Here is a 114,754-nt window from a genome sequence, read left to right as displayed (position 1 = left end):
CTCCGTCTTATCTGGTCCGATGCGCCGGGGCGCCGCCGGTGGCTGCGGCGGCAGGCCGCGGCGCATGCCGCGATCCATGGGGCACTCCAGGGGAGACACGGACCGCGCGGGGTCCGCAGCCTCCCCGCTCAGCGGTAGAAGCCAGCGGTCTGGTGTAAGGAACGGTCCTGTGCAGGCCGGGAGCCGTCCGTCCAATGACGCGGCAACCCCCGAACGAGTCATTTTTGAATGTAATGCTCCACCTAGAGCTTTCCAGGCACTCAGGCTCCATAGCCGGAAAGCCCGCTGTGGAAACGTCCTCTGCCATAGGACCTAGGTCCCACGGCCAGTGTTGGTGCGGCGAGCGCGCCCGCTCAACCAGCGCGCGCATCGGCCTCGTGTGCGGAAGGCTCGGCGCAATAAGAAAGACAGTATCGGAGAGAGACGGCGTGAAACCGGCGGCAATCGTCGTTGCCCGTCCAGTCGGGGAGAGTAGCCCTTCGAGATTCGACCCGCTGCGGTTCGATCGGGCGCTCTTGATCACGCCATCGGCCTCCTCAGGAAAGCGCGCCGCCTCAACCAAGCACGGCGCTGGGACTTACCGTCGATGCTGAGCTCCAAACCTTAACAAAATCCAGTGAGGGGAATTGCGGTCGGCCTCATCGCATTGCCGTGGCGCCGCAACACCTCTTAGAGATCATGTTGCGTCCCAATCGTCCCCATCAACAAGGCGGAAATTGGGTGATGGCGGGGGACCCATAGGGCGCAATGGAAGGCTACAGTTCGATTGCCGAACTGTTTCAAGCACTTGGTAGGCATTCCACAGAATGGGAATTTTTTGGACAAGGCCGGCGCCGGTCGCGGACCCCTGCCGAAGCGGGCAATCGCAGGTCGTAAAGCAGCCTATCGGGCAATAACCGTCAGGCAAGAGCCGACAGGCGGGAGCCGACAGGCGCGGGGCGCCGGGCGGCGCCGGGCAGGAGGCGCCGGGCAGGAGGCGCCGGGCAGGAGGGGTCAGGCCGGCAACGCCGCTCTCATCCCATCGGACAGCGCGAGGCGCAGGCTGGCCGGCGTGACCGGTTTGGCCAGGACCAGCGCGGCGCCGCTGGCGCGGGCCGCCGCCTCGCGGTCGCCGTCGACGCGGCCGCTCATGAAGACGACCGGCAGGGAGCGGCTGCGGGACTCGGAACTGGCGCGCAGCGCGCGGACGAAGCCGAAGCCGTCCATCGGCTGCATCTCCACATCGCACAGCACCAGATCGGGGGCGTGGGCGGCGACGGCGGCCAGCGCCGATTCGCCGTCGGCGGCCTGATGCACCGCCTGTACGCCCAGGGAGCCGAGCATCTTCGCCAGCACCATGCGGGTGAAGGATTCGTCTTCGACCACCAGGACGGACAGCGCGCCGAAGGGCGTCTCCGTCTCCTGCGCAGCCGCGCCCTCGGCCGATCGGTCCGTCACCACGCCCCGCCCTTTCGCTGCGCGACCGCCCGGCCGGCGCCGGGAGTCATTTCGTCACTGAACCTGTGTACGATGGCAACCAAAGCGGCGCAAGATGCCCGAATCGTTCCACCCGGAATGCACCGGAACCCGGAATGCGCTGGAGCAGAGTGCCCAGGATGAGCGGTTGCGCCGCCGCCCCGGTCCCTTTTAGATGGAAGCCATGAGCTTCCTCGAACATATCCGCGCGTGCAACGCGCACGACCTGTCCGGCTTCCGCCCGTTCGAGCTGGACGGCCAAAACGTGGGCTGGGTGCGGCATGCCCTGGCCGAGGCGCTGCCCGGCGTCGATCCCGGCTTCGTCGTCACCCCCGACCGGCTGAGCATCGCCCCTGACATCCGCGATTTCGAGGCGCGCTCGACCGTGCTCGACCATGCCGCCGCCTATCTGGTCGAGAAGGGAACGGTCAAGGCGCTGCGCGGGGAGTATTACCCGGTCCTGCCGCGCTGGGGGGCGGAACCGCTGGCCCGGCTCGACCGCGCCGCCGTCGCCGCCTTCGGCATCCAATCCTTCGGCCTGCACATCAACGGCTTCGTCCGCGACGAGGCCGGCGGGCTGCAGCTGTGGGTCGGCCGCCGCGCCCGCGACCGCGAGGTGGCGCCGGGCCAGCTCGACAACCTGGTCGCCGGCGGCCAGCCGATCGGCCTGACGCTGTCCGAGAATCTGGAGAAGGAGGCGGCGGAAGAGGCCGGACTCGATGCGGAGACCGCGCGGCGCGCCGTGCCGGTCGGCGCCATCAGCTACACGATGGAGACTCCGGCCGGCCTGAAGCGCGACCGCCTGTTCGTCTACGACCTGGAGCTTCCGCCCGGACTCACCCCCGTCAACACCGACGGCGAGGTGGAGGCCTTCGAGCTGTGGCCGCTGGACCGGGTGGCCGAATCGGTGCGCGGCACCGGCGACTGGAAGTTCAACGTCAACCTCGTGGTGACCGACTTCCTGATCCGCCACGGCTGGCTGACCCCGGAGAACGACCCCGACTATCTGGAGATCGCCTGCGGCCTGCGGCGATAGGCCGGACAGCCCGTCGGCCGCACACAAAAAAAGCCCCGCCCTCGTGCGAGAGCGGGGCCTTTCACTTGTGCACGTGCCTTACTGCGGCAGAGGCTGAGGGCTGTCGGCCAGAGAGCGCAGATAGGCGATGAGGGCGGCGCGGTCGTCGTCCTTCTTCAGGCCGGCGTAGGTCATCTTCGTCCCGGGGGCATAGCCCTTCGGGTCGTAGAGGAACTTGTTCAGCTCGTCATAGGTCCAGGCGCCTTCGGTCTTCAGCAGGGCATCGGAATAGCTGAAGCCCTGTATGTGGCCCTTCGGGCCGCCGACGATGCCGTACAGGTTCGGCCCGACCTTGTTCGCGCCGCCCTTGTTGAAGCTGTGGCAGGCGGCGCAGGCCTTGGCCACCTTCTCGCCGTTCTCCGGGCTTGCGGCGACGAGCAGAGGGGCGATCGGCGCCGGACCGGCGGGAGCGGCACCCTTGTCGGCGGCGGGCGCTGCCCCCTCGGGAGTCGCGATGACATAGACACTCTTTTCCAGCGGCTTCGAATGAACCAGCACCTTGGACGCGAATCCGGCCAGCATCGCGATCAGCCCGGCCAGCAGCACGGCGCCGAAAATCTTGTTCCACTCCATGCTCATTGATGAGCCCCTTTGTTCCCTAATTTCAGTGCACTCGGCGTTTCTCCCGCCCGCGGCTGAACGCGCCGCGGCTACCATAGCCTGCGGTCAGAAGCTTGTCATAGCCCGGCAGACCGCGAAAAAAGGTCGCATACAAATCTGTCGCAGTCACGAACCTCTTAATTTACTTGCGCATTACGCTGCATCGCAAAACACACCCCTTTCGGGCCATGCCGGCACTTGACGCGGCACCGGCGTCCATGTTTCACCCGCGACACCCCCTCTCCGGCCCGCCCCGGCGGACCCGATGCCCCTTCCTCCGGAGCTTCCGCGCCATGCCGACCTCCTCCAGCCCCGCCCGTCCCGCCAACCCGATCGTGGTGATCCCGGCGCGCATGGCCTCCACCCGGCTGCCGGGCAAGCCTCTGGCAGACATCCTGGGCGCGCCGATGATCGTCCATGTGCTGCGCCGCGCGATGGAGGCGGCGATCGGCCCGGTGGTGGTCGCCTGCGCCGAGCCGGAGATCGCCCGCGCGGTCGAGGCCGCCGGCGGCACCGCGGTGCTGACGCGCCCCGACCATCCCTCGGGCTCCGACCGCATCTTCGAGGCGCTTCGGCTGATCGACCCGGAGGGGCGGCACGACGCGGTGGTCAACGTGCAGGGCGACCTGCCGACCGTCGAGCCGGAGAGCGTGCGCGCCGTCTTCGCGCCGTTGGCCGACCCGGAGGTCGACATCGCCACCCTGGTCGTGGAGATCACGCGGGAGGAGGAGAAGAGCGACCCCAACGTGGTCAAGGCGGTGCTGGAGCTGCCGGCGGGATCCCGCCGGGGCCGCGCGCTCTATTTCACCCGCGCCACCGCGCCGACCGGCGACGGGCCGCTCTATCACCACATCGGCCTCTACGCCTACCGCCGGGCGGCGCTGGAGCGATTCGTCGCCCTGCCGCCGTCGGTGCTGGAACAGCGCGAGCGGCTGGAGCAGCTGCGCGCGCTGGCCGACGGCATGCGGATCGACGCGGCGGTCGTTGACGAGGTTCCGCTGGGTGTCGATACTCCCGCCGACCTGGAGCGCGCCTGCGCCCTCCTGTCCGCCCGCAAGGGCGGCTGAAACCCGATGCCGTCCGCCCGCAAGGGCGGCTGACTCCTTCAAGATCCGCCGGGGGAATTCCGTCCATGCCCACGTCCAACATCATCGCCTTCCAGGGCTTCCCCGGCGCCTATTCCGACCTGGCCTGCCGCAACGCGCGGCCGACCATGACGACGATGCCCTGCGCCACCTTCGAGGACGCCTTCGCCGCGGTGCGCGAGGGGCGGGCATCGCTGGCGATGATCCCGGTGGAGAACTCCATCGCCGGCCGCGTCGCCGACAACCACTATCTGCTGCCCGAAGGCGGCCTGCACATCATCGGCGAGCATTTCCAGCGGGTAAACCACCAGCTGCTGGCACCGAAGGGGGCCACGCTGGACAGCATCGAGACGGTGCGCAGCCACATCCAGGCCCTGTCCCAGTGCCAGACCGCCATCCGCGGCCTGGGCCTGCAGGCGATCAACCACGCCGACACCGCCGGCGCGGCGCGGGAGATCGCCGCGATGAACGACCCGCGCCATGCCGCCATCGCCTCCTCGCTGGCCGCCGAAATCTACGGCCTGGACATCCTGAAGAGCGGGATCGAGGACGCCGCCCACAACACCACCCGCTTCCTGATCCTGGCGCGCGAGCCGAAGCTGCCGGCGCTGGGGTCCTGCAAGACGATCACCACCTTCGTCTTCCGCGTCCGCAGCGTGCCGGCCGCGCTGTACAAGGCGATGGGCGGCTTCGCCACCAACGGCGTCAACATGACCAAGCTGGAAAGCTACATGGTCGGCGGCCACTTCACCCAGACGCAGTTCTACGCCGACGTGGAAGGCCATCCCGACGAGCGCCCCCTGCGCCTCGCCCTGGAGGAGTTGGACTTCTTCGCCCGCGAGGTGAAGATCCTGGGCGTCTACCCGGCCAATCCCTTCCGCTACCAGGAAAGCCAGCGCGTCGGCGAGGATTGACGCCCTCCCGGCGACACCTGCACCCGCAACCCCAATCCCTTCGACCGCCGCAAATCCCCGGCGCGCGCGGCGGGACCGCAGCGGCGGCATTGAGCAAGGGCGCTCACCCCTCCGCCAGCCATTCCCGGATCAGGCGGTGGGCGATCGAGTCGGGACGGGCGAGGCGGAAGGTCTCGTCCGGCGTGTGGGTGCGCAGGAACTCGCGGTCGAACCAGCCGGCGCTTTCCAGCTCGTCCTTGCTGGTGTCGATGTCGAAGTTGGTGGCCCGCGCGGTGAAGCCCAGCATCAGCGAGGACGGGAAGGGCCAGGGCTGCGACGAGCGGTATTGAATGTCGGTGACGTTCAGCCGGACCTCCTCGAACACCTCGCGGGCGACGGTGTCCTCCAGGCTTTCGCCCGGCTCGACGAAGCCGGCCAGCACCGAATGCATGCCGGGCGGGAAGCGGCTCTGGCGGCCCAGCACGACCCGGTCGCCGCCGTCATGGACCAGCATGATCACCGCCGGATCGGTGCGCGGGAAATGGCGGGTGGCGCAGTCGGGGTTGGTGCAGAGCCGCATATGCCCGCCCTCCGCCGACGCGGCCGGGGATCCGCACACCCCGCAGAAGCGGTGGCGGGCGTTCCACCACACCATGCCGCGGGCATAGGCGCACAGCGCCGCCTCCCCCTCCGGCATCAGCGGGCCGACGACGCGCAGCTCCTCGAAGCGGCCCTGCCCCCGCAGGGCCGGCAGCGCATCCGGCTCCTCCGCCATCGACAGGTCGACGGCGAACAGCGGAGCGCCGTCCGTCAGGCCGAGGAAGATCGGCACCGCGTTCAGCCCCTCGGCAGGCAGCCGCACGGCGCGCGGCGCATCGGCCGGGCCGGCGACGAAGCTCCTGCTCTGCCAGACCGGCAGAACGCGGGAGGCGGGGGCGAGCCAGGCCTCCGTCAACCAATCCTCGTCCTTGCGGCGGAGGGAGGCGCGGTCGATCGGCGTGGCGGCGTAGAAGTTGGGTCGGTCGGTCATGGCCGGTGGAGGCTGCCACAAGCGGCGGCGGGCGGATAGCCCCGCCAAAGGCCAGTTGCCGGGTAATGGTCCAGCCCACGGCAGCGTGGACGGGGCGCTTTCGGGTTTCCGGGGCGGGCCCACGCCGTTAGGATGCGGAATTCATATCGACAGCAGCGTCAAGGAGCGACCATGACCGAACCCTGCCCCGCCCCGATGGTGGCGCTCGCCCAGCGGTTGGCCGACTCCAGCGGCAGCGTGGTCCGCCGCTATTTCCGCACCCCGGTCGCCATCGACGACAAGGCCGACGCCTCTCCCGTCACCATCGCCGACCGCGAGGCGGAGCATGTCATCCGCACCATCATCGAAAGCCAGCGCCCCGACGACGGCATCTATGGCGAGGAGCACGGCACCAAGAACCTGGACGCCGAATGGGTTTGGGTGATCGACCCCATCGACGGCACCAAGTCCTTCATCACCGGCCGGCCGATCTTCGGCACGCTGATCGCCCTGCTGCACCATGGCCGCCCGGTGTTGGGCATCATCGACCAGCCCATCGTCGGCGACCGCTGGATCGGCGTCGAAGGCCGGCCGACCACCCACAACGGCCAGCCGGTGCGCGTCCGCCCCTGCCCCGGCGGGCTGTCGGCCGCCATCTTCGGCACCACCTCCCCCGACCTGTTCCCCGGCAGCGATTACGAGGCCTACCGCCGCGTCGCCGCCAAGGTGAAGACGGCCGCCTATGGCGGCGACTGTTACACCTACGGCCTGCTGGCGTCGGGCTATTACGACCTCGTCGTCGAATCGGGGCTGAAGCTGTACGACTTCGCGGCGCTGGTGCCGGTGGTGACCGGGGCCGGCGGGCTGATGACCGATTGGGAGGGCAAGCCGCTCGACGCCAACTCCAGCGGCCGGGTGATCGCCGCCGGCGACCCGCAGACCCACCAGGAGGCCATGAAGATCCTGGCCGGCTGATTCGTCACCGTCTTGCGCCCATTGGGAAACCGAAATGACCACCATCGCCCCGCCTGCCCGTTCCGTTTTCGAAACGTCGCCCGAAAAGCTGCGGCCATTCCTGGAAGGGCTGGCGGCGCGGGTGTCGAGCGGATCGAACTGGCTGGTGCGCAAGAAGACCGTCTGCGACCTGCTGCTGGGTCTCGACGCCTTCTTCGCCCTGCCGGCCGCCGAGCGCCAGGCCCTGATGAGCGACGGCGCCGCCCCGGCGGATGCGGCGGACGCCGACGGCGGGCCGGAGGATTTCCGCAGGGTCCTGCCGCTCTATGTCGGCGCGATCCTGGAAAGGCTGAACGAGACGTCCGTTACGACCCCGGAACAAGCCTCCATCTACCTCCTGTCCATCCACCCCGAACATCAGGCCGCGGCGGAGGGATGGATGCTGGCCGATCCGCGCAACGGAAAGTCGGTGCGCAAGCTGATGCGGACCGACCGCCGCTATCGCCAGTTGATGGACCGCATGGCCGACCATTGGCGAACCGCGCGAAACGGCGGAGTTTGAGACGGAATAGCGCTTGATCGGAGCGCGGACGTGGCAATCTAACCAGAACGCCCGCTCCCGACACAGGATTGCCGATGCGCCGCCTTCTCGCCGTTGCCGCCACGCTCCTGACCCTCGCCGCGCCGGCCGCCTTCATCCCGGCCCAGGCGGCGAGCGTGACCGTCACCGCGCTGAAGCAGTTCGGGGAGCCGCGGTTCAAACCCGGCTTCACCCATTTCCCCCATGTCAACCCCGACGCCCCCAAGGGCGGATCGGTGTCGCTGGCCGGGTCGCAGCCGGGATCCTACGACAGCCTGAACACGCTGATCCTGCGCGGGGTGCGGCCGCGGACCCTGGGGCTGATCTCCGACACGCTGATGGTCGGATCCGGCTGGGAGCTGGACGCCGCCTACGCCCACATGGCGGAAAGCGTCGAGTTGTCCGACGATTACGGCTGGGCGATCTTCACGCTGCGCCAGGGCGCCCGCTGGCATGACGGCACGCCGATCACCAGCGCCGACGCCGTCTTCACCTGGGACGCGATCCAGGCCCATGGCGCCCCCTTCATCAAGTCCTTTCTCGACCGCACCGCCAAGGTGGAGGCGCTGGACGACCGCCGGTTCAAGATCACCATGACCGGCACGGGAGAGATCAAGCCGATCATCGACTTCGCCGTCACCTTCGCGCCGCAGCCCAAGCACTGGTGGACGGCGCAGGGGCGCGACATCTCCAAGACGACGCTGGAGCCGGTGCTGGGCAGCGGCCCCTACCGGATCAGGACGGTCGATCCCGGCCGCTCCATCACCTATGAACGGGTGGCCGACTGGTGGGCGAAGGATCTTCCGACCGCCCGCGGCTTCTACAATTTCGACACGGTGAAGGAGGACTTCTACCGCGATGACGACGTGATGTTCGAGGCGTTCAAGGCCGGCGCCTATGATTTCCGCGGCGAATACCGGGCGCAGCGCTGGACCACCGGCTATGATTTCCCCGCCATCCGCGACGGCCGCGTCGTGAAGCTGGAGGTGCCGAGCGAGCTGCCGCTGGGCGCCCAGGGATTCCGCCTGAACACCCGCCGCGACAAGTTCGCCGATCCGCGCGTGCGCGAGGCGCTGGCCCTGCTGTTCGATTTCGACTGGATCCAGAAGAACATCCTGTACGGCCAGTACAAGCGGACGCTCAGCAACTTCCCCAACTCCGATTTCGGGGCGAAGGGACCGCCCGGCCCGGCGGAGCTGGCCCTGCTGGAGCCCTTCAAGGCGCAGCTGCCGGAACGGGTGCTGACCCAGCCCTTCACCCTGCCCACCACCGACGGCAGCGGCAACAACCGCGCCCAGATGCGCGAGGCGACGCGGCTGTTCAGGGAGGCCGGCTGGGAGATCCGCAACGGCAAGCTGACCAATGCGAAGACCGGCGAAGCGATGACCATCGAGTTCCTAGACGGCACCGGCGCGCTGACCCGCGTCATCCAGCCCTATGTCGAAACCCTGCGCCGGGTGGGGATCAACGCCACCATGCGCATCGTCGACACCGCCCAGTATCAGGCGCGGCTGGACGAGTTCGACTTCGACGCCATCATCGTCAATCTCAGCTTCTTCACCCCGCCTGGCACCGAGCTGCGGGGCTATTTCGGCTCCGCCGCCGCCGGCACCAGGGGATCGGCGAACTATTCCGGCATCCATGACCCGGTGGCCGATGCGCTGATCGAAAAGGCGCTGAGCGCCAAGGATCTGGAGCAGGTGCAGGCCGCCACCCGCGCGCTCGACCGCGTGCTGCTGTGGGGGTTCTACATGGTGCCGCAATGGCACAACCCGGAAAACTGGATCGCCCACAAGGCTTGGCTGGCCCATCCCGGGGTCTGGCCGAAATACGACCAGGACTATCGCAGCACCAATTTCCCGGCGGCCTGGTGGGTCGATGCGGCGAAGAAGGCGGGGCAGCCTTGATGACGGCCCGTTGCATGGCTAACTCCGTCCGTATGAACGGTTTTCAGGAAATGATCGAGAGAGGTAAGCTGGCATGACCTGTCGGATGCGGTGGTTGAAACCCGGCGTGACGGCTCCGATGGCGGCGCTTATGCTGCTGGCGTCGCCGCTCGCGGCGCAGACCCAGGGCAGCCACGCCCTGGCCCTGCACGGCGAGCCGAAATACGGACCGGACTTCCAGCATCTCGACTACGTCAATCCCGACGCGCCGAAGGGCGGCGAGGTCAAGCTGATGGCCTTCGGCGGCTTCGACAACCTCAACCCCTTCATCCTGCGCGGCCAGGCCGCCGCCGGTTCCGCGCTGCCGTTCGAGACGCTGACGACCAGCAACGGCGACGAGGCGATCACCGAATACGGCCTGCTCGCCGAAACCATCCAGGTCGCCGACGACCGCAGCTGGGTCTCCTTCACCCTGCGGCCGGAAGCCCGCTTCCACGACGGCAAGCCCGTCACCGTCGAGGACGTGATCTGGAGCTTCGACACGCTGCGGGAAAAGGGCCATCCGCTCTACCGCACCTACTACGCCGACGTGACGAAGGCGGAGAAGACCGGCGACCGCACGGTCAAATTCTCGTTCCGTAATGGCAACAATCCCGAGCTTCCGATCATCATGGGCCAGTTGCCGGTGCTGCCCAAGCATGTCTTCGCCAACCGCGACTTCGCCTCCACCACGCTGGAGCCGCTGATCGGCAGCGGGCCCTACAAGGTGGTCGACGTGCAGCCCGGCCGCTCCATCACCTATGAGCGGGTGAAGGACTGGTGGGCGAAGGATCTGCCGATCAACCGCGGCCGCTACAACTTCGACCGCATCCGCTACGACTATTACCGCGACCTCGACGTGGCCTTCGAGGCGTTCAAGGCCGGCGCCTATGATTTCCGGCTGGAGAATTCGTCGAAGAACTGGACCACCGGCTACAATGTTCCGGCGGTGCAGAACGGCCAGATCGTCAAGGAGGAGCTGAAGCACGAGGATCCGCAGGGCATGCAGGCCTTCGTCTTCAACATCCGCCGGCCGATCTTCGAGGACCGCCGGGTGCGCGAGGCGCTGAATTACCTGTTCGACTATGAATGGACGCGCGCCAACCTGTCCTACGGCCTCTACAAGCGCACCAACAGCTATTTCGCCAACACCGAACTGGCCTCGACCGGCCTGCCCTCGCCGGAGGAGTTGAAGCTGCTGGAGCCTCTGCGCGGCCAGATCCCCGACGAGGTGTTCACCACGCCCTATGAGGCGCCGAAGACCGACGCCAGCGGCAACATCCGCTCCAACCTGCGCAAGGCGCTCGGCCTTTTGAAGGAGGCCGGCTGGGAGCTGAAGAACGGCAAGCTGGTCAACGCCCAGGGCCAGCCCTTCCGCTTCGAGATCCTGCTGGTGCAGGCCGACATGGAGCGCATCGTCCAGCCTTTCGTCCGCAACCTGGAGCGCGCCGGCATCGAGGCGCAGATCCGCGTGGTCGACAGCGCGCAGTACCAGAACCGCACCGATAATTTCGATTACGATATGATCATCGAGCGGTTCCCGCAGTCGTTGTCGCCCGGCAACGAGCAGCGCGATTTCTGGGAATCCTCCCGCGCCGACCTGCCGGGCAGCCGCAACTCGATCGGCATCAAGAACCCGGCGGTCGACACGCTGGTGGAGGCCGTGATCACCGCCCCCGACCGCGAGGCGCAGATCGCCGCCACCCGTGCGCTGGACCGCGTGCTGCTGTGGAACTGGTACGTCATCCCGCACTGGCACGACACGGTGTACCGCGTCGCCTATTGGAACCGATTCTCCCATCCGGCGGTTGCCCCGAAATACGGTCTCGGCTTCACCGACTCCTGGTGGATCGATGCGGAGAAGAACGCCAAGCTCGCCGACAGCGCGCGCCGCACGACACCATGATCCGGGGAGCCGACGTATTGTCGGACACGCGCACCGGTCTGGTTTAAGCTGTCTTATCCTTGAGGATTGGGGAGGGTCGGGACACCCGCGATGCTGGCCTACATCATCCGCCGCCTGTTGCTGATCATCCCCACCCTGTTCGGGATCATGGTGATCAATTTCCTGATCGTGCAGATCGCCCCCGGCGGGCCGATCGAGCAGATGATCGCCCGCGTCCAGGGCACGGCCGTGGAGGCGACGTCGCGCATCGGCGGCTCCGCCGGCGGCGACGCCAACACCGCCCAGTTCCAGAGCCAGACCGCCGGCGACAGCGGCGGCAAGTATCGCGGAGCCCAGGGCCTGGATCCCGCCTTCATCCAGCAGCTGGAGAAGGAATTCGGCTTCGACAAGCCGATCCACGAACGCTTCATCCACATGATGTCGAACTACGTCGTGTTCGATTTCGGAACCAGCTACTTCCGGGACCGCAGCGTGGTCGATCTGGTTCTGGAGAAGATGCCGGTGTCGATCTCGCTCGGCATCTGGACGACGCTGATCGTCTATCTGGTCTCCATCCCGCTGGGCATCGCCAAGGCGGTGCGCGACGGCCAGCCCTTCGACGTCTGGACATCCGGCGTCGTCATCGTCGGCTACGCCATCCCCAGCTTCCTGTTCGCGGTTCTGCTGATCGTGGTGTTCGCCGGCGGCCGCTATTTCGACTGGTTCCCCCTGCGCGGGCTGGTCTCGGACAATTGGGCGGACCTGCCCTGGTACCGTCAGATAACCGATTACCTCTGGCACATGGTGCTGCCGGTCCTGTCGATGGTGATCGGCGGCTTCGCCGGCCTGACCATGCTGACCAAGAACTCCTTCATGGAGGAGATCGGCAAGCAGTACGTCACCACCGCGCGGGCCAAGGGCCTGACGGAGAACCGCGTGCTGTACGGCCATGTCTTCCGCAACGCCATGCTGATCGTCATCGCCGGCTTCCCCGGCGCCTTCATCGGCATCCTGTTCACCGGCGCCCTGCTGATCGAGGTGATCTTCTCGCTCGACGGGCTGGGCCTGCTGGGCTTCGAGGCGGCGATCAACCGCGACTACCCCGTGATGTTCGGCACGCTGTACTTCTTCACGCTGCTGGGGCTGATCATGAATCTGGTCGGCGACATCACCTATGTCATGGTCGATCCCCGCATCGACTTCGAATCGCGGAGGGTGTGATGACTCCGCTGACCCGGCGCCGGCTGGCGAATTTCAAGGCGAACCGCCGCGGTTACTGGTCCTTCTGGATCTTCCTGGTGCTGTTCGTCCTCTCGCTGGGGGCGGAGTTCATCGCCAACGACAAGCCGTTGCTGGTCCGCTACGACAATCACTATTACTGGCCGGTCTTCCAGAACTATCCCGAGACCACCTTCGGCGGCGAGTTCGATACGGCGACCGATTACCGCGACCCCTATGTCCGCGAGCTGATCGACTCCAAGGGCTGGATGATCTGGCCGCTGATCCCCTACAGCTACCGCACCATCAACTACAATCTGCCGGTCCCCGCTCCGGCCCCGCCCTCCGCCGAGAACTGGCTGGGCACCGACGACCAGGGGCGCGACGTGACGGCGCGGCTGATCTACGGCTTCCGCATCTCGGTGCTGTTCGGTCTGGTGCTGACCGCCTTCTCCTCGGTCATCGGCGTGGCGGCCGGCGCGGTGCAGGGGTATTTCGGCGGCCTGACCGACCTGCTGTTCCAGCGCTTCATCGAGATATGGCAGGGGTTGCCGACCCTGTTCCTGCTGATCATCCTGGCCAGCGTGGTGACGCCGACCTTCTGGTGGCTCCTGGGCCTGCTGCTGCTGTTCTCCTGGACCGCGCTCGTCCATGTGGTGCGGGCGGAGTTCCTGCGGGCGCGCAACCTGGATTACGTGCGCGCCGCCCGTGCGCTGGGCGCCAGCGACGTCACCATCATGGTGCGGCATGTGCTGCCCAACGCCATGGTGGCGACGCTGACCTTCATGCCCTTCATCCTCAACGGCTCGATCACCACGCTGACGGCGCTGGACTTCCTCGGCTTCGGCCTGCCCCCCGGCTCGCCCTCGCTGGGCGAACTGCTGGCACAGGGCAAGGCCAACCTGCAGGCGCCCTGGCTGGGCCTGACCGCCTTCTTCGTGCTGGCCATCATGCTGAGCCTGCTGATCTTCATCGGCGAGGCGGTGCGCGACGCCTTCGACCCGCGCAAGACCATCGCCCAGCTGTCCACCGCGATGCCGGGCGAGGCCGGCGCGGCGGCGGCCGCGCGCAAGGAGGCGGCGGAGTGACGATGACGGTTGCCCCCTCCCCGAGCCTCCTCCGCCTCCCGCCAACGAAGAAGGCCCAACAGCCCGAGTGCCCGACATGACCATCATGCCCCCCAACCCCGACCTGCTGTCCGTGCGGGGCCTGCGCGTCGATTTCCGCTCGGGCGGCGGTGCGTCGCAGGCCGTCAAGGGCGTGTCCTTCGACATCCAGAAGGGCGAGACGGTGGCGCTCGTCGGCGAATCGGGCTCCGGCAAATCGGTCACCGCCCTGTCGATCCTGCAGCTGCTGCCCTATCCGATGGCGCATCACCCCGCCGGCTCGATCCGCTTCCGCGACACCGAGCTGCTCGGCGCCGACGAGCGGACCCTGCGGCAGGTGCGCGGCAACCGCATCGCCATGATCTTCCAGGAGCCGATGACCTCGCTGAACCCGCTCCACAGCATCGAGCGGCAGATCAACGAGACGCTGTTCCTGCACAAGCGCCTGTCGGCCAGCGCCGCCCGCGCCCGCACGCTGGAGTTGCTGCGCCTCGTCGGCCTGCCCGAGCCGGAAAAGCGGCTGACCGCCTACCCGCACGAGCTGTCGGGCGGCCAGCGCCAGCGGGTGATGATCGCCATGGCGCTGGCCAACGAGCCCGACCTGCTGATCGCCGACGAACCGACCACGGCGCTGGACGTCACCATCCAGGCGCAGATCCTGGCGCTGCTGAAGGATCTGCAAAGCCGCTTCGGCATGGCGCTGCTGCTGATCACCCATGATCTCGGCGTGGTGCGCAAGATGGCGGACCGCGTCTGCGTGATGAACCAGGGCGAGATCGTCGAGCAGGCCAAGGTCGGCGACCTGTTCGTCCGCCCGCGCCACCCCTACACGCAAAAGCTGCTGTCGGCCGAGCCGCGCGGCAACCCGCTGTCGCCGCCCGCCGACGCGGAGGAGGTGATGGCCGCCGACAAGCTGAAGGTCTATTTTCCGATCAAGAAGGGGCTGCTGCGCCGCACCGTCGGCCATGTGAAGGCGGTGGACGGCGTCGATGTCGAGGTCCGCCGCGGCCACACCGTGGGCGTCGTCGGCGAATCGGGATCGGGCAAGACGACGCTGGGGCTGGCTCTGCTGCGCCTGCACGCCAGCCAGGGCGCGATCCGCTTCGACGGCACCGACATCCAGGGCTGGCAGCCCAAGCGCCTGCGGAGCCTGCGGCGCGAGATGCAGATCGTCTTCCAGGACCCCTATGGCAGCCTGTCGCCCCGCCTGTCGGTCGGCCAGATCATCGGCGAGGGGCTGGGCATCCACGGCATCGGCGACGGCAAGGAACGCGAGGCGATGGTCGCCCGCGCGCTGGAGGAGGTCGGCCTGCCGCCCGAGGCGCGCAACCGCTACCCGCACGAGTTCTCCGGCGGCCAGCGCCAGCGCATCGCCATCGCCCGCGCCCTGGTGCTGAAGCCGAAATTCGTCGTGCTGGACGAACCGACCTCGGCGCTCGACATGTCGGTGCAGGCGCAGATCGTCGATCTGCTGCGCGACATCCAGGCCCGCCACAACCTCGCCTATCTGTTCATCAGCCACGACCTGCGGGTGGTGCGCGCGCTGTCCAGCCATGTGATGGTGATGAAGGACGGCAAGGTGGTCGAGCAGGGTCCGACCCGGCGCATCTTCGAGGAGCCGCGCGAGGAGTACACCCGCGCCCTGCTCGCCGCCGCGCTGAACCTGGAAGCGGTGGAGTCGCCGGCGGTGCGTACCTGATGCCAGAGGCTTTATCCGGGAACGCTCCGCGGTTAGGGTAGCCCTCCCCTCGCACCGACCGATGCCGCAATCATGACTGATCCCCTCCCGCAAGACGCCGCCCGCCTCGCTGAAGCCGTCCGGTCGGGGGACCGGCGGGCGCTGGCGCGGGCGATCACGCTGATCGAATCGACGCGCGCCGACCATCGCGCCACCGCCGATGCGCTGCTGGCGGTCCTGCTGCCCCATACCGGCAACTCGGTGCGGCTCGGCATCTCCGGCGTGCCGGGGGTGGGCAAATCCACCTTCATCGAGGCGTTCGGCCTGCATGTCATCGGGCTGGGGCACAAGGTCGCGGTGCTGGCGGTCGATCCGTCGTCGCAGCGCACCGGCGGCTCGATCCTGGGCGACAAGACCCGCATGGTCGATCTGTCGCGCGAAGCCGACGCCTTCATCCGCCCCTCTCCCGCCGGGGCGACGCTGGGCGGAGTGGCCCGGCGCACGCGCGAGGCGATGCTGATCTGCGAGGCCGCCGGCTTCGACGTGATCGTGGTGGAGACGGTCGGCGTCGGCCAGTCGGAAACCGCGGTCGCCGACATGGTGGATCTGTTCATGCTGCTGCTGCTGCCGGCCGGCGGCGACGAGCTGCAGGGCATCAAGAAGGGCATCGTCGAGCTGGCCGACCTCGTCGTCGTCAACAAGGCCGACGGCGATCTCGCCGCCACCGCACGCCACACCGTCGCCGACTATCGCCACGCGCTGGCCCTGCTGCGCCATGGCGACTGGCGGGTGCCGGTGCTCAGCTGCTCCGCCGTGCAGAAGGTGGGGATCGACACGGTGTGGAACACCATCGGCGAGCACAAGGCCCTGACCGAGGCCAACGGCGCCCGCGCAGCCCGCCGCGCCGAACAGGCGCGGGCCTGGCTGTGGAGCGAGATCCGCGAGACGCTGATCGACCGTTTCCGCGCCCATCCCGCCGTCCGCGCCGATCTGGCGCGACTCGAGGCGGAGGTGATCGCCGGCACCACGATTCCGACGGCGGCGGCCCACACCCTGCTGGGGCGCTTCCTCGACCAACCGGGCGGCGCATAAACCATTCAGCTTATGTTGCACCGCAACAAATTCGTTGCACCGCACTCGTCATAAGGGTATTCTGCGTCGGGCGGGAAAGGGGCGGCGCGCGCCGATTCGGCATTGTCGATTTGGTGTCCGTCGTCTGGGCCGGGGTGCCCGCGGTCTCCTGGGGTTACGCCGGAGCGGCCTTTCCGTTTCCGCCAATGTGCCTTTTCCACGGGAGACAACGCCATGACCGCTCAGCCGACCCCCGCCGCCGTCCTGACCCTGTTCAAGACCAACGCCCAGACCACCGCCGCCAAATCCGCGCGCGTCGCCACCCTGGTCCAGGACGGCTATCGCCGCTGGTTCGACGGCGTGACCGCTTCGGTCAACGACGCCAGCCGTCTGGCAGCCGGGCTGGGCAAGGCCCGCACCCCTGCCGATCTGGCGGCGCTGCAGCGCGACTGGCTGTCCACCACCCAGGCCCGCGTGACCGAGAGCGTGCAGGGCTTCCTGGACGTCTCCACCAGGATCGCCGCCGAGATCACCACCCTGCCGGCTCCGGCCGGCGACGCCGCCCCGGTCGCCGCCCCGGCCCCGAAGGCCGAGGTTCCGGCGCCCGCCCCGGCAGCGGTCGAGACGCCGAAGGTCGAGGCGAAGGTCGAGGCAAAGGTCGAGGCTCCGGCCCCGGCTCCGGTCGCCGAAGCCCCGGAAGCTGCACCGGCACCCGCCCCGGTCGCCCCGGTCGCCGAAGCTGCCGCCGAACCGGTCGAGGTTCCGGTCGAGGAACTGGTCGAGACGCTGAAGGCCGAGAAGGCCGACCCGGTCGCCGCCATTGCCGCCCCGCTCGGCGCCCCCATCGCCGTCCCGGCCGCCGCCCCTGCCGCCACCGAGGCGAAGGCCGCCGCCAAGCCGGCTCCGCGCCGTGCCGGCAAGCCGGCGCCGAAGACCTCCAGCGCCGTGAACTGACACCCGTCAGGACAAGGCATTTAGAGAAGGACCGGATGCGGCGCGTCTCTTCGCCAGATCGAAGAGGCCGCCGCGCTTCGACTCTCCACTTTCGCGCGACGACTCAGGTTTTGATGGGCTCATCGCGGATCCCGGCTTGACGACGGCGCTTTTGTTCGACTATATAGCGGCCTCCTTCGGGCGGCAGGCCGTCCGTTACCGGGTTTCATTTGCAAAAATAAAGGATCAGTCCGATGGCACGTCGGTGCTCCGTGACCGGCAAGGGCACGCAGTTTGGCAACAACGTCAGCCACGCCAACAACAAGAATCGCCGCCGCTTCCAGCCGAACCTCCAGGAAACGTCGCTGCTCAGCGACAGCCTGGGGCAGCTGGTGCGTCTGCGCCTCTCGGTGAACGCGATCCGCTCGATCGAGCACAAGGGCGGTCTCGACGCCTTCCTGCTCGATGCGAAGGACGCCGTGCTGAGCCTGGATGCCCGTCGCATCAAGCGCCGGATTTCCAAGGCCCAGGAGAAGCAGCAGGCCGCGGCCTGATCGCTTCCCGGCTTCTGGGGCGCGTTTGGTGTGCTGAGGCGGGGCGCTTGCCGCTCCGCTGACGAAATTTAGGACGCGTACAGGACGAATCCGACTCCCGGTAAGAGAGCGGCGCGCGACATCCGAAAGGGTGCCGCGCGTTTCGTCGTTTCCGGGGGCAGCGTGAGAGCGCTCACTCCCCCAGCACATCCTCCGGGTTCTCCGCATCCACCACGCGGCGGGCGATCTCATAGCCGAATCCGGCACGCCCCAGCGCCGCCATGTCCTTCCCGCGGTGGGCTTCCCGCTGCTCCGGCCGCCGGTACGGCCCCAGCCGCCGCCGCTTGGCCAGCGCCAGCGCCGCGGTGAGGTCCAGATCCGGCCCGACATCCTCGCGCAGGCTGTCCAGCGCCTTGTCGGCCTCGTCGCGGCCGATGCCCTTGCCGGCCAGCTTCTGCGCGATCAGCCGGGTGGAGGCGCCGCGCCGGTGCAGGCTTTCGGTCCGCATCCGGGCATAGGTCTCGTCGTTCAGCAGGCCGCTGCGGACATAGCGGGCCAGCAGCTCGTCGATCCAGCGGGCGCCCTCCTCGCGGTCGGTGCCGTGGGCCTTGGCCGACAGGTCGACCTTGCGCATCAGCACCCGGCGCAGGTTGGCCGTCGAACTGGCGAAGCGTTCCAGATAATGCAGTGCCGCGTTCTCCAGATACTGGGGCGTTACGCGCTTGGGCGGCTTGCGGGCCGGCGAAGACAGGCGCTTGTCGTCGGTGTTCATGGCAGTCCCTTCGGCGGCGGCGGTTGCCGGACTGGTGGGCCGCAAGTAAAGTCCGTGACTTTCTCGGCAGTCCGTGACCTTCCCGGCGCCCTTTCCTGGCGAAACAGCCCCGGTTCCTCCGGCGATCGCCGCCGGCACCGGGTTCCTAAAGGCAGATCGTGACGCGATGACCCTTCCCCTTCCTCCCATGCCGCGCAACGTCGGTTCCGTCAACTGGATCGGCCTGTGGACGCTCTACGCACGCGAGGTACGGCGCTTCGTCAAGGTGCACCAGCAGACCATCTGGGCTCCGGTGGTGACGACCCTGCTCTATTACGCGGTGTTCGCCCTGTCGCTCGGTTCCGCCGTGCGGATGGTCGGAGAGACGCCCTACCTGCAATTCCTGGCGCCCGGCCTGATCATGATGGCGATGGTGCAGAACGCCTTCGCCAACACCTCCTCCTCCATCGTGATCGCCAAGGTCCAGGGCAACATCGTCGACATCCTGATGCCGCCGCTGTCGCCGATGGAGTTGGTCAGCGGCTTCGTGCTGGGCGGCGTCACCCGCGGCATCGTGGTCGGGCTGGTGACCGGCCTCGCCATCTGGGCGGTGATCCCGATGCAGATGCCGCATCCGGGCTTCGTCCTGTTCCATGCGGTGATGGCGTCGATGCTGCTGTCGCTGCTGGGTCTGGTCGGCGGCGTCTGGTCGGACAAGTTCGACAACATCGCCGCGGTGACCAACTTCGTGGTGACGCCGCTGTCCTTCCTGTCCGGCACCTTCTATTCGGTCGAAACGCTGCCGCCGGTCTTCTGGTGGATCGCCCATTTCGACCCGTTCTTCTACATGATCGACGGTTTCCGCTACGGCTTCATCGGCACGTCCGACAGCGCGCGCTGGCTGGGCGTCGCCGTGATGCTGGGCGTGAATGCCGGCCTGTGGTGGCTCGCCTGGCGCATGTTCAAGACCGGCTACAAGCTTAAGGCGTAAAGCATCCGCGCTTGCCGCGACTTTTCCGCCCTGTCCGTTGACAGACCCCACCGTTCTCCGGATATTTGCCGTTCCCGGCGGTCAGGCATGGCCGCCGGATTTTCCTTTTTTGGAGACCAAAGCCGTGATCCCCGTCGTTATGCCCACATACGCCCGCGCCGACGTCGTGTTCGAGCGCGGTGAAGGTCCGTATCTGTACGCGACCGACGGGCGACGATTTCTCGACTTCGCCGCCGGCGTCGCGGTGAACGCCCTGGGTCACGCGCATCCCTATCTGGTGGAAAAGCTGACCGAGCAGGCGAAGAAGCTGTGGCACACCTCCAACCTGTTCCGGGTCGCCGGGCAGGAGAGCCTCGCCAAGCGCCTGACCGAGGCCACCTTCGCCGACACCGTGTTCTTCACCAACTCCGGTGCTGAAGCGTGGGAATGCGGCGCCAAGGCCGTCCGCAAGTACCATTATGAATCCGGCAACCCGCAGAAGAACCGCATCATCACCTTCGAGCAGGCCTTCCACGGCCGCACGCTGGGCGCCATCTCGGCCGCCAAGCAGGAGAAGCTGGTGCATGGCTTCGACCCGCTGCTGGACGGCTTCGACCAGGTGCCCTTCGGCGACCTCGATGCCGTGCGCGCCGCCATCACGCCCGCGACCGGCGGCATCTGCGTCGAGCCGATCCAGGGCGAGGGCGGCATCCGCGCCGGCTCGGTGGAGTTCCTGCGCGGCCTGCGCGCCCTGTGCGACGAGCATGGCCTGCTGCTGTTCCTGGACGAAATCCAGTGCGGCATGGGCCGCACCGGCAAGCTGTTCGCCCATGAATGGGCCGGCATCACTCCGGACGTCATGTGCGTCGCCAAGGGCATCGGCGGCGGCTTCCCGCTCGGCGCCTGCCTTGCGACGGAGCGCGCGGCCTCGGGCATGACCGCCGGCACCCACGGCTCCACCTATGGCGGCAACCCGCTGGCGACCGCCGTCGGTAACGCCGTGCTGGACGTGGTGCTGGCCCCGGGCTTCCTGGACGACGTGCGGAAGACCTCGGCCTCCCTGCGCGGACGCCTGGAGGAACTGATCGCCAAGCATCCGGGGATGTTCCTGGAGCTGCGCGGCCAGGGCCTGATGCTGGGCCTCAAGCTGGGCCAGCCGGTCGGCGAGGTGGTGGCGAAGCTGCGCGCCAACGGCCTGCTGTCGGTTCCGGCCGGCGACAACGTGGTGCGGCTGCTGCCGCCCCTGACCATCGGCGAAGCCGAAGTGAACGAAGCCGTCGGGATTCTCGACCGGACGGCGCAGGAGTGCGTGGGATGAGCGGCAACAACAGCAACGTTCGGCATTTTCTCGACATCGACCGGCTGGACGGCGCCACGCTGCGCCGCCTGCTCGACCATGCCGTGCGCATCAAGGCCGACCTGAAGAAGGACCGGCTGGCCCATTCCACCCTGCTGGCCGGCCGCTCGCTGGCCCTGATCTTCGAAAAGCCCTCGACCCGCACCCGCGTGTCGTTCGAGGTCGGCATGCAGCAGTTCGGCGGCAACGTCGTGGTGCTGAAGCCCGACGACATGCAGTTGGGCCGCGGCGAAACCATCGGCGACACCGCCCGCGTGCTGTCGCGCTTCGTCGATGCGGTGATGGTCCGCACCACCGGCGAGGAGCGGGTGCATGAGCTGGCCGCCCATGCCAGCGTGCCCATCATCAACGGCCTGACCGACCAGACCCACCCCTGCCAGATCATGGCCGATCTGATGACCTTCGAGGAGCATCGCGGTCCGATCAACGGCCGGACCGTCGCCTGGATCGGCGACTGCAACAACGTCGCGGTCAGCTGGGCGCATGCCGCCGTGCGTTTCGGCTTCGAGCTGCGGCTCGCCTGCCCGACCGTCTACGGCCCGTCGCCGGAACTGCTGGCCTGGGCGGAGCGCGAGGGCACCGGCCGCCTGGTCGTCACCGATTCGCCGGAAGAGGCGGTGCGCGGGGTCGAATGCGTCATCACCGACGCCTGGGCCTCGATGCACAACACCGACGTGGACGAGCGCGCGGCGATCCTCGCCCCCTATCAGGTGAACGAGGCGCTGATGGCGCACGCCCACCCCGATGCGCTGTTCATGCACTGCCTGCCGGCCCACCGGAACGAGGAAGTGACCGACGGCGTGATCGACGGCCGCCATTCGGTGGTCTGGGACGAGGCGGAAAACCGCCTGCACGCCCAGAAGGCCATCCTCGGCTGGTGCATGGGCGTGCTGGACTGACGTTTTGCTGGCGTTAGCCCCCCACCTAACCTCCCCCGCCCAGCGAGGGAGGTTAGGTGGGGCCCAACTCCCCCTCACCACAGGCCACCCCCGTGCATGGGTGCCCTGCCGGCCTTGATTCGGCCCTGCTCCGCTCCGATCTTCGGCCCTACGCCTGCATCGCCGGTCTCTGTCTTAAGGAATCCGCCCTATGGACGATCCTTCCGTCCGCCCGCTCACCGATGATTTCGTCCTGCCGTTCCAGATCGAGGCGTCGCGCCTGCGCGGCCGCGTCGTCAAGATGGGGCCGGCGATCGACGAGATCCTGACCCGCCACGACTATCCGCCCACCGTCGCCCGCTTCCTGGCGGAGACGGCGACGCTCGCCGTGCTGCTCGCCAGCATGCTGAAATACGAGGGCATCTTCACCCTGCAGACCAAGGGTGAGGGGCCGATCCGCCTGATGGTGGCCGACGTCACCTCGGTCGGCGACGTGCGCGCCTATGCCCAGTTCGACCCCGAGGCGGTCGCCAAGGCCGAAACCGATGTGGAGATCGCGCCGGCCGCGGCCCTGCTCGGCAAAGGGTACATCGCCTTCACCGTGGACCAGGGTCAGGACACCGACCGTTACCAGGGCATCGTCGAGCTGTACGGCAAGACGCTGACCGACTGCGTCCAGCATTACTTCCGCCAGTCCGAGCAGATCGACACCGGCCTGACCGTCTCGGTCGACCGCGAGGTGAAGCCGGACGGCACGCCGGGCCAGTGGCGCACCGGCGGCATCATGATCCAGCGCCTGCCGCAGGAGCAGGGTCTGGTGGCGTCCGACAAGGAAGACGACTGGCGCCGCGCCATGGCGCTGATGGCCAGCGTCACCGGCGACGAGCTGCTGTCGACCGACCTCAGCGCGTCCGACCTGCTCTTCCGCCTGTTCCACGAGGACGGCGTGCGGGTCTACGAGGGCCATGCGCTGCGCTTCGGCTGCCGCTGCTCGCGCGAGCGGGTGGAGACCATGCTGCGCAGCCTGCCCCGCGAAGAGGTGCAGGAGTTGAAGATCGACGACGGCCGGGTCGAGGTGACCTGCCAGTTCTGCTCGACCGACTACCACTTCACCGACGCGGATCTCGACCGCGTGTACGGGGCCTGAACCGACATGCGCCGGCGTTGACAGACGCCGGCCCCCACTCACGCGGCCCGCGCAGCGGATGGAAACCTTGCGGGGCTTCGAGAGCGCGCTTTTTGCCTGGCCGCTCCATCCCGTGCCAATGCTCCCTTCAGCGTCCCGTCGCACTCCATAGTCATGGTCAGACGGGGGCGAAATGCATCCAGCCCCCGTATCTCCACCACCGCCTTCAGGCAATCCTCAAAGCAGACAAGGGATTGACGGAGGACTGCAGATACCGTCGAAAACGAAGCAGCCATTCCGCGTATGAAGCGCTTGTTTGCCGATATCAGCAAACCGGGATCTTGCCGTTTTTCAGGGGAATTGGCCCCGACATTGTGTCGTGAAGCCGATCACGTCGAGATCGTCGCTCATGACTGGCTATGCGCTCCCAGTCATCTACACCGCATATTGTGACAGCGCACCTCAACGACACGGTGTTGGAGTTGGCGTGGTTGCCGAGTGGTTTCCGACACTCGGAAGCGATCTGGATCCCAGACATGGAAAGGCCCCGAAAGACCTTGTCTTTCAGGGCCTTGGAAACTGGTGCCGCAACAGGGATTTGAACCCCGGACCTACTGATTACGAATCAGTTGCTCTACCCCTGAGCTACTGCGGCGTCGTTGTGGCGCGGAACATAGCGAGGTGCTTCGCGGGATGCAAGCGGTGAATTTCGGAAAAATCGACCGCCCGCACTCAAGCCTGCCATGCCCCCGAACGCCTCACCCGTGCTGCCGGATCACCTCCAGGAAGGCGTCGGCGTAGCGCTCCAGCTTGCGGCCGCCCACCCCCGGCAGATGGGCGAAGGCGGCGTGGTCGCGGGGGCGCTGGGCCACCATCTCCAACAGCGTGCTGTCGTGGAAGATCACGTATGGCGGCACGCTCTGCGCCTTGGCCAGCGCCGTCCGGCAGTCCTTCAGCGCATGCCACAGGGCGTCGTCGGCCGCCGACAGCGCGCCGCGGGCGCCGGAGCGCGACACGCCCTCCCCGCTCAACCCGCCGCCGGCGGACCCGCCCCGCGCGTTGTGGCGGCGCAGCGCATCGTGGACGCCGCGGCGGCGCTCCAGCACCGGGTCCTTGCGCAGCTTGACCACCCGCTGACCCTTGATGACGGCCACCCCGGCATCGGTCAGGCGGAAGCCGCCATAGCCCTCCAGATCGACGGTCAGCAGCCCGGTGGCGACAAGCTGGCGGTAGACCGACTGCCATTCGACCTTCGACAAATCCTTGCCGACGGCAAAGGTCTTCAGCCGGTCATGCTGCTGCTGCATCACCTTCTCGGTGGCGTTGCCGACCAGCACGTCGATCAGGTGTCCGGCGCCATAGCGCTGCCCGGTGCGGTAGACCGCAGAAAGCGCCTTCTGCGCGGCGATGGTGCCGTCCCAGGTCTCGACCGGATCCAGGCAGGTGTCGCAGTTGCCGCAGGGCTCCGGCAGCGTCTCGTTGAAATAGTTCAGCAGCACCTGGCGGCGGCAGTCCGGCGTCTCGCAGAAGCCCAGCAGCGCCTCCAGCTTGCCGCGCTCCACCCGGCGGTGGCTGTCGCCGGCCTCCGACTGCTCCAGCATCTGGCGCAGCATCACCACGTCGGCCATGCCGTAGGCCATCCAGGCATTGGCGGGCAGGCCGTCGCGGCCGGCGCGGCCGGTCTCCTGGTAATAGGCCTCCAGGCTCTTGGGCGGGTCGAGGTGGCAGACGAAGCGGACGTTCGGCTTGTCGATGCCCATGCCGAAGGCGACGGTGGCGACCATCACCAGCCCTTCGCTCTTGATGAAGCGGTCCTGGTTGGCCTCGCGCGTCTCGGCCGGCAGCCCGGCATGGTAGGGCAGAGCCTCGCGGCCCTGCTGGTTCAGCCAGGCCGCGACCTCCTCCACCTTGTTGCGCGACATGCAATAGACGATGCCGGCGTCTTCCGGGTGGTGTTCGCGCAGGAAGGCCAGCATCTGCTGGCGCTCGCTCTTCTTCGGCACCACGCGGTAGGTGATGTTGGGCCGGTCGAAGCTGGACAGGAAGACGCGCGCGTCGGTCAGGCCCAGCTTGTCCTTGATCTCGGCGCGGGTCTGCACGTCGGCGGTCGCGGTCAGCGCGATGCGCGGCACCGTCGGGTGGCGTTCGTGCAGGATCGACAGCTGCAGATATTCGGGCCGGAAGTCATGCCCCCACTGCGACACGCAATGCGCCTCGTCCAGCGCGAACAGCGCCAGCCGGGTGCGGTCGAGCAGATCGAGGAAGCGCGGCGTCACCAGCCGTTCGGGCGCCACATAGACGAGGTCGATCTCGCCCTGCACCATCGCCCGCTCCACCTCCCGCGCCTCCGCCGGACCCAGGGAGGAGTTGAGGAAGGCGGCGCGCACGCCCAGTTCCCGCAACGCCGTCACCTGGTCGCGCATCAGGGCGATCAGGGGCGAAACCACCACCGTCACCCCATCGCGCACCAGCGCCGGGATCTGGTAGCACAGCGACTTGCCGCCGCCGGTCGGCATCAGCACCAGCGCGTCGCCGCCGCGCACCACATGGTCGATGATGTCGGCCTGCTGGCCGCGGAAGGAGTCGTAGCCGAACACCGTCCGCAGCGCGTCGAGCGCCGTGGCCGGGTGTTGACCGGGGGCATCGTCCGACGCACCCGGGTTACTGTAGGAAAACAACGAATCCACGCCGATGCGGTTCAGGAAAGTGGGGCCGGAAAACCGGCTTGTCGTCTCAACGCCCCATCATGTGGCACAGAACGCCCGCGGGGCAAAGCCGCAAAGGGCCACGCCCGGGAACAAAGGTCGGACCTTGGCGAGGGGCACCACGTATCGGCCCCTACAGCAGATCGCGCAGCATCGCCACCAGCGGCACGTCGGCCGGGGGCATCGGGTAGTCGCCCATCCGGTTCGGGTAGACCCAGGCGAGTTTCTGCCCCTCCCGCGGCATCACGTCGCCCTCCCACACCCGGCAGACATAGAGCGGCATCAGCAGGTGGAAGCTCTCGTAGCTGTGGGACGCGAAGGTGAAGGGGGCGAGGCAGCTTGCCGCCGTGTCGATGCCCAACTCCTCCTTCAGTTCGCGCACCAGCGCGGCTTCCGGCGTCTCCCCGGCATCGACCTTGCCGCCGGGGAACTCCCACAGTCCGGCCAGCGACTTGCCGGGCGGGCGCTGGGCCAGCAGCACGCGGCCGTCGGCATCGACGAGCGCCACCGCGACGACCATCAGCACCGGCAGCGAACCGGGGGCGGGGGTGGAGTTGGGATCGAAACAGGCGGTCATCACGCGGCTCCGGTGGCGGTCAGCTCCGATAGCTGCCGTTGATGTCGATGTAGCCGTGCGTCAGGTCGCAGGTCCACACCTTCGCCGTTCCCTTGCCCAGGCCGAGGTCGATGTCGATGTCGATCTCCTTGCCCTTCATGTGGTTGGCGACCGGCGTCTCGTCGTAACCGGGGACTTCCATCCCGTCGGCGCAGATCAGGGTGCCGCCGACGGTGATCTTGATCAGGTCGCGGTCGGCGCGCTCGCCGGCGCGTCCGATGGCGGCGACGATGCGGCCCCAATTGGCGTCCTCGCCGGCGACCGCGGTCTTGACCAGCGGCGAGTTCGCCACGGTCATGCCGATCCGCTTGGCGGCGGCGTCGCTGTCGGCGCCGCGCACGGTGATGGCGATGAACTTGGTCGCCCCTTCGCCGTCACGCACCACCTGCAGCGCCAGATCGAGCAGCAGATCCTCCAGCGCCGCGCGGAATTCCGCCAGCTCGGCGGCATCGGCGCTCGACACCGGGGCGTTGCCGGCCATGCCGGTGGCGAACAGCAGCAGCGTGTCGCTGGTCGAGGTGTCGCCGTCCACCGTGACGGCGTTGAAGGTGCGCTCGGTGAACTCCGACAGCATGTCCTGCAGCGCGGTGGCGGCGATGGCGGCGTCGGTGAAGACGAAGCCCAGCATCGTCGCCATGTCCGGCGCGATCATGCCCGACCCCTTGGCGAAGCCGGCGATGGTCACCGTCGTGCCGCCGATGCTGGCGGTGCGCACCGCGCCCTTCGGGAAGGTGTCGGTGGTCATGATGGCGCGGGCGGCCTTCTCCCACGCGGCCGAGTCGGCGGCCAGGGTCGGGGCCATCGGCGCCAGGCACTTGCCGATGGCGTCGGCGGCCAGCGGGATGCCGATCACGCCGGTCGACGCGACATAGACCTCGTCGGGGGCGCAGCCGGCCAGATCGGCGGCGGCGGCGACGGTCGCCTGCACGGTGGCGTCGCCCGCCTTGCCGGTGAAGGCGTTGGCGTTGCCGGCATTCACCACCACGGCGCGGGCGGACCCCTTGGGCAGGCTGTCGCGGCACCAGATCACCGGGGCCGAGCAGGTCAGCGACCGGGTCAGCACGCCCGCAACGCTGGTGCCGGGATCCAGCACGGCCAGCAGCAGATCGTCGCGGCCCTTGTATCGGATGCCGCTGTTCGCCGTGGCGATGCGTACGCCCGCGATGGGCGGCAGCGTCGGGAAGCTGGCGGGAGCCAAGGGGGAGAGGGTCGTGGCCATGGAGAGGATTCCCGAGGTGGGCAGTGGTGGTTGGCGTGGCAAAATGTGTGGGATGTCGGAGCGATGCTCCTCCCCAACCCTCTCCCGCGATGCGGGGGAGGGGCAGGAGGGGGCAGGAGGGGACGCTCCGCCTTACTTCTTCGCCGGCTCCGCCGGAGCGGCCGGAGCCGGAGCCGGGGCCGGGGCCGGGGTCGCCGGGGCGGCGGCCGGCTCTTCCTTCGGCATCGGCGAGCCGTCGAGCTGGAAGGTCTCGATCTTCGCCTTGCCGCGCAGTTCATCGACCAGAGCGGTGACGATGTTCTTCGACAGCTCCTGCTCCAGCTGCGGCTTCACCTCGTCGAGCGTCGGCTGCGGCTGGGTGCGCTTGTCCTCGACCTTGATGACGTGATAGCCGAACTGGGTCTTGACCGGCTCCTTGCTGATCTCGCCCGGCTTCATGGCGAAGGCGGCGTTGGCGAAGGGCTCGACCATCGTGTCCTTGGTGAAGTAGCCGAGGTCGCCGCCCTGGGCCGCGGCTGCGGCGTCCTTGGACTTCTCCTTGGCCAGCTTGGCGAAATCGGCGCCCTTGTTCAGCTGGGCGATGATGGATTTGGCCTCGTCTTCCTTCTCGACCAGGATGTGGGCGGCCCTGACCTCCTCCTGCGCCGGGTTCTCCTTCAGGAATTCCTGATAGGCCTTCTGCAGCTCGTCCGGGGTGATGCGGGCCTTGACTTCCTTCTGGATGTAGGCGCGCTGCACCGCGCGCTCCTCGGCGCGCTTGATCTCGTCCTTGACCTCGGCCGAATCGGCCAGACCGGCCTTGTAGCCGGCCGAGGAGACCAGCTTGCCGCTGATCAGCTGGTCGATCACCGCCGGATAGATCATCTCGATCGGCATCTGCTGCACCTGGGGCGGCAGCTGCGAGACCATGCGGGAGACGTCCGACTTGTGCAGTTCCTCGCCGTTGACGCGGGCGACCACCGGATCGGCCGGAGCGGCGGGCGTGGCCGGAGCGGAGGCGGCCGGAGCAGCCGGCGCGGGGGTGGCGGGAGCCGGCGTCTGGGCATTGGCGGCCAGCGCGATGCCGCAGGCGGCAACCGACAGGAGCGCGGTGCGGAACACTCGTTGAACCATGGCGTGTCTGTTTCCTTCCGGCGGATGCTTCGCGACAATGGGCGGCCGATGGCTCGGAGCCCGGTTCGCATGGCCTGCGGCATCGGAGCCATCCGCCGCTCCGCGCCCGATTCCGCAGGGGATTAAGCATGGCTAACCCGCGCGGGGCAAGGGGCGCGCTTGGGTCCCGCCGGGGATTCCGCCAGGGAATCCCGGCAGCTATGGGCCTCTGCAACGACCTGTGCCCCGCGCCCGGCATTACCAGTCCCCGGCGCGTCCGTCAGCCGCATTCCCGCTTTCCGGATGCTATTTCATGGTACCGTCACGCCCGAATGGGGCCGGGCGGCGCCATTACGGCTCCATTGTATGATGTCGCAGGGGGGCTTCCCTTGCCCGGTCTCGTTGACAGGGCCTTGCCTTAGTCCTATGTGAGACCCGTCGATAGACTGGCCCGCATTCCGCTTTACTCCCGAGGTTTTCATGTTCGGCGCTCTCGCCCGCAAGATTTTCGGCACCGCCAACACGCGCGCGGTCAAGGCGCTGCACAAGACCGTGGCTCAGATCAACGCGCTGGAGCCGTCGGTCGCGGCGCTGACCGACGACCAGCTCAAGGGACGCACCGACTGGCTGCGCGACCGGCTGGCCAAGGGCGAGACGCTGGACGACATCCTGCCCGACGCCTTCGCCACCGTGCGCGAGGCGGCCAAGCGCGTGCTGGGCCAGCGCCATTTCGACGTCCAGCTGATGGGCGGCATGGTGCTGCACAGCGGCAAGATCGCGGAGATGCGCACCGGCGAAGGCAAGACGCTGGTGGCCACGCTGGCCGTCTATCTGAACGCGCTGGAAGGCAAGGGCGTCCACGTCGTCACCGTGAACGACTACCTCGCCTCGCGCGACAGCGGCTGGATGAGCCGGGTCTACGGCTTCCTCGGCCTGACCACCGGCTGCATCGTCCACGGCCTGGACGACGACGAGCGCCGCGCCGCCTACGCCGCCGACATCACCTACGGCACGAACAACGAGTTCGGCTTCGACTATCTGCGCGACAACATGAAGTTCCGGTTGGAGGAACTGGTCCAGCGGCCCTTCAACTACGCCATCGTCGACGAGGTCGACTCGATCCTGATCGACGAGGCGCGCACGCCGCTGATCATCTCCGGCCCCTCCACCGACTCGTCGGAAATGTACATCCAGGTCGACCGGCTGATCCCGATGCTGGTCCCCGAGGATTACGAGAAGGACGAGAAGCACCGCACCGTCAGCTTCACCGAAGCCGGCCAGGAGCATATGGAGCAGCTGCTGGCCGAGGCCGGGCTGCTGAAGTCGGGCGGGCTCTACGACATCCAGAACGTGGCGCTGGTCCACCATTCCCAGCAGGCGCTGCGCGCCCACATGCTGTTCCAGCGCGACAAGGACTACATCGTCAAGGATGACAAGGTCATCATCATCGACGAGTTCACCGGCCGCATGATGGATGGCCGCCGCTTCTCCGAAGGCCTGCACCAGGCGCTCGAGGCCAAGGAGAAGGTGACGATCCAGCGCGAGAACCAGACGCTGGCCTCCATCACCTTCCAGAACTATTTCCGCATCTACCCGAAGCTGGCCGGCATGACCGGCACCGCCCTGACCGAGGCGGCGGAGTTCGGCGAGATCTACGGGCTCGAAGTGGTCGACATCCCGACCAACGTCCCGGTCAAGCGCATCGACCACGACGACGAGGTCTATCGCACCGCGACCGAGAAATACCATGCGATGATCGACCTGATCGAGGACGCGCGCAAGCGCGGCCAGCCGGTGCTGGTCGGCACCACCTCGATCGAGAAGTCGGAACTGCTGTCGGATCTGCTGAACAAGCGCGGCATCCCGCACAACGTCCTGAACGCCCGCCATCACGAACAGGAAGCCTACATCGTCGCCCAGGCCGGCCGCGCCGGGGCGGTGACGGTCGCCACCAACATGGCCGGCCGCGGCACCGACATCCAGCTGGGCGGCAACGTCCAGATGCGCGTCGCGGTCGAGCTGGCCGATGTGCCGGAGGGCCCGGAGCGCGAGGCCCGCATCAAGCAGATCGAGGCCGAGGTGGCCGAGGCGCGCGAGAAGGTCAAGCAGGCCGGCGGCCTCTACGTCGTCGGCACCGAGCGCCACGAAAGCCGCCGCATCGACAACCAGCTGCGCGGCCGCTCCGGCCGCCAGGGCGACCCCGGCACCTCGAAGTTCTTCCTGTCGCTGGAAGACGACCTGATGCGCATCTTCGGGTCGGACCGGATGGACAGCATGCTCCAGCGTCTCGGCCTGAAGGAGGGCGAGGCGATCATCCATCCCTGGATCAACAAGGCGCTGGAAAAGGCGCAGCAGAAGGTCGAGGCGCATCACTTCGAGGTCCGCAAGAACCTGCTGAAGTTCGACAACGTCATGAACGACCAGCGCAAGGTCGTCTATGAACAGCGCCACGAGGTGATGGAAAGCGAGGACATCGCGGAGGAAATCCGCGAGATGCGCCACCAGATCATCGCCAACATGGTATCGACCGCCATTCCGGCCAACAGCTACTCCGAGCAGTGGGACATCGACGGCCTGCACGAGGCGGTCAACCGCGTGCTGGGCATGGACCTGCCGGTTCACGAATGGGCCAAGGAAGAGGGCATCGCCGAGCCGGAGATCGAGGAGCGCGTGCGCGAGGCCGCCGACCGCAAATATGCGGAGAAGGAGGAGGCCTACGGCGCCGAGACGATGCGGCATGTGGAAAAGAGCATCCTGCTCCAGATCCTGGACCAGGAATGGAAGGACCACCTGCTCCAGCTCGACCACCTGCGCCAGGGCATCAACCTGCGCGCCTACGCCCAGAAGGATCCGCTGAACGAGTACAAGCGCGAGGCCTTCGAGCTGTTCGACACGATGCTGATGGCCCTGCGCGAGCAGGTCACCACCATCCTGATGCATGTCGAAATCCGCATGGCCCCGTCGCAGGAGGAGCTGTTCGCCCGCCAGATGCAGGAGATGCACGAGGGCCGCACCGACCCGGCGCTGGCGATGGCCTCCATGGGGGCCTCCATGGGGGCCGCCACGGCGACCGATGACGGCGGGGCGCTGCCCGCCGGCATGGTCCGCGCCTCCTCGGTCGCCGGCACGCCGGAAAACCAGCCCCTGCCGGCGGACGTGATGGAAAACACCCCGCGCAACGCGGCCTGCCCCTGCGGCTCCGGCAAGAAGTTCAAGCACTGCCACGGGCGGATGGGGTAAGTTTCTCGTCCCTGGGATCGGGCCGGCCTTCTGTCGGCCCGATCGCGGGAAAGCGTCGGGGAGAGGGCGAAAACCGCCCAGAACTCCCCCAGTGAAACCAACCCCTCTCCATCCCGTTTCCCCTCCGTGACCACCGGGAAACGGAACGCCATGTTGGAAGAGTTCAAGAAATTCATCAGCCGCGGCAATGTCGTGGAGCTGGCGGTCGGCATCATCATCGGTGCGGCCTTCACCGGGATCGTCAATTCCCTGGTCAAGGACATCCTGATGCCGCCGATCGGCTGGATCATGGGCGGGATCGATTTCTCGAACTACTTCTTCAGCCTGTCGGGCGGCCAGTACGACTCCCTGCAGTCGGCCGAGGCGGCGGGGGCCGCCACCATCAACTACGGCCGCTTCATCAACGCCTGCATCAATTTCCTGATCGTCTCCGGCGCCCTGTTCATGATCGTGCGGCAGGTCAACCGCCTGCACGTCCTGCACAAGGAAACGCCGAAGACTCCACCCCGGCAGGAACAGCTGCTGGAGGAAATCCGCGACGCCCTGCGCGCCCGGTCCACCGGCGCGGCCAGCGCGGCCCCGTCACCCGACCGCCCCACCTGACGGCCGATACATCCGCATAGGTGCGGCCGGAAACCCGTTTCCCTCGAAACGGGAGTTTGTCGCGGCGCGCACGAACCCCCGTTGCCGATGCGGAGTGAACGGGCTACCCTCTCCGGTGATATGGCGAGAGCGGAACGGCGGCGGCCGGCTCCGCCATCGCCATGCGCGATCCCGGCAAGAGCCCCCGGCCAAAGCCATGTTCATGCCCGCCACGCCCCCGCACCGGAACCCGGGGATCAGCCTCGGACCGCGGATCGCCAATCATGGACGATCTGCAGGCCGGCCCGCCGGGTGCCCGCGTCTTGGAGACAGGTGTCTTGCCGGCGGGCTGGCCGTCCTGCGCCTGCTTGCCGTCCTGCTGCCGACGATGCTTGCCGGCGGCCCGGCCCTGGCGATCGACCCGCCACTGCCGGCCCTCGAGGCGGAGCCGCAGCCGGCCCTTGAGGCGGAGGCGGCCAAGCTCCGGGTGGCCGAGATCCGGGTGGCGCTGGATGACAACTACCCGCCCTACAGCTTCCGCAACGCCGACGGCACCCATGTCGGGATCGTGAAGGATCTGTGGGCATTGTGGTCTCAGAAGACCGGAGTCGCGGTGCGGATGATGCCGAGCGACTGGAATCTGGCGCGGCAGGCGATCGACACCGGCGCCGCCGACGTGATCGAGACCATCTTCCGCAACGATGCGCGCGACGTTCTCTACGACTTCTCCGCCCCCTACGCCCGCGTCGATGTGCCGATCTGGTTCAGCAGCGATCTCGGCGGAATCGTCGGGGTGGAGTCCCTGCGCGCCTTCACCGTCGGCGTCAAGGACGGCGATTTCTGCCCCGAATGGCTGACCGACCAGGGCATCACCGCCTTCCAGCGCTATTCCGGTTTCGAAAGGATGGTCGAGGCCGCCGCCCGGCAGGAGATGCGGGTCTTCTGCATGGACGACCCGGCGGCCACCTACTACATGACCAAGCACGGGGTGCAGGGACGCTTCCGCTTTACCGACCCGCTCTACACCGGCGAACTGCGCTGGGCGGTCCGCAAGGGCAACGTGGCGCTCAATCGTCTGATCTCCGACGGCTTCGCCCGCATCGCCCCGGAGGAGCGCAAGGCGATCGAGCAGCGCTGGACCGGCCACAGGCTGGGCGGGGTCGGCCCCGGACTGATCGACCTGCTGCTCAAGCTGCTGGCGGGCGTCGCGGTACTGGGCATCGGCGCGCTGGTCTGGGTGCTGCTGCTGCGCCGGCAGGTGGAAAGCAAGACGGAAAGCCTGCGCACCGCGGTCGCCGCCCTGACCGCCAGCGAGGAGCGCGTCCGCACCATCTTCGACAGCGTCACCGACGCCATCTTCATCCTCGACCTCGACAGCGGCGCCATCATCGAGATCAACCGGCGGATGGCGGAGATGTACCGCATCGGCGACACGCCGCTTCCGGCCATCCGGGTCGGCATGCTCAGCTCGGGCCAGCCGCCCTACACGCGGGACGAGGCGGCGGTCTGGATCGCCAAGGCGGCCGAGGGCGAACCGCAGCTGTTCGAATGGCATGCCCGCCGGCTGGACGGCACCCTGTTCTGGGTGGAGGTCAGCATGCGGCGCGCCACGCTGGACGGCAACGACCGCCGCCTGCTGGTCGTCGCCCGCGACATCACCGAACGCAAGGCCGCGCAGGAGCGGATGGAGTATCTGGCGCGCCACGACGCGCTGACCCTGCTGCCCAACCGGCTGCTGCTGCAGGACCGCACCGAACAGGCTCTGGCGCGGGCGGAACGCAACGGCCGGCTGGTGGCGCTGGTCGCCTGCGGGCTCGACCGCTTCAAGACGGTGAACGACAGCCTGGGCCATGCCGTGGGCGACGCCCTGCTGCGCGCGGCGGCGGAACGGCTGAAGGCCGCGGTGCGCGACACCGACACGGTCAGCCGCAGCGGCGGCGACGAGTTCATCCTGCTGCTGTCCGGCCTGCCCGACGCCGACGCGGCGGTGGAGACGGTCGCCTCCCTGCACGAGACCATGGCGGCTCCCTTCCAGATCGCCGGGCACGAGCTGACCGTCACCCTGTCCTCCGGCGTCGCGCTGGCGCCGGCAGACGGCAAGGACTTCGCCACCCTGCTGAAGAACGCCGGCACCGCCCTGCACCACGCCAAGGCCGCCGGCCGCGACACCCACCGCTTCTTCGCCGAGGCGATGAACGCGGAAGCGGTCGCCCACCTGTCCACCCGCAGCGGCCTGCGCCGCGCATTGGAACGGGGCGAGTTCCTGGTCCATTACCAGCCGCAGGTCAGCCTTGAGACCGGCGCCGTCGTCGGCGCGGAGGCGCTGGTGCGCTGGAACCACCCCGACGAGGGCATGATCCCGCCCGGCGCCTTCATCCCCATCGCCGAGGACAGCGGGCTGATCGTGCCCATCGGCGCCTGGGTTCTGGCGGAGGCCTGCCGGCAGGCGGCGGCATGGCAGGCCCGTGGCCTGCCGCTGTCGGTCGCGGTCAACCTGTCGGCCCTGCAGCTCCAGCGCGCCGACCTCGTCCGCACCGTCACCGGGGCGCTGGCCGACAGCGGTCTCGACCCGCTGCTGCTGGAACTGGAGCTGACCGAATCGATGCTGATCCAGAACACCGAACTGGTGATGGACAATCTGCGCCGGATCAAGGCGATGGGCGTGCAGGTGTCGATCGACGATTTCGGCACCGGCTATTCCAACCTGTCCTATATCGGCCGCCTGGCGGTGGACAAGCTGAAGATCGACCGCAGCTTCGTCGCCGACCTCACCGGCAGCCACGACAGCGCCAGGATCACCACCGCCGTCATCCAGATGGCCCACGGCCTGAACCTGAACGTCGTGGCGGAGGGCGTGGAGGATGCCGAAACGCTGGAGGCCCTGCGCCGGATGGGCTGCGATGTCGCCCAGGGCTATTTCCTCGGCCGCCCCGGCCCGGCCGAGGCGGTGGAACGCGCCGCCCGGCAGGCGAGCCCGTTCAAGGTCGGAGCCTGAACTGGCGGCGCCCTTACAGTCCCTTCGCCAAGGCGACGAGTTGGTCGAGCGCGGCTCCCCACCCCTGGTGGAAGCCCATCTCCTCGTGCCGCGTCTTGGCCGCTTCGTCCTTGTGGTAAGCGATGGCGGTATAGAGTGTGCCGCCGGCCGTCGGCTCTATGGTGACCGAAGCGGTCATGAATCCGCCGCCGGTGGGACGGAACCCCGGCCCGAGCGCGTCGGTGAAGACCAGAAGCCTTTCCGGCTCCACCGCCAGGAAGCAGCCGGTGCTGTCGTTCCTCTCGCCGTTCGGCCCCTCCATCACGGTGCGGAACTTGCCGCCGGGCCGCAGGTCGATCTCACAGGCGGTGGTCCGCCAGGGAGCCGGCGTGAACCACTTCATCAGCAGCTCCGGTTCGGTCCAGGCCCGCCAGACCAGCTTCGGCGGAACCGCGACCTCACGCTTCAGTTCAAGGTCGAGCTGCGGATTGAAAGACGCTGCGGTGAAAGCGGTCATGGGGTCTCGTCCTCCCGTTTGTTCAGGTCCAGCACCAGGCTGTCCAGTTGATCGAGCCGCTTGGTCCAGAGGTTCCGCTGGGCTTCGAGCCAGCTTTCCGCAGCCGCCAGCGCCTCCGGCTTCAGCGTGCAGGTGCGCACCCGGCCAACCTTCCGCGTCACGACGAGTCCGCTGTCCTCCAGCATCTTCAGATGCTGGAGAAAGCTCGGCAGAGCCATCTCGAAAGGCTTCGCAAGATCGCTGACCGATGCCGGGCCGCGTCCAAGCGCCTGGATAACCGCCCTTCGCGTGGGATCCGCCAGCGCGCGAAATGTCATGTCGAGTGCCGCATCCATGACGGCACCCTACCGGCAGTCAAAACTTAGGTCAACGCCTAACTATTGGGCTCAGGCCGCGCCGTTCGCCACATGCAGGCTGATCACCCCGGCGACGATCAGGCCGATCCCCACCACCTTCATCACCGTCAGCGATTCCCCGAACACGAACACGCCGATGGCGGCGATGGCCGCGGTGCCCGCCGCCGACCAGATGGCGTAGGCGATGCCGACCTCGATTGTGCGCAGCGCCTTGGCCAGCAGCAGGAAGGCGACGCCATAGCACAGCACCACCACCGCAGCGGGGACGAGCCGCGTCATGCCGTCCGACATCTTCATCGCGGAGGTGCCGACGATCTCGAACAGGATCGCCACCCCCAGATACAGCCAGCTCATCGCCGTCAAATCCCGACCATTCCCGCGAAGCCGATCCCGCGGGCGGCGCAGGATGGACCGGGCGGAAGGACGCCGCAAGAGCATCCGGCTCGCCCGGCACCGCACGTCCCACGGTTGACGCCACGCCCGGCGGGCCCTAGGGTCTTTGCCCTCATTCCTTGACTTTATCTATCTGGTTTCGAAAGGGTCCGACGATGACCGGCGAACGGGATCTGGCGTTGCAGGCGAAGGCATGGCCGTTCGAGGAGGCGCGCAAACTGGTCGCGCGCTTCGCGAAAGCGCCGCCCGCCAAAGGCTATGTCCTGTTCGAGACCGGCTATGGTCCGTCGGGCCTGCCGCATCTCGGCACCTTCGGCGAGGTGGCGCGCACCAGCATGGTGCGCCACGCCTTCCAGACCATGAGCGACATTCCGACCAGGCTGTTCTGCTTCTCGGACGACATGGACGGGTTGCGCAAGGTTCCCGACAACATCCCCAACAAGGAGATGGTGGCGGCCAACCTCGGCAAGCCGCTGACCCAGGTGCCCGATCCCTTCGGCACCCATGACAGCTTCGGCGCCCACAACAACGCCCGGCTGCGCGCCTTCCTCGACAGCTTCGGCTTCGAGTACGAGTTCCAGTCCTCCACCGACTGGTACAAGTCCGGCCGCTTCGACGAGGCGCTGCTCGGCATCCTGCGCCATTACGACGAGGTGATGGCGGTGATGCTGCCCACCCTCGGGGCCGAGCGTCAGGCGACCTACAGCCCCTTCCTGCCGATCTCCCCCTCCACCGGCCGGGTTCTTCAGGTTCCGATGCTGGAGCGCAACGTCGATGCGGGCACCATCGTCTTCGAGGACGAGGACGGCAAGAAGGTGGAGCTTCCCGTCACCGGCGGCCATGTGAAGCTGCAGTGGAAGCCCGACTGGGGCATGCGCTGGTTCGGCCTGGGCGTCGATTACGAGATGTACGGCAAGGACCTGATCCCGTCGGCCGAGCTGGCCGGCAAGATCTGCAAGATCCTCGGCGGCACCCCGCCGGAGGGCTTCAATTACGAACTGTTCCTCGACGACAAGGGCCAGAAGATCTCCAAGTCGAAGGGCAACGGCCTGACGATGGAGGAATGGCTGGCCTACGCGCCGCAGGAAAGCCTCGCCCTCTACATGTTCCAGAAGCCGAAGTCGGCCAAGCGCCTGTATTTCGACGTCATTCCGCGCGCCGTCGACGAATACCTCACCTTCGTCGACAAGGTGCATGGCGAGGAGCCGGCGAAGAAGCTGGAGAACCCGGCCTGGCACATCCACAACGGCAAGCCGCCGGCGGTGCGGTCCGACGTGTCCTTCAACCTGCTGCTCAACCTGGCCGGCGCCGCCAACGCAGAGACCAAGGAGACCATGTGGGGCTTCATCCGCCGCTACGCGCCGGATGCCACGCCGGAGAACAGCCCCTTCCTGGACAGCATGGTCGGCTACGCCGTGCGCTACTACCAGGACCAGGTGAAGCCGACCAAGCGGTTCCGCGCCCCCACCGATGCCGAACGCGCCGCCCTGCAGGACCTGCTGGTCAAGCTGGACGGCCTGCCGGCCGACGCCCGCGCCGACACCATCCAGAACGAGGTGTTCGAGGTGGGCAAGACCCATGGCTTCACCGAACTGCGGGCATGGTTCCAGGCGCTGTACGAAGTGCTGCTGGGCCAGACCACCGGGCCGCGCATGGGCTCCTTCATCCAGCTCTACGGCATCGACGAGACCAAGGCGCTGATCCGCGAGAAGCTGGCGGGCTGATCCCGTCCTTTCCATTCGGATGAAATAGGGGGCGTCGAAAGGCGCCCCCATTTTCATTTGCGAACCATTGCGAATGGCATTGCTTTCGGAATTGATGGTTCGTCTGACGCACGACTCCCGAATTGGTCACGAAATAAGCGAAGGCCTGCATTTCCGCCCATATGTTGGGCTACTCAAACTATGTTCCATACCTCGCTATGCGGACATCGCACCGCACCAATTCGAAAACCGTGGTACCGCTAACAAGGCCGCGGCCTTACACTCCGTCCCGTTACTGCATTTTGCAGTGCGTTTCCTCCCTAGACTAAAGGCCGCGCCCGCATGGGCTGCGGCCTTTTTTTTGGCCGGGTCGGCACGGTGCGCCCTTGCGGTGCGCGGGATGTCACGGGCTCGGCCATGGCCGTATTAGGGAGCCGTTAACCTGGATGGCGTTTCGATGGCAGGGACGCTCCCGCCACCGCCCTCGCCTCCCCCAAGCGGCGACCCTAAGCGGCGGCCCAACCCGAAGGTTCCCGGTCCGGTGACAACCCGGCGCTCCCCATCCGGCCCCTCCCCCGATCTCCCGCCGGAGACGGATGGCGGAGTCGCGCCCGAGTTGATGGACTATCTGTTCGCCGAGTCGCCGGACGGCACGCCGCCTGCCGCCCCCATTCCCGCACAGCCCGGCCGCAGCGTCGCCCGTCAGGTCGGCGACGTGCTGGTCGAGTCGCGGCTGGCCGGCATGGGCGATGCCGACGTCCGCTCCATGCTGGCGCGCAAGCTCTGCCGCCTGTTGCCCGACCTGCCGCCGGGCGGGGCCGACACCGTCAGCACCGTCGCCCTGCGCGCACTGGAACAGCTGGCCCGCGACCACATCGTCCGCGTGCGCGAGGCGCTGGCGACCGCGATCAAGGACATCGCCTGCGCCCCCCCGTCGGTGGTGGCGACCCTGGCGCGCGACGTCGAGCGGTCGGTGGCCGAGCCGGTTCTGCGCTGCTGCGCCGCGCTCAGCGACGAGGATCTGCTGGACATCGTCGCCGCGGCGCCCGCCGGCTGGGCGCTGTCGGCCATTGCGCGGCGCCACAGCATCGGTGCCGCCCTGTCCGACGCCATCGCCGGCAGCGGCCATGCCGAGGCGACCGGCATCCTGCTGGACAACAGCGGAGCGGTGATCGCCGAACCGACTCTGGAATCGCTGGTGGAACGGTCCGCCCATCATCCCGACTGGCGGGAAAAGCTGGCCCGCCGCCCCGCCCTGCCCCGCCGGCTGGCGCTGCGGCTGGCGGATTTCGTCGATCTGGCGGTGGTGGAGCATCTGCACCGCCGTCCCGATTTCGACGACGCCACGGTGGCGGAGATCGCCGCCGCCACCCGCCGCCGCATCGACTGGGCCGAAGCCCCGGAAGCCTCCGAGTCGCCGGAGCGCCGCGCCGTCCGCCTGCACCGGCTGGGCAAGCTGGACGAGACCGCTCTGGGCGACGCCATGTCATGGAACGAGACCGGGTTCGTCCGGGCGGCGCTGACGCTCCGCGCCCGCGTGGCGCCGGAGGTCGTGGATCTGATCCTGGACTCCCACGACCCGCAGGCGGTAACGGCGCTGGTCTGGCGTGCCGGCCTGTCGATGCGCTGCGCCATGCAGATCCAGACCCGCGCCGCCGGCATCCACCCGCGCGCCATGCTGAACGCCCGGCAGGGCAGCGGCTTCCCGCTCTCCCCCGCCGAGATGGCCCGCCATCTGGAACGCTACGGCATAGGGCCGTAAGGAAACCGCGACCGCCGCACCCGGCGATCGTCGCCCTCTCCCGCCGTGGGAGAGGAAGTCATACGCAAAAGCCCCTTACTGCACGCCCCCGCGCGGCATCGGCTGGCGCGGCGTGGCACGGCCGGTGTGCGGAACCGGGGTGTCGGGCGTGACCTCCCTGTAATAGGGGCCGCGGTCGGTCGGGCCTTCCATCGCCTCGGCCGGGGTGACGATCTGCTCGCCGGTGCCGGCGTCGAAGGCGATCAGCGGCAGATCGCGCACCTTGAGGCAGGTCTCGCGCTTGGCCGCCATCTCCGGCGACTCCGTCCCGGTCAGCGCCACCAGCGGCAGCACCCACTTCGCCTGCTCGTTGGCCGGGATGGAGGTGTAGACGTAGTTGGCCAGCGGCTGGCAATAGACGATGCTGGTTTCCGTCAGGGCGTTGGTGATCGGAGCGGCGGCGAGGCCGGCGGCGTAATCGCCGACCGTCTGCGCCTGGGCGCCGCCGGCGGCCAGGGCCCCGGCGAGGCCGGCGCCGAGCGCCAGCGACATGGTCAGACCGGGAATGAAACGGGCCACGAGCTTGGCCATCAGCGCTCTCCTTCGACCATATTCGAACAAGGTAAGGACCGGACGCGAACCATACGTATAAAGCTGAACGCTCCGGGCATTGGAAGGGATCATCGGGGGTGCGACGCAAAGCTGCAATGCCCGGCTTGCAGTCATGCTTGCCCTCCGCGACAAAACGCGCTACCTACGCTTCCGAAATCTCGGGGCGCTGGATCCCTAAGACGTTAGAATGACCAACGGTTCTAGTCTCCCGCTGAATGGGGGACGCTCAAACGTTTTAGGGAACGCTCCATGGCTCGCAAGAAGATTGCGCTCGTCGGTGCCGGCCAGATTGGCGGCACGCTGGCTCTGCTCGCCGCTCAGAAGGAACTGGGCGACGTCGTCCTGTTCGACATCGCCGAAGGCATGCCGGCCGGCAAGGCGCTGGATCTCGCCGAAACCTCCCCGGTCGAGGGCTTCAACGCCAGCCTGACCGGCGGCAACGACTACTCGATCATCGAGGGCGCCGACGTCGTGATCGTCACCGCCGGCATCCCGCGCAAGCCGGGCATGAGCCGCGACGACCTGATCGGCATCAACAGCGGCGTCTGCAAGACCGTCGGCGAAGCCATCGGCAAGTACGCCCCGAACGCCTTCGTCATCGTCATCACCAACCCGCTCGACGTGATGGTGTGGGTGCTGCAGCAGGCGTCCGGCCTGCCGCCGGAGCGCGTGGTCGGCATGGCCGGCGTGCTCGACTCGGCCCGTTTCCGCTACTTCCTGGCCGAAGAGTTCAACGTCTCGGTCGAGGACGTCACCGCCTTCGTGCTGGGCGGCCACGGCGACACGATGGTCCCGCTGGTGCGCTACTCCACCGTCGCCGGCATCCCGCTGCCGGATCTGGTCAAGATGGGCTGGACCACGCAGGAGAAGCTGGACGCCATCGTTCAGCGCACCCGTGACGGCGGCGCCGAGATCGTCAAGCTGCTGAAGACCGGCTCGGCCTTCTACGCCCCGGCCGCCTCCGCCATCCAGATGGCCGAGTCCTACCTGAAGGACCAGAAGCGCGTCCTCCCGGTCGCCGCACACCTGAGCGGCCAGTATGGCCAGGACGACCTCTACGTCGGCGTCCCCGTGATCATCGGCGCCGGCGGCGTCGAGAAGATCATCGAGATCGAGCTGAACGACGAAGAGAAGGCGATGTTCCAGAACTCCGTCGACGCGGTGAAGACGCTGGTCGACGTCGTGAAGAAGCTGGACGCCGAGAAGTCCGCTTCCTAAGGACCGATCGCGCGTTCTCCGGCGCCCTCCCGGCCCGTTTTCCGGGTCGGGAGGGCGCCGGTGGTGCGCCCGTCTTGTCCTTCAGTCGACCCGTTCTCGTCAGCCGAACCAAAAAACAGATGGACGCCCGATGAACATCCATGAGTACCAGGCGAAAAGCCTGCTGAAGAAGTACGGCGTCGCGGTTCCCCGCGGCGGCGTGGCCTACACCCCGCAGGAGGCCGAGACGGTCGCCCGCGAGCTGGGCGGTCCGGTCTGGGTCGTGAAGTCCCAGATCCATGCCGGCGGCCGCGGCGCCGGGCGCTTCAAGGACAACCCCGAAGGCAAGGGCGGCGTCCGCGTCGTCAAGTCGATCGAGGACGTCGGCAAGAACGCCGCCGAGATGCTGAACCACGTTCTCGTGACGAAGCAGACCGGCGCGGAAGGCCGCGAGGTCAAGCGCCTCTACATCGAGGAAGGCGCCGACATCAAGCGCGAGCTGTATCTCGGCATGCTGATCGACCGCGCCACCGGCCGCGTGACGATCATGGCCTCGACCGAAGGCGGTATGGAGATCGAAGAGGTCGCCCACAACACGCCGGAGAAGATCATCAAGGTCGCCGTCGACCCGGCCACCGGCATCCAGGGCTTCCACACCCGCAAGGTCGCCTTCGCCCTGGGCCTGGAAGGCAAGCAGGTCGGCGCCGCAGCCAAGTTCATCCAGGCCGCCTATCAGGCCTTCATCGACCTGGACTGCGCCATCGTCGAGATCAACCCGCTGATCGTCACCGGTTCGGGCGACATCCTGGCGCTCGACGCCAAGATGAACTTCGACGACAACGCGCTGTTCCGCCACAAGGACGTGGAAGAGCTGCGCGACGAGGCCGAGGAAGACCCGTCGGAGATCGAGGCGGCCAAGCACAGCCTCAACTACGTCAAGCTCGACGGCAACATCGGCTGCATGGTGAACGGCGCCGGCCTGGCGATGGCCACCATGGACATCATCAAGCTGTATGGCGGCGAGCCGGCCAACTTCCTCGACGTCGGCGGCGGCGCCACGAAGGAGCGCGTCACCGCGGCCTTCAAGCTGATCCTGTCCGACAGCAACGTCGAAGGCATCCTGGTCAACATCTTCGGCGGCATCATGCGCTGCGACGTGATCGCCGAGGGCGTCGTCGCCGCGGCCCGCGAAGTGCACCTGCACGTTCCGCTCGTGGTGCGCCTGGAAGGCACCAACGTCGATCTGGGCAAGAAGATCCTGGCCGAATCCGGCCTGCCGATCCTCTCGGCCGACAACCTCGCCGATGCCGCCGAGAAGGTGGTCAAGGCCGTGAAGGAGGCCGCGTAACATGGCTGTTCTCGTCGATAAGAACACGAAGGTGATCTGCCAGGGCTTCACCGGAGCCCAGGGCACCTTCCACTCCGAGCAGGCCATCGCCTACGGCACCAAGATGGTCGGCGGCGTCACGCCCGGCAAGGGCGGCGGCAAGCACCTCGACCTGCCGATCTTCGACACCGTGTCGGAAGCGGTCGAGAAGACCGGGGCCAACGCCTCGGTGATCTACGTGCCGCCGCCGTTTGCGGCCGACGCGATCCTGGAGGCGATCGACGCCGAGATCCCGCTGGTGGTCTGCATCACCGAAGGCATCCCGGTGCTGGACATGGTCCGCGTCAAGCGCGCGCTCGACGGCTCCAAGACCCGCCTGATCGGGCCGAACTGCCCCGGCATCATCACGCCGGACGAGTGCAAGATCGGCATCATGCCGGGCCACATCCACAAGCGCGGCAAGATCGGCATCGTCTCGCGCTCGGGCACGCTGACCTATGAGGCCGTCGCGCAGACCACGGCGGCCGGCCTGGGCCAGACCACCTGCATCGGCATCGGCGGCGACCCGGTCAACGGCACCAACTTCGTCGACAGCCTGGAGCTGTTCGTGAAGGACCCGGAGACCGAGGGCATCATCATGATCGGCGAGATCGGCGGCGACGCCGAAGTCCGCGGCGCCGAGTTCATCAAGGCGTCGGGCACGAAGAAGCCGGTCGTCGGCTTCATCGCCGGCCGCACGGCTCCTCCGGGCCGCCGCATGGGCCATGCCGGCGCGGTGATCTCCGGCGGCAACGATACCGCCGACTTCAAGATCGACTTCATGAAGTCGGTCGGCATCGCCGTCGCCGACAGCCCCGCCAGCCTGGGCTCCACCATGCTGAAGGTGTTCAAGGGCTGACCGCCTGCGGGCGTCGCCTCGCGGCGGCGCCCGCGGCCTCGTCGCGCCTTCGAGGAAGAGGAAGGCGGGCGGGACGCTCCGGCGCCCCTCCCGCCGCCCCTCCCCCTCCGGGCGCGGCCCTCTTGGACGGACGGTCCTGGGGACCCATATGCAAGCGTCGACGGTGCGTTTCCGCGCCGCCGGCCTTCGTCGTCGGCGCTCATCCGTCGGCGTTTGCACATGGGGATCCAATCCCGTCCCCTTCATCCACACGAAATTCTCCCACAGGGACCCGGGTCCACGCCCGAGGTGAAACCATGTCGGCAAATCTGGAACAGACCTCGTTCCTCTTCGGCTCGAACGCCGGTTACGTCGCCGAACTCTATGCTCGCTTCCTCTCCGATCCGGCCGCGGTCGATCCCAGCTGGAACAGCTTCTTCCAGGATCTGGACGAGGATTCGCGCGCCGTCCTGGACGAGCTGCGCGGCGCGTCCTGGACCGTGTCCGATCTGGAGGACCCCAAGGCCAAGCGCGACCCGGTCGCCGAGAGCTTCATCGTCGGCACACCGAACGGCGCGGCCGTCGGCAATGGCGCCGCCGCCGCGATGAGCGGGCCGGGCAACGGCGCGATGCTGGCCCACGCCCAACAGGTCTACGGCGGCATCAGCCCGCAGCAGCTGCGCGCCGCCACGCTGGACAGCATCCGCGCCCTGATGCTGATCCGCGTCTTCCGCGTCCGCGGCCACATGAACGCGCATTTCGACCCGCTGGGCCTGGAAAAGCGCGAGCCGCACCCGGAACTGGATCCGGCGACCTACGGCTTCGGCCCCGGCGATCTCGACCGTCCGATCTTCCTGAACTACTCGCTGGGCCTGGAAACGGCGACCCTGCGCCAGATCCTCGAAATCCTGCACAAGACCTATTGCGGGACGATCGGCGTCGAGTTCATGCACATCCAGGATCCGGAAGAGAAGGCCTGGATCCAGGAGCGCATCGAGGGCGGCCGCAACCACACCGACTTCACGGTGAACGGCAAGCGCGCCATCCTGGAGCGTCTGACCGCGGCCGAGGGCTTCGAGAAGTTCCTGCAGCTGAAATACACCGGCACCAAGCGCTTCGGCCTTGAGGGCGGCGAGTCGATGATCCCCGCGCTGGAGCAGATCCTGAAGCGCGGCGGCCAGCTCGGCCTCCGGGAAGTCGTCGTCGGCATGGCCCACCGCGGCCGTCTGAACGTGCTGACCAACTTCATGGGCAAGCCCTTCTCCGCCGTCTTCTCGGAGTTCCAGGGCAACCCGTCGAGCCCCGAGGACGTGCAGGGCTCCGGCGACGTGAAGTACCACCTCGGCACCTCGTCGGACCGCGACTTCAACGGCAACATCGTCCACCTGTCGCTGACCGCCAACCCGTCCCACCTGGAATGGGTCAACCCGGTCGTGCTGGGCAAGGTGCGCGCCAAGCAGCAGCAGCGCCGCGACCTGGAGCGCGAGCAGGTGATGGGCGTGCTGATCCACGGCGACGCCGCCTTCGCCGGCCAGGGCATCGTGGCCGAGACGCTGGGCCTGTCGGAGCTGCGCGGCTACCGCACCGGCGGCACCATGCACTTCATCATCAACAACCAGATCGGCTTCACCACCAACCCGACCTATTCGCGGTCGGGCGTGTACTGCTCCGACATGGCCAAGATGGTGCAGGCGCCGATCTTCCACGTGAACGGCGACGATCCCGAAGCCGTCGTGCATGTCAGCCGCATCGCCATCGAGTTCCGCCAGAAGTTCAAGCGGGACGTCGTGATCGACATGGTCTGCTACCGCCGCCACGGCCACAACGAGGGCGACGAGCCGGGCTTCACCCAGCCGATCATGTACAAGAAGATCCGTGCCCACGCGACCACGCGCGAGCTGTACGCCAAGCAGCTGGTCGAAGAGAACGTGATCACCCAGGCCGAGAGCGACCAGATCACCCAGGACTTCATGAAGAAGCTGGAGGGTGAGTTCGAGGCGTCCAGCACCTACAAGCCGAACAAGGCCGACTGGCTGGAAGGCAAGTGGGCCGGCCTGCAGGCGCAGGGCGCCGATTCGCCCCACCGCGGCGAGACCGGCGTGGACATCGACAAGCTGAAGCAGATCGGCTTCAAGCTCTGCGAGTACCCGAAGGACTTCGCGATCAACTCCAAGATCGCGCGCCAGCTGGAAGCCAAGAAGAAGACGCTCGAATCGGGCGAGGGCATCGACTGGGCGACCGCCGAGGCGCTGGCCTACGGCACGCTGGTCGCCGAGGGCACCGGCGTCCGCCTGTCGGGCCAGGATTCCGGCCGCGGCACCTTCTCGCACCGCCATGCGGTGATGTACGACCAGAACACCGAAGACAAGTACATCCCGCTCTGCCACGTCAGCCCGGACCAGGCGACCTTCGAGGTCCATGACAGCCCGCTGTCGGAAGCCGCCGTCGTCGGCTACGAGTACGGCTATTCGCTGGCCGAACCGCACAATCTGGTGCTGTGGGAGGCGCAGTTCGGCGATTTCGCCAACACCGCGCAGACCATCATCGACCAGTTCATCTCGTCGGGCGAGTCCAAGTGGCTGCGCATGTCCGGCCTGGTGATGCTGCTGCCGCACGGCTACGAGGGCCAGGGTCCGGAGCACTCCTCCGCCCGTCCGGAACGCTTCCTGCAGATGTGCGCCGAGGACAACTGGCAGATCTGCAACGTGACGACGCCGGCCAACCTGTTCCACGTCTTCCGCCGCCAGATCCGCCGCAGCTTCCGCAAGCCGCTGGTCCTGTTCACGCCGAAGTCGCTGCTGCGCCACAAGCTGTGCATCTCCGACCTGTCGGAGATGGGACCGGGCAGCAGCTTCCACCGCGTGCTGGGCGAGACCGCGAACGATCTGGCCGCCAACGACAAGATCCGCCGCATCGTCGTCTGCTCCGGCAAGGTCTATTACGACCTGCTGCAGGAGCGCATGAGCCGCGGCATCAAGGACGTGGTCATCCTGCGCCTGGAGCAGCTCTATCCGTTCCCGAAGGACGCTCTGGCGGCCGAGTTCGCCAAGTATCCGAACGCCGAGCTGGTCTGGTGCCAGGAAGAGCCGGAGAACCAGGGCGCCTGGCTGTTCGCCGACCGCCGCCTGGAGGCCGTGCTGAAGGACATCGGCCACAAGGCCGGCCGTCCGTCCTATGTCGGCCGCCCGGCCACCGCCTCGCCGGCGACCGGCCTGCTGAAGCGTCACAACCAGGAGCAGGCCAAGCTTCTGGATCAGGCCCTGACGGTCCGCTAATCATCACCCAAGCGAACAAGAAGACGAACGAGGATAACAATGGCTACCGACATCAAGGTCCCCACGCTGGGTGAGTCCGTCTCCGAGGCGACGGTCGCCCGCTGGCTGAAGAAGGCCGGCGAGGCCGTCGCCATGGACGAGGCGCTGGTCGAGCTGGAGACCGACAAGGTCACGCTTGAGGTGAACGCGTCCGCCGCCGGCGTCCTGGCGGAAATCGTCGCTCCGGAAGGCGCGAACGTCGAGGTCGGCGCCCTGCTGGCCGTCATCAACGAGGGCGCCAGCGCCGGTGCCGCCCCGGCTGCCGGCGCTCCGGCCGCCGCTCCGGCCGCTGCGCCGGCTCCCGCCGCTGCCGCCCCGGCCCCGGCCGCCGCCGCCGCCGCGCCGGGCAACATCGCCGCTTCCGGCCCGGCCGCCCGCAAGCTGGCCGACGAGAAGGGCGTGGACACGTCCTCCATCGCCGGTTCGGGCAAGGACGGCCGCATCACCAAGGGCGACGTGCTCGCCGCCCCGGCCGCCAAGCCGGCCGCTCCGGCCCCGGCTCCGGCGCCGAAGATGGTGTGGGCCGCCGGCACCCAGGGCGACCGCCCGCGCGCCGCGCAGGAAGAGCGCGTCCGCATGACCCGCCTGCGCCAGCGCATCGCCGAGCGTCTGAAGGAGGCCCAGAACACCGCCGCCATGCTGACCACCTTCAACGAGGTGGACATGTCGGCGGCGATCGCCCTGCGCGCCGAATACAAGGATTATTTCGAGAAGCGCCACAAGGTGCGGCTCGGCTTCATGTCCTTCTTCGTCAAGGCCGCCGTCCAGGCCCTGAAGGAGATCCCGGCCGTCAACGCCGAGATCGACGGCACCGACATCGTCTACAAGAACTACTATGACATCGGCGTCGCCGTCGGCACGCCGCAGGGTCTGGTGGTTCCGGTCGTCCGCAACGCCGACCAGCTGGACTTCGCCGGCGTCGAGGGCACCATCGCCGCTCTCGGCAAGAAGGGCCGCGACGGCAAGCTGTCGATGGACGAGCTGACCGGCGGCACCTTCACCATCTCCAACGGCGGCGTCTACGGCTCGCTGATGTCGACCCCGATCATCAACCCGCCGCAATCGGCCATCCTCGGCATGCACAAGACGATGGACCGCGCGGTCGTCGTCGGCGGCAAGATCGAGGTCCGCCCGATGATGTATCTGGCGCTGTCCTACGACCACCGCATCATCGACGGCAAGGAAGCGGTCACCTTCCTCGTCCGCATCAAGGAGCTGATCGAGGATCCGCGCCGCCTGCTGCTGGATGTCTGATCAAAGCGGCCGGGGGAGGGCGAACCCCTCCCCTGGACCCATCCGTCCGGGAGCCAAGGTTCCCGGACCCCTGAGGGGGCGCCGCAAGGCGCCCTTTTCTTTTGCCGGCCCGCCGACCTCGGACAGCACAAAACGCTTCGATACAACCGAAACATAAGTTCAACCCTTGATAACAATCGCACCGGTGCGTTGACACCTTGCCGACGGTGAGTTTGTCTCAACTCCCCGCAATCGATGCAGAGCGTCATGATGTCGGTCAAAATCCTCGATCTCGCCGTTGCTGCGAACACCGTCTACAACTTCTACAAGGGCCGTGGAAACGACAAGGCGGCCTCTGAAAAGGCCGGTGCGTTGAGCAGGATGCCGACCGACTTCGCCGTCGTCCATGCGATGGAGAGCATCGATGACGGCTTCTTCGGCGCGGTCTACCGGTCCGAGAAATCCAAACAATACATCGTCGCCTATCGCGGGACGGCGGTGGATGACGGCAAATCCGGCCAGATGGTCGGCAAGTCGAACCTCAAAACGGATGTTGGCCTCTACGCCATAGAAAGGCTGCCGACCGGCATCCGCTTCGCGAAACTCCTGCTGGAGCAAGCCCAGGTCCTTTTCGGGGGCGGCCAGCCGATCCTGTGCGGCCATTCCCTGGGTGGCGCCATCGCCACCATCGTCGCGGTGGAAACGGGGTTCCCCTGTTGCGCCTTCAACGCCCCGACCGTTTCCAAGATGGTGCGCGGCGGCATAATCCACGGCCCCTATGTCCGGGTGCACAGCAGCGGAATGGACAGGGTCGAAAGCAACATCCTCAACTTCAACATGAAGTGGGATCCGGTCAGCAAATCCTCCCAGGCTGTCGGCAAGGTCATCCAGGTCAGCGGCGCTCCGCTGCTGAAGGCCCACTCAATGGACGTCATGATCGATGTTCTGAAGAAGAGCAGCTACGGCCGGCAGAACTTCGACGATGCCTTGCGCACCGCTCCCGCTCCCAAGGGAAGGTAACACCCTCCTCGCTCCTCCCGCCCTGCCCGCCCCCGCAATCCGCCCCGTAGCCCTCCCCGGCTGCGGGGCGTTTTCGTTCGGCCCCTGCCACCTCGAAAGTTTGCGCAAGCAACAGTTCGCGTCGCGCTCAAATCTTCTTGCAAAGTCGTGGCATCTGGTATACCGTATCGATAATGTCAGTGCGGCACGGCTTTCGGGCCATGACGCACCGGCTCCCCCGGCGCCCAATCCAAGAGGGGGCGAGCGCCAAGGAGATCGACATGGAACAGACGGCAGCAGCGGGTTCTCCCGCGGTTGTTGATTGCGAGCAGCTGGTGTCGGTGATCGGGGATGCGGTCATCGTGTCCGATCCGGCTGGAGCCATCACCCTATGGAATGCGGCGGCGGAGCGGATGTTCGGCTTCACCCCCGACGAGGCGATGGGCAAGTCGCTCGACATCATCATTCCGGAACGCCAGCGGCAACGCCACTGGGACGGCTACGAGAAGACCATGGCCACGGGCGAAACCCGCTACGGGCACGATCTTCTGCGGGTCCCGGCGGTCCACAAGGACGGGCACAGCCTGTCGATCGCCTTCACCGTCGCGCTGTTGCGCGGGACCCACGGTGCGGCGACCGGCATCGTCGCCGTGGTGCGGGACGAAACCGACCGCTGGACCGAAGAGCGGAAGCTGCGCCGCCGCCTTGCGGAACTCGAAGCGGCCGCAACCACAGCCGGCTGATCCGGTCCTCCTTTCCAGCCCCCCTCACAGATCCGCCGGATTCCGGCTCATCGGATTTCGGCGGACATCGAACACCGGCCGGCCATCGGCCTTGGCGCCTCCATTCTTCGGGCGTCGGCCGGCCGGACAGCAGCGCAAGCAGAAGCACGTCCTCGGGACAAACGGTAACAACGCGAATAAAGGGAGTGTTGCAGTCATGACCAAGCCGCTTGAAGGCATTAAGATCATCGACTTCACCCATGTGCAGGCCGGCCCCGCCTGCACGCAGCTTCTGGCCTGGTACGGCGCGGACGTGATCAAGGTCGAACGTCCGGGTGCCGGCGATGTCACCCGCAGCCAGCTGCGCGACATCCCGGGCGCCGACGCGCTCTATTTCACCATGCTGAACAGCAACAAGCGCTCCCTCACCCTGGACACCAAGACCGCCGAGGGCAAGGAAGTCCTGGAGCGTCTGATCAAGGAATCCGACGTCCTGGTGGAGAACTTCGGCCCAGGCGCTCTCGACCGCATGGGCTTCAGCTGGGAGCGCATCAAGGAACTGAACCCCGGCATGATCGTCGCTTCGGTCAAGGGCTTCAGCGACGGCCACCATTACCAGGACCTGAAGGTCTATGAGAACGTCGCCCAGTGCGCCGGCGGTGCGGCCTCCACCACCGGTTTCTGGGACGGCCCGCCGACCGTGTCCGCCGCCGCCCTCGGCGACAGCAACACCGGCATGCATCTCGCCATCGGCATCCTCACCGCCCTGATGGCCCGCACCAAGACCGGCAAGGGCCAGAAGGTCGCGGTGTCGATGCAGGACAGCGTGCTGAACCTCTGCCGCGTCAAGCTGCGCGACCAGCAGCGCCTGGATCGCGTCGGCTACCTCGAGGAGTACCCGCAGTACCCGCACGGCAAGTTCACCGACGTGGTTCCGCGCGGCGGCAATGCCGGCGGCGGCGGCCAGCCGGGCTGGGTGCTGAAGTGCAAGGGCTGGGAGACCGATCCCAACGCCTACATCTACTTCACCATCCAGGGCCATGCCTGGGCGCCGATCTGCAAGGCGCTGGGCCGCGAGGAGTGGATCGACGACCCGGCCTACAACACCGCCGAGGCTCGTCAGGACAAGATCTTCGACATCTTCGCGATCATCGAGGATTGGCTGAAGGACAAGACCAAGTTCGAGGCCGTCGACATCCTGCGCAAGTATGACATCCCGTGCGCGCCGGTGCTGTCGATGAAGGAGATCGCCAACGACCCGTCGCTGCGTGCCAGCGGCACGGTTGTTGAGGTCGACCACAAGGTGCGCGGCAAGTACCTGACGGTCGGCAGCCCGATCAAGTTCTCCGACATGACGGTCGAGGTCACCGGCTCCCCGCTGCTCGGCGAGCACACCGACGAGGTGCTGGCTCAGCTCGGCTACAGCAAGGACCAGATCGCGGCCATGCACCAGGCCAAGGTGGTCTGAGGCACATCCCGCGAACTCTCCCTCCCCCGCTCTCGGCCAGCCATGGGCCGGTCCGATCGCAGGGGAGGGTCAGGGTCAGGGTTGGGGCAACATCGATCAGTTGCCACAAAGGAGAACGGCGCCCCATCCGGGCGCCGTTTTCTTTTCCCCCAACCTCCCCCCGGCCCCTGCCCTCACGCCTTTCCGCCGCGGTCCAGATCGTTCAGGATCTCGCCGGCGCGGCTGGTCAGGGTATGGGCCAGCCGGGCGTAACGGCCGTTGCCGGTCGCATGGGCACGGTTGGCCGCTTCCTGGCCCAACTGCGCCAGCTCATGCGCGATTTTCCTGTAGTCGGGCTTCCTGTAATCGGGCTTCCGGTGGTCGGAATTCCGGCGGTCGGGCGACTCGCCCCGCGCCGCGTCCGCTACGGCACGAGCCTTCGAAGGATGATTAGAAGCCACAATCGCCTCACCCGCTGATTGCATCGCGAATGAGCGATCCTGGCATGGCAGGGCATCGGGACCAACTGACGCTTACGTCAGTGAGGACACAGCCTTTGGATGTGTCACTTCCGACCGAGGCGGATAGACCGCCGGGGGCCTGACCCGCCGATCAATCGTCGATCAGCACGTCCAGCGTGGAGCGCACCACCTGCACGATCTCCCCGCCATGGGGCCCGGCGCCCAGGCCGCGGGCGTTCATGATGATCGACAGCTCATGCTCCGTCGTCGGGGCGAAGCGGGCGATTTCCGATACCAGTTCGTCCGACAGCACGGCGTCGCGCGTCACCCCGGCCTGGACCGCGGCCTTGTCGCGCCAGCCGTGCAGCGCGGCGGCGATGGCCGCCTCGATCTGCTGCGACTCCTCCTTGCGGCGGAGATCGGCGAACAGCACCAGCACGCGCCACGCGCCGTCGGCATAGGCCGTATCTATGCGCTGGACCTCCACCGTCCGCAGGAAGGCGGAGAGTTGCGTCTGCGCCTCCTCGGCGTTGGCGTCGGGAATGGTGAAGGTGCGGATTTCGGTGCTCATCGCCAATCCTGCTGTCAGGCTGTCCTGTCGGGCCCGGATCCTACACAGGATTGGTGCGTTCGGCAAACCGCGACCCTGCCGCAGGGGTGTTCCGGCCCCTTGGGGATACCCCCAATTCCCACATGTCGATTCTCCTCCCCCCACGCGTTGTGGAAGAGGCCGGCCGCTCACCCGACGCACCGAGCCGCCGATGCGGGTGCCCGCTAAGAGCGCCCGCCGCATGATCGCAGTGCCCCGAACACCGTGTCATGACCGCCGTGGAGTCCACCGATGTCCGATCCGGAACCGCAAGCCACCCAATCCACAACCAATCAGGCGACAGCCGAAAGCGCCGTCACCGAACCGCGCCGCGGCCCGAGCCGGTGGCGGACGCTGGGCGCCGGGCTTCTGCTGGCGCCGCTGGCCTTGGGGGGATTGGCGGTGCTGGCGGTTCTGTGGGTCGGCACCCTGCTCTATGACCAGCCCTTCGCCTGGTACAACCTGAACCGCATCGATGCGCTGGCCAACCGGGCGGCGCGGACCCCCGATTCGGTGTCGGTGGTGGCGCTGGGCGACACCGCGCTCCGCGACGCCACCCTCGACGAGCGCGGCATGGCGGAGCTTGCCGCCGAGCATGGCGTGCCGAACCTGGAATTCCTGCGCATCGTCCACCGGCAGGCCCAGTTCGCCGATTTCGAGCCGCTGCTCGACCGGCTGATCGCGGTGAAGCCGACGCTGATCCTGCTCGACCGCGGCCTGCTGACCGCCAGCCGCGGCCCGCTCGACGAGTTGGAGCGCTATGGCCACGGGTTGATGCGCCTCTACCGCGGCCAGACCCATGTCCAGGATCAGGTGGCGCTGCAATACCGGCGCGACTGCGGCCCTATCCCGTCGGCCTGGCTGACCGGCGGCACGCCCGACGCCGTCACCGGCAGTTCCGCCACGGCACGGCAGTTGCGCGCCTTCATCGACCGCGCCTGGGCCGCCGGCATCCGCGTCGCCCTGATCGAGGTGAACAGCCGTCCCGCCCCGCGCTCCACCGGCCTGATCGCCACCGCGTCGGCCGCCGAACCCGCCGCCGACCCCGCCGCCAAACCCGCCGCCGCCTTGCCGCTGTGGAACTACGCCGTCGGGCGGAACGACGGGCGGGAGGATGGGATGGACGCCGCCTGCGCCGATCGCGAGGCCGGCGCCGTCGGCCGCAACGCCTTCTCGGCCTGGCTGACCGGCGGCATCGCCGGGGCGGTTGCCGGCGCCGAGCCCGACCGCATGCCCGGCGGCACCGGCAGCGATGCTCTCCACAACGCGAAGGTGACGGAAGCGGCATCACTTCCCTGACACCGCGGCGCCTTGATGCCGCACCGCAGCATCCGCGATCTTTCCGCCTTCCGATTAAACCGCTTTTTGTTTATGGTTTTGTGGTCGGGCGAGTCGCAACAGGAGACGGATGCATGGCTTCCATCATGATCAAGAAGGCCGGCGAAGGGCTGGTCTCGCAGGCACACCGCAACGCCGACGTCGGCCCGACCAGCGGCAGCTCGGTCGTTTATGAAATCCAGAACGTGCCGGGCGACGTCAGCGTCGACGACGTGATCGCCGCCTTCAAGACCTACAAGCCGGTCGACAAGGTGTACGAGATCGACTGGTCCACCCTGTCGAAGTAAGCGACTGCCCCGGCGTCCGCCTGCCTTCCCTCCCCTGCGCAAGCGGGGGAGGGTCAGGGGGGCGGCAGGGGACCTACTTCTGCGGCGCCGGATAGCGCTTGGCCCACAGTTCCAGCTGGGCGACATGCTCGGCCTCTTCGGCGGCGAACTCCTCGGCCATCATGCGGACTTCCGAATCGGTGGTGGTCTTCGCCACCTCGGCGTAGAAGGCCTGTCCGCGCCGCTCGCTCTCCAGCGCCAGTTCCAGCGCGTATTCCACCGTCATCAGATAATGCGAGCCTTCCATGGAGGCCGCTTCCGGGCTGTCGCCGTCCGGCCACTGGAAGTCTTCCGGCTTCAGGTCCGGGATCTGGCGGAAGCCCGACCGTTCCCGCGCCTCGGCCAGATGCATGCGCGAGAATTTCGCCATCTGGCCGAAGAAGGCCGCGACCTCCTGGTTGCCATAGGTCTTCATCGCTTCCGACAGGTCGGCGAAGCCGTTGGCGGCGTCCTCCTCCAGCGCGCAGGCGTGGGCGAGGAACAGAGCGGCATCGTGGATATCGGTCATGGATCCCTTTGACGAGCGAATAAACCCGACGACCCCAAAACCATACAGATTTTGCGGTCATCGGTCGCGCACCCTCGCCCCTCCCTCGCCCCTTGCGACCTTTTGGCGCGCGCCGCCCCGTCCGCCTCCCGCAAAGCCCCAGCTTTGGAAAAGCCCGATCTCTCGAAAACCGTTGCCTTTCGCCCCGGTTCGCGGCAGCAGACTCCCCTTCATGAGCAAGCCCGCCTTCCCCGCCCTCCCCATCGACCCCGTCCTCCCCGACCTGTTGCAGGCGCTGGACCGCCGCGGCACCGCCGTTCTCCAGGCCCCGCCCGGCGCCGGCAAGACCACGCGGGTGCCGCTGGCCCTGCTCGACGCCGGTTGGCTGAAGGGCCGCAAGATCCTGGTGCTGGAGCCGCGGCGCCTCGCCGCCCGCGCCGCCGCCCGCCGGATGGCGTCGATGTTGGGGGAGGCGGTGGGCGAGACCGTCGGCTACCGCGTCCGCCTCGACACGAAGGTCGGCCCGAAGACGCGGATCGAGGTGGTGACCGACGGCCTGTTCCTGCGCCAACTGCAAGAGGACCCGGAGCTTCCCGCCGTCGGCGCCGTCCTGTTCGACGAGTTCCACGAGCGCGGCATCGACAGCGACCTCGCCCTTGCCCTGGTGCAGGAGGCGCGCGGCGCGCTGCGCGACGACCTGCGCCTTGTCGTGATGTCGGCGACGCTGGACGCCGCCCCGGTCGCCGCCCTGCTGGCCGACACGCAAGGCCCCGCCGCGATGGTGACCAGCGAGGGCCGCGCCTATCCGGTCGAGACCCGCCATCTCGACGCCCCCGGCCAAGGCACCCGCATCGAGGACGCCGTCGCCGCCGCCGTCCGCCGCGCCCTCCGCGAGGAGTCCGGCAACGCCCTGGTCTTCCTGCCCGGCGTCGGCGAGATCCGCCGTGTCCAGTCCCTGCTCGACCAGTCCGACCTCGGCCCCAACACCATCCTCGCCCCGCTCTATGGCGACCTGTCGGCCGAGGCGCAGGACCGCGCCATCGCCCCCACCCCGCCCGGCCAGCGCAAGATCGTGCTGGCGACCTCCATCGCCGAGACCAGCCTGACCATCGAGGGCATCCGCATCGTGGTGGACAGCGGTCTGATGCGGGTTCCGCGCTTCGACCCGCGCGGCGGCATGACCCGGCTGGCGACGGTGAAGGTCAGCCAGGCCTCGGCCGAGCAGCGCCGCGGCCGTGCCGGCCGTCTGGAACCCGGCGTCTGTTACCGCCTGTGGCCGGAGGCGACGCACAAGGCGCTGGCCCCCTTCACCACACCGGAAATCCAGGACGCCGACCTCGCCCCGCTGGCGCTGGAGCTTGCGGTGTGGGGAGTGTCCGACCCCGCCAGCCTGTCCTGGCTCGACCAGCCGCCCGCCGCGGCGATGGCCCAGGCGCGCGAGCTGCTGACCGGCCTCGGCGCGCTCGACCGGGCCGGCGCGATCACCCCGCACGGCCGCCGCATGGCCGGCTTCGGCGTGCATCCGCGTCTGGCCCACATGATGCTGGCCGGCAAGGCGATGGGTCAGGGCGCGCTCGCCTGTCTGGTCGCGGCTCTGCTGGGCGAGCGCGACATCGTCCGCAGCCAGCCCGGTTTCCGTGACGCCGACCTGCGCCTGCGCGTCGATCTGCTGCGCGGCGAGGAGCGTGGCGGCCAGGGTGCGGCGCGCGGCCTCAGCGTCGACCGCGGCGGGGCGCAGCAGGCGGTGAAGCAGGCGCGGCAGTGGCGGCGGCAGCTCGGCGTGCGCGACGACGACGCGATGGACTCGAACGCCGTTGGCATTCTGGTGGCGCTCGCCTATCCCGACCGCATCGGCCAGCGCCGCCCCGGGAGCCAGCCCGGCGGCGTGGCGGCGCAGTATCGCCTGTCGGGCGGGCGCGGCGCCTATTTCCAGGATGCCGAGCCGCTGTCGGCCGAGGAGTGGCTCGCCATTGCCGACCTCGACGGCGCCGCCCGCGAATCGCGCATCTTCCTGGCCGCCCCGGTCACGCTGGCCGATCTGGAGGAGAGCTTCGCCGACGACATCCGCAGCGAGACCATCGTCGCCTGGGACGCGCGCGAGCAGATGGTGCTGGCGCGGCGGCGGCGCATGCTGTTCGCCCTGATCCTGAAGGACGAGAAGCTGGCCAAGCCGCCGGCCGACGCCATGACCGCCGCGATGATCGAGGGCATCCGCGCCCTCGGCCCCGCCTGCCTGCCCTGGACCGACGAGCTGCGCAAATGGCGCACCCGCGTGATGTTCCTGCGCGCGCGGGAGGGCGACGTATACGACTGGCCCGACCTGTCCGACGCGGCCCTGATGGACGGTCTGGAGGAGTGGCTGGCCCCCTTCCTCGACGGCGTGTCGCGCCGCGCCCATCTGGAACGCATCGACCTGTCGAGCGCCTTGCGCGCCCTGCTGCCCTGGGAGTTGCGGACCCGCTTGGACGCCGAGGCCCCGACCCATGTCGAGGTGCCGAGCGGCTCCCGCATCCCCATCGACTATGACGGCGAGGAGCCGGTGCTGGCGGTCCGCCTGCAGGAGATGTTCGGCTTGGCCCAGACCCCGCGCATCGCCGGCGGCCGGGTCCCGCTTCTGCTGCACCTGCTGTCCCCCGCCCGCCGCCCGGTCCAGGTCACCCGCGACCTCGCGAGCTTCTGGGCCAACGCTTACAAGGCGGTGAAGGCGGATTTGAAGGGCCAGTACCCGAAACACCACTGGCCCGACAACCCGCTGGAAGCCGAGCCGACCGCCAGGGCGAAGCCGAGGGGGCGGTAACGGCAGGCCCCCGCCCCTCCCCTCCGCAAACTTTCCCTCTCCCCCCTGGGGAGAGGGTCAGGGTGAGGGGGCCGCAAAGGCGCCAGCCTTTGCCAGGGGATTGCGAAGGGGCAGCATGCCCCTTGGCGGCGCGCGACAGCACGCCCGACCACCCCCCAACTCCGTCACCCGTGGCGATAATCACCCTCTCCCGCCCCAGGAGAGGGCGGGGACCCGCGCCGAAGGCGTGGGGAGGGTGAGGGGCACCCCAAGACTCCCGAACCGCATTGCCCCTGCACGTCCCCAGCCGAAACCGAACGCAAATGCGGTAGCCGCATCCCCTCGCCAAGCGCATATTAGATGCGCCTCACCGAGAACCACGCCGACGACACACGGAGTCCGACCATGCGGACCTTGCATGATTTGCGCGACGAGATGCTGGCGGTCGCCCAGGGCACCCGCCCGGTTCCCCCGGTGCAGTCCGTGACGGATGGCGAGTCGGTCTCCGGCCTTCTCGGCGTGCTGACCCCGACCAACCGGGCGTTGATGCACCTGATCGCCACCGAACGCCCGGAGGCGGTCTCCCGCCTCGCCCAACTCGCCAACCGCGCCCAGCCCAACGTCTCGCGCGCTCTGCAAGACTTGGCGAAGCACGGTCTGGTGCGACTGGTCCGCGACGGCATAAGCATCCGGCCGGAACTGGTTGCAGCGGAGATTGACGTCGATCTGGTGCGAGGAACTTGCCGGGTGGTGCCGATGGCAGCGGCCGCAAATTGCCAGTAGCCAAATTCTTCTTTATTTCCTCTCGCCTGCACGTCCCAGCCCAGAGTATCCGCATATTGTTTATCTCTTGAATTTCACCATGCAAAACAATAGAAAGAGGATTTAAGTCACCCATTTTTTAAATGCTGCTGACTGATGACATATAGGTGTAGCAGTCAGCAGAAGGAGCGAATGCGAAGGCACGGGCGCTGTTGAACTTGCCTTTCTGTCGGAAAGATTTTCCCTCCATCAGATTTAGAGCGCCTAACAGAACCATCTCTGGACGAAGCGCCAGCAGATGAGGCTGGCCGCGATATGGTGAAAGGCAGTGAAGATGTCGGCGCGCCGTTCGTAGCGGACGGCGATGCGGCGGAAGCGGGCGAACCAAGCGAGCGTACGCTCGACCACCCATCGGTGTCGGCCAAGACGCTCGCTGCTCTCGACGCCACGCCGGGCGATCCGCGGAATGATCGCTCGTTGGCGCAGCGCCTGCCGGCAGTGTGCAAAGTCGTAGCCCTTGTCGGCGTGCAGCTTGGCCGGGCGGCGCCGGGGCCGGCCCGCACACTGGCGGATCGCCGGCACGGCATCGACCAGCGCCTCCAGCAGCTTGCTGTCGTGCCGGTTGGCTGGCGAGATCCTCAGGGCGAGCGGGATGCCGTTAGCATCGACGAGGATGTGGCGCTTGGAGCCCGGCTTGCCGCGATCCGTCGGGTTCGGGCCGGTCTCCTCACCCCCCTTTTTGCCGGGACGCTGGCGCTGTCCACCGCTGCACGATCCCAGTTGATGGCGTTGGCATAGCCGAGCCGGTCGAGCAGCACACGATGCAGCCGTTCCCACACGCCAGCCCGATGCCACTCGTGCAGACGCCGCCAGCAGGTCATCCCCGAGCCGCAGCCCATCTCCACCGGCAGAAGCTCCCAAGGAATACCCGTGCGCAGCACGAATAGGATGCCGGTCAGCGCCGCACGATCGTCCAACCGGGGCCGTCCGCCTTTTGGCTTGGGCGGCTCCGGCGGGATCAGCGGTTCGATGATCGCCCACAAGGCGTCGGAAACAAGAGGGGCTGCCATGCCCCTACCAACCGTTCCTGGCCGGTTTTGTTACGCACTCTAAGTCCCTTATTGAACATCGTTCTGTAAGGGGGGCGATCCATATCTTCCCACAGCTTGCTGATTTCGCGCTTCGCTTGAACAGCCAGATCCACCTCAGGTCGAGAGCATGCTAGAGCAACAGTAGCATCAACCAAACCAAATCGTCTGTCGCCAGTGGGTTCACCTTCGCCTTGCCGGTATTCGTATTCGATACCATCTACGAGCAATTCAGCACGTATACGGTCCTGGTGAGGATCGAGCGCAACAAAATTCCGAGAATCGACTCGGTTCTGTGTATTGGTTGCCCGCGTGACCTCCATCGCGAATTCCTCTGGGCAGTTCTCTAAAGAAATCAGCCGAATTGGAACACGCGCCTGAGCTAACTGTTCTGGACTTATATTGGACAACTCGGTGATAACACCCACAGTCTGCGCGCCATTTACAATAGCCACATCCTCACAGTCAAAAGTGCCTGCATCCCTAGTATTTCCACCAACAGCTCTCTTCTGAATTTTACTACAGAGGGCGGTTATCCCATTGTTAAGGTACCAAAAATTTTGCGGGCTTTTTTTAATTGAATCAGCAATTCCCTCATTAACTGCGGTGCTCGCCCCTAGAAATGTTCTAATGTTTTTGAAGAATATACGATGCCTATGCTTGACTCCCCATTCAGCAACATCACTTGCAGCAACTTGCCCATAAAAAGCCTGATATGGGTTCTTTGTTGCCCCCCAGTCGAATAGCTGTACAGCCAAGTTGACTGGTTCACCACGGCCGCCCTCAGCAACCATAGTGTAGAGATTTTCCTGATGGAGAGACAAAAGGACGGCTACTTCTCCAGTATCATTCAAGCTACTGAGACAGTCACTCAACACCCTATTCGCATGATCCCCTAGGCGGTCACTTCCGGAGTGGGCAGAAATAAGAACAATTCTAGATGCATTATTGATTGCCGCGTCTAGCTCTGCTTGCCGCCTCCGAATCTTATCATTAAAATCTTCAAATTTTGGGGTAAGAAGAGCAAGAACCCCCTTAACGAACTTCAGTGCACCAGCTTCATCAAGAGAACCACTTCCATCATTCGACCACTTTGACTGACACAAATACAATACTTTTTCACCGGCTGAATAGTATATTGCGTCAATGCCATTATCATTGTACCCATCCACAACAGATGTACAGGCAACTTCTGGGGATAGATCTGCTTCATTAGCTATGGCAAAAGCAGAAAGAGCGCGCGTTAATTTTGCATTCTCTTGATCTGCTTGGGAGCGCTTCTCATAATCTGAAATATCGATGTACGGGACGTACCGTTCAAGGAGATGATTCCGAATCTGGCGAAGCTGCACGACACCCATGGAGACCCTCATTTAACGCACGGCTCGTATAATACCATTATCCTGAGTTGTGCCTCTCTGCAAGGTAACATCTTCGATGTTCGCGGGTTAGCGGAGGGTACCGCATACCCAGATAATAACAATCCGCCACCTCCGCACATCCTGCCGAAGCTGCTCCCGATTTTCCTGGAGGCTCAAACTCCTATCCTCGGTCGCCCTACAGCTGCCTTGTCTGGACCAGCCCACGCTCGCCACATATGTTCGGTGACGGAGGTGCCCCATGGCCGATTCCACGACCGCGTTCGAACCGACCGATGACGTTGCACTGACACGCGCCATCGCTGAAGCGCGATCCCAAGTAGCCGCGGGCCAAACGATTCCCCTGCGGGATGTCGCCGACTGGCTCGACAGTTGGGGCACACCCGACGAACAACCAGCCCCATCGCCGCAGTAGACCACACATCAGCCACGCCTTTTCCACGCCCCCCTTACCGCCAACCGCCATTCATGATAGGACTATAAGCCTCAACCGCCCGAGGAGTGTCCTGCATGCATCGCCAACGGTGCCACGCCCCCTTACGCCCGTCCTCCCGCGCACCTGCCCCACCGGATGGAACAGTGAGCAGCCCCCGGAAAACCGTTCCAACCTGTTCCAAACGTTCCATCCGACTCCCGCAAGCCGGGCCGGGCGCCCCGGATGGAACAGTGAACACTCCGCCGAAACCTGTTCCACGATGTTCCACCCACCCACCTCCGCCCCTAAAACGAAACGGCCCCCTTCCTGCGGGAAGAGGGCCGAAATCGTTTCAGCTACCCGAAGCGGCTCAGTCGCGCTTGACCGTGTCGCTGTTCAGCGCGGCCTGAGCGGCGGCGAGGCGGGCGATCGGCACGCGGTAGGGCGAGCAGGAGACATAGGTCAGCCCGATCCTCCCGCAGAAGGAGATTGAGGCCGGGTCGCCGACGCCGCTCAACGGCTTTCGGACAATAGGCTCCGCGCTATATCTCCATTGCCGGAAAATAGCCCGAAGCCTATATTTCCTCCGATGCACACCGTTCTCTTCCACACCGCGTTCGCGGCCGAATTCCGGGCTCTGCCGCAAGCCGTGCGGATCGACCTCGCTGCCGCAGCCAAGGTGCTTGGAGAGCGTGGCCCGGCGCTCGGCCGGCCCCATGTCGATACGTTGAACGGGTCCAGGCATGCGAACATGAAGGAATTGCGGTTCAAGTCGAATGGTGGCGTGTGGCGCGTCGCCTTTGCCTTCGACCCGAAGCGCAACGCCGTCGTGCTGGTTGCCGGGGATAAAAGCGGGGTTTCGGAAAAGCGGTTCTACGCCTCGCTGATCGCCACCGCCGACAGCCGGTATGACGACCATCTCTCCGACCTGAAAGGAACCAAGCCATGACGGCGACGATCCCGTTCGACCAGATCCTCTCCGAGATGACCGACGACGAGCGCGCCGCAGTGGATGCACGGGCCGCCGGGATGCTGGCCGAGATCGACGGATTGGCGGAATTGCGCCGGCTGGCGGAACTGACCCAGGGTCAGGTGGCCGAAACCCTGAACGTGAAGCAGCCGACCGTCCACCAGATCGAAAAGCGAACCGACCTGTATCTGTCCACCCTGCGGCGCTTCGTGGAAGCCGCGGGCGGGGAGTTGGAGTTGCGGGTTTCCCTGCCGGGAAGAGGGGCGTTCAAGCTGACGGGCATCGGCGAGTTGACCTCCGGTTCCCAGCGCTGAGCCGTCCATGATGTCCCGCCGGATGGAACAGTGAACAGTCCCCCGAAATCTGTTCCACGCTGTTCCACCCACCCAACGCCGCCCCCAAAACGAAACGGCCCCCTTCCCTTGCGGGAAGAGGGCCGAAGTCGTTTCAGCTACCCGAAGCGGCTCAGTCGCGCTTGACCGTGTCGCTGTTCAGCGCGGCCTGGGCGGCGGCGAGGCGGGCGATCGGCACGCGGTAGGGCGAGCAGGAGACATAGGTCAGCCCGATCTTCTCGCAGAAGGAGATCGAGGCCGGGTCGCCGCCATGCTCGCCGCAGATGCCCAGCTTGATGTCCGGGCGGACCTTGCGGCCGCGCTCGGTGGCGATCTCCACCAGTTCGCCGACGCCGGTGACGTCCAGCGACTGGAACGGGTCCTGTTCCAGGATGCCCTGGCGCTGGTACTCCGGCAGGAAGCTGCCGGCGTCGTCGCGCGACAGGCCCAGCGTGGTCTGGGTCAGGTCGTTGGTGCCGTAGCTGAAGAACTCGGCCGACTCGGCGATCTCGCCGGCCTTCAGGGCCGCGCGCGGCAGCTCGATCATCGTGCCGGTCAGATACTCCACCGTCACGCCGGTCTCGGCCTTCACCTGCTCGGCGGCGCGGTCGATCACCGCCTTGAGGATGTCGAACTCCTTCTTCGTGATGATCAGCGGGATCATCACTTCGGGAATGACCGCCTCGCCGGTGGTCTTGGCGACCTCGGCGGCGGCGGCGAAGATGGCGCGGGCCTGCATCTCGTAGATCTCGGGGTACGAGATGCCCAGACGGCAGCCGCGATGGCCCAGCATCGGGTTCGCTTCATGCAGCTGGATGGTGCGGTGGCGAACCCGCAGCGGATCGGTGCCGGTGGCCTGGGCGACCTCCGCCATGTCCTCTTCGGTGTTCGGCAGGAACTCGTGCAGCGGCGGGTCGAGCAGGCGGATCGTCACCGGCAGGCCGGTCATGATCGTGAACAGATCGACGAAGTCCTTCTTCTGGAAGGGCTCCAGCTTGGCCAGCGCCGCGCGGCGGCCGGCCTCGTCCTCCGCCAGGATCATCTCGCGGACGGCCAGGATGCGCTCCGGGTCGAAGAACATGTGCTCGGTGCGCGACAGGCCGATGCCCTCGGCGCCGAACTTCCGCGCGGTGCGGGCGTCCAGCGGGGTTTCGGCGTTGGCGCGGATCTTCATCCGGCGGATGCTGTCGGCCCAGCCCATCAGGGTGGCGAAGTCGCCCGACAGTTCCGGCTGGATCGTCGGCACCTCGCCCAGCATCACCTCGCCGGTGGAGCCGTCGATGGTCAGGACGTCGCCTTCCTTCACGGTGATGCCGCGGACCGACATCTGCCTGGTCTTGTAGTCGATGCGCAGGTCGCCGGCGCCCGACACGCAGGCGCGGCCCATGCCGCGGGCCACCACCGCCGCGTGGCTGGTCATGCCGCCGCGGCTGGTCAGGATGCCGCGGGCGGCGTGCATGCCGTGGATGTCCTCGGGCGAGGTCTCGATGCGGCAGAGGATCACCGCCTCGCCCTTGCCGGCCATCTGCTCGGCCTCGTCGGCGGTGAACACCACCTTGCCGGACGCGGCGCCGGGGGAGGCCGGCAGGCCCTTGGCGATCACCTTGCGCTCGGCCTTGGGGTCCAGCGTCGGGTGCAGCAGCTGGTCGAGCGAGGCCGGATCGATGCGGCGGACCGCCTCGTTCTGGTCGATGACACCCTCATTGGCCAGATCGACGGCGATCTTCAGCGCCGCCGGGGCGGTGCGCTTGCCGTTGCGGGTCTGCAGCATGAACAGCTTGTTCTGCTGGACCGTGAACTCGATGTCCTGCATGTCGCGGTAGTGCTTTTCCAGCTTGAGGCGGACCTCGTTCAGCTGGTTGAACACCTCCGGCATCACCTCTTCCATGGCGGGGAGGTCGGACTTGTTGGCGAGCTTGCCGGCGATGGTCAGGTGCTGCGGCGTGCGGATGCCGGCGACCACGTCCTCGCCCTGGGCGTTGACCAGATACTCGCCGTAGAAGGCGTTCTCGCCGGTCGACGGGTTGCGGGTGAAGGCCACGCCGGTGGCGCAGTCGTTGCCCATGTTGCCGAAGACCATGCACTGCACGTTGACTGCGGTGCCCCAATCGGCCGGGATGTCGTGCAGCTTGCGGTAGGTGATGGCGCGGGCGTTCATCCAGGAACCGAAGACGGCGCCGATGGCGCCCCACAGCTGCTCCTGCACATCCTGCGGGAAGGGCTTGCCCAGCTCGCGCTCGACCGCCTTCTTGTAATCCTCGATCACCGCCTGCCAATCCTCGGCCGACAGGTCGGTGTCGAGGTTGTAGGACTTGTCGCGCTTGTGGCCGTCGAGGATGTCCTCGAAATGGTGATGCTCAACGTCGAGCACGACGTTGGAATACATCTGGATGAAGCGGCGATAGCTGTCATAGGCGAACCGGGCGTCGCCCGACCGCTTGGCGAGGCCGGCGGCGGTCGCGTCGTTCAGGCCCAGGTTCAGCACCGTGTCCATCATGCCGGGCATCGACGCGCGGGCGCCGGAGCGGACCGACACCAGCAGCGGGTTGGCCGGATCGCCGAACTTGGCGTCCATCGCCTGTTCCAGCCGCGCGATGGCGGCGTTCACCTGCGCCGTCAGCTCCGGCGGATAGGAACGGCCGTTGGCGTAGAAATAGGTGCACAGCTCGGTGGTGATCGTGAAGCCCGGCGGAACGGGCAGGCCAAGATTGGCCATCTCGGCCAGATTGGCGCCCTTGCCGCCCAGCAGGTTCTTCATATCGGCCCGTCCTTCGGTGGCACCGGCCCCGAAGCTGTAGACCCACTTGGATTCACCCTGGCTCGCCATCGCGGAATTCCTCTCGCCCCATGGTCGTCCGGCATGCGGGTGCGCCCCCTTGTGTCCAACGACCGTTCCATCCTGCGGAAATCCGCCGGGCGAAACCCCGTGGTCAGTTTGCTTGACCGCACATGCCGCTGAATTGACCTTCTATCGCCCCAAACGTTGGGACACAAGACAGTCGCGTGGTCTAGAACGGGATGACCTGCGCTTCACCGGCAAAGGAGCGTTGCGACTATATCGTATTGGCCGGATCCCCATTACTCCGGCGGATCCGCATAAGCAGCAGTTCGAATGGTGAATTGCGGCGGAAGTAACCCATTGATTCAAAGAAAAACCGGATCATTTCCTCTGCAAATTTTTCAGATGCTGAAGCACGCCTCGGGCGGACACTCCACACGCTGCCTGCCCTCCGCCGCCAGCCAGTCCGCCAGCGCCGCCGCCGGCATCGGCCGGGCGAAGCGGTATCCCTGGCCGATGGCGCAGCCTTCCGCCTCCAGCATGCGGTGCTGGGCTTCGCGCTCCACCCCCTCCGCCACGATGGTCAGGCCCAGCGCCTCGCCGATCTGGATGATGGCGCGCACCAGCGGCCGGTTGGCGGCGTCGATGTCCAGTTCCTTGACGAAGCTGCGGTCGATCTTCAACTCGCCGACGGGAAAGCGCTTCAGGTAGCTCAAGGAGGAATAGCCGGTGCCGAAATCGTCGATCGACAGGGTGACGCCCAGCGCGTGCAGGGCATCCAGCGCGTCATGCGCCCCGACCTCCTCCGTCATCATCAGCCGCTCGGTGATCTCCAGCGTCAGGTCGGCCGCCGGGATGCCGTTGGCGGCGAGGACGGAGCGGACCTGATCCGGCAGATCGCCGCGGGCGAAGCGGACCGCCGAGACATTGACCGCCAGCCCCGGCACCGGCACCCCCGCCGCACGCCAGCGGCCGAGCTGCGCGACCGAGGTTTCCAGCACCCAGCTGTCCAGCCGGTCGATCAGCCCGCATTCCTCGGCCAGCGGCACGAACTCCATCGGAGACACCGCGCCCCAGCGCGGGTGGGTCCAGCGGACCAGCGCCTCCACCCGGTGCAGGCCATAGGGGTTCAGCCGGACCTGCGGCTGGTAATGCAGCTCGAACCCCGCCTCGCCTTCCGCATCGCCCCGCGGGCCCGCCGCCTGACGGTCCAACGCCTCGCGCAGCGCCGCCTCCATCTCCAGCCGGCGCACCGCCTGTTCGTTCATGTCGCGGCGGAAGAAGTGGCAGCGGTTGCGGCCGGCCTGCTTGGCCCGGTACATCGCCGCGTCGGCCTGACGCAGCAGCGTGTCGAAATCCATGCCGTCGTCGGGATGCACGGCGATGCCGATGCTGGCGGTGGGGGTCAGCGTCAGGTCGGCCACCGCCAGCGGCACCGACAGGCTGGCGAGCACCCGCTCCGCCAGCAGCGAGGCATGGGCCGCGTCGCAGCCCGGCAGCAACGCCACGAACTCGTCGCCGCCCAGCCGGGCCAGCGTGTCGCCTTCGATGAACAGGCGGCGCAGCCGGGTCGCCACCTCCACCAGCAGCCGGTCGCCGGCCGCATGGCCCAGTGAATCGTTGATGGTCTTGAAGCGGTCGACGTCCAGGAACATCAGCGTCACCGGCTGGCGCGTCCGTCCGGCGAGCGCCAGCGCCGCGGTGGCGCGGTCGGCGAGCAGCTGGCGGTTGGGCAGCCCGGTCAGCGTGTCGAAATAGGCGAGTCGGTTGATCTCCGCCCGCGCCCGGTCATGCTCGATGGCCAGCGCGCACAGATGCACGCAGGCCTCCACCAGCCGCCGATGGAAGGGGGCGACGGGACGCGGCTCGCGGTAATAGAGCGCGAAGCTGCCCAGCATCCGGGCATCCCGCCCCTTGATCGGGTTTGACCAGCAGGCGGCCAGCCCGTGCGACAGCGGGATGTGCTGGTGGGGCGCCCAGCGCGGATCGCCGGCGATGTCGACCGACATCACCGCTTCGCCCAGGGTCATCGCGCTGCCGCAGGAGCCGACCTCCGGCCCGATGGCCAGCCCGTCGATGGCGGCGGCATAGCTGCCGGGCAGCGACGGGGCGGCGGCCACCCGCATGCGGTTCTCGTCGTCGCACAGCATCACCGAACAGGTGACCTCCGGCGCGCAGGCCTCCACCTGCCGGCACAGGAAATCCAGAACCTGCTTCAGCGAGCGGCCGGCGGCCACCAGTTCCAGCACGTCCTGCTGCAGGCGCGCCACCGCCTCCGCCCGCTCGCGCTCGTCGAAACAGCGCATCTCGCACAAGAGAAGGGTGTCCGCTCCGTCGGCCAGATGCTGCCAGTACAGATCGACCGGAACCGGATCGCGGCGCGGTATGCAGAGCGTGCCGCTGCCGGGCGGCGGATGGTCGCCCCGCCCCGCCCCGCCCCACACCGTTTGCCAATCGCGTCCGCCGATGTCGAGCAGGGCGGACAACGACCGGCCGAGCATGCCGTCGGGCGGATAGCCGGCCAAACGGGCGAAAGCCGGATTGGCGCCGACGATGGTTCCGTCGGGCGCGGTCCACACCAGCGCCGCGCTCCATTGCTCAACGGTCACCCGCAAAAGGCGATCGGACGGCAGACGGTCGTCCAGCGCGGCCCCGGCCGAATCCATGACCTGTGATCCCCCCGGACATCCTATCTGGGAACGCCGCGCCGGCGCCCCCGAGGGAATCAGCTAACATGAACACACGCGGCGCGGTCAAGCGCTCCTCGCATTCGGACCCCGCTGGCACAACCACCCCGGAACGGTTCCAAACAGCGGATATCGGATCCGTCTGCACACAAGCAGAAGGGAGGAAGCGGTCTCCCGCTCCCTCCCTTTTGTTCAGGCGCCCCAAAGCGTTCCGACCGGACGCCCCGCGGGGAAGGCTCAGCTGCAGCCGGTGGTCGACCCGCAGCTGTCGCACTTCAGGCAGGTGCCGTTGCGGACCAGGGTCATGTTGCCGCACTCGCCGCAGGGATCGCCCTCGTAACCGCGGGCGCGGGCCTCGCGGATGCGGTCGAAGCGCTGGTCGCTGGTGCTGCCGCCATAGGCCGTGCCGGTGGCCGCAGTGGCGGCGACATGGCCCTGAGCGGTGGCGGCGGCGACCGCCGGGCTGGCCGACACCGCCGCCTGGGCAGCCTGGGCCGTCACCTGGCCCGTCACCTGAGTGCCGGCCGTCGCGGTGGCGCTGACGGCAGCGGTGTCGGTGCCGGTGGCGGCGAAGGCCGCAGCGGCGCTGGCGCGCTGGGTCTGGCCACCATGCAGGACGCGCAGGTTGTTGCGGACATAGCCGGTCGAGGCGATGCGGCGGACGATGTCGGACGGCTGCACCTGGGTGTCCGGCAGGTCGCCCTGCTTGTCGCCGCTGCCCACCGTGAAGGGCACCAGATCCTCCGGCGTGGCGTGCGCCAGATCGGTGCGGTTCAGGTAGGAGATGGCGATCTCGCGGAAGATGTAGTCGATGACCGAGGTCGCCATCTTGATGGTGTCGTTGCCGGTCACCATGCCCGACGGCTCGAAGCGCGTGAAGGTGAAGGCCTCCACGAACTCCTCCAGCGGCACGCCGTATTGCAGGCCGATCGATACCGCGATGGCGAAGTTGTTCATCAGCGACCGGAAGGCGGCGCCTTCCTTGTGCATGTCGATGAAGATCTCGCCCAGACGGCCGTCCTCATACTCGCCGGTGCGCAGGTACACCTTGTGGCCGCCGACATTGGCCTTCTGGGTGTAGCCCTTCCGGCGGTGCGGCAGACGCTCGCGCGAGCTGCTCTTCCGCTCGACCACCCGCTCGATCACCTTCTCGACGATGCGCTCGGTGACCATCTGGGCGCGGACCGCGGCCGGCGCCTCGATCACCACCTCGACCGCCTCGCCATCCTCCTCGTCGTCGAGCAGGGCGGCCTGCAGCGGCTGGCTCAGCTTGGAGCCGTCGCGGTACAGCGCGTTGGCCTTCAGGCCCAGGCGCCAGGACATCAGATAGGCGTCCTTGCACTCGTCGACCGTCGCCGTGTTCGGCATGTTGATGGTCTTGGAGATGGCGCCGGAGATGAAGGGCTGCGCCGCCGCCATCATCGTGATGTGCGACTCCCAGGACAGGAAGCGCTTGCCGATACGGCCGCAGGGGTTGGCGCAGTCGAACACCGGCAGGTGCTCGTCCTTCAGGAAGGGCGCGCCTTCCAGCGTCATGGCCCCGCAGCAGAAGGTGTTGGCCGCCTCGATCTGCGCCTTGGTGAAGCCGATGTGGCTCAACAGGTCGAAGCCCGGAGCGTCCAGCGTCTCGGCCGGGATGCCCAGCGTCTGGGTGCAGAACTCGGCGCCGATGGTCCAGCGGTTGAAGACGAACTTGATGTCGAAGGCGGTGGCGAGGTTGCCCTCCAGACGCTCCAGCATCTCGTCGGTGAAGCCCTTGGCCTTCAGCGACTCGTGGTTCACGCCCGGCGCGTTCTTCAGCGTGCCGTGGCCGACCGCGTAGAGCGCGATCTCCTCGATCTGGTCCGGGGTGTAGCCGAGCGTCTTCAGCGCCTCAGGCACCAGCCGGTTGACGATCTTGAAGTAGCCGCCGCCGGCCAGCTTCTTGAACTTCACCAGGGCGAAGTCGGGCTCGATGCCGGTGGTGTCGCAATCCATCACCAGGCCGATGGTGCCGGTCGGGGCGACCACGGTGGCCTGGGCGTTGCGGTAGCCGTGGGCCTCGCCCAGTTCCAGCGCCTCGTCCCACACGCGGACGGCGGCCAGAGCCAGATCCTGGTCCGGGCAGAGGTCGGCGACGAAGGGCACCGGCTCGACCGTCAGGCCCTCATAGCCGTTCATCTCGCCGTTGGCGGCGCGGCGATGGTTGCGGATGACGCGCAGCATGTGGTCGCGGTTGGCCTCGAAGCCGGGGAACGGACCCAGTTCCTGCGACATCTCGGCCGAGGTGGCATAGGCGACGCCGGTCATGACGGCGGAGATGCCGGCGCAGTAGGCGCGGCCTTCATCCGAGTCGTAGGACAGGCCCGAGGCCATCAGCAGGCCGCCGAGGTTGGCGAAGCCCAGGCCCAGCGTGCGGAACTCGTAGGAGAGCTGGGCGATTTCCTTCGACGGGAACTGCGCCATCATCACGGAGATTTCCAGCACGATGGTCCACAGCCGGCAGGCGTGCTCGAACGCCTCGACGTCGAAGGATCCGTTCTTCATACGGAACGACATCAGGTTCAGCGACGCCAGGTTGCAGGCGGTGTCGTCGAGGAACATGTACTCCGAGCACGGGTTCGAGGCGTTGATGCGCCCCGAGGCCGGGCAGGTGTGCCACTCGTTGATGGTGCTGTCGAACTGCACGCCAGGATCGGCGCAGGCCCAGGCGGCGTAGCCGACCTTGTCCCACAGGTCGCGGGCGCGGACGGTCTTCACCACCTTGCCGTTGGTGCGGCCGATCAGGTTCCAGTCGGCATCGTCCAGCACCGCCTGCACGAACTCGTTGGAGATGCGCACGGAGTTGTTGGAGTTCTGGCCGGAGACCGTCAGGTAGGCTTCCGAATCCCAGTCGGTGTTGTAGGTCTTGAACTCGATGGAGGTGAAGCCCTGGCCGGCGAACTGGATCACGCGCTGGATGTAGTTCTCCGACACCTGATCCTTGCGGGCGGCGAGGATCGCCTTCTTCAGCTCCTTGTTTTCCTTCGGGTCCAGGCCCGACTGGGCGGCGGCCATCACCGCCGTCAGGTGCTTCTGGCAGATCTTGGAGCCGGTCACCAGCGCCGCGACCTTCTGCTCCTCGTTCACCTTCCAGTCGATGTAGCCTTCGATGTCCGGGTGGTCCATGTCCACCGTGACCATCTTGGCCGCACGCCGCGTGGTGCCGCCCGACTTGATGGCGCCCGCCGCGCGGTCGCCGATCTTCAGGAAGCTCATCAGGCCCGACGACTTGCCGCCGCCGGCCAGCTTCTCGCCCTCGCCGCGCAGCTTGGAGAAGTTGGAGCCGGTGCCCGAGCCGTACTTGAACAGGCGGGCCTCACGCACCCAAAGGTCCATGATGCCGCCTTCGTTCACCAGATCGTCGGCGACGGACTGGATGAAGCAGGCATGCGGCTGCGGGTGCTCGTAGGCCGAGGCGGAGGAGGTCAGCAGGCCGGTCTTGAAATCGACGTAGAAGTGGCCCTGGCTCGGGCCGTCGATGCCGTAGGCCCAGTGCAGGCCGGTGTTGAACCACTGCGGGCTGTTCGGGGCCGCCATCTGGGCGGCCAGCATGAAGCGCATCTCGTCGAAGAAGGCGCGGGCGTCGGCCTCGGTGTCGAAATAGCCGCCCTTCCAGCCCCAATAGGTCCAGGTGCCGGCCAGACGATCGAACACCTGCTTGGCGGAGCTTTCACCGACGAAGCGCTTCTCCTTCGGCAGGGCGGCCAGCTTTTCCTGGTCGGCTTCCTTGCGCCACAGCCAGGACGGAACGGTGTTCTCCTCCACGGCGCGGAGCGCGGCGGGAACGCCGGCCTTGCGGAAATACTTCTGGGCCAGGATGTCGCTGGCGACCTGCGAGAAGTTGTCCGGCACCTCGATGCCGGTCTGCTGGAAGACGATCGTTCCATCCGGGTTGCGGATCTCGCTGGTCGCCTGGCGGAAGCCGAGGCTGGCGTAGGCGTCCTGACCTTCGTGCGTGAAACGACGCTCGATCCGCATGATGAGACTGTCCCCTGCTTGGAGCCCGCCTCGGCGGACTCGAATGAAAATATGGTGCGACCCGTCCCGGAAAGCGGCCGGCGGTCCTGTCCGCCGTCCGGCCCGGCAACGCAGATGGCGCCGTACAAACAGGGGGCCCGATGCCGGACCGTCTGCCGTCGCCGCTGTGTTGCCGACCGGGGCCGCCGCTCAGGCCGGCCGGGTCACGTGAGCGGCATCCTAGCCAGCGTGACCGGGGCAGGCAAGCCCCACTCTGCTAGATATTGTGGTTGACATCACCGACCCCCTCAAAACCTTGATCTTGTGGTGTTCAACCCGTCACCGGGGATCCTGTTCCCGCCTGCCAAGCAATTTTTTCGGGGGCGGTGGCGGGCCGCATCGCGACCGTGAGGCACAAACTGTAGGCACTCGAATCACCGCCCCTGTTGGTTCGGACGGCGCCACACCCCCGATTAGAGCGTAAAACCCAGCCGTCCGCCAGTGCTTCCTCGTGGCGGAAATCAACATATTGTTACCTGTTGCCTATTGTACCCACCACCGATTCGCAGTGCCGCGACTCGAGGCAAACCGAGGGAATCCCTGGGGCGACTCGAAAATCCAGCCAGTCCGGGGCCCGAGTCGCCGCTGCCGGTCCCGAACCGGGACACGGAAGAGGGGCAGAGATCGCCACCCCGCAACTATTCCCCCGGCCTTCGGTTGAAAGCCCTGGAGCCAAGCTGTCTCTATCGCGGGTCAGGGAGAGGAAAGGCACCCATGCAGAAGATCACGCACAAGATGTGGTGGGCGCTGCCTGCGCTGACACTTCTGGTCGGCATGGCGACCCCACCGGATTCGAGGGCCCAGACAGTGATCGTCAACGGCTCGACTCCGGTCGTCGGGGCAGCGGTGGAGCGCAAGGCCAGCCCCAGCGTCGACCAGTTGATGGACCGCAACGTCGTGGGCGCGGACGGGTCGAAGATCGGCACCGTCACCGACGTGATCCTCGACGACAAGGGCGAGGCCCAATACATCGTCATCCATTCCGGCGGCATTCTGGGCTTCGGCGGCAAGCACATCGCGGCCGACCTGACCCTGGCCGACCTCCGCACCGGCACCGAAGCGATCCAACTGCGCGACGTGACCGCCGCCAGCGTCCGCGACATGCCCGAATTCCACTACGACGACAGCATCACCTCGCTGACCCGCAGCCCGGAGCCGCGGCGCTAGAGTTTCGAGCGTTTAATCTGACGCATATCCTGCATGTTTGAGGTAGTTCCAGCATTCGTCTGGTGTGTAGAGGTCGCAGATAGAGCCGACAGCCCTCCACAACTCCTCGATGGTACGGGCGCCGATGCGGCGGAGATGAGCTTTGAGCTTGGCGAACGCCATTTCGATAGGGTTGAGGTCGGGACTGTAGGGCGGCAGGAAGAGGAACCAAGCGCCACGTTCCTTGAGGATGGCCTTGGCCTTTTCACTCTTATGGCTGGATAGGTTGTCGAGGATGACGACATCGCCCGGCCGCAGGGTCGGGGCGAGTTGTGTCTCGACATAGGTCTCGAAGAGCGTCCGGTTCATCGCGCCCTTGATGATCCACGGGGCGGTCAGCCCGTCGCAGCGCAGGGCAGCGATGAAGGTCTGGGTGCCCCAATGGCCAAACGGCGCCGTGGCCTTGAACCGCTGGCCGCGCTTGGCCCGTCCGCGCAGTCGGGTCATCTTCGTGGTGGTTGCGGTCTCGTCGAGAAACACCAGCCGATCCGGCTCCTCGCGCATCCGGGGCTGACGGTGGCTGCGCCAACTCCGGCGGTCCTCAGCAACGTCAGCGCGACCGGCCTCGCTCGCCAGCACCGTTTTTTTTGACAGTGAAGCCGCGGGCGAGCAGGAAGCGCGACAGCGAGGCGGGGTGGACCGTGACCCCGCGCTCGGCCTTCAGCTTGGCCGCCAGTTCGGGCATGGTGATGTCGCCTTGCTTCTCCACCCAGCCGATCAGAAGTTCGGCATGCGGGGCCAGCTTGCCACCGCCCGGTGGGCGCCCCTGCCGGGCCGGGTCCAGCGAGCCCGTTGCCGCCATGCGCTGAGCAAGCCGCACGCCCGTGCTCGCGCTCACATCGAACCGGCGCGCCGCCGCCCGACGCGAACCGCCTTTCTCGACCTCTCCGTAAATCCGAACCCGAAGGTCCGACGAATAGCTGCGCCCCATGATCCACCTCCAACAACGGTGAATCACGTCAACGGCCCAAGCGCAACTGTCGATTCAGATTTCAGGCGCGATGCTCTAAAGCGGACTGCAATCTGCTTTGGACCGCGACGGCGGTCCCGGCCACTCATGCGACCGAAGCCCGACCGGCGAATGAGGTCATGTGACTCCGAAGCGAATGCAGATTCGCTTCGGAGTCAGGAGCGTATCTTGGCCCGCCCGAGAGGTCGGAGCGATGGGCGCAAGGTCCGGCACCGCAGCACTTCGCCACCCACCGGCTGCCCGCAACGAAAAAGGCCGCGCCCCAACCGGGACGCGGCCTTTCTCTTACCCTTGCGGGGGATCGCGAGCCCCCTCTCCGACGGTGGCGCCGGAGAGGATGGCGTCAGGCGATCACTCGTCGTTCTGCTGCTTGCGCTTCAGAGCGGCGCCCAGGATGTCGCCCAGCGAGGCGCCCGAGTCGGACGAACCGAACTCGGCCATCGCCTGCTTCTCTTCCTCCATCTCGCGGGCCTTGATGGACAGCGAGATGCGGCGGGAAGCGCGGTCGATCTGGGTGACCTTGGCGTCGACCTTCTCGCCGACGGCGAAACGGTCCGGGCGCTGTTCGGAACGCTCGCGGGACAGGTCCGACTTGCGGATGAAGCCGGTGTAGCCCTCGCCGACGGCCACTTCGATGCCGCCGTCCGTCACCTGCGTCACGGTGCAGGTCACGACCTCGTTCTTCTTCAGACCGGCGGTGGCAGCCTCGAACGGGTCGTTCGCCAGCTGCTTGATGCCCAGGCTGATGCGCTCCTTCTCGACGTCGACGTCGAGAACCTTGACCTTGACGCGGTCGCCCTTCTTGTACTCGGCGATCGCCTCTTCACCCGACTTGTTCCAGTCGAGATCGGACATGTGGACCATGCCGTCGATGTCGCCCGGCAGGCCGACGAACAGACCGAACTCGGTGATGTTCTTGACTTCGCCTTCCAGCTCGGTGCCCGGACCGAACTTGTCGGTGAAGGTCTCCCACGGGTTGTCCAGGCACTGCTTCAGGCCGAGGCTGATGCGGCGCTTCTGCGGATCGACGTCCAGGACCATGACCTCGACTTCCTGCGAAGTCGACACGATCTTGCCCGGATGGACGTTCTTCTTGGTCCAGGACATTTCCGAAACGTGGACCAGGCCCTCGATCCCCGGCTCCAGCTCCACGAAGGCGCCGTAGTCGGTGATGTTGGTGACGCGGCCCTTGAACTTCGCGCCGACCGGATACTTCGCCTCGACGCCTTCCCACGGGTCGGCCTCGAGCTGCTTCATGCCCAGGCTGATGCGCTGGGTTTCCGGGTTGAAGCGGATGACCTGGACCGTGACGGTCTGGCCGATCTGCAGGGCTTCCGACGGATGGTTGATGCGGCGCCACGCGATGTCGGTGACGTGCAGCAGGCCGTCCACGCCGCCCAGGTCGACGAACGCGCCGTAGTCGGTGATGTTCTTGACGACGCCCTGGAGGATCTGGCCTTCCTTGAGGTTGGCCACCAGTTCCGAACGGGCCTCGGCGCGGCTCTCTTCGAGCACGGCGCGGCGGGACACGACGATGTTGCCGCGCGAGCGGTCCATCTTCAGGATCTGGAACGGCTGCGGGGTGCCCAGCAGCGGGGAGATGTCGCGGACCGGACGGATGTCGACCTGGCTGCCCGGCAGGAAGGCCACGGCGCCCGACAGGTCGACCGTGAAGCCGCCCTTGACGCGGCCGAAGATGACGCCGGTGACGCGGGACTGGTCGTTGAACGACTTCTCCAGCAGCGCCCAGGCCTCTTCGCGCTTCGCCTTCTCACGGCTCAGCATCGCTTCGCCGTTCTTGTCTTCCATCCGCTCGAGGTAGACCTCGACGGTGTCGCCCGCCTTCAGCTCGGGCGGCTGGCCGGCAACGGCGAATTCCTTCAGCGCGACGCGGCCTTCCGACTTCAGACCGACGTCGATGGTGACCATGTCGTTCTCGACGGCGACGACGCGTCCCTTGACGACCGTGCCCTCGAGCGACTCGGCCGCGCCCAGCGACTCTTCCAGCAGAGACGCGAAGCTTTCCTTTTCGACCGTGCGGGCCAGTGACTGTGCCATTGAAACTCCTAAAGGTGGCGCGAAAGCGGCCCCGTTCCGGTCCCTCCCGCGGCAAAACGGGTGGAACCTCGACAGAACCGCCGCGCCGGGCACCACGCCCGGCGACTTGGTTGATGGTTTTCCATGGAGGGCGTCGGACCCGCCCGCGCCGCCCGACCGGTCCATTCGTGACGGCCAGGCCCCCGGCATCACGCCTTGGGTTTCAGACCGGTCTTCGAACCGATGTGAGCGACCGCCATCGAGAACACCTGATCGGCATCGAGAGCGGACGTATCAAGCACAAAAGCGTCAACAGCCGGACGGAGCGGGGCCACCGCTCTCTGGCTGTCGCGCGCATCACGAGCCTTCATGTCCTCCAGGACATCGGAGGATATAGCTGGAATCCCCCGCCTCTGCAACTCCTTGAGTCGCCGTTCGGCCCGGACCTCCACCGAAGCGGTAATGAACAGCTTGGCCTGGGCGTCGGGGCAGACCACCGTTCCGATGTCGCGCCCGTCCAGAACCGCCCCCGGCGCGCCGCCCGGCGGATGGGCCGCGAAGCGCCGCTGGAAGTCGAGCAGCGCCGCCCGCACCTCCGGCACCGCCGCCACCTTGCTGGCCGCCTGCGCCGCCGCGTCGGTGCGCAGGGCCACCTCCTGCAGGATGGGATGCTCGGGGTGCAGTTCATAGGCGGCGCGCGCCGCCGCCGCATTGTCGGCCGGATCGCCGCCGGCCCGCAGGACCGAAACGCCGACCGCGCGGTACAGCACGCCGGTGTCGAGATGGGCGAAGCCGAAGGCCTCGGCGATGCGCTGCGACAGGGTGCCCTTGCCGCTGGCGGCCGGGCCGTCGATGGCGACGACGACCGCCTTGGCGGGTGCCGGCTCGGTGGAGAGGGGCTGGTTGGAAAGCGGCTGGGTCATCGCCTCACGCCTCACCGATCTTCGCGCCCAGACCGTTCATCAGACCGACGAAGCCGGGGAAGCTGGTTTCGATGAAGGCGCCGTCATCGACCGAAATCGGCTGTTCCGACGCCATGCCCAGCACCAGGAAGCTCATGGCGATGCGGTGGTCCATGGCGGTGGCGACGATGGCGCCGCCCTTCGGCCCCTTGCCCTTGCCGCCGGTGCCGTGCACCGTCAGGCTGTCGTCGGCGCCGACCTCCACCGACACGCCGCAGCGGGTCAGCCCTTCCGCCACCATGGCGAGGCGGTCGCTTTCCTTCACCCGCAGTTCCTTCAGGCCCAGCATCACCGTGGTGCCCTCGGCACAGGCGGCGGCGGCGGCCAGGACCGGGTATTCGTCGATCATGCTCGGCGCGCGGTCGGCCGGCACCACCACGCCCTTCAGCGCGCTGTGGCGCACCCGCAGGTCGGCCACCGGCTCGCCCGCCTGGTCGCGGCGGTTCTCGAAGGCGATGTCGGCCCCCATCTCCACCAGCGTGTCGAAGAGGCCGGTGCGGCGCGGGTTCATGCCGACGTCGTTCAGCAGCAGTTCCGAGCCCGGCCGCAGCAGGGCGGCGACCGCGGGGAAGGCGGCGCTGCTGGGATCGGCCGGCACATGGATGGTCCGGCCGGTCAGTTCCGGCTGGCCGATGACCGTGACGGCCAGCGCGCCGTCCTCCAGCCGCTCGGTCGTCACGGTGGCGCCGAAATGGCGCAGCATCAGTTCGGTGTGGTCGCGCGTCGGCTCCGCCTCGATCACCGTGGTGGCGCCGGCGGTGTTGAGCCCGGCCAGGATGATCGCCGACTTCACCTGGGCCGAGGCCACCGGCAGGCGGTAGGTGATCGGAACCAGATCGCCGCTGCCGACCACGGTCAGCGGCAGCCGGCCGCCCGACCGCCCGACGAAGCGGGCGCCCATCTCCTCCAGCGGCTTGGTGACGCGGGCCATCGGCCGCTTGTTCAGCGAGGCGTCGCCGGTGAAGACGCAGGTGATCGGGTGGGCGGCGACCAGCCCCATCAGCAGGCGGGCGGCGGTGCCGCTGTTGCCCATGTCCAGCACCTGCGCCGGCTCCTGCAAGGCGCCCAGCCCGACGCCGCGCACGCGCCAGACGCCGGAGCCGTCCCGCTCCGCCTGGGCGCCCAGCAGACGCATGGCTGCCGCGGTGTGCAGGACGTCCTCTCCCTCCAGCAGGCCATGGATCTCCGTCTCGCCCACGGCGATGGCGCCCAGCATCAGCGACCGGTGCGAGATCGACTTGTCGCCGGGCACGCGGATGCCGCCCCGGATCGCGCCGGTGGCGGCGGAGCGCAGCGGCTTCACCTGCGTGACGGGGGTCTGCGTGACGGGGGCCTGCGTCATGGGACGGGTCCTTCGGATCGGAAAGCGGTTATATGGCCGCCGTTCCTATCACAGCCCCCGCCTCGATGCGAGAGGGCCGGCCCCGGTCCCCTTCACTCCCGATTCCCCTCCCCCTGCCCCCGGTCCCGGCCGGGCACAAAGAAAGGAGGCCGCCCGAAGGCGGCCCCGAGTTCAAGGAGGAAACCAAATGGAGGATTTGCACGATGTGCAGGTCCGTGTCTAGCCAGTTATGGTTAACGCTTCGTAAAGGCAACCCCTGCCCGAGCGGGATACCTCTTTTCGGAAGCCTCCGCGCACCGGTGGAATCCGGCCGCGTCGTCCTTCCGGCATCTTTTTTTTGACAAGCGCCTCTGGCCGTGGCAAAGGGCGCCTCTTGAGAACCCCCCTGATTTTTGCGACGGAGGACACTGGCGTGGCCAAACCCGAATGGGGCGTCAAGCGCATCTGCCCGAGCTGTGGCGCTCGCTATTACGACATGCGCAAGGACCCGCCGGTCTGCCCGAGCTGCGGTGCGCAATTCGATCCCGAGGCACTGCTGAAGTCCCGCAAGGCCCGCCCGGCCCCGGCCGACGACACCAAGAAGGTGGTGGCCGTGACCGAGGACGAGGATACCGAGAACGAGGCCGAGGAGAGCGATACTCCGGAGCTGGAGGATGTCGAGGACGACATGAGCGTCGAGGACATCGAGGAGACCGACGACACCGCCGACGATGAGGACGACGTCCTGATCGAGGACACGTCCGAACTGGGCGAGGACGACATGGACGAGGTCGTCGATGTCGAGGGCGAGGACGAGGAGGAGCGCTGACCGGCGCCCTTCCCGGTGGGACGGGAGCGTTGTCGGGAGAGGCTGGGGTGCCTGCTAAAAAAAGCGCGGAACGGTCGATTTTCCGCTTGCATCACTCCGCCGCCTGACTATTATCCCGCTCCACCAAGGCCGGACGGAAACGACCGGCCCCCAGAGTTAAGGGGCCATAGCTCAGCTGGGAGAGCGCTACAATGGCATTGTAGAGGTCAGGAGTTCGATCCTCCTTGGCTCCACCAATTCAAAGGCTCGGCAGGCGACTGCCGGGCCTTTGTCGTTTTCCGCGCCGTTTCGCCTGAAGACCGCTTCCGACCGACATTTGGCCGGCGCCGGCGCGAGCCCACTTCTGCAGGCGGCGGATTGTTTCGATGCCCGCTCCATCATGGAGCGATCCGAACCTCGGACGGCGGGCATTCGATTGCCGCATGCCCAAAACGGCGAAGGCCGCGAACCCGTTCCGGTTCGCGGCCTTCAGAATGGTGGGCGGTACTGGGATTGAACCAGTGACCCCTACGATGTCAACGTAGTGCTCTCCCGCTGAGCTAACCGCCCACTGTATCGACCGGCGGAGGAGCGAGTGGCGTCGTTCCGTCCGGCGTGGGCGGGTGTATACCGACCTCGGGGCGGATGCGCAAGCCCTTTCATGTGCCCTTGCGCTTTTTTTGTCGGACGGCGGCAGGGCGGCGGGGGTTCCCGTGACAAAAGGCCCCACTGTCCATTACATCATAAAAGCATGGACGCCTCCTTCGACGCGCAGCGTGACCCCGGTGCCGGCACCGGTCCGGCCCCCGACAAGGCCGCCCCGGCCGCGGATGTCCCGGCCGCGGATGTCCCAGCCTTCGAGATTCTGGCCCCGCAGAGCCAGAGGCTGCCGCTCGTCCTGGCTTCGCCGCACAGCGGGAACGCCTATTCCGCCGCCTTCCTCGCCTCGTCCCGGCTGGACGCCCGCGCTCTGCGCAAGTCCGAGGACTGTTTCGTCGACGAGATCTTCGCCTTCGCTCCCGGCTTCGGCGTGCCGCTGATCCGCGCCCTGTTCCCGCGCGCCTATCTGGACGTCAACCGCGAAGCCTACGAGCTGGATCCGGAGATGTTCGCCGATCCGCTGCCGGCCTACGTCAACACCCGCTCGCCCCGGGTGGCGGCGGGGCTGGGCACCATCGCCCGCGTGGTCGCCAACGGCGAGGACATCTACAAGGCCAAGCTGCGCTTCGCCGAGGCGCTGGACCGCGTCAACCGCTGCTACACCCCCTATCACAACGCCCTGCGCCGGCTGGTGGACGACACCCGCAGCGCCTTCGGCCATGCCCTGCTGATCGATTGCCATTCGATGCCGTCGGCCAGCATCGCCGCCAGCGGGAAAGGCGGCCGGGCCGGCGGCAACCATCCCGAGATCGTGCTGGGCGACTGTTACGGCAACGCCTGCGCGCCTGCGGTGATCGGTGCGGCGGAAGAGTACCTGCGCGGGCTCGGCTATGCCGTCAGCCGCAACAACCCCTATGCCGGCGGCTACACCACCCGCCATTACGGACGGCCGCGCCAGGGCATCCACGCCCTGCAGATCGAGATCGCCCGCGACCTCTACATGGACGAGGCGGCCCTGACCCGCCTGCCCTACCTGAACGTTCTGGCCCGCCACATGACCGAGCTGGTCGACACCCTGGGCCTGCTGCCGCCCCACAGCCTGGAACCGCGCTGACCCGCCGGTCCGGCATCCACGAATTGGGCCGTTTCAGGGCAATTGCCCCGTCTTTGCCACAGTTTCGCGCTATCTCCCCAAGGGCCAAGCCTCCGCTCGGCGCCGGTCCGCGGGCCTGCCTGCGCGCAAAAAAAGGCCGCGGGCGAACCCGCGGCCTTCAGTCTAGGGAGGAAACGCCCAAGAAGTGCGTTACGCCAACGTCCACGCCGAGGCGCGACCGTTGCCGCACTGCACAATATGAACGCCTGTCCCGCAGGCTTCAAGGTCAAAAAGAATTTCTTATTCATTACATATGGTTACCCCGCATCGGAGGTATCGCGAAGCGGATAGCGCCCCGAACCGTTCGCTGCATTGCAGCATGACCCTTCGTGCAAGGGCATGACCGAAGGGACAGGGGGTGGCCGGACCTTGGCACCGGAGTCTTGAGCTTGACGGCTGCCCCCCCGGAACCAAGCCCGCCGATGGTCGTTTCAGTGTGGTCCAATGCCGCGTCCGCCAAGGCGGGCCGGTTTGCGGACTGCGGAACGCCCTGCCGGCGGCCAATAATAAGGAGAAGAAAATCGTGAGCAGGCTCGTCGTCGTGTCCAACCGGGTGGCCCTGATGGAAGAGGGCAAACAGGCGGCCGGCGGTCTCGCCGTCGCCATCCTGGCAGCCCTGAAGAAGACCGGAGGCATCTGGTTCGGCTGGAGCGGAAATGTCGTCGACGGCGAGTCCCAGGCCGAACCGAGCCGGACCGATGTTGGGAGACTGACCTACGCCACGCTCGATCTCGGACGCCGCGATCATGAGGAATACTACAACGGCTTCGCCAACCAGACCTTATGGCCGCTGTTCCATTACCGGCTGGGCCTGATCTCGGTGAACCGGCGGACGCGCGAGGGGTATGAGCGGGTCAACGCCTATTTCGCCGACAGGCTGGAGCCGCTGCTGCGCCCGGACGACATGATCTGGGTCCACGACTATCACCTGATCCCCTTCGGCGACGAGCTGCGCCGCCGCGGCTGCTCGCAGCGCATGGGCTTCTTCCTGCACACGCCCTTCCCGCCGCCGGAACTGCTGACCGCCCTGCCCAACCACCGCGACCTGATCCGCGAGCTGTGCGCCTATGATCTGGTCGGCTTCCACACCGCCACCGACCTGCGCGGCTTCTGCGACTACATCCGCACCGAGACCGACGGCACGGTGGAGCAGCGCGGCGCCTATGGCAGCGCCGTGATCCGCGCCTTCGGCCGCACCCTGATGGCGAAGGTCTTCCCCATCAGCATCGACACCGAGGCGCTGGAAAGCCTCGCCCGCACCGCCGGCCGCTCGCGCCAGGCCGAACGGCTGCGCGAAAGCCTGGTCGGCCGCCGGCTGATCATCGGCGTCGACCGCCTCGATTACTCCAAGGGCCTGCCGCAGCGCTTCGCCGCCTTCGAACAGCTTCTGGAAAGCTACCCGGAGCATTGCAACCGCGTGTCCTTCCTGCAGATCGCCCCGCCCTCGCGCGAGGACGTGCCGGAATACATCGCCATCCGCCGCGAGCTGTCGGAGATGGCCGGCCGCATCAACGGCCGCTTCGCCGAGTTCGACTGGCAGCCGATCCGCTACCTGAACCGCAGCTTCGGCCAGCGCGTGCTGGCGGGCTTCTACCGGCTGGCGAATGTCGGCCTGGTCACGCCGCTGCGCGACGGCATGAATCTGGTCGCCAAGGAGTATGTCGCCTGCCAGGACAGTGACAATCCCGGCGTCCTGGTGCTGTCGCAGTTCGCCGGCGCCGCGCATGAGATGGGAGAGGCGCTGATCGTCAACCCTTTCGACATCGAGGGCGTCGGCGACGCGCTGCAGCGGGCGCTGACCATGCCGCTGGGCGAGCGCAAGGAACGACACGCCGCCCTGATGCGGACGCTGCGGCGCAACGACATCAGCTCGTGGCGTGAAAGCTATGTGGACGCGCTGACCCGCGCCCCTTATGACTTTCCGGTCACCTGAGCATCCGCTCGGCCCACCAGCTGCACAGGTTCCGCTCCATGGCCGCCTCCCCCATCCTCGTCGCAGACATCGGTGCCACCAACGCGCGCTTCGGCCTGATCGACGGCCGGGTTGTGCGCGAGGCGCGGGTGCTGCGCTGCGCCGACTACGCTTCGATCGAGGATGCGGCCACCGCCTACCTGTCGGCGGTCGGGCTGGCGGCGCCCGGCACGCCGGGCCGTCCGCGGCGCGGCGCCTTCGCGGTGGCCGGGCCGGTCACCGGCGACCGCATCGCCATGACCAATCTGGTCTGGCAGTTCTCCGTCGGCCGGGTGCGCGACGCCCTGGGGCTTGAGGGGCTGGTCGTCATCAACGACTTCACCGCCGTCGCCCTGTCGGTGCCGCGCCTGGCCGAGGAGGACCGCCGGCAGGTCGGCGAGGGGACGCCGCAGCCGGGCACCGTCGTCGCCGTGCTGGGGCCGGGCAGCGGGCTGGGCGTGTCGGGGCTGGTTCCGGGGGCGGGCGGACGCTGGACCGCGCTGTCGGGCGAGGGCGGCCATGTCACCATGGCGCCGGTCAGCGACCGCGAGAGCGCCGTGCTGGGCCAGCTGCGCAAGAGCATCGACCATGTCTCGGCCGAGCGGGTGCTGTCGGGTCCGGGCCTCGTCAACCTCTACAATGCCCTGTCGATCCTCGACGGACGCGAGCCGGCCGCCCTCACCCCCGCCCAGATCACCGCCAACGCGCTGGCCGGGTCCGAGCATCATTGCGTGGAGGCGGTGGAGATGTTCTGCGCCATGCTGGGCACCGTCGCCGGCAACCTCGCCTTGACGCTGGGCGCGCGCGGCGGCGTCTACATCGCCGGCGGCATCGTGCCGAGGCTGGGGACGCTGTTCGCCCATTCCCGCTTCCGCAAGCGCTTCACCGAGAAGGGCCGCATGCGCGACTTCCTGGCCCCGATCCCCACCTATGTCGTCACCCATGAACTGCCCGCCTTCCTGGGCCTCGCCGAGGCCGCCGGGACCGACTGAGCGCCGCGCCGCCGGGAGCAATGGGAGGGAGGCGGCGTATCGGGCCTCCGACGGCCGCCGCCCCCGTCGCGCCACTTGTCGCTTGAACCGGCGGGTCCGGGCCCACATGGTTGTTCCGGTCCGTTCGCATCCCATCGAACGCCATCCCACACCGGAAAACCACCGATCAACGCCATGACCTCCGACCTTCGTGTCCGCTTCCTGCACCCGTCGGGCGCCATCGGCCCCGGCAAGATCGCGTTGCTGGAGGCCATCGACCGCACCGGCTCCATATCGGCGGCGGCACGGTCGCTGGGCATGACCTTCCGCCGCGCCTGGTTCCTGGTGGAGACGATGAACACCGCCTTCCGCGAGCCGGTGATCCGCACCAGCGTCGGCGGCCGCGAGGGCGGCGGCGCCGGCCTGACCGCGATGGGGCAGGAGGTGGTCGCCCGCTACCGCCTGATGCAGGAGGAGGCCCGCAAGGCCGCCGAACCGCACCTGCGCTGGCTGGATGAGATGCTGAAGGAAGAACGGCCAGAGGACGGGCGGGCCGATGACGAGAAGCCCGAGGACGAGAGGCCCGAGGACGAGTCCGGGACGCCCCCGGCCGGCTGACCGCTTGATTTGCCAGCCAAGTCATCGGCTTGGCCGCTTCAAGTTATCATCGAAGACAATACGGCAACTGCACTTCGCTTTTTCTTCCATGCGCGCGGTGCAGCCCTGGGCACCGGGAAGTCCGGTGGTGCGGCGGCGCGCCGCACCGTAGATTTGGTTCCGTTGCAGCTTGGTCCCAGCGTGACCGATCGGCAACAGGCATTTTTCCAGCATCCCATCCGCCATACCACCCGAACGGACCGCTTCCGCGGCACCGCAAGGGCCCCCTTGCGCCCTTCAGCCCCCTCGCGAGCCACCCGCGCCATGCTGTCCCTCCCCCTGACCATCACCGCCGCCGATGCCTTCGGCGCGGCGGCCTTCGCCGGTTCTTGCCTGTGGCCGCTGATGAAGAAGCGCCGCGCCCTGCTGGCCGGGCAGGCGGCGTCCAACCTGATGTTCATCATCCATTATGTGCTGCTGGGCGCCCACACCGCGGCGGCGCTGTGCCTGCTGGTGGTGATGCAGGCGCTGGCGGCCATGCCGGAGGGGCGCAGTCGCTGGCAGACCGCGGCCTTCGCCGCCACGGTGCCGGGCATCGCCGCCATCGCCGTCTTCACCTGGTCGGGCCTGCCCTCGGCGCTGTCCAGCCTGGGCATCACCTTCTCCACGCTGGCGCGCTGGCAGTCGGATGCGATCCGCATGCGCCTGCTGCTGCTGGCCGCGGGGGCCTTCTGGATCAGCCACAACGCGCTTGTGATGTCGCCCTTCGGCATCGCAGCGGACCTCTTCAGCGCCGCCGCCAACCTGCTGCGCCTGCACGGCGGGCGCCGCAAGGCCGCTCCGGCGGCAGCCGCCGCGCTGAGCGCCGATGCCGCGCCGAAGGGTCTTGCCGCCGCCTGACGGCATCGGCCTGAAACCGCCCCGCATGACCGGACTAACGCCTTCGGATGGGCCCCGCCTGTCCGGGGGCGATCGAATTGGGCACTGGCGCACCGGCACGCTCCCGCATAAAAGGAGCCCAACGCCGCGAGGTGCATTGCAACAGGCGCCGCAAGGCGGCATGCGGCAGGCGCCGCACGGCGCACCGCAACGGCAGCGACGAAGGGCAGCCCATTCATGCTGAAGCGTCTTTACGATTGGACCATGGCCAAGGCCGCGTCGAAGGATTCGACCAAGTGGCTTGCCGGGGTGTCCTTCGCCGAAAGCTCCTTCTTCCCGCTGCCGCCGGACCTGCTGCTGGTGCCGATGATCATCGCCAACCGCAAGGCGGCCTGGAGGCTGGCGACGATCTGCACGCTGGCCTCGGTGCTCGGCGGCATCGCCGGCTACATGATCGGCTATTTCCTGTACGAGACCATCGGCCGCTGGGTGATCGAGTTCTATCACCTGACCGACAAATTCGATCAGCTGCGCCAGACCTTCGTCGAATACGGGGCGGAGATCCTGATCATCAAGGGCATGACGCCCATCCCCTACAAGCTGCTGACCATCACTGCCGGCGTGGCGCATCTGCCGCTGTGGGTGTTCATCGGCGCCTCGATCATCTCGCGGGCGATGCGCTTCTATCTGGTCGCGGCTCTGCTGTACTTCTTCGGCCCGCCGATCCGCGCCTTCATCGAGAAGCGGCTGACGCTCGTCACCAGCGTGTTCGCGGTGGCGCTGATCGGCGGCTTCCTGGTGGTGAAGCTGCTGTAACCCGCCACCCTATTTCAGACAGACAGGACCTCCATGCCTCCGCGCGGGCGCCCGCCCCATCCCAGCCGCTCCCGCCCCCATCCTCACCACCCCAGGCCCGCCGCCCCAGCCGCGTCCGTCGCCCCGGAACCCGCCGAATCGCGCAAGCTGTTCCGGGTCGCCGGGCTGGCCGCCGTCTCCGCCCTGTTCGCCAACGAACCGGAGCGGGTGGAGCGGCTGTTCTTCGACGAGCGGCTGAAACCGGCGGTGGGAGCCTTCTGCAAGGCGATGGCGGCCGCCCGCAAGCCCTACCGCATGGTGGAGGGCGAGGAGCTGGCGAAGGTCGCCGGCACCGTCCTGCATGGCGGGGTGGTGGCGCTGATGGCGCCGCGCAGCGTGCCCCTGTTCGATCCCGAAGTCGCGCGCCGCGCGGGCGAGCCGCTGCTGATCCTGGACGGCGTCGGCAACCCGCACAATCTGGGCGCCATCCTGCGCACCGCCGCCTTCTTCGGCCTGCCGCGCGTGCTGGTTTCCGACCATCCCGGCCAGGCCCTGCCGTCGGAAGCCGCCTACCGCGTGGCGGAGGGCGGGTTCGAGTGGGTGACGCTGGAACGCGCCCCCGCCCTGCCCGCCCTGCTGAAGCGGCTGCGCACCAGCCACCGGGTCTTCGGCACGGCGCTGGACCAGACCCGGCCGACCGTCGATGCCGGCGCGCTGACCGGCTGGCGCGCGTCCTCCACTTCAAGGACGCAGAGCACAAAACCGCCCGCCGTCATCCTGGGCAACGAGGAGGACGGCATCCCGCCGGCCACGCTGGCGGCCTGCGAGGCGGTGCTGACCGTCCCCGGCAGCGGGCGCGTCCAGTCGCTGAACGTCGCCGCCACCGCCGCCATCCTCATCCACGCCCTGGCGACGGGCTGACGGCGCCAATCTCCAAGCGCAGCCCTTACCCAAGCACCAGGATCAGCACCAGCGCGACCACGATGATGGAGACCAGCGGCAGCATCTCCACCCCGTTGCGCCTCCAGGTCGACGCCGAGCCGTGGTGGCCGCCGTGGCCGGTCCCGATGTCGTCGGCCCAGCCATGGCGCGACGGCACGGCGCCCGGCGCCGAAACCGCGGGCGCCGCCGGGCTCGCCAGGTCCACCACGCCGTCGCCGCGATGGTAGTCGCCGGTCTGCCGGGCCAGCGCCGGGTTGGGACGGCCCTGCATCAGCCGCGTGTCGTCCAGCTCGACTTCGACACCGGCCGCCTCGACCCGCTCGATCACCGCGGCGGTTTCCTCCGGCGTCATCGTATCCACGGGCAGGATGCCGCCCAGCGCCTCGGCGCTCAGGCGGTTGCCGTTGCGGCGGCCATGGTCGATCAGCGATTGGACGAGGCGATCGTCGGTGGTGCTCGCCATAGTGACTCTCCTTTCTCAAGTTCCTCCTGGCCCACAAGGTCGAAACGCGGAAATACGCCCGAAGGTCCGCCGGAAACCGACGGACGGGCATGGACGGCCGGTCCTGCGCCACCTTGCCGCGGCCGGGCCGCGACCCGACATAATGGGTTCCTCCAACGGATCGCTACTGACGGGAGACCCGACCATGCTGGGGCATTTCATGCGCAAGCCGCCGACGCTGCCGACGCCGGAGGAGGCGCTGCCCGGCCGCAGCCAACCCGTTCCGGTGCCCGAGCAGCATCACGTCAACGGCCACCGCCTCACCCCGCCCTATCCGCCCGGCCTGGAGGTCATCGACCTCGGCCTCGGCTGCTTCTGGGGGGCGGAGCGCAAGTTCTGGCAGGTTCCCGGCGTCTGGGTGACCGCCGTCGGCTATCAGGGCGGCTACACCCCGAATCCGACCTATGAAGAGGTCTGCTCCGGCCGCACCGGCCATACCGAGGCGGTGCGCGTGGTCTACGACCCGGCGATGGTGAAGGTCGAGGATCTGCTGCGCGTCTTCTGGGAATCGCACGACCCGACCCAGGGCATGCGCCAGGGCAACGACGTCGGCACCCAGTACCGCTCCGCCGTCTACACCCACAGCCCGGCCCAGAAGGCGGCGGCGGAGGCGACGCTGGCGGCCTATCAGGAACGGCTGGCCCAGGCCGGATACGGCCCGATCACCACCGAGATCCGCGAGGCCCCGCCCTTCTACTTCGCGGAAGCCTACCACCAGCAGTATCTCGCCAAGAACCCCAACGGCTACTGCGGTCTGGGCGGCACCGGCGTCAGCTGCGCGGCGTGATCGCCGCAACCGGATGAAGTTGCCGGATGAAGTTGCCGGATGAAGTTGCCGGATGAAGCGGCGGAATCAGGCGGCGGGATGAATCGGCGGTAAACGCCGGGGGACGGCGCGCCCGCGGGGCTTGGCCCTTGCGGTTGCGCCGCACCGGCCCTTGCGGGTATGGTTCCGGCGGCTCTTGAAAGCTCCGGCGGCGTTACCTCCGCGGGAGCGCCGCCCGTCCAGCTGCGATTGTCATGACCAAGGAAAGAACCGAGCTGGCGACGCCGTCCCTCAGCGGCCTGCTCGAATTCTGGCTCACCAAATCCGTCGCCGGCCGGCCGCCGGTCCCCAGCAGCATCTCCCCGGCCGACCTGCGGCCGTGGAAGGACAACATCGTCGTGTTCGAGGTGATCGGGGAGGAAGCCGGCACCTTCGTCTATTCCTATTACGGCAAGGCGCTGGTCGCGGCCTTCGGCCAGTCGCGCCTGGGCGCCACGCTGGACGATCTGCCGCCGGAACAGCGCGCCGTGCTGCAGCCGGAATACGAGACGGTGCGCCGCGAACGGCTGCCAGTCGCCCGTGTCCACACCGCCGTCTTCGGCGGCCGCAGCCGCAGCTTCGAACGGCTGGTCCTGCCGATGTCCAGCGACGGCGTCGGCATCGACAAGCTGCTGGTCGCCGCCTACGAGATGACGCCGCGCGAGCTGGCGGCGCGCCCGCCGATACATAGTCCGGGGCCGGACGGCCCCTCCTCCGGTCCAGTCCCCCTCACCGTTCAGAAGCCGGGAGCCTCGGCATGACCCCGCGTATGCCGCATCTCGCCGCCCCGCCCACCCAGGCGGGCGTGGTGACCGCCGACGAGTTCAATCTGTGGTGCGCGCTGAACGGCCGCCCCTTCAACCTCGTCCCCAACCCGCGCCCCGACGGCCGCGTGATGTGGGATGTGGAGGTTCTGCCCGGCACGCCGCGCGCCGGCACCGTCTATTCCACCAACCTGTCGGACGAGGCGCTGGCGGTGGTCGCCGGCTTCGCCTTCCTGTCCGGCGTCGAGTGGGCCTACGAGGCGCGCGAGCCGGCGGAAGCCGAGGTTCCCGCCGCGCCCCCCTGCGAGGCAGCGCCGGCGCCTGAAGCGGCAAGCCCCTGCGCGCCCGCCCAGGCCGCGTCGCCGGCCGCGCCCGCCGCTCCGGCGGAGCCGGTGGACTATCCCGCCGTCTATTCGCTGCCCGCCGTCTCGCTGCTGCAGAACCCGCCGCCGCGCCCGGTCCAGCAGCATGACGAATCGGTGCTGGCCCGCAACGCGCGGATGCTGGAAACCGTCCTGAAGAACTTCCGCGTCCGCGGCGAGATCATGGACGTGCGGCCCGGCCCGGTGGTGACGCTCTATGAATTCGAGCCGGCGCCCGGCACCAAGTCCGCCACCGTCATCAACCTGACCGACGACATCGCCCGCTCGATGAGCGTGGTGACCGCCCGCATCGCCATCGTCCCCGGCCGCAGCGTCATCGGCGTCGAGCTGCCGAACCCGGTGCGCGAGATGGTCTACCTGCGCGAAAGCTTCGACCACGACGCCTTCCGCAACACCACGGCGCAACTCGCCATCGCGCTCGGCAAGGACATCAGCGGCGAGCCGGTGGTGGCCGATCTCGCCCGCATGCCGCATCTGCTGGTCGCCGGCACCACCGGCTCGGGCAAGTCGGTGGCGATCAACACCATGATCCTGTCGCTGCTCTACCGGTTGCCGCCGGAGCGCTGCCGCTTCATCATGGTCGATCCCAAGATGCTGGAGCTGTCGGTCTATGACGGCATCCCCCACCTGCTGACCCCCGTCGTCACCGATCCCAAGAAGGCGGTGGTGGCCCTGCGCTGGGCCGTGCGCGAGATGGAAAGCCGCTACGAGGCGATGTCCAAGCTCGGCGTGCGCAACATCGAGGGCTACAACGCCCGCATGGCCGAGATGATCGCCGCCGGCGAAAAGATGCCGCGCCGCGGCGCGGCGCCGGGCGAGCCGGAGAACGTCTTCGACCTGACGCCGTCGGAGCCGACGCCGCTGCCCTACATCGTCGTGATCGTCGACGAGATGGCCGACCTGATGCTGGTCGCCGGCAAGGAGATCGAAGCGGCGATCCAGCGCCTCGCCCAGATGGCGCGCGCCGCCGGCATCCACCTGATCATGGCGACCCAGCGCCCCTCGGTCGACGTCATCACCGGCACCATCAAGGCCAATTTCCCGACCCGCATCAGCTTCCAGGTCACCAGCAAGATCGACAGCCGCACCATCCTGGGCGAAGCCGGGGCGGAGCAGCTGCTGGGCCAGGGCGACATGCTCTACATGCAGGGCGGCGGCCGCATCACCCGCGTCCACGGCCCCTTCGTCTCCGATTCGGAGGTCGAGGAGATCGTGCAGTACGTCAAGGCGCAGGGCGCCCCCAACTACGTCACCGCCATCACCGAGGAGGAGGAGGAAGCCGCCGCGGTGGAGGACGAGGAGGGCGGTTCGGCCGCCGCCGGCGACGACCTCTACATGCAGGCCGTCAACCTCGTGGTGCGCGAGGGCAAGGTGTCGGTCAGCTTCATCCAGCGCCAGCTGCAGATCGGCTACAACCGCGCCGCCCGTCTGGTGGAGCGGATGGAGACCGAGCGCGTCGTCGGCCCGGCCAACCACCAGGGCAAGCGCGAAGTCCTGCTGTCCCACGCCGGCCTGTCGGCCAAACGCGCGGGCGTGTGACCCCTCTCTTCTTTTGAGGCATCCCCTCTCCCGCAAGGGGAGAGGGGAAAAAGCCCTTGAACGGGCAAGGGCAAGCTGGAGGCTCCCATGGATCCCAAGCCGCATTTCGAGACCCTCGCCCGCTACAACCGCTGGGCCAACCGCCGCCTGTACGACGCGGCGGCCCAACTGTCCGACGCGCAGTTCCGCGAGGACCGCGGCGCCTTCTTCCGCTCGATGCGCGGCACGCTGAACCACATCCTGGTCGCCGACCGGGTGTGGCTGGAGCGGATCGAAGGCACCGGCCCGAAGCCCTCGGCGCTGGACGAAACCCTGTTCGACGACTTCGCCGGCCTCCGCGCTGCCCGCGAAGCTGAGGACGAGCGCATCCTGCGCGTGCTGGCGTCCACCCCGGCGGAGCGGTTCGCGTCGGTCCTCTCCTACCGCAGCATGGCGGGCACGCCCCACGCGCTGCCCTTCGCCCAGGTGCTGACCCACGTCTTCAACCACCAGACCCACCATCGCGGACAGGCCCACGGCCTGCTGAGCCAGTTCGGGCTGGAAGCCCCGTCCATCGACTTCGTCTATTTCCTGCTGGAGTTGAAATGAGCCGCCCCGTCACCGGCCCCGCCGAGTTGGAAGCCCTCTATGGCGAACCTGGCGCCGCCTCCATCGCCAAGGAGGTGCCGGCGCTGACCCCCGGCTACCGCGCGCTGATCGAAGCGTCGCCGTTCCTCATCCTCGCCACCAGCGGGCCGGGCGGGCTGGACGCCTCGCCGCGCGGCGACGGGCCGGGCTTCGTCCGGGTGGCTGACGACCGCACCCTGCTGATCCCCGACCGCCGGGGCAACAATCGCATCGACAGCCTGCGCAACATCCTGGCCGATCCGCGCGTCGGGCTGCTGTTCCTGGTGCCGGGGCTGAACGAGACCCTGCGCGTCAACGGCCGCGCGGTGATCGACTCCGACCCTGCGCTGTGCGAGAGCTTCGCCGTCGACGGCAAGGCGCCGAAAACGGTGCTGGTGGTGACCATCGACACGGTGTTCTTCCAGTGCTCCCGCGCCCTGCTGCGCTCCCGCCTGTGGGATCCGGCGGCGCAGGTGCCGCGCGCCAGCCTGCCGTCGGCGGGGGCGCTGCTGGCGGAGGCCAGCGCCGGGCGCGAGGGCGGAGACGCCTACGACCGCTCTCTGGCCGAGCGGATCCCGAAGACGCTCTATTAAGAAGCGGTTTTCAGAATGCACTGATGCGGTCAAGGCGGATTGCAATCCGCTTTAGAGTGCGTAACAAAACCGGCCAGGAACGGTTGGTAGGGGCATGGCAGCCCCTCTTGTTTCCGACGCCTTGTGGGCGATCATCGAACCGCTGATCCCGCCGGAGCCGCCCAAGCCAAAAGGCGGACGGCCCCGGTTGGACGATCGTGCGGCGCTGACCGGCATCCTATTCGTGCTGCGCACGGGTATTCCTTGGGAGCTTCTGCCGGTGGAGATGGGCTGCGGCTCGGGGATGACCTGCTGGCGGCGTCTGCACGAGTGGCATCGGGCTGGCGTGTGGGAACGGCTGCATCGTGTGCTGCTCGACCGGCTCGGCTATGCCAACGCCATCAACTGGGATCGTGCAGCGGTGGACAGCGCCAGCGTCCCGGCAAAAAGGGGGGTGAGGAGACCGGCCCGAACCCGACGGATCGCGGCAAGCCGGGCTCCAAGCGCCACATCCTCGTCGATGCTAACGGCATCCCGCTCGCCCTGAGGATCTCGCCAGCCAACCGGCACGACAGCAAGCTGCTGGAGGCGCTGGTCGATGCCGTGCCGGCGATCCGCCAGTGTGCGGGCCGGCCCCGGCGCCGCCCGGCCAAGCTGCACGCCGACAAGGGCTACGACTTTGCACACTGCCGGCAGGCGCTGCGCCAACGAGCGATCATTCCGCGGATCGCCCGGCGTGGCGTCGAGAGCAGCGAGCGTCTTGGCCGACACCGATGGGTGGTCGAGCGTACGCTCGCTTGGTTTGCCCGCTTCCGCCGCATCGCCGTCCGCTACGAACGGCGCGCCGACATCTTCACTGCCTTTCACCATATCGCGGCCAGCCTCATCTGCTGGCGCTTCGTCCAGAGATGGTTCTGTTAGGCGCTCTAAACCCTCTCACCGGAGGGAGCGGGCATTTCGGCAAGGGTCCGGCGCAGACGGTCCGCCGTTTCGGCATCGGCCGGAAAGAACGCCTCGATCGCCAGTTCCGACAAAGTGACATCCACCGCAGTCCCGAAGACGGTCGTCGTGCTGAACAGGGTCAACGGTCCGGCCGAGGTGTGCAGGCGCAGCGGCACGACCACGTCGGGATGGTGGCCGGCTTCGCTGTCGCCATCATCCGAAGAGGGCGGGGCGGGATAGCCCTGCAGCTCGCTGCGCAGCGCCACCAGCGCCGGGTCGGCGCTCGCCTCGATCTGGCGGGTCAGGCGGGACAGCACATGGTCGCGCCATTGCGCCCAGTTGCCGATGCGGCCGGCCAACCCGCCCGGATGCAGGCTGAGCCGCAGGACGTTGACCGGCGGAGCCAGCAGTTCGGCCGATACCCCCTCCAGCAGCGGCGCCACCGCCCGGTTCGCCGCAATCAGGTGCCAATGCCGGTCCACCGCCAGCGCCGGGAAGGGCTCATGCCCGGTCAGCACGAGGTCGACCGCCTTGCGCGCCGCCTCCATCGCCGGGTTGTCCAGGCCGTGTTCGCTGTAGACCGGGGCGAAACCGGCGGCGACCAGAAGGGCGTTGCGGTCCCGCAGCGGCACGTCCAGCCGTTCGGCCAGATGGATCAGCATGCTGCGGCTCGGCTGCGAGCGGCCGGTCTCCAGGAAGCTGACATGCCGGGTGGAGATGTCGGCCTCGCAGGCGAGATCGAGCTGGCTGAGGCCGCGGCGCTGACGCCAGGACCGCAGCAGGGCGCCGACCGCCGGCCCGGCCGGCGTCCTGCCGGTGCGGGCGGCGGTTTGAGGAATGCCATGGGGCATGGAACCTGCTCCGAATTCGTGGCGACTGCCTGTGCTCGGCAACCATGGTTGCCGTCACCGGCGGGCGAAGGCCAGAAGTTCCGCGTTGAAGCGGTCGCGGTGGGTGAGGAACAGGCCGTGCGGAGCCCCCTCGTAGAACGACAGGGCGGCATTCGGCATCAGCGCCACCGTGCGCTCGGCAAGCGCCAGCGGGGTGGTCACGTCGCGCTCGCCATGCACGACCAGGGTCGGCACGGCGATGGCCGGCAGCTCTTCCCGGAAATCGGCCGAGGTGATCGCGCGGTGGCACTCCAGCAAAGCGTTCAGCGAGGATTGCAGAGCCATCCCCGTGACCCAGCCCTTCATCTCCACCGATGTTTCCTCGTTCACGAAGGGGTCGATGTTGTCGCCCAGCCATTTCGGGAAGTCGCGCAGCAGCTGTTCCGACCGGAAGGTTTCGAACATCGCCGGGTCGACGCCGTCGGGGTTGTCGCCGGTCCTCGCCATCAGCGGCGTGATCGTGCCCACCATCACCACTCCCGCCACACGCCCGGAGCCGGACTGGCCGGAGCCATGCCGGGTCAGGCAGCGCACGATCTCCCCCGTCGCCATGGAGTGGCCGACCAGCGTCACGCCGCGAAGGTCCAGCGCCTCCATCAGGGCGGCGATGTCGTCCGCCAGCCGGTCGAAGCCGTAGCCGGTGGGCGACTCGTCGGACCGGCCATGGCCGCGGCGGTCGAAGGCGATGCAGCGGCAGCCCTGTTCGGACAGCGGCGCCATCTGATAGGCCCAGGCGTCGGAGGTCAGCGACCAGCTCGACACGAAGAGGATCGGGCGGGCGCCCTCCCGGTTGCCCCAATCGCGGTAGAACAGCCGCACGCCGTCGTCGGTTTGAATGTATCCCATGGTCGTTCTCCCTTGTCGGTCCGCCGGTTTATCCCGGTGAACCCAGGATTGCCCGTGGGAGGGAGCCGAATCGATTACGTCGCAGGTAACTGCGGCCACAAATCCGCCCGCGGCGCTCGACGTTGCAGCGGATTTTGCCGAGCCCCGAGCCATGAGGCGCGCCGATCTTGGATGTGCGGCTGAACCCCGTCACGTAAGCAGAGCCAGCGGCTGTCGGAGCCGTCGTAGCCTGCGTCGGCGTAGAGCCTGCCGATGGGAATCCAAAGCGAATGCAAATTCGCTTTAGGCTCCGGCCTTCACCATGCCCTTCACTGGGCCGCGAGACGGCTGGCCGCCGCCGACTGTGCGCCGTCATCCGGCAGCCGGATGGTGAAGACGGAGCCTTCCTCGCGCGTGCTCTCCACCGTCAGGGTTCCGCCATGGGCGGCAACGATCTTCTTCGTCATATAGAGCCCCAGCCCGGTGCCCTTCGTCCCGCGCGAGGAGGAAGCGCGGAAATAGATGGAGCCGATCCGCTCCACTTCCTCGGGACTCATGCCGCGCCCGCTGTCGGCGACACGGATGACGATCTCACCTCGATCCCCGGCCGCCTCATAGCCGGCCGTCACCCGCACCGGCGCCTCCGGGGGCGAGTAGCGCAGCGCGTTCTGCACGAGGTTGCCGATCGCCACCGCCAGGAAGGGCGCGTCGACCAGCAGCGGGTGGTCCGGCGTTTCCACCGCCAACTCCAGCCTGTCCTCCGCCTCCGTCCCCGCCAACCCGCCCAATGCCTCCTGCATCAACTGGCCCAGCGACACCGGTTCCGGCTTCAGCGCCAGCGCCCCCTGGTCCAGCGCGTCGGCGGACAGGAACAGCTCCACCAGATCCACCATCTTGCGTGTGGTGTTGCGGATGCGCTCCAGCCGGGTCAGCGCCGCCGGCACCGTGATCGCACCCGACAGCTCGATCATCTGCGCCGCGCTGTCGATGGAGGCGAGCGGGGTGCGGAATTCGTGCGACAGCATGGCGACGAAGGTGCGCTGCTCCTCCGCCCGCTTGGTGGCGAAGGCCGACTCCTCGCGGGCGCGCAGCCGTTCGGACTGCAGACGGCCGATGCGCAGGGCCAGACCGACCCCCAGCACCAGCACCGCCAGCATGGACGAGATCTGATAAGGATCGGCGACGGCGAAATCGGCCGGCAGCCCGCCGCGCAGCGACATCTGCGTCAGCAGCAGGCCTGCCAGAGAGACCATCGTGCTGGCCAGATAGAAGCGCGGGCTGGGATCGTCGGGGTTCAGCCAGGCCATGCGCGCGGTCAGCACCAGCGCGATCACCACCACGACCAGCGCCGACAGCGTCACCACCGGGTTGGTCAGGGCATAGAGCGGCGTTACCGTCGTCGGCAGCATCAGCAGAACCAGCAGCGCCAGCCCCTGGTAACAGCGGCGCAGCCACGGCGCCCGGCTCCGCAGGTCGAGGATATAGACCCACATGAGCAGCCCCACGGCGAAGCCCAGGAAGCCGCTGCCGCCGACCATCATGTTGATGGCCCAGCCCGGCATGTCCGGCAGCAGGACCGCGGCGACGCCGCTGGCGAACAGGTAATAGCAGCAGACGGTGGCGACATAGCCGGTGTAGGCCAGCAGCGCCCCGTCGCGAAGGAGCAGCCCCAGCGCGACGTAGCCCAGCGTCAGGATGCCGAGCACGCCGAGGAACAGGCCCTGGAACAGCAGGTCGGGCGTCTGGTGGGCGGCATAGGCCGCCGGCGTCCACATCCGGGCGGACAGGCGGATGCCGCTGATCGAATCGACGCGCAGATAGAGCGAGACCGGCTGCCCTTCCGGCAGGGTCAGCGGCAGGGCGTGCAGCCGCGTCTTCATCGGCCGCTGGCTGAAGGGCACGAAATCGCCCAGCCGGACCAGCCGGTAGGCGTCCGGGCTCCGCGGCCGGCCGTCCGCCGCCATCGATGCCGCCGCCATCGATGCCGCCGCCATCGGTTTCGGCCCCATCGACCTGGGGATGAACAGGTCGAGATGGTCGATGTAGGCCTCGCCCATCTCCAGGATCCAGTCGGCCGGGGCACCGGGGGCGCGCAGCAGGTCGAAGCGGTACCAATGGATGTCGCGGGTCTGTCCGACGCCGCGGAAATCGCTGCGCGGCTCCATGCCTCCGGCGGCGTCGGCCTTCAGGATATCGGCGAAGTCCAGCTTGCGTTCGGGATCGACCAGCCGGGCGAAATGGCCGGCCAGCGTGGCGCCGGCGGTGGACGCCTCCAGCCTTAGCGGCTCCGCCGGCGTTGCCGCGGACGCGGCGCCCGATGCGCAAAGCCAAAGCAGGGCTGCGCCGAGCAGGACCCGCGAAAGACCGGCCGGAAAGCCGGCCAGAGAACTGGCCAGAGAACTGGCCAGAGAACTGGAAGCCCGACGCCCCGCCGGGGTGCGAATGCGAGTGCGGATGGCCGGCAGGCTGCCGCGCCGGCTTTCCATCCACCGGCCGCTCGCGCCGCCGTTCATCGCATCCGTGGTCATCGTATGGTTTCGATAAAGCTAAAGTTTTAGGAAAAGATTAAGCACATATGCATTCCATCCTCGCCTTCTGCCGATCGCGTCAGATGCGCGAGGGGGACAATTTGAACTCCACCAAAGCATCCGTCGAGGCGAGCGCCGCGACCAGAGTCATCGGGTCGAGGTCGCCCCTGCCCTGCAGAACCAGCTGGCATTCGAACTGGCCGCTGCCGTTGGCGAGGTGGAAGGCCCAGTCGACCACCTCGAAGCCATGCTTGACCACCTGTGCCCGCAACTCGTCCGGCGGCGGCGCCTTCTCGCGGGGAAACACCAGCGTCAGATGGAGAACCGAGCGGTGCGGCAGCAGCCGCTCGAGGGGCCGCAGCAGGCTCATCACCAGGATGGTCAGCAGCGCGGCGGCAATGGCGGCGGCGTAGAAGCCCAAGCCGATGATGATGCCGATGGCGGAGGTCGCCCAGATCGACGCCGCGGTGGACAGGCCGCGAATCGACAGCCTCTCGCGCATGATCACGCCTGCGCCGAGGAATCCGATGCCGGTCACGATGCCCTGGATCACCCGAGTCGGGTCGCCGGCCCCGGCGATGCTCTGCGCCCCGTCCTGAACCCATGTGCCGCCGTACCACATGGCGGGATAGGCGTTGACCACCGTCAGCGCGGCGGAGGCCAGGCAGACCAAGCCATAGGTCCGCATCCCCGCCGCCCGCCCGTGATAGCTGCGCTCGTACCCCATCAGCAGCCCGACCGCCAGCGCACCCAGCAGATGCAGAAAGATCAGCCCGTTGGTCGCCAGTTCGGCCGGCGACCAGTAGGAGCGCAGCAAATCCATGGCCATCCCATCCCGCAACAAAGCTTCATGCCTGCCCTCGAACGGCGGGCGCGGCCGTCCGGCCGCTTGCCTTCGCAGGCACGGGCCTGCGGGGCCGCAGTCGCGGCCCTTACCGCAAGGCCCCGCTCCACTCTATCGCGCTCCGCATCGGAACGCCTGCGCGGCGCGACGGGAGGGCTTGTTGCGCCATTCCGTCACAGGCGTGAATAGCTCCGCTTGACCTGTATCAATTCCAGGCCACCCGAAAGTATCGATACTAAGGTCCGAAAGCCGATACCTAAGGACCACACCTTGGTATCAGTCGTTCCATTCCCGCACCGACCGAGAGTGCAGCCATGAGGCCCAACAGTTCCCCCGTCCTGTCCCATCCGTCCGATCGGATCGCGACCGAGTCCGACCCGGCTCCGACCCGCCGGGCCGAGGGGCTGATGTTCCTATGGCTGGCCTTCCTGGTCTGGCCGCTGATCGCCGTCGGCACCGTGTCGGCCTACGGCTTCTCGATCTGGATCTACCAGCTCCTCACCCACTGAGTCCTCCGACATGCCCCGCGCCCCCGAAGTCCACATCTCCAGCCTCGTCATCCAGCACAGCCCCGACCGCACCGAGGCGGTGCGCGAGGCGGCGGCCGCCGTCTCCGGGCTGGAGTGGTGCGTTTCGGAGAACGGCAAGGCTGTCGTGACGCTGGTCACCGCCAGCGCCGCCCAGGTGGTGGAACGCATCGCCGAGCTGAACGCGCTCCCCGGCGTGCACACCACGACCATGGTCTACCACCACTACGAACCCGCGGACGCGATCGACGCAGCCTGACGGCACCGCCATCCCGGCGTCCTCCCGGCGCGCCGCATCCGCTTTTTCCCGAATGAATTTCCTCCAAACCTGGAGTCTCCGCATGTTCCTGTCCCGCCGCGATTACCTGAAGGCGCAAGCCGCCGCTGCCGCCGCCGCGGCGGCCGGAATCTCATTGCCCGCATCGGCCGCCCCCCTGCTCACCGGCGAAGGCGCCAAGCTGACCTGGTCCAAGGCCCCCTGCCGCTTCTGCGGAACCGGCTGCGGCGTGATGGTCGGCGTCAAGGACGGCCGCGTCGTCGCCACCCACGGAGACGTGAAGGCCGAGGTCAACCGCGGCCTGAACTGCGTGAAAGGCTATTTCCTGTCCAAGATCATGTATGGCGAGGACCGGCTGAACCAGCCGCTGCTGCGCATGAAGGACGGCAAGTTCGACAAGGAAGGCGAGTTCACGCCGATCAGCTGGGACGCCGCCTTCGACATCATGGCGCAGAAGTGGAAGGAGGCCCTGAAGAAGAAGGGCCCGTCCGCCGTCGGCATGTTCGGCTCCGGCCAGTGGACCATCTACGAGGGCTATGCCGCCTCCAAGCTGATGAAGGCCGGCCTGCGCTCCAACAACCTGGACCCCAACGCCCGCCACTGCATGGCGTCGGCGGTGGTCGGCTTCATGCGCACCTTCGGCATGGACGAGCCGATGGGCTGCTACGACGACATGGAGCAGGCCGACGCCTTCGTGCTGTGGGGCTCCAACATGGCGGAGATGCACCCCATCCTGTGGACGCGCGTCACCGACCGCCGCCTCAGCCATCCCGGCTGCAAGGTCGCCGTCCTGTCGACCTTCGAGCACCGCAGCTTCGACCTCGCCGACATCGGCCTGGTCTTCACCCCCGGTTCCGATCTGGCGATCCTCAACTACATCGCCAACCACATCATCAAGACCGGCCGGGTGAACAAGGAGTTCGTCGAGAAGCACTGCAACTTCAAGCGCGGCCGCGACGACATCGGCTATGGCCTGCGTCCCGAGCATGCGCTGGAGCAGAAGGCGAAGAACGCCGCCAAGGCCAACGACTCCGACCCGATCAGCTTCGAGGAGTTCGCCAAGTTCGTCGAGCCCTACACGCTGGACAAGGCGCATGAGCTGTCGGGCGTGCCGAAGAACCGGCTGGAGGCGCTGGCCGAGATGTACGCCGACCCGAAGGTGAAGGTCGTCTCCTTCTGGACCATGGGCTTCAACCAGCATGTCCGCGGCGTCTGGGCCAACAACCTCGTCTACAACATCCACCTGCTGACCGGTAAGATCTCCCAGCCCGGCAACGGCCCCTTCTCGCTGACCGGCCAGCCCTCCGCCTGCGGCACCGCGCGCGAGGTCGGCACCTTCGCCCACCGCCTGCCCGCCGACATGGTGGTGACCAACCCCGAGCACCGCAGGATCGCCGAGGAGATCTGGAAGCTGCCGGAGGGGACCATCCCCGACAAGATCGGCTACCATGCCGTTCTGCAGGACCGCATGCTCAAGGACGGCAAGCTCAACGCCTACTGGGTCATGTGCAACAACAACATGCAGACGGCCCCGAACACGGCGAAGGAGACCTTCCCCGGCTACCGCAACCCGGAGAACTTCATCGTCGTCTCCGATCCCTACCCCACCGTGACGGCGCTGGCCGCCGACCTGATCCTGCCGACCGCCATGTGGGTCGAGAAGGAGGGCGGTTACGGCAACGCCGAGCGCCGCACCCAGCTGTGGCGCCAGCTGGTCGATGCGCCGGACGGCGCGCGTTCCGACCTGTGGCAGATCATGGAGTTCTCCAAGCGCTTCCAGATCGAGGAGGTGTGGCCGGAGGATCTGCTGAACAAGAAGCCGGAATACCGCGGCAAGACGCTGTACGACGTGCTGTTCCGCAACGGCCAGGTCGACCGCTTCCCGCTGTCCGACCTCGACCCGAACTACAACAACCAGGAGGCCAAGGACGCCGGCTTCTACGTCCAGAAGGGCCTGTTCGAGGAATATGCCGCCTTCGGCCGCGGCCACGGCCATGATCTGGCGCCCTTCGACCTGTACCACCAGGAGCGCGGCCTGCGCTGGCCGGTGGTGGACGGCAAGGAGACCAAGTGGCGCTACCGCGAGGGCTCCGACCCCTATGTGAAGGCCGGCGAGGGCATGCGCTTCTACGGCAACAAGGACGGCAAGGCCAACGTCTTCGCCCTGCCCTACGAGCCGCCGGCCGAGGCGCCCGACGCCGAGTACCCGTTCTGGCTCAGCACCGGCCGCGTGCTGGAGCACTGGCACAGCGGGTCGATGACGCTGCGCGTGCCGGAGCTGCGCAAGTCGGTCCCCAACGCCCTGGTGTACATGCATCCCGACGACGCCAAGGACCTGAACGTCCGGCGCGGCCAGGAGGTGCGCATCACCTCGCGGCGCGGCGAGGTCCGGGTGCGGGTCGAGACGCGCGGGCGCAACAAGCCGCCGCGCGGCCTGGTCTTCGTTCCCTTCTTCGACCACACGGTCCTCATCAACAAGGTGACGCTCGACGCCACCGATCCCATCAGCAAACAGACCGATTTCAAGAAATGCGCGGTCAAGATCACGCCCGTCGTGAACGCCTGAGGAGTGCCGGCATCATGAAGACCCGTTTCCTGATCGCCGCGCTGGCCCTTCTGGCCGGCGTCCCGGCCCTGACCATCGGCGTCACCTCCGGTGTCGGCGCCGCCGACAAGCCCATCGTGGCGGCCCAGTCAGCCGCCAACGCCACCGGCACCGTGGGGGGGATCAAGGTCCCCTCCACCAACCATCCGATCACGCTGGATGTCCCGGCCGAGGCGACCCACCGCGAGATCACCGACGACCAGAAGCGCGTGCGCAACTACGCCGACCAGCCGCCGCTGATCCCGCATGCCATCCGCGATTACCAGATCGACCTGAACATCAACAAGTGCCTGACCTGCCACGACCGCCGCAACACGGCCGGCTCGCAGGCGCCGATGCTGTCGGTCACGCATTTCCAGGACCGTGACGGCCAGACGCTGGGCACGGTGGCGGCGCGCCGCTACTTCTGCACCCAGTGCCACGTCCAGCAGACGGACGCGCAGCCGATGGTTCCCAACAGCTTCCGCGACTTCGACTCGGTCCTGGGCCATGCCCAAGGCGGCCAGAAATGACGATCCGATCCGCCCTGACGGGCCTGTGGCGGCTGTTCGCCCGCCCCAGCGTCCACTTCAGCCTGGGTTTCCTGACGCTGGGCGGCTTCATCGCCGGCGTCCTCTTCTGGGGCGGCTTCAACACCGCGCTGGAGGCGACCAACAAGGAGGCCTTCTGCATCAGCTGCCACGAGATGCGCGACAATCCCTATGAGGAGCTGAAGCAGACCATCCACTTCACCAACCGCTCGGGCGTGCGCGCCAGCTGCCCCGACTGCCACGTCCCGCATGAGTGGACCGACAAGATCGCCCGCAAGATGCAGGCGTCGAAGGAGGTCTGGGGCAAGATCTTCGGCACCATCGACACCCCGGAGAAGTTCCAGGAGAAGCGCCGCGAGCTGGCCGAGCATGAATGGGCGCGGCTGAAGGCCAACAACTCGCTGGAATGCCGCAACTGCCACAGCGCGGATTCCATGGACATCACCAAGCAGAACCCGCGCGCCGCGAACATGCACGAGACCTACCTGTTCACCGGCCAGAACACCTGCATCGACTGCCACAAGGGCATCGCCCACCGCCTGCCCGACATGCAGGGCGTGGAACCCGGCTGGAGCATGAACACCAGCCAGAAGTGAGCATCAGGTTGCTGCAACAGCCCCGCCTCCGAAAGGAGCGGGGCTGTTTGCGTTTCACGGGAAACGTGGCGGCTGGCGGTTCAGGGTACGGAAATCCAAGGCCGCGAAGTTCATCAAGACCCGGAAGCCCAAGGATTCAGCACCGCAACACCCATCGGCTCGAAATCCTTCGTGTTCCGCGTCACCACGCTCAAGCGATGGACCAGCGCTGTTGCCGCAATCATGCTGTCACGCTCGGGGCGCGGAGTCGGTATATGCAATGCGGCGCAACGCTGGGCCACGTCGGCATCGCATTGCGACCCCTTCCGAAAACCGCCGTTCACGCACCGACACAGACGACCGGCAACGAAGAGGCTAGAGGTGGGGCCAGGCCGGCACAAGGTGGATGTAGACACATACCTACATCAACTCTTCCCCTAATCCAGCAGCGCCACCACCCACAGCGCCAGCAGCGTCACCAGCACCGCCTCGCCCAGCCCGATCAGCCCGCGCAAACCCAGCGCCACCCACCAGCTCGGCCAATCGCGGCGGTGGCGGACCTCCTTCAGCAGGCGTTCCTGGATGCCGGCGACGGTGCGGCGGGCCGACAGGCCGGCGATGCCGCCGACCAGCGCCACCACCCCGGTGCCCAGCACGAAATACAGCGCCCCCTTCCAGCCGGCGAAATGGTCGGGGTCGTTCAGGTAATGCCCCGCGCCGACGACGATCCACACCGCCGCCGGCCAGACGCCGACGATCTCCGGCCCCGGCCCATCCGGTTTGGGTTCGTCCTTCCCTTCGCCCATCGCCGCCCTCCCTCAGCCGCCCGGCACATGGCGGTAGGCCAGCACGCGCGTCGCCGGCCCGCCCTCGACGTCGGCGAGGGGCAGCAGCAGCTCGACGAACTTCGCCCCAGGCAGCATCGGGTCGTCGCGCACCAGCAGGCAGCGCGGCTCGCCGCTCTCCAGGCAGGCGCGCAGGTCGGACAGCCAGCGCCGTGCCGCCTGTTCCGGATGGCATTCCGTCACCCGCCGCGTCGTCGGCCGCCCGTCCAGCCGGCGCTGCAGCGCCCGGCCGCAGGATTTGTAGACGAAATCGCTGCCGTCGGCGGTCGGCTCCATCAGGGCGATGCGCGGCACGCTCTCGCGCACCTGCGCGGTGTCGATCTCGACCGCCAGCGGCATGCGGCGCTTGCGCTTCAGCCTCAGCCAGTGGGTGTAGAGCACGCGGACCTGCGGCGACTGCTCCACGTCGATCGGGTCGGCGCGGCAGAGCGGCGGCGGCACGTCGAGCACCGGCGTGGCGACCGGCGCATCGGCGAAGGCGGCGGCGGCCGGCACCGTCTGGGAGACCGGCGGCATCGGCCGCGACGCCGCGGCGGTCACCGGCGCATGGGCCTGCCCGGCAGCCGTGTGGCCGATCCGGCCGCCATGCTTCTTCAGCATCGGCAGCGGCGCCCAGGCGCTGCAGGTGTGATAGCCCTTGGTGACGCGGCGGTAGTCCTGGCTGCTGGCGGTCCGGCACTCGCCCTCCACCCCGTGGCGGGCGACATGGACCAGCGTGTTGTCCTCCGACAGCGCGCGCTCCCCGCCCCACGAGACGCAGGCGGCGCAGGCGCGGCTGTCCTTGGCGAATGCGTGGCTCATCGGGGCGTGTCTCCAAAGGGTATGCGAAATGGGAGAGCGGGAATTGATGCTTCCCTTTGCCCCGCGGTTCAAGGGGCGCATGGCACCCGGGCGCCGCTGCCGAGATTCAGTCATGCGAGGGTGACATCCATGCCACCCCTTCCCCCCCGGCCCCGAACCCCCTATAAGGGGGCCTTGCACGACATGCCCATCACCGCTCTCCGTCTCCGGTCCCCCGGCGCCGGGGGGTTTTCGGCTGACCACATTTCAGAGAAGCGGACCCATGCCCAAACGCACCGACATCAAATCCATCTGCATCATCGGCGCGGGTCCGATCGTCATCGGACAGGCATGCGAGTTCGATTATTCCGGCGTCCAGGCCTGCAAGGCGCTGCGCGAGGAAGGCTACCGCGTCATCCTCGTCAACTCCAACCCGGCCACCATCATGACCGACCCCGGTCTGGCCGACGCCACCTACATCGAGCCGATCACCCCGGCCGTGGTCGCGAAGATCCTCGAGAAGGAGCGCCCCGACGCCCTGCTGCCGACCATGGGCGGCCAGACCGCGCTGAACACGGCGATGGCGCTGTCCGACGACGGCACGCTGGAGCGTCTCGGCGTGGAGATGATCGGCGCCAAGCGCGACGTCATCGCCAAGGCCGAGGACCGCATCCTCTTCCGCGACGCCATGGACAAGCTGGGCCTCGAATCGCCGAAGTCGCGCATGGTCCGCACGCTGGACGAGGCGATGGACGCGCTGGAGCTCGTCGGGCTGCCGGCGATCATCCGTCCCAGCTTCACCCTGGCCGGCACCGGCGGCGGCATCGCCTACAACCGGGCCGAGTTCGAGGACATCGTGCGCGGCGGCCTGCGCGCCAGCCCGGTCGGCGAGGTGCTGATCGAGGAATCGGTGCTGGGCTGGAAGGAATACGAGATGGAGGTCGTGCGCGACGGCGCCGACAACTGCATCATCGTCTGCTCCATCGAGAACATCGATCCGATGGGCGTCCACACCGGCGACTCGATCACCGTCGCCCCGGCGCTGACGCTGACCGACAAAGAATACCAGATCATGCGCAACGCCTCGATCGCGGTGCTGCGCGAGATCGGCGTGGACACCGGCGGCTCGAACGTGCAGTTCGCGGTCAACCCGGCCAACGGCCGCCTGATCGTCATCGAGATGAACCCGCGCGTGTCGCGCTCCTCGGCGCTCGCCTCCAAGGCCACCGGCTTCCCGATCGCCAAGATCGCCGCCAAGCTGGCCGTCGGCTACCGCCTCGACGAGCTGACCAACGACATCACCGGCACCACGCCGGCGAGCTTCGAGCCGACGATCGACTACGTCGTCACCAAGATGCCGCGCTTCACCTTCGAGAAGTTCAAGGGGTCGGAGCCGCTGCTGACCACCTCGATGAAGTCGGTGGGCGAGGCGATGTCGATCGGCCGCACCTTCCAGGAATCGGTGCAGAAGGCCCTGCGCTCGATGGAGACCGGCCTGACCGGCTTCAACGAGCTGAAGATCGCCGGCGAGGAGAACCCGGACCGCATCGCCATCCGCGGCGCGCTCGCCGCCCCGACGCCGGACCGCCTGCTGGTCATCGCCCAGGCCTTCCGCCACGGCTTCTCGGTGGAGGAGGTGCAGGCCGTCTCCAAATACGATCCGTGGTTCCTTGAGCAGATCAAGGAGATCACCGACCGCGAGGCGGCGATCCGCGACGGCGGGCTGCCGACCGACAAGGCCGGCTGGCTGAAGCTGAAGCAGATGGGCTTCTCCGACGCCCGCCTGGCCGAGCTGGCCAAGACCACCGAGGCCGCGGTCGCAGCATCCCGCCGCATGGCCGGCGTCACCCCGGTCTACAAGCGCATCGACACCTGCGCCGCCGAATTCGCCTCGGCCACCCCCTACATGTACTCGACCTACGAGACCGACGGGACCGGCGAGGCGGAGTGCGAGTCCGACCCGACCGAATCGAGGAAGGTCGTCATCCTCGGCGGCGGCCCGAACCGCATCGGCCAGGGCATCGAGTTCGACTATTGCTGCGTCCATGCCGTCTACGCCCTGCAGGAGGCCGGCATCGAGACCATCATGGTCAACTGCAACCCGGAGACCGTCTCCACCGACTACGACACCGCCGACCGCCTGTATTTCGAGCCGCTGACGGCCGAGGACGTGGTGGAGCTGGTGCGGGTCGAGCAGCGCAAGGGCACCGTGCTGGGCTGCATCGTGCAGTTCGGCGGCCAGACCCCGCTGAAGCTCGCCGCCGCCCTCGAGGCCGCCGGCATCCCGATCCTCGGCACCTCGCCGGACGCCATCGACCTGGCCGAGGACCGCGAGCGCTTCCAGAAGCTGCTGCACGAGCTGAACCTGAAGCAGCCGGCCAACGGCCTCGCCCGCTCGCTGGAAGAGGCGGAGGCGGTCGCCACCCGCATCGGCTTCCCGGTCGTCATCCGTCCGTCCTACGTGCTGGGCGGCCGGGCGATGGAGATCGTCCACGACATGGCCGGGCTCCAGCGCTACATGGGCACCGCCGTGCAGGTGTCGGGCAAGAACCCGGTGCTGATCGACAGCTACCTGCAGGACGCCATCGAGGTGGACGTGGACGTCGTCTGCGACGGCGAGACGGTCTATGTCGCCGGCGTGATGGAGCACATCGAGGAAGCCGGCATCCATTCCGGCGACAGCGCCTGCGCCCTGCCGCCCTACTCGCTGCCGGCCGAGACCATCGCCGAGATCAACCGCCAGTCGGACGCGCTCGCCCATGCGCTGAAGGTGGTCGGGCTGATGAACGTGCAGTTCGCGGTCAAGGACGGCACCGTCTACATCCTTGAGGTCAACCCGCGCGCCAGCCGCACGGTGCCCTTCGTCGCCAAGGCCACCGGCACCGCCATCGCCAAGATCGCCGCCCGCGTCATGGCCGGCGAGAAGCTGGGCGCCTTCACCCTGAACGGCCCGACCCCGCCGCACACCGCGGTCAAGGAGGCGGTCTTCCCCTTCGCCCGCTTCCCCGGCGTCGACATCGTTCTGGGGCCGGAGATGAAGTCGACGGGCGAGGTCATGGGCCTCGACCACAACTTCGCGCTCGCCTTCGCCAAGGCGCAGCTCGGCGCCGGCGTCACCCTGCCGGTCAAGGGCAGCGTCTTCGTCTCGGTCAAGGACCGCGACAAGCCGGCGCTGGCGGTGATCTCCAAGAAGCTGCACGACATGGGCTTCCGCATCCTCGCCACCTCCGGCACCGCCAAGGTGCTGAGCGAGGCCGGCGTGCCGGCGGAGACCATCAACAAGGTGGTGGAAGGCCAGCCGCACATCGTCGACGCCATGATCAACGGCGACGTGCATCTGGTCATCAACACCACGGAAGGCGCCCAGGCGCTGTCCGACAGCTTCAGCCTGCGCCGCACCGCGCTGACCTACAACATTCCGTACTACACCACCGTGGCGGGCGCACGCGCGGCAGTGGAAGCGATTGCCGCACTCCGGAACGGCAGCCTTGAAGTCGCCCCGTTGCAGTCGTACCTTAGCGGATCGTATTAAGGACGGACGACGGCGCGGCGGACCTCCTCCGCGCCGTCTTCGTCCTTGATGTCGCTTTGGACAGGTCGAACGACTGCAAGCGGTGATGGACCGAACATGGAAAAAGTTCCGATGACAGCGGCGGGCTTCAACCGCCTCCAGGAGGAATTGAAGCACCTTAAGATCACCGAACGCCCGGCGGTCATCAAAGCCATCGCGGAGGCCCGCGAACACGGCGACCTTTCGGAAAACGCCGAGTATCACGCGGCGCGCGAACGTCAGAGCTTCATCGAAGGCCGCGTGCTGGAGCTTGAGGACAAGATCAGCCGCGCCGAGGTCATCGACCCGGCCAAGCTGTCGGGCAACACCGTGAAATTCGGTGCGACCGTGACGCTCGCCGACCAGGACACGGACGAGGAGACGACCTACCAGATCGTCGGCCAGGACGAGAGCGACATCAAGAACCGCCTGCTGTCGATCCAGGCGCCGCTCGCCCGCGCCCTGATCAACAAGTCCGTCGGCGACAGCGTGGAAGTCTCCACCCCCGGCGGCTCCAAGCTGTACGAGATCGTCTCGGTCGAGTTCCGCTGAGGGTTTTCCCCCTCCGCCCTGAAATCCCCCTCTCCCCCCTGGGGTGAGGGGGCTTCAGCGTCCCCCTCACCCGCCAAGCTTATCCCTGAAGAACTCCGTCACCCGCCGGATCGCGTCCGAGCGGGCGTCTTCGTTCGTGCCGACATGGGCCGTTCCATCGGGTGCGGTGGCGAGGTCCTTGCGCTGGCGCACCGGGGCCTCGGGGGCGTCGAAGCCGTGGTAGGCGTCGGGATAGACCACCAGCTCCATCCTGTCCTTCACCCCCTCGCGCGCGGACAGCTCCACGCAGGCTTCCGGCGGCGTCCAGTCGTCCTTGTCGCCCGCCAGCAGCAGCAGCGGGCCGTCGGGCCGCCAGTTCTCGTTGCTCAAGGATGCCCGGCAGCCGGGATAGAAGGCCACCGCGGCGCGGAAGCCGCCCGCCTCCGACCCCGCCGGCCCGTCCTCGCCGGCGCTGTAGGCGGCCAGCACGGTGCCCGCCCCCTGCGACCAGCCGATCAGGCCGATGCGGCCATGCTCCACCTCCGGCCGCTTGCGCAGGAAGGCCAGCGCCGCCCAGGCGTCGCGCTTGCGCTCCACCGTGGCGCGGACGGTGCGGTCCTTCAGCGCGGTGGTGCAGACCTCGTCGACGTCGCGCGGGCCGAAGCTGTCGACCATCAGCACCTCGTAGCCCTGGCGCTGCAGGTGGGTCGCCCACCAGACATTGCGCGGCGACACCCGGCCGTTGCGGGCATAAAGGCCGCCGCAGCCATGCAGCATGACCACCGCCGGGTGCGGACCGGCGCCGGAGGGACGCAGCAGCCGCCCGGTCAGCATCGTCGGCGCCCCGCCGGTCAGGTCGCCGTCGGCGGACGGAAAGCGGACGATCTCCTCGGCGTGGACGCCGACCGCGGCCTGGGCCGTTCCGGCCGGGATCGCCATCCCGGCGGCGAAGATCCCGATACCGGCACACAGCGCCGCACCCAGCACAGCCGCGCGACCGCGGGTGGAAGCCTTCATTGTCCAGCGTCCCCGACACCCGGCGCCGGCCACGGCGGCGGCGCTCGCAGGCGCAATATTAATCCCCGGCGCCGCGGAAGACCATGGCCGCCCTTCAATTGTCCCCGAAGCCCACCCTGCCCGACAGTGGACGCTGCCTTGCGGCCCTGTTTGCGCTAGTCTGCGGCCCCATGACCGACGCCCCCGCCCCGCCCGCTCCGCCGTCCCCCGCACAGCCATCCGCCGCAGCGCCGTCCGCCACGGCCCCCGCCTTCGGCGCCTTCTGCCTCTACTGGCTGCGGCTGGGGCTGACCAGCTTCGGCGGCCCGGCCGGGCAGATCGCCATGATGCAGAGCGATCTGGTCGACCGCCGCCGCTGGATCGACCAGACGCGGTTCCTGCACGCGCTGAACTTCTGCATGCTGCTGCCGGGGCCGGAGGCGCAGCAACTCGCCACCTATATCGGCTGGCGGCTGCACGGGATACGCGGCGGGCTGGTGGCGGGCGGGCTGTTCGTGCTGCCGGGCGCCCTGGTTCTGCTCGCCCTGTCCTGGATCGCCGCCGCCCATGGCGACACCGGACTGGTCGGCGCGCTGTTCAACGGCATCAAGCCGGCGGTGGTGGCGATCATCGTCGCCGCGGTCTGGCGGATGGGCCGCCGCACGCTGAAGGGGCCGGCGGCGGTGGCGATGGCCGGCGCCGCCTTCCTGGCGCTGTTCGCGCTGCATCTGCCCTTCCCGCTGGTCATCGGCGTGGCCGCCCTGATCGGCGGCGTCGCGGCACGGATGGGCCGCCATTGGTTCGCCCACCCGCATCCGGTGGCGGATGACGATGCCGTAGCGGACGCGGCGGAGCCGGCGCCCCGGCCCGGCCGGCTGCTGCTCCTGGCGGCGCTGTTCGTCCTGCTTTGGGCGGTTCCCGTGGGAGCGGTGCTGCTGGCCTTCGGGACCGACCCCTGGGGCGGCGTCGCGGCGCTGTTCACCAAGGCGGCCTTCGTCACCTTCGGCGGCGCCTATGCCGTGCTGCCCTATATCGCCGGGCAGGCGGTGGATAGCTATGGCTGGCTCGGCCCGCGCGAGATGGTCGACGGGCTGGCGCTGGCCGAGACGACGCCGGGGCCGCTGATCCTGGTGACGCAGTATGTCGGCTTCTTCGCCGGCTGGAACCGGCCGGGCGCGCTGTCGCCGGGGCTGGCGGGAACGCTGGGGGCGGCGCTGACGACCTACGTCACCTTCCTGCCCTGCTTCCTGTTCATCTTCGCCGGGGCCCCCTATGTCGAGCGGCTGATCCACAACCGTCTGGCCGCGGGGGCGCTGGCCGCCATCGCCGCGGCGGTGGTGGGGGTGATCCTGAACCTGGGCGTCTATCTGGGGATGGCGGTGCTGCTGCCGGACGGGCAGCACGGCACGGGGAGCCTGATCTGGGCCTGGGCGATCATGCTGGCCGCGCTCTACGCCCTGACCCGGCGGGCGATGGCGATGCATTGGGTGGTGCTGGGGGGAGCCGCGGCGGGCCTGCTCCAGGCGCTCGCCGCATCCTCCCTGTAGAAAGGCCTTTCGAGCCTTGCCCGTTCAGCGCCGGGTGGCGCGGGCGGGCGTCGTCTCGTCCTCGGCGAAATCCTCGTCCTCGTCGTCCTCGGTCCCTTCCGGGATGTCGGGCGAATCGACGTCGATGGGAACGCCGGGGGTGTGCTTGCTGGTGCGGATCGACAGGGCCGACTTCACATGGGCGACGTTGGGCGCCGAGGTCAGCTTGGTGGTCAGGAAGCGCTGGTAGTCGTCCCAGTCCTCCGCCACGATCTTCAGGACGAAATCATATTCACCGGCCAGCATGTTGCACTCACGCACGAGCGGCCAGCTGTTGACGAGCTCCTCGAATTTCTTTAGGTCCGCTTCGGCCTGGCTGCTGAGGCCGACCTGGGCGAACACCGTGACGCCGAACCCCAGTGCATCGGGGTTGACGTCGGCATGGTAGCCACGGATGAATCCAGCCTCTTCCAACGCGCGGACGCGGCGCAGGCAGGGCGGAGCGGAGATGCCGGCACGTCGGGCAAGCTCCACGTTGGTCATCCGGCCGTCGTTCTGCAGATCGCGCAGAATCCGACGGTCAATTCGGTCGAGTTTGACCCGCCGCATGGTTTACTCGGTCGCTCCGGGGATGATTTGGAGAAAGGATATTACACGGGCATGGTGTCTACGCCAAGACCGAAACCCCCGCAAGGGCGAGCAACCCGGATACCGGTCTTTTCACCGCAATCCCCTCAGCACCCCGAACGATCCGAGTTCTCATGCAACCTGTGACCTCCTCGCCCCTGACCTGCTGGGTTGTGTCGGACGGCAAGGCCGGCATGGAAAACCAGTGCATCGGGCTGGCCGAGGCGCTGGGCCTGACGCCGGTGATCAAGCGCGTCCACCTGCGCACCCCATGGCGCCAGTTGACCCCCTACTGGCGCATCGGCAACCGCTTCGCCGCCAGCCGCAGGGGCGATCCGGTGGAGCCGCCCTGGCCCGACATCCTGATCGGCACCGGCCGGCAGTCCGTCGCCGTCTCGCTGGCGGTGCGCCGCCAGTCGCGCGGGCGGACCTTCACCGTCCAGATCCAGGATCCGGTGATGAGCCCGCGGCATTTCGATCTGGTCGTCGTGCCGCGCCACGACAAGTTGCGGGCCGAGAACGTGATGGTGACGCACGGCGCGCTGCACCGGGTGACGCCCGCCATCCTGGCCGACGCCGCCGAACGCTTCGCCCCGCGTCTGGCCCATCTGCCGCATCCGCGCATCGCCGTGCTGATCGGCGGCGACAACGGCGTCTACCGCCTGACGCCCACCATCATGGGCGACGTGGCCGAACGGCTGGCCAACCTGACGCGCAGCCATGGCGCCGGGCTGATGGTCACCCCGTCGCGCCGCACCGGCGCCGACAACGAGGCGATCCTGCGCGCCCGCCTGTCCGGCCTGCCGGCGGAGGTGTGGGACGGCACCGGCGAGAACCCCTATTTCGCCTATCTCGGCCTTGCCGACGCGGTGGTGGTGACCTGCGACAGCGTGTCGATGACGTCGGAGGCCTGCTCCACCGGCAAGCCCGTCTATGTGATCGAACTGGACGGCGGGTCGCCCAAGTTCCGCGCCTTCCATGACGGGCTGTACCGGGACGGCATCACCCGGCCGTTCGACGGCTCGCTCGACCACTGGAGCTATCAGCCGATGGACGAGACGCGGATCGTCGCCGAAGAGGTGATGCGCCGGCTGCCCGCGCACAGGAAGCGGCACGGTCTGGCATAACGGGCCGGCGGGGCGCGGCGACGCGACCAATGCGCGCACCCGGCCGGCAGGACCGGTTTGGCTTCGGCGTCGGTGTACGGACCATGGCATAAGCGGCGGCAAACCGGCCGTCGCGGACGGTCGCCCCTGGACCGGGAGCCATGCCATCATGACCACCGCCGACACCGTTTCCGCCTGCTTCCTGCGCTGCCTGGAGCGCAGCCGGCTGTCCGAGACGCCGTACAATCACTGGCTGCTGTCCGAAGCCCTGCCGGAGGAGGACGCCGACGCCATCGCCGCCCTGCCCTGGGGGCCGCCGCGGGTGTCCGACACCTATGGCAAGCGCGAGACCAACAACGCGTCCCGCACCTATTTCAGCGAGGAGAACCGGGCAGAATACCCGGTTTGCGAGACGGTCGCCCAGGCCTTCCAGGGCCGTCCGGTGGTGGAGGCGATCCAGCGCACCTGCAACGTCGACCTGTCCGGCACCAGCCTGCGCATCGAATATTGCCAGGACACCGACGGCTTCTGGCTGGAGCCGCACACCGACATCGGCGTCAAGAAGTTCACGATGCTGATCTATCTGTCCAAGGGGCCGAACTGCGCCCATTGGGGCACCGACGTGCTGGACGAGACGCGGACGGTGGTCGCCCGCGCGCCCTACGCCTTCAATGAAGGGCTGATCTTCATCCCCGCCGGCAACACCTGGCATGGGTTCGAGAAACGTCCGATCGACGGCGTGCGCAAATCGATCATCGTCAACTATGTCGGCCCCGAATGGCGCGCGCGGCAGGAACTCTGCTTCCCCGAAGAGCCCATTGCATAAAACTTCCGTCGAGTTTATGTGGGGTTCGTGTGGGGGGCGAATCACTTGTCGGCCTGCTCTCTGGGAGTTCAGTACCCATGTCCATGCTCGATCTGGACCGATTCCGCGCCACCCCTCTGCAGCATGATCCCTACGACTTCCTCTGCGTTCCGGGCTTCGTGAAGCGGGAGTTTCTCGAGGATCTGCACCGCGACTATCCCAAGGTCGACAGGCCGGGCTCCATCCCGCTGGGCATCTTCCCCCAGGGGCCGAGCTTCGACCGGCTGATCGCCGAACTGAAGGGGCCGGAGGTCTGCAAGGCCTTCTCCGACAAGTTCGGGATCGACCTGTCGGGCTATCCGACGATGTTCACGGCGCGCGGCATGTGCCGGCCGACCGACGGCAAGATCCACCCGGATTCGGCCAGCAAGGTCATCACCGTCCTGATCTACATGAACCCGCCCTGGGAGGCCGCCGGCGGCCGCCTGCGCATCCTGCGCTCCCAGGACCTGGAGGATTACGCCGCCGAGGTTCCGCCGGAGGAAGGCACGCTGATGTGCTTCCGCCGCAGCGACACCTCCTGGCACGGCCACCACCCCTTCGAAGGCCAGCGCCGCGCGATCCAGATGAACTGGGTCAAGGGTAGCGTCTACATCTGGCACGAACAGTGGCGCCACCGCGTCGGCGCCTGGGCCAAGGGCGTCTTC

The 114,754-nt window shown here is 67.7% G+C and carries 96 protein-coding genes, 3 tRNA genes and 1 pseudogene (1 of these 100 running past the window's edge); 64 read left to right on the top strand and 36 right to left on the bottom strand.

Translation table 11 applies throughout. The features are described from left to right. Positions 1–993: 993 nt before the first annotated feature. Positions 994–1,440 carry a response regulator gene (locus DM194_RS00760; protein WP_111065497.1) on the bottom strand — a complete coding sequence of 149 codons (447 nt, stop codon included), beginning with the start codon at positions 1,438–1,440 and terminating at the stop codon, positions 994–996. 199 nt (positions 1,441–1,639) lie between these two features. Between DM194_RS00760 and DM194_RS00755 the strand changes: the two genes are divergently transcribed. Then, complete coding sequence (locus DM194_RS00755; RefSeq protein WP_111067636.1) at positions 1,640–2,491, top strand: NUDIX hydrolase; 852 nt, start codon at positions 1,640–1,642, stop codon at positions 2,489–2,491. A gap of 78 nt (positions 2,492–2,569) precedes the next feature. Here DM194_RS00755 and DM194_RS00750 read toward each other — a convergent pair whose 3' ends face one another. After that, entirely contained in the window at positions 2,570–3,109 is a 540-nt protein-coding gene (locus DM194_RS00750) for a c-type cytochrome (protein WP_111065496.1), read from the bottom strand. Positions 3,110–3,423: 314 nt separating this feature from the next. Here DM194_RS00750 and DM194_RS00745 point away from each other — a divergent pair, with 314 nt between their 5' ends. Then, positions 3,424–4,197 carry a 3-deoxy-manno-octulosonate cytidylyltransferase gene (locus tag DM194_RS00745; protein WP_111065495.1) on the top strand — a complete coding sequence of 258 codons (774 nt, stop codon included), beginning with the start codon at positions 3,424–3,426 and terminating at the stop codon, positions 4,195–4,197. A gap of 65 nt (positions 4,198–4,262) precedes the next feature. Beyond that, positions 4,263–5,129 carry a prephenate dehydratase gene (locus DM194_RS00740; RefSeq protein WP_111065494.1) on the top strand — a complete coding sequence of 289 codons (867 nt, stop codon included), beginning with the start codon at positions 4,263–4,265 and terminating at the stop codon, positions 5,127–5,129. A 103-nt stretch (positions 5,130–5,232) separates the two neighbouring features. On the opposite strand, the gene nudC is transcribed toward DM194_RS00740, so the two are convergent. Beyond that, the gene (nudC, locus tag DM194_RS00735; protein ID WP_111065493.1) at positions 5,233–6,138 is read right to left on the bottom strand and encodes an NAD(+) diphosphatase; all 906 of its coding nucleotides are present in this window, start codon (positions 6,136–6,138) and stop codon (positions 5,233–5,235) included. Positions 6,139–6,309: 171 nt separating this feature from the next. Between nudC and hisN the strand changes: the two genes are divergently transcribed. The 10 genes from hisN (at position 6,310) to rpmB (ending at position 18,021) form a co-directional block, all read left to right on the top strand. Continuing rightward, entirely contained in the window at positions 6,310–7,092 is a 783-nt protein-coding gene (gene hisN / locus DM194_RS00730) for a histidinol-phosphatase (protein ID WP_111065492.1), read from the top strand. 34 nt (positions 7,093–7,126) lie between these two features. Next, on the top strand, positions 7,127–7,633 hold the full coding sequence (locus DM194_RS00725; protein WP_111065491.1) for a hypothetical protein: 507 nt from the start codon (positions 7,127–7,129) through the stop codon (positions 7,631–7,633). A 74-nt stretch (positions 7,634–7,707) separates the two neighbouring features. Continuing rightward, entirely contained in the window at positions 7,708–9,558 is a 1,851-nt protein-coding gene (locus DM194_RS00720; protein ID WP_111065490.1) for an extracellular solute-binding protein, read from the top strand. A gap of 73 nt (positions 9,559–9,631) precedes the next feature. Then, complete coding sequence (locus DM194_RS00715; RefSeq protein ID WP_111065489.1) at positions 9,632–11,482, top strand: extracellular solute-binding protein; 1,851 nt, start codon at positions 9,632–9,634, stop codon at positions 11,480–11,482. A gap of 90 nt (positions 11,483–11,572) precedes the next feature. Continuing rightward, positions 11,573–12,682 (top strand): microcin C ABC transporter permease YejB, encoded by a 1,110-nt coding sequence (locus DM194_RS00710; RefSeq protein WP_111065488.1) that lies wholly within the window; start codon positions 11,573–11,575, stop codon positions 12,680–12,682. Continuing rightward, positions 12,682–13,767, top strand: coding sequence for an ABC transporter permease (locus DM194_RS00705; protein ID WP_111065487.1), 1,086 nt, complete (start codon positions 12,682–12,684; stop codon positions 13,765–13,767). Before DM194_RS00710 ends, DM194_RS00705 begins: the two co-directional genes overlap by 1 nt. A gap of 76 nt (positions 13,768–13,843) precedes the next feature. Next, positions 13,844–15,484, top strand: coding sequence for an ABC transporter ATP-binding protein (locus DM194_RS00700; protein ID WP_111065486.1), 1,641 nt, complete (start codon positions 13,844–13,846; stop codon positions 15,482–15,484). Between the two features lie 72 nt (positions 15,485–15,556). Next, positions 15,557–16,555, top strand: a complete 999-nt coding sequence (gene meaB / locus DM194_RS00695) for a methylmalonyl Co-A mutase-associated GTPase MeaB (protein ID WP_111065485.1) — start codon at positions 15,557–15,559, stop codon at positions 16,553–16,555. Between the two features lie 213 nt (positions 16,556–16,768). After that, the gene (locus DM194_RS00690) at positions 16,769–17,488 is read left to right on the top strand and encodes a hypothetical protein (protein WP_111065484.1); all 720 of its coding nucleotides are present in this window, start codon (positions 16,769–16,771) and stop codon (positions 17,486–17,488) included. Between the two features lie 233 nt (positions 17,489–17,721). Continuing rightward, the gene (rpmB, locus tag DM194_RS00685; RefSeq protein ID WP_012973047.1) at positions 17,722–18,021 is read left to right on the top strand and encodes a 50S ribosomal protein L28; all 300 of its coding nucleotides are present in this window, start codon (positions 17,722–17,724) and stop codon (positions 18,019–18,021) included. A gap of 172 nt (positions 18,022–18,193) precedes the next feature. Here the strand turns inward: rpmB and DM194_RS00680 are convergent, their stop codons facing one another. Continuing rightward, on the bottom strand, positions 18,194–18,772 hold the full coding sequence (locus DM194_RS00680; protein WP_111065483.1) for a regulatory protein RecX: 579 nt from the start codon (positions 18,770–18,772) through the stop codon (positions 18,194–18,196). A 166-nt stretch (positions 18,773–18,938) separates the two neighbouring features. Between DM194_RS00680 and DM194_RS00675 the strand changes: the two genes are divergently transcribed. The 4 genes from DM194_RS00675 to DM194_RS00660 all read left to right on the top strand — a co-directional run bounded on the left by DM194_RS00675 (position 18,939) and on the right by DM194_RS00660 (position 23,103). Next, positions 18,939–19,742 carry an ABC transporter permease gene (locus DM194_RS00675; protein ID WP_111065482.1) on the top strand — a complete coding sequence of 268 codons (804 nt, stop codon included), beginning with the start codon at positions 18,939–18,941 and terminating at the stop codon, positions 19,740–19,742. A gap of 139 nt (positions 19,743–19,881) precedes the next feature. After that, positions 19,882–21,039: an aspartate aminotransferase family protein gene (locus DM194_RS00670; RefSeq protein ID WP_211110611.1), complete on the top strand. Its 1,158-nt coding sequence runs from the start codon at positions 19,882–19,884 to the stop codon at positions 21,037–21,039. Beyond that, positions 21,036–21,977, top strand: coding sequence for an ornithine carbamoyltransferase (gene argF / locus DM194_RS00665; RefSeq protein WP_111065481.1), 942 nt, complete (start codon positions 21,036–21,038; stop codon positions 21,975–21,977). The genes DM194_RS00670 and argF overlap by 4 nt, the downstream gene beginning before the upstream one ends. A 190-nt stretch (positions 21,978–22,167) precedes the next feature. After that, complete coding sequence (locus DM194_RS00660) at positions 22,168–23,103, top strand: Hsp33 family molecular chaperone (protein WP_111065480.1); 936 nt, start codon at positions 22,168–22,170, stop codon at positions 23,101–23,103. A 559-nt stretch (positions 23,104–23,662) separates the two neighbouring features. On the opposite strand, the gene DM194_RS00655 is transcribed toward DM194_RS00660, so the two are convergent. The 5 genes from DM194_RS00655 to DM194_RS00635 form a co-directional block, all read right to left on the bottom strand. Then, a tRNA-Thr gene (locus DM194_RS00655) sits at positions 23,663–23,737 on the bottom strand. A gap of 103 nt (positions 23,738–23,840) precedes the next feature. Next, positions 23,841–25,769 carry a DNA helicase RecQ gene (recQ, locus tag DM194_RS00650; protein WP_111065479.1) on the bottom strand — a complete coding sequence of 643 codons (1,929 nt, stop codon included), beginning with the start codon at positions 25,767–25,769 and terminating at the stop codon, positions 23,841–23,843. 151 nt (positions 25,770–25,920) lie between these two features. Continuing rightward, entirely contained in the window at positions 25,921–26,364 is a 444-nt protein-coding gene (locus tag DM194_RS00645; RefSeq protein ID WP_162629942.1) for a (deoxy)nucleoside triphosphate pyrophosphohydrolase, read from the bottom strand. 19 nt (positions 26,365–26,383) lie between these two features. Further along, positions 26,384–27,622: a bifunctional glutamate N-acetyltransferase/amino-acid acetyltransferase ArgJ gene (gene argJ, locus DM194_RS00640; protein WP_111065478.1), complete on the bottom strand. Its 1,239-nt coding sequence runs from the start codon at positions 27,620–27,622 to the stop codon at positions 26,384–26,386. Between the two features lie 132 nt (positions 27,623–27,754). Continuing rightward, positions 27,755–28,735 (bottom strand): peptidylprolyl isomerase, encoded by a 981-nt coding sequence (locus DM194_RS00635; protein ID WP_111065477.1) that lies wholly within the window; start codon positions 28,733–28,735, stop codon positions 27,755–27,757. A gap of 459 nt (positions 28,736–29,194) precedes the next feature. Between DM194_RS00635 and secA the strand changes: the two genes are divergently transcribed. From secA to DM194_RS00620, 3 genes are all read left to right on the top strand, one after another. Continuing rightward, positions 29,195–31,954, top strand: a complete 2,760-nt coding sequence (secA, locus tag DM194_RS00630; RefSeq protein ID WP_111065476.1) for a preprotein translocase subunit SecA — start codon at positions 29,195–29,197, stop codon at positions 31,952–31,954. 150 nt (positions 31,955–32,104) lie between these two features. After that, the gene (mscL, locus tag DM194_RS00625) at positions 32,105–32,557 is read left to right on the top strand and encodes a large conductance mechanosensitive channel protein MscL (RefSeq protein ID WP_111065475.1); all 453 of its coding nucleotides are present in this window, start codon (positions 32,105–32,107) and stop codon (positions 32,555–32,557) included. 202 nt (positions 32,558–32,759) lie between these two features. Further along, complete coding sequence (locus tag DM194_RS00620; RefSeq protein WP_246024229.1) at positions 32,760–35,531, top strand: EAL domain-containing protein; 2,772 nt, start codon at positions 32,760–32,762, stop codon at positions 35,529–35,531. 13 nt (positions 35,532–35,544) lie between these two features. Here the strand turns inward: DM194_RS00620 and DM194_RS00615 are convergent, their stop codons facing one another. From DM194_RS00615 to DM194_RS00605, 3 genes are read right to left on the bottom strand one after another with little or no spacing between them, the layout of a single operon-like run. Beyond that, positions 35,545–36,027 carry an SRPBCC family protein gene (locus DM194_RS00615; RefSeq protein WP_111065474.1) on the bottom strand — a complete coding sequence of 161 codons (483 nt, stop codon included), beginning with the start codon at positions 36,025–36,027 and terminating at the stop codon, positions 35,545–35,547. Continuing rightward, positions 36,024–36,362, bottom strand: a complete 339-nt coding sequence (locus DM194_RS00610) for an ArsR/SmtB family transcription factor (protein WP_111065473.1) — start codon at positions 36,360–36,362, stop codon at positions 36,024–36,026. Before DM194_RS00610 ends, DM194_RS00615 begins: the two co-directional genes overlap by 4 nt. A gap of 51 nt (positions 36,363–36,413) precedes the next feature. Continuing rightward, positions 36,414–36,737, bottom strand: coding sequence for a DMT family transporter (locus DM194_RS00605; protein WP_111065472.1), 324 nt, complete (start codon positions 36,735–36,737; stop codon positions 36,414–36,416). A gap of 194 nt (positions 36,738–36,931) precedes the next feature. On the opposite strand from DM194_RS00605, the gene DM194_RS00600 reads away from it, so the two are divergent. Further along, positions 36,932–38,500, top strand: coding sequence for a lysine--tRNA ligase (locus DM194_RS00600; protein ID WP_111065471.1), 1,569 nt, complete (start codon positions 36,932–36,934; stop codon positions 38,498–38,500). 598 nt (positions 38,501–39,098) lie between these two features. Further along, positions 39,099–40,241, top strand: coding sequence for a DUF2336 domain-containing protein (locus tag DM194_RS00595; protein ID WP_111065470.1), 1,143 nt, complete (start codon positions 39,099–39,101; stop codon positions 40,239–40,241). Between the two features lie 75 nt (positions 40,242–40,316). On the opposite strand, the gene DM194_RS00590 is transcribed toward DM194_RS00595, so the two are convergent. Continuing rightward, on the bottom strand, positions 40,317–40,811 hold the full coding sequence (locus DM194_RS00590; RefSeq protein ID WP_111065469.1) for a hypothetical protein: 495 nt from the start codon (positions 40,809–40,811) through the stop codon (positions 40,317–40,319). 270 nt (positions 40,812–41,081) lie between these two features. Between DM194_RS00590 and mdh the strand changes: the two genes are divergently transcribed. The 8 genes from mdh (at position 41,082) to frc (ending at position 51,969) form a co-directional block, all read left to right on the top strand. Continuing rightward, positions 41,082–42,050, top strand: coding sequence for a malate dehydrogenase (gene mdh / locus DM194_RS00585; protein ID WP_111065468.1), 969 nt, complete (start codon positions 41,082–41,084; stop codon positions 42,048–42,050). Between the two features lie 130 nt (positions 42,051–42,180). Continuing rightward, positions 42,181–43,377 (top strand): ADP-forming succinate--CoA ligase subunit beta, encoded by a 1,197-nt coding sequence (gene sucC, locus DM194_RS00580; RefSeq protein WP_111065467.1) that lies wholly within the window; start codon positions 42,181–42,183, stop codon positions 43,375–43,377. Between the two features lies 1 nt (position 43,378). Further along, positions 43,379–44,254 carry a succinate--CoA ligase subunit alpha gene (gene sucD / locus DM194_RS00575; protein ID WP_111065466.1) on the top strand — a complete coding sequence of 292 codons (876 nt, stop codon included), beginning with the start codon at positions 43,379–43,381 and terminating at the stop codon, positions 44,252–44,254. A gap of 296 nt (positions 44,255–44,550) precedes the next feature. Next, the gene (locus DM194_RS00570) at positions 44,551–47,508 is read left to right on the top strand and encodes a 2-oxoglutarate dehydrogenase E1 component (RefSeq protein ID WP_111065465.1); all 2,958 of its coding nucleotides are present in this window, start codon (positions 44,551–44,553) and stop codon (positions 47,506–47,508) included. Positions 47,509–47,547: 39 nt separating this feature from the next. Continuing rightward, positions 47,548–48,801, top strand: coding sequence for a 2-oxoglutarate dehydrogenase complex dihydrolipoyllysine-residue succinyltransferase (gene odhB / locus DM194_RS00565; protein WP_111065464.1), 1,254 nt, complete (start codon positions 47,548–47,550; stop codon positions 48,799–48,801). 246 nt (positions 48,802–49,047) lie between these two features. Beyond that, positions 49,048–49,800 (top strand): Tle-like phospholipase domain-containing protein, encoded by a 753-nt coding sequence (locus tag DM194_RS00560; protein WP_111065463.1) that lies wholly within the window; start codon positions 49,048–49,050, stop codon positions 49,798–49,800. Positions 49,801–50,060: 260 nt separating this feature from the next. Continuing rightward, on the top strand, positions 50,061–50,522 hold the full coding sequence (locus tag DM194_RS00555) for a PAS domain-containing protein (protein ID WP_111065462.1): 462 nt from the start codon (positions 50,061–50,063) through the stop codon (positions 50,520–50,522). A gap of 196 nt (positions 50,523–50,718) precedes the next feature. Continuing rightward, on the top strand, positions 50,719–51,969 hold the full coding sequence (gene frc / locus DM194_RS00550) for a formyl-CoA transferase (protein ID WP_111065461.1): 1,251 nt from the start codon (positions 50,719–50,721) through the stop codon (positions 51,967–51,969). Between the two features lie 173 nt (positions 51,970–52,142). On the opposite strand, the gene DM194_RS28910 is transcribed toward frc, so the two are convergent. Then, complete coding sequence (locus DM194_RS28910; protein ID WP_281280295.1) at positions 52,143–52,268, bottom strand: hypothetical protein; 126 nt, start codon at positions 52,266–52,268, stop codon at positions 52,143–52,145. 292 nt (positions 52,269–52,560) lie between these two features. Continuing rightward, the gene (locus tag DM194_RS00540; protein ID WP_111065459.1) at positions 52,561–52,980 is read right to left on the bottom strand and encodes an HRDC domain-containing protein; all 420 of its coding nucleotides are present in this window, start codon (positions 52,978–52,980) and stop codon (positions 52,561–52,563) included. 270 nt (positions 52,981–53,250) lie between these two features. On the opposite strand from DM194_RS00540, the gene DM194_RS00535 reads away from it, so the two are divergent. Together DM194_RS00535 and DM194_RS00530 are read left to right on the top strand one after the other, a co-directional pair. Beyond that, on the top strand, positions 53,251–54,297 hold the full coding sequence (locus DM194_RS00535; protein WP_111065458.1) for a hypothetical protein: 1,047 nt from the start codon (positions 53,251–53,253) through the stop codon (positions 54,295–54,297). Positions 54,298–54,410: 113 nt separating this feature from the next. Next, on the top strand, positions 54,411–54,623 hold the full coding sequence (locus DM194_RS00530) for a hypothetical protein (protein ID WP_111065457.1): 213 nt from the start codon (positions 54,411–54,413) through the stop codon (positions 54,621–54,623). A gap of 73 nt (positions 54,624–54,696) precedes the next feature. Here DM194_RS00530 and DM194_RS00525 read toward each other — a convergent pair whose 3' ends face one another. Beyond that, positions 54,697–55,170 (bottom strand): ferritin-like domain-containing protein, encoded by a 474-nt coding sequence (locus DM194_RS00525; protein ID WP_111065456.1) that lies wholly within the window; start codon positions 55,168–55,170, stop codon positions 54,697–54,699. Positions 55,171–55,381: 211 nt separating this feature from the next. Between DM194_RS00525 and hrpB the strand changes: the two genes are divergently transcribed. Together hrpB and DM194_RS00515 are read left to right on the top strand one after the other, a co-directional pair. Further along, a complete protein-coding gene (gene hrpB / locus DM194_RS00520; protein WP_111065455.1) occupies positions 55,382–57,946 on the top strand; it encodes an ATP-dependent helicase HrpB in 2,565 nt (854 codons plus the stop codon). 384 nt (positions 57,947–58,330) lie between these two features. Continuing rightward, entirely contained in the window at positions 58,331–58,708 is a 378-nt protein-coding gene (locus DM194_RS00515) for an HVO_A0114 family putative DNA-binding protein (RefSeq protein WP_111065454.1), read from the top strand. A 243-nt stretch (positions 58,709–58,951) separates the two neighbouring features. On the opposite strand, the gene DM194_RS00510 is transcribed toward DM194_RS00515, so the two are convergent. Together DM194_RS00510 and DM194_RS00505 are read right to left on the bottom strand one after the other, a co-directional pair. Next, positions 58,952–59,757 (bottom strand): IS5-like element ISAzba7 family transposase gene (locus DM194_RS00510; RefSeq protein ID WP_111065387.1). Its coding sequence is split into 2 segments (ribosomal slippage): positions 58,952–59,430 and positions 59,430–59,757, totalling 807 coding nucleotides; the frame shifts between segments, so codons are not numbered across the junction. Next, positions 59,706–61,136: an AIPR family protein gene (locus tag DM194_RS00505; protein ID WP_162629941.1), complete on the bottom strand. Its 1,431-nt coding sequence runs from the start codon at positions 61,134–61,136 to the stop codon at positions 59,706–59,708. The genes DM194_RS00510 and DM194_RS00505 overlap by 52 nt, the downstream gene beginning before the upstream one ends. A gap of 259 nt (positions 61,137–61,395) precedes the next feature. Between DM194_RS00505 and DM194_RS00500 the strand changes: the two genes are divergently transcribed. After that, complete coding sequence (locus tag DM194_RS00500; protein WP_111065452.1) at positions 61,396–61,569, top strand: antitoxin; 174 nt, start codon at positions 61,396–61,398, stop codon at positions 61,567–61,569. Positions 61,570–61,939: 370 nt separating this feature from the next. Here DM194_RS00500 and DM194_RS27950 read toward each other — a convergent pair whose 3' ends face one another. Next, positions 61,940–62,086 carry a putative PEP-binding protein gene (locus tag DM194_RS27950; RefSeq protein WP_162629935.1) on the bottom strand — a complete coding sequence of 49 codons (147 nt, stop codon included), beginning with the start codon at positions 62,084–62,086 and terminating at the stop codon, positions 61,940–61,942. A gap of 72 nt (positions 62,087–62,158) precedes the next feature. On the opposite strand from DM194_RS27950, the gene DM194_RS00490 reads away from it, so the two are divergent. Further along, the gene (locus DM194_RS00490) at positions 62,159–62,518 is read left to right on the top strand and encodes a type II toxin-antitoxin system RelE/ParE family toxin (RefSeq protein WP_111065450.1); all 360 of its coding nucleotides are present in this window, start codon (positions 62,159–62,161) and stop codon (positions 62,516–62,518) included. Beyond that, positions 62,515–62,853, top strand: coding sequence for an XRE family transcriptional regulator (locus DM194_RS00485; protein WP_111065449.1), 339 nt, complete (start codon positions 62,515–62,517; stop codon positions 62,851–62,853). Before DM194_RS00490 ends, DM194_RS00485 begins: the two co-directional genes overlap by 4 nt. Before the next feature lie 151 nt (positions 62,854–63,004). Here the strand turns inward: DM194_RS00485 and ppdK are convergent, their stop codons facing one another. The 3 genes from ppdK to DM194_RS00470 form a co-directional block, all read right to left on the bottom strand. After that, positions 63,005–65,698 carry a pyruvate, phosphate dikinase gene (ppdK, locus tag DM194_RS00480; protein ID WP_111065448.1) on the bottom strand — a complete coding sequence of 898 codons (2,694 nt, stop codon included), beginning with the start codon at positions 65,696–65,698 and terminating at the stop codon, positions 63,005–63,007. 353 nt (positions 65,699–66,051) lie between these two features. After that, entirely contained in the window at positions 66,052–68,316 is a 2,265-nt protein-coding gene (locus tag DM194_RS00475) for an EAL domain-containing protein (protein WP_111065447.1), read from the bottom strand. A 258-nt stretch (positions 68,317–68,574) separates the two neighbouring features. Further along, positions 68,575–72,336 (bottom strand): vitamin B12-dependent ribonucleotide reductase, encoded by a 3,762-nt coding sequence (locus DM194_RS00470; RefSeq protein WP_111065446.1) that lies wholly within the window; start codon positions 72,334–72,336, stop codon positions 68,575–68,577. Between the two features lie 753 nt (positions 72,337–73,089). Here DM194_RS00470 and DM194_RS00465 point away from each other — a divergent pair. Next, a complete protein-coding gene (locus DM194_RS00465) occupies positions 73,090–73,542 on the top strand; it encodes a PRC-barrel domain-containing protein (protein WP_111065445.1) in 453 nt (150 codons plus the stop codon). 12 nt (positions 73,543–73,554) lie between these two features. Here DM194_RS00465 and DM194_RS00460 read toward each other — a convergent pair. The 4 genes from DM194_RS00460 to aroA form a co-directional block, all read right to left on the bottom strand. Further along, a protein-coding gene (locus DM194_RS00460; protein ID WP_246024207.1) for an IS630 family transposase occupies positions 73,555–74,512 on the bottom strand; the annotation gives its coding sequence in 2 pieces (ribosomal slippage) (positions 73,555–74,169 and positions 74,171–74,512; 957 coding nt in all). 390 nt (positions 74,513–74,902) lie between these two features. Beyond that, a complete protein-coding gene (rpsA, locus tag DM194_RS00455; protein WP_111065444.1) occupies positions 74,903–76,609 on the bottom strand; it encodes a 30S ribosomal protein S1 in 1,707 nt (568 codons plus the stop codon). A gap of 188 nt (positions 76,610–76,797) precedes the next feature. Beyond that, positions 76,798–77,511, bottom strand: a complete 714-nt coding sequence (gene cmk, locus DM194_RS00450) for a (d)CMP kinase (RefSeq protein WP_111065443.1) — start codon at positions 77,509–77,511, stop codon at positions 76,798–76,800. Positions 77,512–77,515: 4 nt separating this feature from the next. Further along, entirely contained in the window at positions 77,516–78,892 is a 1,377-nt protein-coding gene (gene aroA / locus DM194_RS00445) for a 3-phosphoshikimate 1-carboxyvinyltransferase (RefSeq protein WP_111065442.1), read from the bottom strand. A 412-nt stretch (positions 78,893–79,304) separates the two neighbouring features. Between aroA and DM194_RS00440 the strand changes: the two genes are divergently transcribed. Both DM194_RS00440 and DM194_RS00435 read left to right on the top strand, forming a co-directional pair. Next, complete coding sequence (locus DM194_RS00440; protein WP_111065441.1) at positions 79,305–79,700, top strand: TIGR02300 family protein; 396 nt, start codon at positions 79,305–79,307, stop codon at positions 79,698–79,700. Between the two features lie 160 nt (positions 79,701–79,860). Continuing rightward, positions 79,861–79,936, top strand: a tRNA-Ala gene (locus DM194_RS00435). 238 nt (positions 79,937–80,174) lie between these two features. Here DM194_RS00435 and DM194_RS00430 read toward each other — a convergent pair. Beyond that, a tRNA-Val gene (locus DM194_RS00430) sits at positions 80,175–80,249 on the bottom strand. A 181-nt stretch (positions 80,250–80,430) separates the two neighbouring features. Between DM194_RS00430 and DM194_RS00425 the strand changes: the two genes are divergently transcribed. The 7 genes from DM194_RS00425 (at position 80,431) to DM194_RS00395 (ending at position 87,546) form a co-directional block, all read left to right on the top strand. After that, positions 80,431–81,393, top strand: a complete 963-nt coding sequence (locus DM194_RS00425; protein ID WP_111065440.1) for an N-formylglutamate amidohydrolase — start codon at positions 80,431–80,433, stop codon at positions 81,391–81,393. A 562-nt stretch (positions 81,394–81,955) separates the two neighbouring features. Then, positions 81,956–83,365, top strand: a complete 1,410-nt coding sequence (gene otsA, locus DM194_RS00420; protein ID WP_111065439.1) for an alpha,alpha-trehalose-phosphate synthase (UDP-forming) — start codon at positions 81,956–81,958, stop codon at positions 83,363–83,365. A 38-nt stretch (positions 83,366–83,403) separates the two neighbouring features. After that, entirely contained in the window at positions 83,404–84,375 is a 972-nt protein-coding gene (locus tag DM194_RS00415) for a glucokinase (RefSeq protein WP_111065438.1), read from the top strand. A gap of 174 nt (positions 84,376–84,549) precedes the next feature. Further along, positions 84,550–84,972 (top strand): winged helix-turn-helix domain-containing protein, encoded by a 423-nt coding sequence (locus DM194_RS00410; RefSeq protein ID WP_246024228.1) that lies wholly within the window; start codon positions 84,550–84,552, stop codon positions 84,970–84,972. Between the two features lie 303 nt (positions 84,973–85,275). Further along, positions 85,276–85,851, top strand: coding sequence for a YgjV family protein (locus DM194_RS00405; protein ID WP_111065437.1), 576 nt, complete (start codon positions 85,276–85,278; stop codon positions 85,849–85,851). A gap of 216 nt (positions 85,852–86,067) precedes the next feature. After that, positions 86,068–86,646, top strand: coding sequence for a YqaA family protein (locus DM194_RS00400; RefSeq protein WP_111065436.1), 579 nt, complete (start codon positions 86,068–86,070; stop codon positions 86,644–86,646). Positions 86,647–86,679: 33 nt separating this feature from the next. Continuing rightward, entirely contained in the window at positions 86,680–87,546 is an 867-nt protein-coding gene (locus DM194_RS00395; RefSeq protein ID WP_111065435.1) for a TrmH family RNA methyltransferase, read from the top strand. A gap of 25 nt (positions 87,547–87,571) precedes the next feature. On the opposite strand, the gene DM194_RS00390 is transcribed toward DM194_RS00395, so the two are convergent. Next, complete coding sequence (locus DM194_RS00390; protein ID WP_111065434.1) at positions 87,572–88,030, bottom strand: hypothetical protein; 459 nt, start codon at positions 88,028–88,030, stop codon at positions 87,572–87,574. A 184-nt stretch (positions 88,031–88,214) separates the two neighbouring features. Here DM194_RS00390 and msrA point away from each other — a divergent pair, with 184 nt between their 5' ends. The 6 genes and pseudogenes from msrA to DM194_RS00360 all read left to right on the top strand — a co-directional run. Continuing rightward, a complete protein-coding gene (gene msrA / locus DM194_RS00385) occupies positions 88,215–88,856 on the top strand; it encodes a peptide-methionine (S)-S-oxide reductase MsrA (protein ID WP_111065433.1) in 642 nt (213 codons plus the stop codon). Between the two features lie 233 nt (positions 88,857–89,089). Then, entirely contained in the window at positions 89,090–89,635 is a 546-nt protein-coding gene (locus DM194_RS00380; protein ID WP_111065432.1) for a PAS domain-containing protein, read from the top strand. Continuing rightward, positions 89,632–91,560, top strand: a complete 1,929-nt coding sequence (locus DM194_RS00375; RefSeq protein ID WP_111065431.1) for a DNA translocase FtsK — start codon at positions 89,632–89,634, stop codon at positions 91,558–91,560. The genes DM194_RS00380 and DM194_RS00375 overlap by 4 nt, the downstream gene beginning before the upstream one ends. An 87-nt stretch (positions 91,561–91,647) precedes the next feature. Next, positions 91,648–92,148: a DinB family protein gene (locus tag DM194_RS00370; protein ID WP_111065430.1), complete on the top strand. Its 501-nt coding sequence runs from the start codon at positions 91,648–91,650 to the stop codon at positions 92,146–92,148. After that, positions 92,145–92,759 carry a pyridoxamine 5'-phosphate oxidase family protein gene (locus tag DM194_RS00365; protein WP_111065429.1) on the top strand — a complete coding sequence of 205 codons (615 nt, stop codon included), beginning with the start codon at positions 92,145–92,147 and terminating at the stop codon, positions 92,757–92,759. The genes DM194_RS00370 and DM194_RS00365 overlap by 4 nt, the downstream gene beginning before the upstream one ends. A 94-nt stretch (positions 92,760–92,853) precedes the next feature. Next, positions 92,854–93,572 (top strand): annotated as a pseudogene (locus tag DM194_RS00360) (IS5 family transposase); the annotation flags it as partial. 92 nt (positions 93,573–93,664) lie between these two features. On the opposite strand, the gene DM194_RS00355 reads toward DM194_RS00360, so the two are convergent. From DM194_RS00355 to DM194_RS00340, 4 genes are all read right to left on the bottom strand, one after another. After that, on the bottom strand, positions 93,665–94,531 hold the full coding sequence (locus DM194_RS00355) for a helix-turn-helix domain-containing protein (protein ID WP_111065428.1): 867 nt from the start codon (positions 94,529–94,531) through the stop codon (positions 93,665–93,667). Positions 94,532–94,585: 54 nt separating this feature from the next. Then, on the bottom strand, positions 94,586–95,416 hold the full coding sequence (locus DM194_RS00350) for an alpha/beta fold hydrolase (RefSeq protein WP_111065427.1): 831 nt from the start codon (positions 95,414–95,416) through the stop codon (positions 94,586–94,588). A 308-nt stretch (positions 95,417–95,724) separates the two neighbouring features. Beyond that, a complete protein-coding gene (locus DM194_RS00345; protein ID WP_111065426.1) occupies positions 95,725–97,923 on the bottom strand; it encodes a sensor histidine kinase in 2,199 nt (732 codons plus the stop codon). Positions 97,924–98,002: 79 nt separating this feature from the next. Next, positions 98,003–98,746: an MgtC/SapB family protein gene (locus DM194_RS00340; protein WP_111067628.1), complete on the bottom strand. Its 744-nt coding sequence runs from the start codon at positions 98,744–98,746 to the stop codon at positions 98,003–98,005. Between the two features lie 335 nt (positions 98,747–99,081). Between DM194_RS00340 and DM194_RS00335 the strand changes: the two genes are divergently transcribed. From DM194_RS00335 to DM194_RS00315, 5 genes are all read left to right on the top strand, one after another. Further along, entirely contained in the window at positions 99,082–99,276 is a 195-nt protein-coding gene (locus tag DM194_RS00335) for a periplasmic nitrate reductase, NapE protein (protein ID WP_111065425.1), read from the top strand. Between the two features lie 10 nt (positions 99,277–99,286). Continuing rightward, positions 99,287–99,553: a chaperone NapD gene (locus DM194_RS00330; RefSeq protein WP_111065424.1), complete on the top strand. Its 267-nt coding sequence runs from the start codon at positions 99,287–99,289 to the stop codon at positions 99,551–99,553. 82 nt (positions 99,554–99,635) lie between these two features. Next, positions 99,636–102,137 carry a nitrate reductase catalytic subunit NapA gene (gene napA, locus DM194_RS00325; RefSeq protein ID WP_111065423.1) on the top strand — a complete coding sequence of 834 codons (2,502 nt, stop codon included), beginning with the start codon at positions 99,636–99,638 and terminating at the stop codon, positions 102,135–102,137. 14 nt (positions 102,138–102,151) lie between these two features. Continuing rightward, positions 102,152–102,688, top strand: a complete 537-nt coding sequence (locus DM194_RS00320) for a nitrate reductase cytochrome c-type subunit (protein ID WP_176581357.1) — start codon at positions 102,152–102,154, stop codon at positions 102,686–102,688. After that, the gene (locus DM194_RS00315) at positions 102,685–103,302 is read left to right on the top strand and encodes a cytochrome c3 family protein (protein ID WP_111065421.1); all 618 of its coding nucleotides are present in this window, start codon (positions 102,685–102,687) and stop codon (positions 103,300–103,302) included. Before DM194_RS00320 ends, DM194_RS00315 begins: the two co-directional genes overlap by 4 nt. Before the next feature lie 416 nt (positions 103,303–103,718). Here the strand turns inward: DM194_RS00315 and DM194_RS00305 are convergent, their stop codons facing one another. Together DM194_RS00305 and DM194_RS00300 are read right to left on the bottom strand one after the other, a co-directional pair. Then, entirely contained in the window at positions 103,719–104,087 is a 369-nt protein-coding gene (locus DM194_RS00305; RefSeq protein WP_111065420.1) for a hypothetical protein, read from the bottom strand. Positions 104,088–104,099: 12 nt separating this feature from the next. Further along, a complete protein-coding gene (locus DM194_RS00300) occupies positions 104,100–104,927 on the bottom strand; it encodes a PAS domain-containing protein (protein ID WP_111065419.1) in 828 nt (275 codons plus the stop codon). Positions 104,928–105,189: 262 nt separating this feature from the next. Between DM194_RS00300 and carB the strand changes: the two genes are divergently transcribed. Then, positions 105,190–108,438 carry a carbamoyl-phosphate synthase large subunit gene (gene carB / locus DM194_RS00295; protein WP_111065418.1) on the top strand — a complete coding sequence of 1,083 codons (3,249 nt, stop codon included), beginning with the start codon at positions 105,190–105,192 and terminating at the stop codon, positions 108,436–108,438. Between the two features lie 96 nt (positions 108,439–108,534). Further along, a complete protein-coding gene (greA, locus tag DM194_RS00290) occupies positions 108,535–109,008 on the top strand; it encodes a transcription elongation factor GreA (RefSeq protein WP_111065417.1) in 474 nt (157 codons plus the stop codon). A 66-nt stretch (positions 109,009–109,074) separates the two neighbouring features. On the opposite strand, the gene DM194_RS00285 is transcribed toward greA, so the two are convergent. Continuing rightward, the gene (locus tag DM194_RS00285; RefSeq protein WP_111065416.1) at positions 109,075–110,004 is read right to left on the bottom strand and encodes a dienelactone hydrolase family protein; all 930 of its coding nucleotides are present in this window, start codon (positions 110,002–110,004) and stop codon (positions 109,075–109,077) included. A 170-nt stretch (positions 110,005–110,174) separates the two neighbouring features. On the opposite strand from DM194_RS00285, the gene chrA reads away from it, so the two are divergent. Continuing rightward, positions 110,175–111,530, top strand: a complete 1,356-nt coding sequence (gene chrA / locus DM194_RS00280) for a chromate efflux transporter (RefSeq protein ID WP_111065415.1) — start codon at positions 110,175–110,177, stop codon at positions 111,528–111,530. A gap of 24 nt (positions 111,531–111,554) precedes the next feature. Here the strand turns inward: chrA and DM194_RS00275 are convergent, their stop codons facing one another. Next, positions 111,555–112,118 carry an Lrp/AsnC family transcriptional regulator gene (locus tag DM194_RS00275; protein WP_111065414.1) on the bottom strand — a complete coding sequence of 188 codons (564 nt, stop codon included), beginning with the start codon at positions 112,116–112,118 and terminating at the stop codon, positions 111,555–111,557. A gap of 152 nt (positions 112,119–112,270) precedes the next feature. Here DM194_RS00275 and DM194_RS00270 point away from each other — a divergent pair, with 152 nt between their 5' ends. The 3 genes from DM194_RS00270 to DM194_RS00260 all read left to right on the top strand — a co-directional run. Next, positions 112,271–113,263, top strand: coding sequence for a mitochondrial fission ELM1 family protein (locus DM194_RS00270; protein WP_111065413.1), 993 nt, complete (start codon positions 112,271–112,273; stop codon positions 113,261–113,263). A gap of 148 nt (positions 113,264–113,411) precedes the next feature. Beyond that, positions 113,412–114,068, top strand: a complete 657-nt coding sequence (locus tag DM194_RS00265; protein WP_111065412.1) for a 2OG-Fe(II) oxygenase — start codon at positions 113,412–113,414, stop codon at positions 114,066–114,068. A gap of 77 nt (positions 114,069–114,145) precedes the next feature. Continuing rightward, positions 114,146–114,754, top strand: partial view of a 2OG-Fe(II) oxygenase gene (locus tag DM194_RS00260; RefSeq protein ID WP_111065411.1) — the 5' portion only. Its footprint extends 24 nt past the window's final position; 609 of the gene's 633 nt are visible here — the first part of the coding sequence; it begins with the start codon at positions 114,146–114,148; its stop codon lies beyond the right edge, outside the window.

The organism is Azospirillum ramasamyi (assembly GCF_003233655.1).
Classification (GTDB): Bacteria; Pseudomonadota; Alphaproteobacteria; order Azospirillales; family Azospirillaceae; genus Azospirillum; species Azospirillum ramasamyi.
This window is presented reverse-complemented; position numbering and strand designations above follow the sequence as displayed.

Excerpts from the sequence above, each read along its gene's own strand:
- DM194_RS00505 (WP_162629941.1), bottom strand. The coding sequence starts at position 61,136 with ATGGGTGTCGTGCAGCTTCGCCAGATTCGGAATCATCTCCTTGAACGG.
- DM194_RS00555 (WP_111065462.1), top strand. The coding sequence starts at position 50,061 with ATGGAACAGACGGCAGCAGCGGGTTCTCCCGCGGTTGTTGATTGCGAG.
- DM194_RS00305 (WP_111065420.1), bottom strand. The coding sequence starts at position 104,087 with ATGGGCGAAGGGAAGGACGAACCCAAACCGGATGGGCCGGGGCCGGAG.
- DM194_RS00415 (WP_111065438.1), top strand. The coding sequence starts at position 83,404 with ATGGCCGCCTCCCCCATCCTCGTCGCAGACATCGGTGCCACCAACGCG.
- DM194_RS00615 (WP_111065474.1), bottom strand. The coding sequence starts at position 36,027 with ATGACCGCTTTCACCGCAGCGTCTTTCAATCCGCAGCTCGACCTTGAA.
- DM194_RS00675 (WP_111065482.1), top strand. The coding sequence starts at position 18,939 with ATGACCCTTCCCCTTCCTCCCATGCCGCGCAACGTCGGTTCCGTCAAC.
- DM194_RS00620 (WP_246024229.1), top strand. The coding sequence starts at position 32,760 with ATGCCCGCCACGCCCCCGCACCGGAACCCGGGGATCAGCCTCGGACCG.
- secA (WP_111065476.1), top strand. The coding sequence starts at position 29,195 with ATGTTCGGCGCTCTCGCCCGCAAGATTTTCGGCACCGCCAACACGCGC.
- DM194_RS00570 (WP_111065465.1), top strand. The coding sequence starts at position 44,551 with ATGTCGGCAAATCTGGAACAGACCTCGTTCCTCTTCGGCTCGAACGCC.
- DM194_RS00560 (WP_111065463.1), top strand. The coding sequence starts at position 49,048 with ATGATGTCGGTCAAAATCCTCGATCTCGCCGTTGCTGCGAACACCGTC.
- DM194_RS00265 (WP_111065412.1), top strand. The coding sequence starts at position 113,412 with ATGACCACCGCCGACACCGTTTCCGCCTGCTTCCTGCGCTGCCTGGAG.
- meaB (WP_111065485.1), top strand. The coding sequence starts at position 15,557 with ATGACTGATCCCCTCCCGCAAGACGCCGCCCGCCTCGCTGAAGCCGTC.
- rpsA (WP_111065444.1), bottom strand. The coding sequence starts at position 76,609 with ATGGCACAGTCACTGGCCCGCACGGTCGAAAAGGAAAGCTTCGCGTCT.
- DM194_RS00315 (WP_111065421.1), top strand. The coding sequence starts at position 102,685 with ATGACGATCCGATCCGCCCTGACGGGCCTGTGGCGGCTGTTCGCCCGC.
- DM194_RS00740 (WP_111065494.1), top strand. The coding sequence starts at position 4,263 with ATGCCCACGTCCAACATCATCGCCTTCCAGGGCTTCCCCGGCGCCTAT.
- DM194_RS00515 (WP_111065454.1), top strand. The coding sequence starts at position 58,331 with ATGCGGACCTTGCATGATTTGCGCGACGAGATGCTGGCGGTCGCCCAG.
- DM194_RS00755 (WP_111067636.1), top strand. The coding sequence starts at position 1,640 with ATGAGCTTCCTCGAACATATCCGCGCGTGCAACGCGCACGACCTGTCC.
- sucD (WP_111065466.1), top strand. The coding sequence starts at position 43,379 with ATGGCTGTTCTCGTCGATAAGAACACGAAGGTGATCTGCCAGGGCTTC.
- nudC (WP_111065493.1), bottom strand. The coding sequence starts at position 6,138 with ATGACCGACCGACCCAACTTCTACGCCGCCACGCCGATCGACCGCGCC.
- DM194_RS00375 (WP_111065431.1), top strand. The coding sequence starts at position 89,632 with ATGACCCCGCGTATGCCGCATCTCGCCGCCCCGCCCACCCAGGCGGGC.
- rpmB (WP_012973047.1), top strand. The coding sequence starts at position 17,722 with ATGGCACGTCGGTGCTCCGTGACCGGCAAGGGCACGCAGTTTGGCAAC.
- DM194_RS00405 (WP_111065437.1), top strand. The coding sequence starts at position 85,276 with ATGCTGTCCCTCCCCCTGACCATCACCGCCGCCGATGCCTTCGGCGCG.
- DM194_RS00590 (WP_111065469.1), bottom strand. The coding sequence starts at position 40,811 with ATGGCCAAGCTCGTGGCCCGTTTCATTCCCGGTCTGACCATGTCGCTG.
- DM194_RS00610 (WP_111065473.1), bottom strand. The coding sequence starts at position 36,362 with ATGGATGCGGCACTCGACATGACATTTCGCGCGCTGGCGGATCCCACG.
- DM194_RS00500 (WP_111065452.1), top strand. The coding sequence starts at position 61,396 with ATGGCCGATTCCACGACCGCGTTCGAACCGACCGATGACGTTGCACTG.
- argJ (WP_111065478.1), bottom strand. The coding sequence starts at position 27,622 with ATGGCCACGACCCTCTCCCCCTTGGCTCCCGCCAGCTTCCCGACGCTG.
- DM194_RS00380 (WP_111065432.1), top strand. The coding sequence starts at position 89,090 with ATGACCAAGGAAAGAACCGAGCTGGCGACGCCGTCCCTCAGCGGCCTG.
- DM194_RS00660 (WP_111065480.1), top strand. The coding sequence starts at position 22,168 with ATGGACGATCCTTCCGTCCGCCCGCTCACCGATGATTTCGTCCTGCCG.
- hisN (WP_111065492.1), top strand. The coding sequence starts at position 6,310 with ATGACCGAACCCTGCCCCGCCCCGATGGTGGCGCTCGCCCAGCGGTTG.
- DM194_RS00670 (WP_211110611.1), top strand. The coding sequence starts at position 19,882 with ATGCCCACATACGCCCGCGCCGACGTCGTGTTCGAGCGCGGTGAAGGT.
- DM194_RS00705 (WP_111065487.1), top strand. The coding sequence starts at position 12,682 with ATGACTCCGCTGACCCGGCGCCGGCTGGCGAATTTCAAGGCGAACCGC.
- DM194_RS00330 (WP_111065424.1), top strand. The coding sequence starts at position 99,287 with ATGCCCCGCGCCCCCGAAGTCCACATCTCCAGCCTCGTCATCCAGCAC.
- DM194_RS00595 (WP_111065470.1), top strand. The coding sequence starts at position 39,099 with ATGGACTATCTGTTCGCCGAGTCGCCGGACGGCACGCCGCCTGCCGCC.
- carB (WP_111065418.1), top strand. The coding sequence starts at position 105,190 with ATGCCCAAACGCACCGACATCAAATCCATCTGCATCATCGGCGCGGGT.
- DM194_RS00635 (WP_111065477.1), bottom strand. The coding sequence starts at position 28,735 with ATGGTTCAACGAGTGTTCCGCACCGCGCTCCTGTCGGTTGCCGCCTGC.
- DM194_RS00600 (WP_111065471.1), top strand. The coding sequence starts at position 36,932 with ATGACCGGCGAACGGGATCTGGCGTTGCAGGCGAAGGCATGGCCGTTC.
- DM194_RS00535 (WP_111065458.1), top strand. The coding sequence starts at position 53,251 with ATGTCCGATCCGGAACCGCAAGCCACCCAATCCACAACCAATCAGGCG.
- aroA (WP_111065442.1), bottom strand. The coding sequence starts at position 78,892 with ATGACGCAGGCCCCCGTCACGCAGACCCCCGTCACGCAGGTGAAGCCG.
- frc (WP_111065461.1), top strand. The coding sequence starts at position 50,719 with ATGACCAAGCCGCTTGAAGGCATTAAGATCATCGACTTCACCCATGTG.
- DM194_RS00425 (WP_111065440.1), top strand. The coding sequence starts at position 80,431 with ATGGACGCCTCCTTCGACGCGCAGCGTGACCCCGGTGCCGGCACCGGT.
- DM194_RS00700 (WP_111065486.1), top strand. The coding sequence starts at position 13,844 with ATGACCATCATGCCCCCCAACCCCGACCTGCTGTCCGTGCGGGGCCTG.
- DM194_RS00645 (WP_162629942.1), bottom strand. The coding sequence starts at position 26,364 with ATGACCGCCTGTTTCGATCCCAACTCCACCCCCGCCCCCGGTTCGCTG.
- argF (WP_111065481.1), top strand. The coding sequence starts at position 21,036 with ATGAGCGGCAACAACAGCAACGTTCGGCATTTTCTCGACATCGACCGG.
- mdh (WP_111065468.1), top strand. The coding sequence starts at position 41,082 with ATGGCTCGCAAGAAGATTGCGCTCGTCGGTGCCGGCCAGATTGGCGGC.
- ppdK (WP_111065448.1), bottom strand. The coding sequence starts at position 65,698 with ATGGCGAGCCAGGGTGAATCCAAGTGGGTCTACAGCTTCGGGGCCGGT.
- DM194_RS00485 (WP_111065449.1), top strand. The coding sequence starts at position 62,515 with ATGACGGCGACGATCCCGTTCGACCAGATCCTCTCCGAGATGACCGAC.
- DM194_RS00720 (WP_111065490.1), top strand. The coding sequence starts at position 7,708 with ATGCGCCGCCTTCTCGCCGTTGCCGCCACGCTCCTGACCCTCGCCGCG.
- cmk (WP_111065443.1), bottom strand. The coding sequence starts at position 77,511 with ATGACCCAGCCGCTTTCCAACCAGCCCCTCTCCACCGAGCCGGCACCC.
- DM194_RS00605 (WP_111065472.1), bottom strand. The coding sequence starts at position 36,737 with ATGAGCTGGCTGTATCTGGGGGTGGCGATCCTGTTCGAGATCGTCGGC.
- DM194_RS00745 (WP_111065495.1), top strand. The coding sequence starts at position 3,424 with ATGCCGACCTCCTCCAGCCCCGCCCGTCCCGCCAACCCGATCGTGGTG.
- DM194_RS00750 (WP_111065496.1), bottom strand. The coding sequence starts at position 3,109 with ATGAGCATGGAGTGGAACAAGATTTTCGGCGCCGTGCTGCTGGCCGGG.
- DM194_RS00690 (WP_111065484.1), top strand. The coding sequence starts at position 16,769 with ATGACCGCTCAGCCGACCCCCGCCGCCGTCCTGACCCTGTTCAAGACC.
- DM194_RS00410 (WP_246024228.1), top strand. The coding sequence starts at position 84,550 with ATGACCTCCGACCTTCGTGTCCGCTTCCTGCACCCGTCGGGCGCCATC.
- DM194_RS00465 (WP_111065445.1), top strand. The coding sequence starts at position 73,090 with ATGCAGAAGATCACGCACAAGATGTGGTGGGCGCTGCCTGCGCTGACA.
- DM194_RS00275 (WP_111065414.1), bottom strand. The coding sequence starts at position 112,118 with ATGCGGCGGGTCAAACTCGACCGAATTGACCGTCGGATTCTGCGCGAT.
- DM194_RS00400 (WP_111065436.1), top strand. The coding sequence starts at position 86,068 with ATGCTGAAGCGTCTTTACGATTGGACCATGGCCAAGGCCGCGTCGAAG.
- DM194_RS00365 (WP_111065429.1), top strand. The coding sequence starts at position 92,145 with ATGAGCCGCCCCGTCACCGGCCCCGCCGAGTTGGAAGCCCTCTATGGC.
- DM194_RS00350 (WP_111065427.1), bottom strand. The coding sequence starts at position 95,416 with ATGGGATACATTCAAACCGACGACGGCGTGCGGCTGTTCTACCGCGAT.
- DM194_RS00470 (WP_111065446.1), bottom strand. The coding sequence starts at position 72,336 with ATGCGGATCGAGCGTCGTTTCACGCACGAAGGTCAGGACGCCTACGCC.
- DM194_RS00395 (WP_111065435.1), top strand. The coding sequence starts at position 86,680 with ATGCCTCCGCGCGGGCGCCCGCCCCATCCCAGCCGCTCCCGCCCCCAT.
- DM194_RS00475 (WP_111065447.1), bottom strand. The coding sequence starts at position 68,316 with ATGGATTCGGCCGGGGCCGCGCTGGACGACCGTCTGCCGTCCGATCGC.
- DM194_RS00355 (WP_111065428.1), bottom strand. The coding sequence starts at position 94,531 with ATGCCCCATGGCATTCCTCAAACCGCCGCCCGCACCGGCAGGACGCCG.
- DM194_RS00320 (WP_176581357.1), top strand. The coding sequence starts at position 102,152 with ATGAAGACCCGTTTCCTGATCGCCGCGCTGGCCCTTCTGGCCGGCGTC.
- chrA (WP_111065415.1), top strand. The coding sequence starts at position 110,175 with ATGACCGACGCCCCCGCCCCGCCCGCTCCGCCGTCCCCCGCACAGCCA.
- hrpB (WP_111065455.1), top strand. The coding sequence starts at position 55,382 with ATGAGCAAGCCCGCCTTCCCCGCCCTCCCCATCGACCCCGTCCTCCCC.
- DM194_RS00285 (WP_111065416.1), bottom strand. The coding sequence starts at position 110,004 with ATGAAGGCTTCCACCCGCGGTCGCGCGGCTGTGCTGGGTGCGGCGCTG.
- mscL (WP_111065475.1), top strand. The coding sequence starts at position 32,105 with ATGTTGGAAGAGTTCAAGAAATTCATCAGCCGCGGCAATGTCGTGGAG.
- DM194_RS00540 (WP_111065459.1), bottom strand. The coding sequence starts at position 52,980 with ATGAGCACCGAAATCCGCACCTTCACCATTCCCGACGCCAACGCCGAG.
- DM194_RS00390 (WP_111065434.1), bottom strand. The coding sequence starts at position 88,030 with ATGGCGAGCACCACCGACGATCGCCTCGTCCAATCGCTGATCGACCAT.
- napA (WP_111065423.1), top strand. The coding sequence starts at position 99,636 with ATGTTCCTGTCCCGCCGCGATTACCTGAAGGCGCAAGCCGCCGCTGCC.
- DM194_RS00270 (WP_111065413.1), top strand. The coding sequence starts at position 112,271 with ATGCAACCTGTGACCTCCTCGCCCCTGACCTGCTGGGTTGTGTCGGAC.
- DM194_RS00715 (WP_111065489.1), top strand. The coding sequence starts at position 9,632 with ATGACCTGTCGGATGCGGTGGTTGAAACCCGGCGTGACGGCTCCGATG.
- DM194_RS00725 (WP_111065491.1), top strand. The coding sequence starts at position 7,127 with ATGACCACCATCGCCCCGCCTGCCCGTTCCGTTTTCGAAACGTCGCCC.
- DM194_RS00335 (WP_111065425.1), top strand. The coding sequence starts at position 99,082 with ATGAGGCCCAACAGTTCCCCCGTCCTGTCCCATCCGTCCGATCGGATC.
- DM194_RS00530 (WP_111065457.1), top strand. The coding sequence starts at position 54,411 with ATGGCTTCCATCATGATCAAGAAGGCCGGCGAAGGGCTGGTCTCGCAG.
- greA (WP_111065417.1), top strand. The coding sequence starts at position 108,535 with ATGGAAAAAGTTCCGATGACAGCGGCGGGCTTCAACCGCCTCCAGGAG.
- DM194_RS00370 (WP_111065430.1), top strand. The coding sequence starts at position 91,648 with ATGGATCCCAAGCCGCATTTCGAGACCCTCGCCCGCTACAACCGCTGG.
- DM194_RS00680 (WP_111065483.1), bottom strand. The coding sequence starts at position 18,772 with ATGAACACCGACGACAAGCGCCTGTCTTCGCCGGCCCGCAAGCCGCCC.
- DM194_RS00345 (WP_111065426.1), bottom strand. The coding sequence starts at position 97,923 with ATGACCACGGATGCGATGAACGGCGGCGCGAGCGGCCGGTGGATGGAA.
- DM194_RS00710 (WP_111065488.1), top strand. The coding sequence starts at position 11,573 with ATGCTGGCCTACATCATCCGCCGCCTGTTGCTGATCATCCCCACCCTG.
- sucC (WP_111065467.1), top strand. The coding sequence starts at position 42,181 with ATGAACATCCATGAGTACCAGGCGAAAAGCCTGCTGAAGAAGTACGGC.
- DM194_RS00525 (WP_111065456.1), bottom strand. The coding sequence starts at position 55,170 with ATGACCGATATCCACGATGCCGCTCTGTTCCTCGCCCACGCCTGCGCG.
- DM194_RS00340 (WP_111067628.1), bottom strand. The coding sequence starts at position 98,746 with ATGGATTTGCTGCGCTCCTACTGGTCGCCGGCCGAACTGGCGACCAAC.
- msrA (WP_111065433.1), top strand. The coding sequence starts at position 88,215 with ATGCTGGGGCATTTCATGCGCAAGCCGCCGACGCTGCCGACGCCGGAG.
- odhB (WP_111065464.1), top strand. The coding sequence starts at position 47,548 with ATGGCTACCGACATCAAGGTCCCCACGCTGGGTGAGTCCGTCTCCGAG.
- DM194_RS00490 (WP_111065450.1), top strand. The coding sequence starts at position 62,159 with ATGCACACCGTTCTCTTCCACACCGCGTTCGCGGCCGAATTCCGGGCT.
- DM194_RS00300 (WP_111065419.1), bottom strand. The coding sequence starts at position 104,927 with ATGAGCCACGCATTCGCCAAGGACAGCCGCGCCTGCGCCGCCTGCGTC.